The sequence below is a fragment of the Symmachiella macrocystis genome (assembly GCF_007860075.1).
GTDB lineage: Bacteria > Planctomycetota > Planctomycetia > Planctomycetales > Planctomycetaceae > Symmachiella > Symmachiella macrocystis.
The window spans coordinates 865,074-980,416 of record NZ_SJPP01000003.1; the positions used below are offsets into that span (position 1 = coordinate 865,074).

Consider the following 115,343-nt stretch of genomic DNA (forward strand, 5'->3'; position numbering starts at 1 on the left):
TCAGCGCCGGTCACCGCCGTCTTCACCAACGCGCTATCAGCAACCGTCTTGGCAATGCGAAACGCATCTTCGCGCGTTGCTAAACCGGCAACGTCGATCGTAATGATGTGGTCGGCGCCTTCCGCATCGCGAATGATCGCCTGCGCCAATTCGGCCGCGACCTCGTCGAACGCTTGTTGCAATGCGTCCCCGGCTGTTTCATCCATCGCACCACCGGCAGCGGCGTTGGCTAACAAGACCACCGTGTCACTGGTACTGGTATGCCCCTCGACGCTGATGCAGTTGAAACTGCGATCGACCGCGTGCCGTAACATCGCATCCGCAGTTTCAGGCGACAGTACCGCATCGGTCATGATCACCGACAACATCGTCGCCATGTTCGGCCCAATCATCGCCGCTCCCTTGGCGACACCGGTGACGGTGACTTCGGTCTCTCCCACCATGATTTTCCGGGTGGCGAGTTTGTGAAACGTATCGGTCGTCATGATCGCCTGCGCGGCTTGCACGAGCGATGCCGCATCGGGTTTAAGTTGCGCCGCCACTTGCGGAATACCGGCGGCGATTTTTTCAAACGGCAGAAAATGCCCGATCACCCCCGTCGAGCAAACCAGCACGCCTTGCGGTTCACAACCGAGTTCAGCAGCCACCAACTCCGTCATCCGCTGCGAATCGGCCAACCCACGGTCGCCAGTGCAAGCATTGGCATTGCCCGAGTTGATCACCACGGCACGCGCCGTCGCCGCAGGTACCCGTTCGCGGGAGACCTTCACCGGCGCACCATGCACAAGATTCTGCGTAAACACCCCCGCCGCCGCACACGGGGTCTCGGAGGCAAACAGCGCCAAGTCCAATTTGCCAGGGTCGCTCTTGATCCCGCAAGCAACTCCGGCAACGCGAAATCCGCGGGGCAAGGAAATTTGATCAGTCACAGTCATATCGTCCGCAGGGTTTTAATCAGAAGCTAGGATGCATGACGGACAACCACAAATTTTCTCTCTCTCCCGTGAAGGAGAGGGCCGGGGTGAGGGCCGCCGCACGATTACGCTCGCCATCGTAACAATCTTGGCCCTGAAGACAAATGCTGCTCCTTGTTTCTGCTCAGTGCAATTTCCCAAGCAGAAACGCACCCGCAACGTTAAAAATCACCAGTAGAATGGGGAGATTGAACAAGAGATTGTTACCTATGGGTAGGGCCTCTGCGTTGCATAGTGCGCAGAGTGCAGCCCACGCTAAGACAATACCAGATGCAACAAGAAACAATGCAAACGCGGCACCTTCAACACCGCCGACCAAGTATCCAAACAGGACCAACCCCGCATTGATGCTGAGTGTGACGATGATCACCATGCGCACCAACCAGTTTTCCGCCTCCCGTTGGACTTGGCCTTGACGTTGAGCCACGGTGCGATCGTCGGCAACTTGTGGAGCAGCGACTTGAGTCGCTCCCTCGCCTACGGTTGCGACCTGCTCGCCGTCACATTGAGGGCAGACCGTGTCACTCAACAGGATTGCCTTTCCGCAATGTTGGCAAGGTCGCATGAAATCACCGGTCGTGTTGTCGGGCGAGTGACTAACGGCGCGTCAAAAATAGGATGCTACGGGCGGATTGACATTCAGTACAACTTGTATCAGCGACAAAAAACGTCTGCATAAGTCAAAAACGGTACCCAGCACCAATACGATTACTATCGTAATGAGGTCACGGTCAATGAAAAAAGCTGCCGAGCTGGTCCTATGGAGTGAGTTTTAACAAGCAATAAAACGCACCGACACCATTGGCGACCACCAGCAGTAACGCTGCAAGATCCAAGGAAAACTCGAGATCCAACTCGGGTTTTAGCTTGGGGAACACTGGAGACAAAACGATCAATAAAAATAGATAAGGGATAAGAGCAATCAGAAAGAACGTACCATCAAAATAGCGGAGCAACTGGGGTACCACTAATAGTAGCGCCACGATCGACATCGCCCACCCGGCACCTTGCGTACCGCCAACCAGATATCCAAAGAGGACCAACCCCGCATTGATGCTAAGCGTGACGATGACCAACCTGCGTATCGACCAGCTTTCTGGGTACCATTGGATTTCTTTTTGGCGTTGATCCAGGGTGTGGTCATTCCTGACGCCTGATGCGGGGGCCTTAGCCACTCCCAAGCCTACGCTCGCGACCTGTTCGCCGTCGCACGACGGGCAGATCGTGTCACTCAGCTGGATTGCTTTTCCGCAATGTTGGCAAGGACGCATGAAATCACCGGTCGTGTATTTGGGCGAGTGACTAACGGCACGTCAAAAATAGGATGCTACGGGCGGATTGACAGTCAGTACAACTTGTATCAGCGAAAAAAAATGTCTGCATAAGTCAAAAACGGTACCCAGCACCAATACGATTACTATCGTAATGAGGTCACGGTCAATGAAAAAAGCTGCCGAGCTGGTCCTATGGAGTGAGCTTTAACAAGCAATAAAACGCACCAACGCCATTGGCGATAGCCAGCATTATCGCTGCAAGAAAGAAGGAAAACCCGAGATCGATCACGGATGTTGGTTTAGGCTTGCGGAACACTGAACATAAAACGATCAAATAGATCAACAAATAGATCGAAACGGTAAAATAGACCGAAGTGGTTGAAAAGGTTAAAAAGACAGCAGCGACGAAGTAGTAGAAGAGAAAGAAGAGAATAATGATCCTTAATTCTCCTATGGGCGAGACCGCTCCCACCGTGATATAAAGCGCCACCAACGACATCGCCCACCCGACGCCTTGCGCACCGCCAATCAGATATCCAAAGAGGATCAACCCCGCATTGATGCTATGCGTGACGATGACCAACCTGCGCATCGACCAGCTTTCTGGGTACCATTGGATTTCTTTTTGGCGTTGATCCAGGGTGTGGTCGTTCCTGACGCCTGATGCGGGGGCCTTCGCCACTCCCAGGCCTACGCTCGCGACCTGTTCGCCGTCGCACAGCGGGCAGATCGTGTCACTCAGCTGGATCGCCTTTCCGCAATGTTGGCAAGGTCGCATGAAATCACCGGTCGTGTTGTCGGGCGCGTGACTGACTAAGCAACTGTTCGTGTACACATCCGTGTAGCGGGAGTGCGAGGTTTCCGCCGAGCCGCGAATTGCCAAATGTCGTACATCAGAAGTGAATCATACCCGCAGATTCATGCAGATTAAACACAGACCAACAGAAGTATCACGTCGACAATCACGTCGGTGCGAATGAGCACACGCAAAGAGTTGCACGTGAAAGGAAGCTATCGTGGAACGTCGACGACTCACGCAGCTAGGTTGAATTCTGTGGCGACGGGCTGATTAAGAAAACGCGTTTTTATACGTATTCTCTTTTTCTTCTTTGCGGCTCTGCGCCTTTGCGCGAGTCCTTTTTGAAGCGTATCATCTCTCGTCCTACCCGAGAAAGGTGCGTCGCGATGCATCCTACGAGCGGCGGTTCGACTCACCCGCGTAGCGCACGCAAACGATCACTGATCAGCTTGCGCGCCTTGTACACGTTGTCTTTCCAGTAGTCGGGATACCGGTACTGCAGAGCTTTATTTTCGCAGCGCCAGTACATTTTGGCCAGTGCCGACGGGTGATAGTCGGTCGGTTCGAATTCGGTTTCATACCCGTACCGCTGCAGTTGCGGCTGCGCGAATTGCTCGAACTGGCGGCGCTGGGCGGGGGTCATCTTTTTGCGCCATTTGTCGAAATTGCCCGCATCGAGTTGTTCGTTCAGCAGCGGCTCCAACTCTTTGAGCAAAGCCTCGCGCGGTTCGATCTCTAAGAACTCGATGACCGCATCGAAAGTCGGAACCGGATTGGAGAGCAACTGTTCGTAGGTGATCTCCAGTTTTTGTTCAGACGGCAACGTTTGCAGAAATTCGTCGATCGCATCGACCGCTTCGATCCATTCTTGAGCCGCCGTATAGATATTCTGCGCGCCCCAAAAACGTCCCATCACCGACAGCGCCACATCACGACCATCGCGGGCGAGATGAATGTACTTGGCATCGGGACAGATCTCACCAATGACCGGCAAGTCGGTCGCATATCCGGGAGTCTTATCCCCCCAGCGAAGAGCCATGTGGTTGTACTGAGCGAGCTGCAAAAAGATCGCATCCAACACCCCGCGATACGTCCGCTCCTTGACGGCGGAAAACGCCGCCTGTGGATCGAACGTAAAACCGAATTTCTTGTGGCAACGTTGAAACCAGCGTTCGCCGCTGATGTCCGTGATCAGCTTGCGAAGATTCGCGTCGTCGCTTAAGTCGCCGTAACGGTTCAACCTACGGTAATAGTCGACGACGAACTGACTTTCCGTCCCGAAGCTAACACGGAGGTGATTCCGCAGTAGCCTCGAAAAGATCGACGTCCCGGAACTCCCGTGGCCCACCAGGATCACCGGACACAGATTGCCATGTTGGACTACAACTTTGTCGCTCATCGTATCAGTGTCAACATCGTTCACGGTCGCCAAAGGGTTCGATCCTCTAGAGCGTGTTTGCAAAACACGTATTTTTTGAATTATCAATCAGCGGCATGGGAGGGCGAAGCTCCTGCTGAGCCGTTTTCCCTTATACTTACAGCGACGCGTAGGGAACGGAAGCGTCTTGATCCATCGCGGCTCGGCGGGAGCCTCGCCCTCCCTTAATGAAATCACACTCTGAGAATAGCAGGAGACTCTCGCCCGGTATCGGCGATTATTCAGCGGCACCCACAATTTGTTTTGAGATGGTCCCATCAATCGGAACGCAACGATTATTCACAAATCGTAACCCAACAATCACACGCGTCCAAATACCATTTCTCGCTGGGTTGGGTCCGCGGCGGAGAATTATTGCCGTAATCGACGACCCAGATATTGCGAAAGCGAACCGGGTTGCTGTGATCCTGAATTTTGATCGGCAACGGTTCCGGTCCTTCCGGTTTCCCGGCTCCGGTCTTGGCGAGGATCTCGACATCGTTATGCACCGGCACGCCGTTGAGTCGGACGGTGATCCGCGCGTTTTGAATCTTTTTACCGTGGGCGTCAAACTTGGGAGCGGCGAAATCAATGTCATACGTCTGCCAAGTCAGCGGAGGCAGGCACATGCTCAAATCAGCCGGACGCTGTTTATACAGCGCGCCGCAATTGTTGTAGACCGGATCGAGTCCAAACGAGTCGAGAATCTGAACTTCGTAACGACTTTGGAGGTAAAGACCGCTATTGGCCCGTGCTTGATCCCGCGCGGCTGGCATATAGGGTAAGCGAAACTCCGCATGCAGTTTGAAATTCTTATAGCGGTCCTTCAGTTGCGTCCCTTCGATCAGCAAGCCGTCATCCGTCATCCGGCCCCCCTCGAAACGGTCAGTATTTGTGCCGTCAAACAGGACCGTGGCGTTATACGGAGCGGGCGCACCCATCGTGGGGCTGCTGCGGTATGTCTTGGTCAGTTGCCCTTGCTCGAAGGAGGGATAGCGGTCGTCGCTGATCACCGCCTGACTGCCGTTGACGGCGATCCGCGTGGGATAAGACGAGAAGACGACCTGATTGCCTTCCAGACCGCCGGTGTATTTGGGATGTTCGCGACGGTCCCAGCCAGCGCCAGGCAACCCGCCGGAAAACAACGTAGCGGAGAACTGTCCGTCGCTCAGAGCAACGACCTGCAGCCCCACCGACTCCCATTGCGAAGGCCCCGTGGTGATGGTTCCGGTGTACTCCCCTTGAAAGGCGAAGTCCGCATCCACTTGGCTGAGGTCCGTCATCGTCGGGAATTTATCAGCCGCCATCGAAGTCGCCGGAAAAACGATCAAAAACGCCGAGACCCATAGGACAGATCGCACCACAGCAGACTCCTCACTTCATAGCTCAGATAACAGTCAAAGTTTCGCCAATCAACGCGGTTTTACATTGTGGCCAACCCACGGACCCGACGCAAGCGGAGCGGTGGCCCAATTGCTTGATTTGTGGAATCGAGCAACCCCTAAGTAGTTCGTATGCGGATTTCTGCGGCCGGTTGTGGCGATTAAGGCGCATTTCCCGAAGGAACCGGCTGTGGGAGCTTCTTCAACTCCTCGCGCAAGAACGCCGGGCGATCCGTGGTGATCGAATCGACCCCCAGCTCGCGAAATCGCGCAGCGACGGCCGGATCGTTCACAGTCCAGGTGTGAAACTCCATGTCGGCGTCGCGGAGCATTTTCACAAACTCGGCATCAATGACCTCTTCATTGGCATGCGTGTCCAATCCGTCAGCGCCAATCCGCTTGAGCGTTGCCAGGACCTTCGCGGGAGACGGCTTGAACCCTCGACCCGGCTTCTTTTCCTTAAAACCGGCCAGCCAATACGCCTTGATGCCGGGTATCTGCTGTTTTGTGGCGGCCACCACTCTGTCGTCGAACGCGATCACGATGGTTTGTTCGGGCTTGAGTGGCGAAGCGTCCAGCGCGGCTTTGAGCTGCGGGACGATCTCCGGACCACATTTGACCTCGATCAAAATCGCCTTGCCCTCCGGCACGATGGACAGGACTTCTTCGATCGTGGGAATCTGCTCACCGGCAAAACGCTCGTCCTTCCAGCGGCCGACATCCAGTTGGCGCAATTCTGCCAGCGTGGACTTCGCGACATCGAGTTCAACACCCGCGGTCTTTTTGGTCGTGCCGTCGTGAATGCAGACGATGTGACCGTCGGAGGTGAGGTAAAAATCCCCCTCGATGAAGTCAGCTCCTTGTTCCCATGCCAACCGAAATGCAGCCAGCGTGTTTTCCGGCGCATCGTGTGAAGCGCCGCGATGCGCAACGATCAGCGGCCGTGACTGCACACGGTCTGCTGAGTAGGACGGAGGTGCTAGGATCGTGGAGACCACGGCAAGAACCGTTACTGAAGCGATGTAGCGAAACCGAGGTATCATGGGCGTAACCGTTCCTAAGTCAGGAGTGGCAAGTAAGTTTAGCTTGCGATTGTTAATAAATAGTAAAACTTGTCAGAATTTTGGCGTGATTTTGCCTCAATCATTGTGGCGGCGTTTGGCTCGGTTTTTGGCTTGGCGGAAAATATCATCCGAGGCCGGACTCGAGACCGGTTTTTGAGCCGCCGGGGAGGGCGCAGTCGTTTGCGGCGCTGTTTGTTGTCTTTGTGGAGCCGCAGATTTTCGCTTGGGCTTCGCCGCCCGTGCCGGCAACTTCGGCAACCAGGACCGCCAGCCCCCTGCTCCCCCGGCGGTGGCTTCCTCCGCCCAGGCCAGCTTGGACCACAACGATAACCGCCGACCGGCAATCTCCACAAGCAACAGGATAATTCCGATCGCCAATAACCAAATCGCCAGCGGATGCATGCCAGCCGTGCGGGGGGGGTTGTTGAAGATCTCTAGCGCATCAATCCGCTCAGTCCCGCCGGTCATCTCCGCCACGTTGCTCAAAATCCGCTCGCCGCTTTCCGACAAGGAGCGCGGTGCATGTTCGGGCGAATAAGGCAAAGTCACGACCGGGCCTCGCACAAAATTCTTTGGTCCCAACTTTACGATCGTATGATATGTCCCCGTGCGCGTGAGCATGAACCGCGCTTCGAGCGTGTGTGCCCCCCGCCAAACAAAGGGGATCTCTAGCGGCTCTTCACGGTCATTGCCAGGCAGCACAGCGTTGAGTGTGGGCGATTCGAACGTGCGGGTATCCACGCGTTCCGGATCGAGTTCGAGCGTCACCACCGCTTCTTGACCCTGACGATCAACGGTCAAATAGACATCGTCCGGATCCGCCCCACCCAACAGCCACCGCGCGTGGGTAATCAAGAAATCGTTGTATTCACCCCATGTACCGAACTGCCCGGAGAATTCGCCATCGACTTCGATCGTAATCGCCGCCGATCGTCCGATGCCGCGATACCAAAACGCCGACCAGGGAGCCACATATTCATCTTGTGAAACCACCGCCGCTGTCGCCTCGGGTCGCAGATAGCACAAGTTGTATCCCTCAACCGTGGGGAACGCGCCAGCGGTCAGATCCCCCATCAACCGGGCATCGGACAACATCCGCGCGGGAATCCCGGCCGGCTGCGTCTCCGGGTCCTTTTCGATAAAACTGCTCCGCGCCACCGACATGGTGTCCTCGGTGAAGAGACGCGGCAATTCTTCGGGATCGGTCGTGAACATGATGTTCCCGCTGCCCCGCTTGGCGATGTCCTCCAGCAGTTTCGCGTCGGGATCGCTCTTGTTTCCCAAACCAATCACACTAACAGTGATTCCGGCGGATTCGAATTTCTTCAACAGGTTTTTGTAAGCGCCCGGTTGCTCGCTGTCTTGTGCGTCGGAAAACAAAATGATGTGCTTGGTGACCTGTTCGGCCTTCATCAATTCGTCCCCGGCGGCCACGAGCGCGTCGTAGACAAAAATCCCACCCCCCATACTTTCGATCTTGCGAATCCGGGCCTGGATGGCTTCGGTATTTTCCACATCAGTCAGCGGTTGAATCACGTGCGGCGAACTGTCAACGGCGATCACGGCAACACTATCGCCGGCTGAGAGCAGCTTCACGCATTCGGCGGTCCCCAGGTTCGCCAAATCCATTTTGGTTTTGCCCCCCTTGACCGGCACCGACATACTGCCGCTGCGATCCAAGGCGATCGCAATCGCAACCCGCGTTTTGCGATGCTCGTCGCGGAGTTCCATCGAGACCGGCAAGGTTTCATCCAAGGGGCTATTGAAGTAGCCGCCCACACCGAAGCTCCGCTGTCCCCCCGTGACAAGCAATCCGCCCCCCAAGTCCTCAACGAACTGCGCCAAGTGCTCCATTTTGAGCCGCCCAAACTGCGAAGCGGGCACGTTTTCTAATACGACAGCACGGTATTGGTCGAGCGAGTCGAGCGTCAACGGATGCGTTTCCGCCGCCATGACATCGACATCAATCTTACCGCTTTGAAAAGCGCGAACCAAATTGTCCGGCATACCGTCAGCATTGAGCACCAAAAGCTTATGCCCGGCATCAACCCGCACCACGCCGGTCCCCAGATTGTTTTGCGGGAGCGGATCGCCTGCGGTAATGATTTTGACGTCGTAACGAAACAGCCCGCCTCCATCCAAAAGATCGCGAAACAATAGCTGCGTCATCCCCGACGGAAATTCGCGCTGTTGTGACGATATCAATTGGCCATCGCGATACAGTTCCACCGTTCCAGCGGAATCCCGGTCGGCGAAGACCCATGCGGAAAACTGAAACGGTTCACGCGGCGCGACCACTTCGGGAAGAGAGATACTGTCGACTGCCACATCACCGTCGCGCATCACGGAAAATTCACGGTAATCGACCGGAATGCCCAACTCGCGTGCGCGGCGGGCCGCGGAGGCCGGGGAAGGTCCGTTTGCCTCACCATCAGAAAAAACCAAAATTCGCGCCGGACGCCGCTGCTGAGCTTGCGGGTCGATCATCTCCAAGGCCGCATCGATCCCCGCATTCAAATCCGAGCCGTCAATGAGGACCTGTTGCGAAAACGAAGCGTCGACCGCATTCTCGGTGAGGATCTGTTCGACAGCCGCACGATTCCCCACCGTCACGATCCCTAAACGGTCGTTGACGCCTCTTCCGTCGTCGAGGTTCCCAATCAATTCGCGAATATTCGCATCCGCGCCAGGCGGCATCGAACGGGAGCGGTCAATCACGACCACCACATCCAGCCCCTTGCCCCCCAAATTGAACTCCGGCCCAGCCAATGCCGTGAGCAACAGCACAAGCAATGCGACGCGAAACACCCCGGTCAGCCCCGGCGCACGGGCCCACCGCCAATAGACGAATCCCACCGGAATGGCCAGCAGGAACAGTTCCGGGAACAGAAAATGGATCATCGGCAAAATCACCAGGCTTGAGGCTTCAGCAGTGAGGAGCAAGTCAACCAGGCCCAGTACATCCCTCAGGCCTGTCACCTCCAGCCTCACGCCTAGACCTACAGCCTATCAACCTAACAGGCGGCAATTCAACGCCGGAACACTGCAAACGCCGAGTGTCCTATCAGAATCGCACCTCAACCACTCCGTCGTCGACGCCAAACACGCGGACTCCTTTGACCGCTGTTGCATCAAAATTGGGCCAGCGATTGGTCGCCTTGACCATAGCCACGGCGGCTGGTGGGTTGCCGGCTGGGGGCGTGGCGAATAGGTCGTATTCCCAGATTCCGTCGGCCGGTGGTTGCACATAGACCCGCCGCGTCAACTTAGCCTCCGTCCAGCCGGCGGTATTGACCTGTCCGGTGACCGTCACGACCAGCGTCGGGGGATTTGACTTCAGGAGGGCATGCTCGATTTTCAAAATGCGGGGAACGCGTACGTTCGGCAGCGCTGGTTCGGCCATAGCCTCCAACGAAATCACACGGCGATCCTCCCCCGGCCGATCGATGACCAGGCGATAATCCCCAGTCTTTTTCGAAGGCGATACCAGGTAATACCGCGATTTGGCTGGCTGTAACGCGCCGAGGATTTCATAGACCTTGCGTCGCTTTCCGGTCGGGTCGGGCATGTCGACATATGCAAACCTGACAGCCACCGGTGGAAAGTAAGTCCCCGTGTTTTTTTGAAAATCCCCAAAACGATCCGGAGCGGAATACTGATTGCCATCGAAGACCATTTCGCCCCCCTGATCCAGTGAACCGGACAAAGTGATCTTCTGCACATTTCCCACAGCTGACGTCAACGGCACCGACTGCAACGACACCGTCCGCCCACGTGAGCTTTGCGCGAAAACCGTCTGTGTGATGCCGAGACAACTGATTAACCCCAACATAATAAACGACAGGGTACGGAAGTGGATCGAGGAGCTGATGAACATCCCCATGCGTTTCTCCAAAGCGTCTGCAAGGCAGTGTACTGGTGTATGCCAACTTGCAGAATTCTACTCCGATCGAGTGACATATATATGGCACACCAATAAAGGGGAGGGAGCGAATTGTGAAATTTTTTCCGCAATGGCCACGCGACGACTGTCAAATTCAATCCATCGCTTCCATCCACGCGGTTGACGGCCTCTGCACCAAAGTGAGACGATGTTCTCACTATTTTCGTGGTTAGTTTCGTGTTGGCCTGGAGCACTCATGATGAACAAGACGTCGGCCGATTCACCAGTTCTGGTGGTCGGAGGTCGTACAACGGGATTGATGATGGCGGCCGAATTGGCACGGCATGATGTGGCGGTGCGCATCATCGACAAATCACCGGGCATCGACCCACATTGTCGCGCCACGGTGCTTCATTCGCGTTCATTAGAGATCCTGCATAGCCTGGGCATCGTGGATGATATCGTCGCGTGCGCACAACCATTGCACGGAGTCAGTCTGTACGTGAATGGAGAGCCGCGAGGCCGATCCGAGGAAATGCCGGTCGATTCCCCCTTTCCGTTGAGTCTCGGTCTCCCACAATCCACAACCGAGTCCATTCTCGAAAAACACCTCAACGACCTTGGCGTATTTGTTGAGCGTAATACGCAACTGACGTCGCTCGAACAATCCGCCGACAAGGTTCGTGCGCGTTTGCTGCATTACGACGGCCGTGCAGAGGTCGTCGAAACGCCGTGGGTGATCGGCTGCGACGGGGCACATAGCACGGTGCGGCACCAGACCGAGGAGACATTTCCTGGCGATGCGGATCCATACCCCTACTTGCTTGCCGACGTGGTCATGGACGGTCCCCTAGAACCGGGGGATGTCTATATCTTTCTGCATGACGACGGCGAATTGTTTCTATTCATTCTCAACGAGGGACGCCGTATGGTTGTCGCCAACGTTGCCAAGGAGACCGACATCAGCCGGGATCCCACGTGCGAGCAGGTGCAAGAGTTGGTCACACAGCGCAGCCAACATGACTTTCACCTGTCGGACCCGCGCTGGCTCACGCACTTTCACATCAATTACCGACTCGCTCCGCATTACCGGCATGGGCGAACTTTTCTGGCAGGGGATGCGGCGCACGTGCACAGTTTGCTGGGGGGACTGGGAATGAACACCGGCATCCAAGACGCACACAATCTCGCCTGGAAACTCGCTTTGGTCATGCGCGGCGTCGCTCCAGCCACTTGGCTGGACACCTATGAGACCGAACGGCGACAGGTCGCCGAAGATGTGATTGCCACGACCAAACTCGCCACACAGAACGCGGAATTATTTGCCGAACTTTCCTCCACGGACCGTGAAAAACTAGTTCCTCACATGTTCGTGCCGGAAGGCGAGAAAATGCGGGTCCGGAACCATGAAGAACAAATCGACCTCGACTATCGCTCCAGCTCCATTTGCTTCGAGCCGGAGGAGGGGTTTGCAAACGGCCCGCATCCCGGCGCGCGGGCTTTAGATTCGCCCATTCATCTCGACGGCCAGCTCTGTCAGTTCTACGACTTACTGCGCAGCTCCAAGCACGGTTTATTCCTCTTCGCCCCTGCCTCCTCACAAGGTACTGTTTCGACCGAACTCACCACCGCAGCAGAAGCGGCTGCGCGTGACCACGGGGATTGGATTGCTGTCCACCTCGTTGACGATTGGAATGGGGAGTCCACAGTTCCATCGAACGTTACTCCTATTGAAGATCCTCAACAAACGCTCCGTCAACGCTATGGAATTGGAGAATCAACCGGCCTGTATCTCATCCGCCCCGACGGCTACGTCGCCTATCGCAGTCGGCAGTTAGACAGCCTAGACGAATACCTCGCCCGCATTCTTTAATCTGAAGAATACGCTTTGCAGTCCGCAATGACCGTAACTGCCTAACACGTTACGATACGCACAGCAGCCCCTAACTCTACTTACAACTTGCGAAACCATATGACCGAAGACCCTGTGCCGCCCGATACATCATCGCCAACGACAGTCAAAGCAAAGACCGCCTGGAACGATGAGAAGTCCTTCCTGCTCTCGGTGATTCAACCTGGATTGGCGGGGTTGATGGATGGGTCGGTCTCGTCGCTGGCTCCGTTGTTTGCCGCTGCGCTGGCGACACAAAGTAGCCGCACTGCTTTTCTGGTCGGGTTGGCGACCGCTGTGGGGGCGGGGATTAGCATGGCTTTTTCCGAGGCGCTTTCGGACGATGGGAAACTCAGCGGTCGCGGGAATCCCTTCTTACGCGGTGCCGTTTGCGGGGGTATGACCTTTCTGGGGGCAATCGGTCACACGCTGCCGTTTTTAATCCCCACCTTCACCGTCGCTGCCTACACGGCCGGCGCGGTTGTGGTTGTGGAATTACTGGTCATCGCCTGGATTCGCCATCGCTATATGAAAACCCCACTTGGGGCCGCAATCGTGACAGTGATCGTCGGTGGACTGATCGTCTTTTTAGCCGGCGTTATCATCGGCAGTTCTTAATCCACCATAGCGCGCCGATTGTGAATGTCTGTATCGTACACCTATAATGCGCCGCAGCGTGACATCGAAACAGAATCGAAACCAAGGAGTCGGTTGTGATGTGTGATCGTCGTGGCTTTGTCATATTGCTGGCCCTGTTTTGTTGTTCCTACGGGCAACGAATCGCTGTTGCTCAGCAGACAGCAACGCCCAAAACCGTTGTCGCTTCCCAAGAGAAACCGCTGGCCGGATATCCCGTCGCCGCTGCCCGCCGCCGTGCGATTGCCACGGCCCCGTTCCATCGCCCGCTCGATGAAGACACGATCAAAAAGTGGATGGATATCAGTTCGCAATGCACGATTGCTGAATTTGAATTATTTCTGGCACCCCTTTCGCCACAGGAAGCGAAGCTGCTGGCGAAAATCGAAAACATGCCGCCTCCGATTGTCAATCGTTTGTATTTTGAGCATCTGCGCAGCGTGCTAAAAAACGGCGGACTATATTCGCTAACGCTTGAGGAAAAAACGCTGGACGAGCCATTTCAGCACACGACGCCGGCGATGGAAAACGAATTGTTCGGCGCTTTTGAATGTGTCTTCGCCAGCGTCGGGCCGCCCAACGGTTCGCCCCGTTACGGCGATGTGATCATCCGTATGAAGGATACCGTCCGCGAAACCGGTTGGGCGACGCCGTTTAGCGGGATGCATTTCATCTATTCCATCCGCCATCAGCCCGCACGAAAAATGCAGGATCTCTTAGCCAGCGGCAAACCGCTCCCAACAGCGCGGACCAACCCGCTGAGTCTGGGATTCGATGATCGACTGAGTTATTCGCACTATATTGTCACGGAACAATATTGGCACAAGGCACTCGCTTATCAGGCGATTTTGGTACTACGCAACTTAGACAATTCAAAGTCGGGCGATCTCGCGCGACAACGCTTCGAGGCGATGCTGGTCGAACAGAATGCTGAGAAATTCTGGGCGCTCTTCATTCCGGCCCGTGAGAAAGGGTTATCGGCGGAAGCGGAAGCAGCACGGGTCCCATTTGGATATCTGGAAGCCAAGTTTCCCAGCAAGTTATCGATGGATTTCGTCACCTCCATCGAAGTCTCGCCCGAGCAACTCGCCGAAGTCCGCACGTGGCCCGAAGCAAAGCCGTATCTATCACGGATCCGTGTGAAGCCCAAGGGAGTGGACTAACTCAGCGGAACGAACCGTCGCAATTTGTTGGTTTCAGCATGCCGGGGCAGGTCGGGAACAACTTCGATGGACACCTCCGCATTGTTCAACCCTCCCTCGGCGAGTGCACGCACCAACGCCGTCTTCAGAGCGTCGGCAGGAATTTCGCCGTGTGTCATCGCCAGGACGCGCGCCCCGGCTGGAGTTTGCTGGACTTGGTATTCGCTGATATGCGGCTCTTGCCCGAGAATGCTCCGAAAAATCATAGGATGTATTTTGGTGTTCTCGCGATAGACAAACCAATTGTCTGCCCGGCCTTTGACTTCGGTGATCCGCCGGTATCCTGGAGCGTCCGGATTGGGGCCACCGTCAAGGACAACCGTATCGGTCAGTTCATAACGGATCATGGGCATCACCTGTCCGTACAATTTGGTCACCAGCAACCGGTCAGCCTGCGCAGCGTCGGACACCGGTTGATCGTGCTCGTCCACCGGTTCAAAGATCAAAAAGTCTTCGGCGATCGTCATGCCCGAATAAGAATTCCCCTCAGTGCCGGCCACACCGATTTCGACCGAGCCCCACTGGTTGTGAATATTTATGCCCCAGACCTGAAGCGCCATGTCGCGAGCCTGTTGCGGCAGCGGCTCAGAGTTGGTGGAAATACGTTGCAAATTGATCTGCAGCCGTCCATCAAGAGCTTCGGCGCACAATTCCTCAACGATCGAGGAATACCCAATCAGCCGGTCGGGTTGAAACGCATTCAGCCGCTCGACCATCGTGCGCATCGCGGTATTGGCGGAAAGCACAAGCACATCACGCTCAGGGTCAACCATGCTGGGAAACAATAACCGGCTGGCGTGCACATAGGACCCAGCACAGACAACTGCCGTCCGTTTCGGACCTGCCGGGGGATGGGCCACATCTTGCTGGGCTTCCATCCGCGTTGTGATGTTGGTGGTCACGACAAATGTTTCCCAATCCCACAGAAACAACCCGCGTTTGCCGGACGAACCGCCAGTGGCAGCGGCGTAATATTCATCCATGTAATACGCATTTGTCTCTTCGCCCGAGAGCAGACGCTTTAAGTGCGCATTCACATCATCCTGTTTCAACCGCCGGTCCGTAACAACATCGTCCCAGTGCGTCATCACATCCGCCTTGGTCATGGGTGGAATCTTTGCCAAGTCGCTGACCTCCAACGTACTCGCTTCCAAATGGCCCAAGCGCCCCGCGTGAAATGGCGATTCCTGCTGCGCTGCGGCCACAATCTTTCGCAGCCGCAACGTTTGTTCTTCTAAGACCCGGTCGCGACTCCAAGACAGCCGTTCGATCGCCTCGGCGGTAAACCCCCGCACGTCGGCAAGGTGTTTTTCTCGCAATGCTTTAAAATTGGCCATTCTCAGACGTGCTCCCATTCAAAACTTATCAAGGGCATTGCCCACTGCTTGCAGGCAATCGTATCGCCTCATCCCAAGGGATGCGACATCAGCCTATTTGAATATTCGTGAATAAACCGCTGCCACCACGTCGGACTTTGTTCTCCCGCATGATCTCGGTACCAACGGCGGATTCCGCACTCGCATCGAGTCGCTCCCTCTGTATAATTCGACTTCGCTACCATCGTCGGTGAGATGGCCGATTTGCGTCCTCCCCAACCGCACTCCCTATCCTGTCGGCATATTCGGCCGCAAGGATTTTTGAACGTTAAATTTCAACGTTGATAGTACAAAGGACCGACTTATGCCGATCACCGGCCCTCCGCTAGAAAAACCCGTGCTGCTCGCGGACATTTTGAAAATCGGTCTGGAGTCTAATCCCGATGCGGCGGCGATTGTTTCATCCGATAGAAGTTGGACGTGGCGGGAACTCGATGCGGCAAGTCGACGGTTGGCTGCCAATCTACTGGCCCTTGGCCTCAAACCGGGAGACCGAGCAGCTTCGCTCATGCCCAATCGGACCGATCTGGTGATCTATTATCTGGCTTGTTTAAAAGCAGGGCTGGTGGCCACGCCGCTGAACTATCGTTACCAGGCCCCAGAGATTGACCACGCGCTCGAAGTGACCGGTGCCTCGATCTTGCTGGCGCATGCAGAACGTGATGCCGATCTGGAACTCAGTCAATTGGCCGGACAATTGCCGTTGGGGCGCATCACCTACAATGCCGTCGACGACCGCCGGAGTTTCGAAGAACTGCTGCAAACAGAACCCACAGCGATGGACCTCCCTAGCCCGGCAGCTGATGAACCGGCGTTCATCTTCTTTACCTCAGGGAGCACCGGCAAACCCAAAGGGGTCACGCACACGCGCGAGACCTTCGGTTGGATGCTCGCCAGCGCCATTACTGGTTTTGAATTCGTCCCCGAGGATATTTTCCTACCCGCTTCGTCCATCTCGCATATCGGCGCTTCGCTGTTTTCGCTAGCCGGCTTGGCCGCCGGAATCCGCATCGATGTTGCGCATGCGATCATTGGGGAAGAGGTTTTAGTACTCTTGGCGAGCACCCGGCCGACAATGCTCTGCATGCTGCCGGCGGCGCTGTTTGCCTTGGTTCGCGACCACGGCGCGGACCACGAACATTTTCATTCGCTCCGCCTCTGTGTTGCCGGCGGCGACAAAGTCTCTGCCGAGTTGGAACGAGAATTCGTTGAGTTGGCCGGTATCGAAATCGACGAAACCTACGGGATGTCGGAGATCGGTTTGGCCACGATCAATCCGGTGTCGGGAAAAAATAAAGTCGGCTCCATTGGACGGCTCGCCCCCGGGTTTGCCGCATCGATACGGGACGAACAAGGCCGCGAGGTGCCGGTGGGAACCGATGGGCGGCTATGGATCCAATCACGCTCCAACACAATCGGCTACTGGAACCGCCCCGATGCCACAGCAGAAACCATTGTTGACGGTTGGCTCGATACGGGCGACGTGGTCCGCGTTGACGAAGAGGACTACCTGTGGTTTGACGGCCGGCAGAAGCAGATCATTATTCACGACGGTTCCAACATCTGCCCGCAGGAAGTCGAAGACTCATTGGTTGAACATCCGGCAGTAGAAAGCGCCGGAGTCGTCGGCATACATGACACCGTGCATGGAGAAAACGTCCGTGCCTATATCACTCTCACGGCCGGAACCGAGCGTCCGACGGTGGCTGAGTTGATCCACTTTTCACGAGCGCGCGTCGGCTACAAAGCGCCGGAGGAAATCGTGGTGCTCGACGAAATGCCGTTGAACGCGACGGGAAAAATCGACCGCGCCTCGCTGAAACGCATGGCCGAGTCCCGCAGTTTGCAGTCGTGATGTCGGCGCAGCTGTGGCTGTCTAATGACAATCGGTTAGTCCGCCGGAAAGCATCACGCCACCACTGTTCGCTGAGAAGCTCTATTTAGTTTAGTTAAATTTTGCCGATTCGAGGGATTTTTCTTGATGTCTGTTCTGTGACACTTCACGATAGAGCGCATGCTGAAGAGTTTGCTCTGTGGAAACTCTGCCAATTTCCAGCTCATTCGCAATCGTTTCGGTGCGCTGTTTGAGGCGAAATCACTATTCTAAGAAGGTCGAACCATGTCGAAGTTGATTTTGGGGGTTGTTGTCGTCATTGGTTTGGCTGTTTCCTCCCCACTTCAGGCCGGACAAACCTTTGATCTGCGTGACGCGAGCATTGAAGACATCGACGAGTCCGCCTCGTTCGATTTATTCGGAGCCAACGGGCTCGTGGTGACCGTCAGCGCTAATATTGGCGAATTGAATCGCACCAGCTCTGCATTCGGGATCAATGCGCCGTTAACCGGCGACGATACCGACACAATCGATGCCATCAATGGAATCGAAGCGGTCATTCTTACGTTTAACCGCCACGTCCTCTTTGATGCGATCACACTCTCGCTTTACACACCCGAACCATCTGCTGCGATTGAAGATATTGCAGGGTTGACGATCGGAGCGTTTCCAACGGTCTATCCCGTCGCCATCAATCCCGCGGTGGATCCCTATAGTTTCACCTCCGATAACTTCGTAGCCATCGGTCAGAGTGTGGAACTGCAATGGGTCCAGGGGAATGGTTTCAGCTTTGACAACTTCACGGTGTCCGTCATTCCTGAGCCGAGCACATTTGCCTTGCTCGGTATCGGCGGTGTGGCGCTGGTGGGTTACGGATGGCGGCGCAAACGACGGCAAGTCGCGTGATTACGGATCGCGCCGTGTTGCAGCTTCGCCGTGTTAATCTTTCAGCGTGTTATTCTTTTTCAGTAATTTTCCACAGATGTTCATCGCTGCGGACATACAGCGCGCCTTTGGCAGCTGCCGGCGTGCAGAGGATCGTGTCGACGAATTCCGCCGAGTGCACGAGTTCTCCTTTTTTGCCCGTTAAATCAACGACTTGCGCCAGCCCTTTTTCGCTGAACAAATACATCTTGCCGTCGGCAATCACCGGTGTTCCGCTAAAGGGCCCTTTGAGCCGCAGTTGCCATAGCATGTCGCCGTTGGTCGCATCGCCGGCACGGAGGACCCCGGCGCGATTTGTTGTATAAACGCGGCCGTCATACACGATGGGACTTGGCGTCGAAGGCCCCAATCGCTGCTCCTGCCAGACGACTTCCGGAGCATCGCTGTCGGGAATATACCGTAGCGCGGTTAAGCCTTGGGACGGCACGTACAACATATCCCCCACCACGGTTGCCGAAGGAATCGTTGCACACTCGGCTGCGTGCTTCCAAACTTCTTGGCCGGTTTGCGGATCGTAGCCGATCAAGTTTTCAGCCGATTGCAACACGACGAATTTCTCATCCGGCGTGCGTCCGGACAAGACGGTCGGCGAGGTCCAGTTGTTTCCCACCGGCCGGTCGATTTTCCATGTTTGCTCTCCCGTTTCGACATCCATCGCCGTGGCAAACGATTCACTCGCGTTTTCGACTTGCACAACCACTTGATTGCCAACCACGACCGGGGACGAAGCCATGCCCAGGCTGTTACTCGCATTAGGAAAGTCGTGCGTCAAACCACGAAACCATTGCAGATTGCCGTCAAGGTCCAAACAGATCAGATCGTTGGAAGAGAAAAACGCAAAGATCCGCTCGCCATCGCTGGCGGGTTGCGGCGTGGCGTTGCACATCTTGGGATGCGACATCGTGCGCCCCGTCGCCAAAAACTGCCGATGCCAAATCGTGGCGCCGGTCTGCGCATTGATGCACAGCACATGCAACCGGTCTTGGCGAAAGCCGGAACTGGCAGTCAGATAGACCCGATCGCCGATGACAATCGGTCCTGACAGTCCCCGACCCGGCAGATCGACCGTCCAGGCGATGTTGGTGCCGTCGCTGATGTCGAATTTTACGGGCAGTTTCTCGGCCGAGATTCCGTTGGCGTCGCTGCCGCGAAATTGCGTCCAGTCGGCTCCCATTTGCGTGATGGACAACAGGGCCAGACTGACGAATACAAGATGCTGTTTCATGAGTTGTCTCCACTTTCGGTCTTGTCTTTGGCTTCGTCTGGGACGACGCGCGGGGGACGGTTGGCGGAGAGGATCGCCGTGCCGACCGGGTCGCAAACCCGCAACTGAAATTCCCATTTTTGTGCCCACGATTCCTTCTGCTCGTTTTGACAGACCTTGATCAAAATGTCATTGCGGCCTTTGCGCAGTTTGGCGGGAAACTGGTATTGGTCCAATCGTGTTCCATGATGGTATTCTTCGCGACCGAAAACCAATTCGCCATTGACCCACACCTTCCAAGCGTTGGGCGTGCCGAGTCGTAATTCGACCGACCGGTCTTCGTCGCTCACAAAATCGGTATAGGCATAGGTCACCGCTCCCTTATGCGCGGATTGCGCTTTGGTGAGATCGACAATGCCGTAATCATCGGCGGTGGCATAATCGATCCAGCTGACCTCGGTCGAGTCCTTGCCCTGGTATTTGCCGTCGGGATCGATTTTCGTTTCCGGAGGATAGGAAACATCAAAGCCTGCTTCGTCGGAATTGTCGAACGGTCCGATCAGTTTCCAGGAAAGCAATAATCCAAAGTGTTCGGGCAAGTCGACCTCCTGCCCCAGTTCTCGGAGTTTGTCGACGATGCTTTTGATCTGATCATCATCCCGCGCACCAGTCAGAGCCATTTCATAGATCGGCTGCGACTCTGATTTTTTGCCGTCCTCAAAGAGCGTGTCCGCCTGTGTCAGCAACCGGGCGACGGCGTCGCGGCGGAATTCGACACTGGGGTCGTTGAGCATACCGGGAATAATGCGGCTGGTTGCCGTGTCGTCGACTTTGACTAACCACTCATAAGCCACGCGCCGCGCCCGCGGATCGTGACGGGTATCCAGCACGAACGCCTCCAATTGTTTTTTCGGCAGCGTCTTGGTCGTCTTCAACCGTTGATCGGCGAGCGATTCGAAAGCACCGCGGAGCCAATTGACCGCCAGCGGATTGGCCCCCGAAAAGGCCTCCAAGACGGTCGTCAGCGAGACGTCATCATTTTTCAGCAGTTCTCGAATCGCCTGTTGCGCTTGGCGATTCCCCTGAGCCTGTTGATCAACGGATTTAATATCGTTCAGCAACGTATCTACGTCAGCAGCAAACGTTGCGGAGGAAAATCCCCCCAACAGACAAACAACGAGTAGACAGCAATGGATTTTCATATGCGAGAGGCCTTGATGGAAGTGGCTTGCAGCGTAAGTCCATACAAACAATTTCAAAACCAAGTTGTACTTGTTCAAGAAACTTTCAGATCAGTGTCCGTGAAACGAGTCAGAGGGTTTTAAAACAACCTGTAGGACAATCGCGAGATTTCAACCGTTGGCCCGACCGGCAGAAATCCCTGCAGCAATCCTACAAACTCCCGCCCAAAGTCTAAAGCCTTCTTTGCAAGAGGACATCAGGCTGAGTAAACCGGCTTGAGCAACAATAGAGATTTCGCGACAGGTGGTGAGGCCTGAGGGAACAGGCTTGAGGGTGGTAGAAGGAACATCAACCGCGACAGGCAAACAAACTGAGCCCCCCAATCCCAACCTATCTCGCCCCCATAAATTCTGGCCACCGGCCACTAACCACCGGCCACTAATTTTCCTGCCTACTGCCCTCCCGCAGCCGGAAATTCAACCATCACCTTCAGCGCCCCATCGGTGCGATTCAAAAACACCTCATAGGCTTCTTGGATTTTCTCCAGTGGGTAGCGGTGTGTGATAATTGGCGAGACGTCGATGCGGCCTTCGGCGATCCACCGCATGGCGAGCGGAAAATCGCGTTCGAAACCGGGTTCGACGCTCGTTACGAGCTTCAGGTTATTGCGCCACATTTTGAGCATGTTGACGTTGTGGATCTGTTCGGGAGGGACACCAAAGAACAGAATCGTGCCGAACTTGCGCGTGAGGTCAATGCACAGATTCAGCGTCTGATCTTTGTGTCCGACCGCCTCGATCACCAGGTCGGGCAATTTGCCGCCCAGGATTTTTTGCACTGCGGAGACGGGGTCTTCGGTCGCATTACAAATCGTAGCGGTCGCTCCCATCTTGGGACTGGTATCCAGACGCGATTGAAGTTTGTCGATGCCGATAATTTCCCGCGCACCCAGATTACGCAAGGTGGCATTGAACAACTGGCCGATGGGGCCTTGTCCGACCACGACCACATCGAGATCCATCACGCTGGGCAGCTTGGACAGCGCATACATCACCGTCCCCAGCGGTTGGGCCATCAAGGCGTTTTCGACATGCGGACGGTCGTCGACGTGGATCGTGCGGTTTTCGCTGTTACAAAAGCGTTCGAAAAAGCCGACCTGATAGACCGGCACGGTGAGCACCTGTTCCCCTTTGTGGAATTTCTCGCCATTGGTATCGGCAACCCGGCCGATCATCTCGTGCAGCGAATGTCCCACTTGCTGCGGAAACTCGGTCGGTTCGCCGTTGAAGTCGCCATCGAAAAAAGGCAGGTCCGATCCGCACAGACAGGTGTAGTGCGGCTCGAAAATAATCTGCGGATCCCCGTCAGGCCCGGGCCCGTTCAGCTCTGGTTCGGGAACATCAATAAGTTCGATCTGTCGATGAGCAACAATATGGCCGGCTAACACGGTAGGAACGTCCTCGGTTGGGAATGGGGCAAATCTAGAATCTGCTGTGGCTTGCGGCTGGTCCACTTGTACGGAATGTGCTTTGCGTCGAGCGCAACATGAAACCGACGAAGCACGACCACCGACGGCTGAATAGCATATTCCACCACCCGGGTTTTCGCAACAATCTACGACGAAAGGAGTTGAATCAGCAAAACGTCAATAGCACGCACGAACATCGAAATCCGTACGAACCACACGATTGCACTAGAAGATGCAATACGTTTCGGAGGGGAAACACTTTTGAGGCAGCTTTTCCCAGAAAGGCCGCTTTGCTGGGTACATGACCTATGTTTTAGCGACCAAAAACCGGCTCTGAACCACTCCAGCTCTCATCCCCCCTACTGAAAGGGTCTGACCATGGTCGACTGGACTGAAATGCGAAAATCACTCATTGGTGACCCCGAAAAGTCGTCGATCCCCTCGCGCGTAAAGGTGCCGATCCTGCCGCTGGCAGTGATGAAGTTCAATCGTCGAGCGGAAGACCCGCAGGTAACGGCTGTTGAGTTGGGAAAAATCATCGAAACCGACTCGGGTTTAACCGCGGCGCTGCTGCGGCACATCAACTCGGCCGCGGTGGGCCTCAGCCAAAAAGCGACCTCAGCGCAGCAAGCCGTGGGCCTACTGGGGTTTCGTGAAACCTCGTTGTATTTAGTCGCGAAAGCCATGGAACGCTCGATGCAGGGCCGCGAGTCGAAGCTGATCAATCTTCGCAACTTCTGGGCAGGCAATCTCGAACGGGCCATTTTTGCGCGAGAAGTCGCGCGGTTGTTAGGTGCCGATCAAGACTTGGCTTTTTCAGCGGGCATGTTGCAAGATTTCTTATTGCCCGCGCTGACCAATGACATGTTCACCAGCTACTACGGGTTTACGGAAGCACAACTGGAGCGGCCGCGCGAATTGGTCACATTTGAGGAAAAATCATTCGGCTGGAATCATGCATTGGCCGCCGGCCAAATCATGTATGGCTGGGATTTCCCCGACGACTTAATCTGTTGCGTCGTATTGCATCATCGCGGGCTGAAATTGTTCAACGATCCGCAGCTCCGCACGACGGCAGCGGCAGCTGTAGCCGCATCATCTCTGATGCCTGACCCGCTCAAACAAATCCCCAGCGGGCTGGATCAACTGGTAAAACTCGGCAAAAAATGGAAGGCTTTTGATCTGGTCAAGATAGCTAATCTCGTCGACCAGAAATTCGCCGAACTGTCCCCCGTGGACAACAGCCAGTTCTCGTTTCGCCGCTACTGCCAAAAAGCACTGGCTGTGTGAATGCGTCCTTCACTCCGCAACGCGAGTCGTCCACCAAACATTTCCCAACTTGGTGACATGAAATTTGTCTGCCTTGCCGCGTCCCATTTGCATGGCCCAACGCTGCACTGCATCGATCACGCCGGGGTGGTCCGACTTGCCGTAATCGCACCCGCAAAATAGTCCGCCCAGTTTGACCTTATAAAACCAATCCCGCATGCTGCGGAAATAGCTGTTTTTTAAATGATCGGCATCAATAATCACAAAATCCAACCCGGCTGTGGGCGCTAATTCCAGCGCCTTGGGATGACTGGTGGGGCAACTGAATATTTGTCGCCGCGATGAAAACCGGGAAGTATTATGAATCGCCGGTCGGCAAGCTTTTTGATCGTTCCATTTGTCGATCATCAACAGCTCTAACCGGCCGAAACTCCCCAACAATGCTTCCGAGGTTTTGCCATCGCAAACGCCAATCTGGGCCCCCTTTTGAGGCTGGCCAAAATGGTCGCGAATTAATTCGATGAGCGCCCCGCGCTGGGCTACTTTACTCATGCCAGAATTCCTTACCCTGCAACAGTTGGCCATTCTACGTCATTACGAAAAATAGAGCGTGTCCGCCAACGTAAAAACACCCTCGCCTTGAGAACGACTTCGAGGATATGAGCAGCAAGAACCCGTTTTCAATAGGCCTTGCGAGCGATTTCAGCTAATCGAGGTCAATCCCCTAATGAACGCACAAAATAAGTGGGAAACGACGCAGAAATGCCAGGCAGTGTAATGGATTACCCTTGGAAAATATGCGCTGTCTTTGCTGTGGTTTCTCAACAAAATTGAGCAAGCGGAATCTCGCAATAACTTGTCGATGCTTCGACAGCCGTCACGGGCTAAGTTCTCCAAAGAAGCGTTGTCATACAACTGCTCTAAGTGCGGCCAGCTCAAGGGCGTGCTAGTATGGGTGGCATCCTCCCACTTACCCCCAACTGGAGCAACACCATGCGACACCCCGCTGCCATTCTTTTCCTCCTGGTTTGCAGTGCCTTGCCGAACGGTTTTGATTGTTGTCGAGCCGACGAGCCCGTGCCATCGATTCAGTTTTCCGAACATCTGATCGCCGACAAATACGCCTACGCTTACGGCATTGCCGCGGCGGACTTTGATCGTGACGGCGACCTCGATTTGACCAGCGCCGATTATACGCCGCACAACATGCTGTACCTGTTCGAGAACGACGGTCAAGCTGCGTTCAAACGGCACATTATCCAAAAGGACGATCCTGAACGGCTCGAACGGCATCTGGTCGGCGATGTTGACGGCGACGGTGATCTGGATGTGGTGATTGTCAAAAACCTCCGCGGCGATTTGCTGTGGTTCGAGAACAATGGCAAGCCGACCGACGGGACATTGTGGTCGCGGCATGTGATCACCACCGATTTGCCGGGAGCCTATGACGTTGCCTTGGCCGATTTCGACCGCGATGGCGATCTAGACGTAGCGGCGTCGAGTTGGGTGCTGGGAAATCAATTCGCCTGGTTCGAAAACGACGGCTCGCCCGGGGAGGGAGCCTGGAAAAAACGGGTCATCGAACAGGACATCCTCGAAACCCGCACAATGCGTGCCGCCGATTTCGACAACGACGGTGATATGGACTTGCTCGGCACCGCGCGACAAGCCCCCGCGGTGCTCTGGTATGAAAACACGAAAACGGACGGCGAGGTACATTGGACCAAACACGTGATCGACGACCAATCCCCCTGCCCCGCTCACGGCAATCCGGCAGATATGGATGGCGATGGCGACATGGACGTGGTGATGGCGTTGGGGTTTTATTACCGCCCGGAAAGCGATGATGGCAAAGCTTCGACAAAACGGGAAGACAACAAAATCCTCTGGTACGAGAACAATCTAGCAGAGCCTGGACCGTGGAAGCAGCACGTGATTGGCGCCGAATTCGACGATGCCTTTGAAGCCATCGCCGGTGATTTAGATGGCGATGGCGACATCGACGTTGCCGCCACATCCTGGCGCAATCCCGGCAGCATTGCTTGGTTTGAGAATCTTGGCGACTCGAAGAAAACCTGGAAGCGGCACATGCTCAAAGAGAATTGGCGGAGTGCGAATCAGGTGATCATCGCCGACATCAACGGCGATGGCCGTCTAGACATCGCTGCCTGCGCCGAACACGGCAGTTACGAATTCCGCTGGTGGCGCAACGAAGGCCGAAAACTAAAAGCAGACTGATAAACCGCTAAATGTAGGGTGCGTCGCGACGCACCTTTCGATGCAGGAAGTCGGACGATCCCAATGAAAAAGACACCGCAAACGTTTCGACAACAGTCTTCATCGCGGAAGTCTTATCCCACTCCCACATGAACCGGGGCACTAACGTTGTCGCGCATCGTTGCGGCGGGAATCGTAACGTTGGGTCGGACGCTCACGTCCCTGCGGCTTGGCCATGCCTTGCACTCTTCTCCGGTTGACTGGAACTGTGAGAATGTGCCGGGGATCGTAATGTTTTTCGCCGCGGAAACCTCCGATTGACCGCGAGGGCGTCACGGCAATCACCTGCAGTTGATCAATCAACACATCCCCCATACCGGTCAAACTCAACGTCAGCGTCATCGGACCGCTGCTGTTCGCTTCGCGAAACAACTCAAAGCGTTGCCAGCCCTCAGTCGATTTCCAACGCAGTCCTTGTGCCGGGCCGGCCAGACTATCGTAGAACAGCAGCCCATCGGCGCTCCCCGTGATGTCTCTCCGGATACGTATTTGGCCACGGATGTGAATCAATTGTCCGCTTTGCACCGTGAGCGGTGGCGTGGTCACGGTGACGGGTGGTTCAGGAACCAGCAGTGGAATTCTTTCCGCATCCAACGGCAGCGCAGCCAGACGCAGGCTATATTGTCCGCCCCCCGGCGAGGAGTGCGGCGCGAGTTCTGCATTTGCATGAATGCCGGAGGACTCCCGCTGTTTGTGTTGCCACCCCTCGGCGATCATCGTATCGAGATCCTCAAAGTCTCCCGACCGCAACAAGTTGTCACCCGCGGAAATCTTACTGCCAAAGCGGGCCATCATGTCCCAATGATCGGGCAATGTTTGATAGCACAAGGTGTGCGGACTGGAGACCGGGCTGGAGAGATTGCGTACGGCATCGTTCCAATGTCCCCGCTGCAGAATCCTCAGCGCTTGCATCGCCTCGCCGCTCAAGATCCTCGCTCCATTAAAGTCCTTTCGTCGCAACGCTTCCCGGGCGTTTCGCAAACTGGATTCGCATTTACGAATGTTGCCCAATCCGTCTCCCTGCGGATATCCCAGTTCAACAAGCTCACGGTCAATCGCGCGGACCCGTTCCAATTTGGTTTCTGCCAACCGGAGTGAGACCGCGGCGCTTTCCGGCGCCATCGCATAGACTTTGCGATCCAGTTCCATTTTCAATCGTGGATTGGACGTCAGCAGGACCATGGCGGTCTGATCGAACTTCTGCAATGTGATTTCTAATCCGCCGGCGACGCGGCGACTCCGCCCGTCCAGGCTGTGCACTCCGGTGGTCGTAATTTCAAAGGCGACCGCAGTAGCCGGGACACCGGGAACGGTCATTCGCACATCTTCGCCCCCCAACCGTCCGGGAACGAATTGTGCCCCTTCCTCGAGCCAAGTGGGTAAAATCAACAGATTCCCATCGACTGTTTCCAGCACAGCCGCTTCGAGTTCTTTTCTGAGTCTCGGTTGTTGCCGCAAATCATCCGTCCGCGCGCGCAACAATTCATCTTTCCGCCGCCGCGCTCCTGCACTGCCGCCGAACAGGTTGCTTTGGCGAAGCTGCTGTTTGCGTTGTGAAATCTTGACAGGAACTGTTGATCGCAATGTCGCTGTCGCTAGCCACGGTTCGATCAGATCCAATTCCATATTCAACAACTGAATGATCAACTTGCGTTCCAATCCTCCGGGACGCTCTTCGTTCAAATCGCTCGACTTCATGAAACCGATTCCGCGATTGCCCGCCTGCAGCGCCGCATAAAGCTGTAGGCGAATTTGCTCCGGCTCGACAACCACCGGATGCCACCCCGCAGCCACGCGCCACCCATCGAGTTCGGGCGAAGGTTCCGTTTCGATCCAAGTCCAGCAAAACGAACCGGGACGGGCCGCATGTCGTTTCGCCATCAAGGCTTCACGATACTCACGAAAGTTCAAACTGGTATGCAACACATTCCGCGAAACACCGAGCATCTTGAACAGTCGCGAGTAGGACAACTCCAACCCCGCCACATCCCCCATGAACGGACGGTTATATTTTCGGTCCGCGCCGCGCAGTGTTTCGATCCAATTGGTGATCAAGGATTTGTCGTCAGCAGGAATTCCCGTTCCCAGATACCACGCCAAAATGCCTTCGGTGTCTTTTGAAAACGGGGCCAAGTTGGCCGTCCGTGCATCATACATCGTGCCATCCGGTCCGATCGCTTGCGGCGGAATGGCGATCATCCACAGCCCCTGCGCCCGCAGTTTTTTCAGCACCGCTACATTCGCGAAATCCGGTATCCACGCGGTATTGAAGCGCAATCGCGCTAACTCGGCCGGATCCTCGTTATGATAAGGGAGGATGCGCAAAAAGGTCGGCTTGTCTTCTATTGTCAGTTGATCCAGATGAAATTTGGCGGGGGTTGATGTTGCGGACGCGTCCTCGCGGTGGTCAACTGGAATAATAGTCTGGGGTCGCACGCGCGGTCCCAAGTGCATGTCATCTAACAAAAACTTGACCGGCCCGGCCAACGACTTGGCTGTCAAAAACGCACGGTCGACATACATACCTTCGGTGTCGATTTCGGTCTTTTCGTAATAGTTTCGCGCCCAACCGATTGTCTTGAGCACCGCACGTTTGGTCGTACGGCAAGAAAGCTGCTGCCAGCGGCCTTCTTCGTCGGTATAAGTATCGCCCTCAAGTGGAATCATGAGCGGCGCTTTACCGGTTGTGGTGTCAATCTCGTTGGGTAACACCAATCGTAGCGATAATTGGCAGCCGGGCTGTTGGCAGCGGACCCATAACGAAAGATGCGTTTCACCTAATAGAACCTGTGTCGCCGGCAATGAGTGCCGCAACTCCACCAAAGTCCCTTCGTCAGTCGCTTCGAAATTCAGAAATTCCGCACCTTGCCCCTTGTGGGCTTGATCCACACGGCGGTGGTCAATCAGTCGACATTGCCCTTTGTCGAACTGCAAAAACCAGGAGGTCTTGCCGGGGGAAACGTCTTCGAAATCTTCAACGAATTCTGCAGCAGCGCAGACGCCCCCCAACCACAACAGCAGGCCCAACAGGAACCCGCCGAAATGTAGCCAAAACCTGAGACTTTTGTGCGGTTGAGAACGACTCTTCTCATCCATGAGAAGTGGTGTCTATTAGAAGGGGTGATGTCGAGGAAATCAGAAAAGTGAGAGAACAGCCCATGGCCCGCGAATCAGCCCGATTTTGATTGTGTGCCGCTTCGAGGTGCTGATGCACCAGACATGTTGCCATTTCGCAACATGTGCCCAAAGAGGCAATCGGACGTAACTGCCAGATATTATAGCAACTTGCGATTTAGGCCAACCCGAAGGCGTTGTCGTAAAACCACACAACCCTATCCATGTCGAAAAACCTCATTTGACGCAAACACTTACACTAATGCCACTTGCGTAAAACCATCTTGAAACACTGCCTCTCGGCGCGGAAAATGCGTAAAATAGCAAAAACAGGAGAACAACTATAAGATGACTGGACACCCAAGATTGAACGATAAAGACACCGAGGAACTTCCTCGCGAACTACTGGAGCTGGGACGGCAAATCGCCAACCTGCCTAGCGAATACCAAGCCGATATGGGGCGGGTCTACGATCAGGTCGTCGACTCCGCACGCCGTCGCCGCCGTATCCTATCGCTGGTTCAAGAAGCCCTTTCGCAACTGCGTTTGGACATCAAATACCTGATGTTCGACCTGCAGGTCACTCGCGACGAGCGTGATGCGCTGCGTCAGGATTCTTCCGAAGACTAGTACATCGTCAAATTCTATAACGTTGGGTGCCACTGGCTTTGCCAGTGTTCCGCAAGGATCGCCCTACCCCAATACATGAATCGTGACGCACCTGTCATGCCAGCGTCTGGCTGACGGTTAGTCGTCGTCAACCATTATCGGCGACGATTTCACGCTTGGGGCCTCCACGGGTCGCAGTCGCCAGAACTGCGCCAATATCGTGCCGGTGAGCATACACCCAAACGTATACAAAGCCGGTGGAATCATTGTGCTCGGTTCATCCGGATAGAGTTGGCTCGCCAAAACGGTTCCCAACCCGGCATTCTGCATGCCGACTTCCAGCGTCAGCGCCCGCCGCATCGGCTCACTGAACCGCAAGGCCTTGCCGCCGAGGAACCCCGCGGCATAACCGGCCACGTTGATCAGCAGCAGCGCGCCCCCCAATGTCGAAGCGTGCTCGGTGATGGCATCCCGCTTATTTGCGAACACAGCAGCGACGATCCACAGGATCGTTAAATTGGCAATCACCGGTCCCAGCCATTGCATCACCGACTGAAATTTGGGCAACCGCCGACTGAGCAAATGCCCGATCACGACCGGCCCCACCACTTGATACAGTAACTTGATCGAGACATCGACCGGGGAAACAGTGAGTGACTTGCCCAGAAACAACCAAAACGCTGCTGGCACAAATAGCGGAGACAACAGCGTCGCACTCGTGGTCAAGCTGACCGAATAGCTAACATTGCCTCCCGCGGCCAGGGTGAGCACGTTGGATGCCATTGCCCCCGGCACGCACCCCACAATGATCACGCCCACCATCAACTCCGGACCAAACCCAAACAACCGGCCGACTCCATAGGCGAATAGCGGCATGGTGGTGTATTGCAGCAGCGTCCCCTGTAAAACGGTCGGCCAATGCGCCGCAACATTCCGCACCTCGTCACTGGGCAACAGAGCCCCGATGGCAAACATCGTGACGATGATCAGGTAGGACAAATACGGCGTGCTTTCCACGAATGGATCAAACGACGTCGGCCCCCACTGCGGCCAAAAATAGGCCACTAAACAAAGCAGGCTCAACCAGGCCAAGAGATAACGTTGCAGCATATGACGTCCAATACGATCAACAACAATGTAGGGTGCGTCGCGACGCACCTTTCTAGGCAGGACGTTTGACTGAAAAGCAGAAAACAAATCTCACGCAACGGCCAGTCATGCTGCATGTTGTAATCACGACTGCTTCAACAACGCTTCAGCATGGTGATGATGCAACCCGCATCCGCTGCGCTACGATGATTGCCCGGCCAGCGGAGCGCGTTGTGTGTGCCAGTTGGTTTCGCGTTCAAACATGCGTGCGGCGCGCAATACGCGATCTTCTTCCAGCGGTGGAGCTAAGACTTGCAGCCCGATCGGCAGTCCGTCTGAACTCATGCCTGCAGGAATCGAAATGCCCGGCAAACCGGCCAGATTGGCGCTCAGTGTATAAATGTCCGACAAATACATTCCCAACGGATCATCGTCGTGCGCACCTAACTTAAATGCGGGGGTCGGCGACACAGGTGAGACAATCACATCGACGTCCTGAAACGCCGTATCAAAGTCCTCACGGATCAACCGCCGCACTTTGAGCGCCTTGAGATAATACGCATCGTAGTAGCCTGCCGAGAGTGCATAGGTCCCTAACATCACCCTCCGTTTGACTTCATGCCCAAAGCCCTCGCCACGGCTGGCGGAAAACATGTCGATCATGTTTTCAAACGACTCGGCCCGATGCCCGTAGTGCACGCCGTCATACCGCGCCAAATTGCTCGATGCTTCCGACGGAGCAATCAGGTAGTAGACCGAGACAGCATACTTCGAGTGCGGCAAACTGATCTCGCGCAGCTCTGCTCCCTGCGATTCGTAGACCCCTAACGCGTTATTGATTGCTGTTTCGACTTCAGGATCAAGACCGTCGACAAAGTGTTCTTTAGCGACGCCGATCTTCAACCCGGCCAACGGTTCCTCGACTGTTTTGCTATACGGGTGAACCGGTGTGTCGATGCAGGTCGAGTCGCGATTGTCATACCCGGACATCGCTTCGAGCAACAACGCTGCTCCGGCGGTATCGTTAGCGAACGGGCCGATTTGATCCAGCGAACTAGCAAAGGCCACCAATCCGTAGCGAGAAATCCGGCCGTAGGTCGGTTTCATGCCAACCACGCCGCAGAATCCTGCCGGTTGACGAATCGATCCGCCGGTGTCGGTCCCAACCGCCAGCGGCGCCATCTGAGCTGCCACTGCCGCCGCCGAACCTCCACTTGATCCTCCCGGCGCTCGCTCAAGATTCCAGGGATTGCGAGTCGCACCGAAAGACGAATGCTCGGTCGACGATCCCATGGCAAATTCATCCATGTTCGTCTTGCCGATCAGCACCGCACCGGCGTTACGCAACAACGTCACCGCATGCGCATCGTAAGGAGGAACATAGTTCGCCAACATCTTGCTGCAACAAGTTGTCGGCACACCCCGCGTGCACATGATGTCTTTGACCGCCACAGGCAATCCTGCTAGCAGCCCCAGTTTCTCCCCAGCTTGCCGCTGACGATCGACCTCCCGCGCCGCTTCGAGTGCTGCGTCACGGTCGACATGCACAAACGACTTCACGTCTTCGTCGTGCGCGGCGATCACGTCCAAATAGGCGGTCGTCACTTCTTCGCTGCTGGTATCCCCCCGCTCCATCCGTGCAAGAAGTTCCGCGGCGGTCGCACCGACAATCGACATGGCTGTAGGTCTCGAATGGGGAGTGATGATTTGACCCGCGAAGATTTTTGCAGTTCTCTGGCGCAAGCCCACCGCAAAAATCCGACCGCGGCTAAGACCCTTCCAGAATCTGCGGAACGTGGAAGTAACGACCGTCCGACTTTGGGGCGTTGGCCAACGCTTCGTCCCGCGGCAGGGATTCGCGGATTTCGTCTGTGCGAAAAACGTTCTTCAATTCGATCGCATGAACCATCGGCTCGACATCTTCGGTGTCCAGCTCGTTCAATTGATCCATGTGCCCCAGGATTTGCGCCAACTCGGAGGTGAGGCTATCCAGTTCCGCGTCGCTCAATTTCAGCCGCGCTAGAACAGCCACCCGCTGGATTTCATCACGTGTCAATTCAGTCGTCATGATCGTGCCAGAGCGTTCTCAGGAGACGCGCAGCGACAAGCTGGCAGGGTCTCCACCAGCATATCACGCCGCTCAGGTTTATTTTTCAGGAAGTGTAAACAACTTCCGCACGACTGCTTTTTGCACACGTCCGCCACGGATGCACTGCACGCAGACCCGCTTAGAGACAGTCCCGCCACCCTCTTGCACGCGAATTTTCTGCAGATTTGGCTTGAACAACCGCCGCGAAATACCCGTCGTTTGGCGTCCGTTTCCGCCCAGATACTTAGCCTTACCCCGTTGCGTCACCGAATTGCCCTTTTGGGCGGTCTTGCCGCAAACTTCACAACTCGCACTCATGACGATAATCCTTACGTTTGTTTACATTTATGTCGTACCGGGCACGGGACAAGTATAATCAGCCTCACCTTGATTGCAAGCGGTCGCTGACACACTTTTGAGGGCTATTTTCGACACTTAGCCCTCTCTCAATCGCCCCTCTGCACGAATCCGACATTCATCCCGCCACGGGGCGGCTGGCCGGGTACCGCCCACTCCTCATCTCCGGCAATTCGGCCAAGATCGGGAATTCTCCAACGCCTTGGCCTGATATTGCCTCTTCGCCCTACCACTCATCCACCGATCGAGGGCCAAATTTTTCCAAAATTGGTCTTGTCTCAATTCGTCGCAGGGTATATATACACTCGTCCAGTGACGCAAGTGTGATCCACTCGGAAAGAACTGGTTTTAGGATAAGCTTTTCTTTGCGGATTGCAAGATTTGCGTTGCGAATTGCAAGACCTCCCAGAACGTTGGTTGAGTGGCCCAGAGCGGGAATAAAATTCTTCAGAATTTCATATTCCGTAAACTACCACTTAACATACGGTTGTAGTATCTCAAAAATATGGGAGGACGAGGGATGAACTCCTCTGGCACACAGTTCGCTGATGCAAAGGATTGCCTGAAGCATTCGGCCGATTGGGGCCATTGCATTCAATTAGTTGTCCCGCGTTTGACCAAACGCGATCCACCAAAAATAGGAGGGGAGCGATGCTAGTACTTGCCAGAAAACGGAACGAATCGATACAGATTGGAGATGACATTGTCGTCAAAGTGATCCAGTGTGGCCGCGGAGTTGTGCGACTGGGGATTGAAGCCCCGGGCCACATTCGTGTCCTTCGCTCGGAACTGGCTGAGACGTTTCTCGAAGAAGCCTACACCGGGAAATCGGTAGCCGGCGCCTTCACTGCTTAAGACCCGTTTCAAAACCCGGTTGCGATGGTTCTAGAAACTTGCAAAACCGTGCCAGCAAAGCACGTCAGAGGGTTTTGAAACGACTTGTAAGACTTTCCCGTTGCCGCAACATTCCAAACGCTGGAAAACGTCAGCGGCAACGGGCCGACATTTCAAGTTGCCGTGCCATACGGCGGCGGCAACGTCCTCGGGGAATCCTGACCCAGACCTACCTCCAAGACGATATTCTTCCCCACGACGTTGTCAGCCGCCCATGCTTTTCCACGAGCCGCATGCACCGACCGGCACGCCGGTAAAACGCTACGTCGGCATGTCTATAGAGTAGAGGTGCATCTAAAAGCAGTCACCGCTACCGGTACGAAATTCCCCTCAGGGATTACGCCACGTCTGCTAATAGCAGTTGCCAAACGGCACGCACTCCCGGCAACCACACTCCCGGCAATACCAGTAGTAGACATTGTCGAAATGGATGTTGTCGTTGACACAGTCATTGAAGTCGTCGACTTCCTGGTAATAGGCGTTGCTCAACGGGCCGCTGCTACAGCCCGGAACTGCCACCAGTAGTAATGCTGCGAATGCCAGCGCCAAAAAGTGACGCATGCTGCCGTCTCCCCCCAGAGTGCCGAAAATGCAAGTTCTGCTGGGGATATCGACTATTAGGGACGCGCGGCTTAACGCAGTCTTGCAATGATTTGGCTGCGTCGACTGAATTGCAAATCCTACAACCCACGAACCGGATGAACGACCGTCTACTTCACGCGGGTGATTGCCCATCCGACCAGAATGAGCGCAATCACAACGTGGCCGTAATCCTGCAAGGTCATTGTCTGCAGGAGATCCAGCATTTGAGTCACGTAATGGTCGGCGAAACGTTTCATGAGTGCTCTCGGGGCGATTCAAGCTCCGGACAGAGAAACAGAGAAAACGAACGGTCTCAAGGATTTCGTCAAACATAGCCCAGAACCCCTATCGCGGCCAATTCCGCAGTTGGCAAATCAAGCAACGGCGACAATTCAACGGGAGGAGCGACGACGTGTTCCCATTGAACGGGTTGTACGCGAGATTCTGGCAAAGCACGAAGCGAACGGTGGCACATTGACATTTTGAGAGGGAGCCATTAACCTCACCGACGACTGATGTCGATGACAACAAATACCTTATGAGATGATCCAGCAGCGGCAACGCCGGCAGTTGAGTGCCGCTTGAAAACACCCCGGTCAACGAACGGAGACTATTCTGGACCGGTCCTCCAACTTCGTCGACGGCTTGCCGTTTTGAGCTCGCCAAAGTGAGATTTAGTTATGCGTCTTATGATCATTCAGCGTTCGTTTTTTTTGGTGGCTGGCTTATTGGCATGCACAGCCACGGCCACAGCTCAAAGCCCTGGGTGGGCTGAAGCGATGTTCGAAGAAAAAAACCACGACTTTGGTGTGATCGCTCGTGGCGCGGAAGCTACCTACCGGTTCAAAATCACCAACAACACCAACCAGCAAGTCCATATTGCCAACACGCGAACGACCTGCGGATGCACAGCTGCACGCCCCAGTCGCGACCTGTTGGAAAGCGGCGAAACCGCTTACATCGAAGTCTCGATGAACACACGGAAATTCACACGTAAAAAAGACTCCAACCTGATCGTCACATTTGATACGCCGTCTTATGCCGAAGTCCGTTTGCCGATCTCAGCCTACATTCGGACAGACGTCGTCCTGACGCCGGGCATGGTGAACTTTGGCGCCGTCGCCAAAGGAACAGCCACACAAAAGGTAATCGACATTGCCTACGCCGGACGTGACGATTGGAAAATTCTGAAAGTCGAAACCAAAAACCCAAACATCACTGCCAAAGCCATTGAAAAAGAACGCAATGCGGGACGCGTGAAATACGATCTGGTGGTCGATCTCAAAGGTGATGCCCCTGTCGGTGATCTCCGCAATCAACTTTTCCTGATTACGGACGACACGAACAGCCCGCGCGTGCCGGTGTTGATCGAAGGGCGGGTAGAAGCGGAAATTACAATCACGCCCCGCGCCGTTTCTTTTGGCGTCTTGACCGCCGGCGGAAACAAGAAAACCGTGAACGTTGTTTTACGCGGACGCAAACCGTTTACTATCGAGAAAATCGAAAGCGAATCGGGTAACGCCGCCTATCAAGTTCAACTTCCCAAAACGACTAAGCCGGTTCATGTGTTGCCGCTGTCATTCGTTCCTTCGAACAAGCCCGGCAAGTTCGCCGAGACGTTCACCGTGACGATCAAAGGCATGCCCGAACCGATCCAATTCACTGCCCGCGGCGAGATCGCCGCGGCGACGGCCGAAAAATAGGCCGCTACTGAAACTACTTTTTCGCTGCCTTGATTCCCGCAAAGGACGCCAGAGAAGGATTCTCCGGGTGGTCCGTCCCTTACGGTTCTCAATAAGATACCAATGCCCCGCCGAAACGTTTCGGCGGGGCATTGGGCGTTTACGGGCCTCGGTGAATTGCGGTGAGCGAGCTTTCTATGCTGTCGTTATTCCCCCCGCCGTCGCCGCAAAGCTGAGCGGCAGTAGGGGTCGAGTTCCAATTCGACCAACTCGTTCTCCAACTCATCCAGACGCGGATCGTGCAGTGATTTCGAGACCTCATCAAGCAGCATTTCGGCGAATTTGTCGCGAGCACGCTGCAGCGTCTTTCGCATGCCCGCCGCAGTGAATACGGGTCGTTCTCCCTGCATTCGCACGTTGAGTTGTTCAGCGGCGGCGGTTGAAGTGAGCTGAGGATGCTCGGTCTGGAATTTTAACACCACGTAGTAACGGCGTCCCTTGCGGCGATCCCCCTCTTCGAGTTGTAGCCACGTCCGCGACAACAATTCGTTCCGCCAGGTCCGGGTGAATTCTGCTTCGAGCGCAGCTGCGGGATTTTTGAATTCGCTCGGTTCAGTTTGAATGCTGCCCGGTTTTTTGCTGAGCTTGCGGCGGTACTCGATCACAAGATTGATCAGTGCCGATTTTAGATACGCCCGAAAGCGCCCCCGCGATTGGTCCGCATTACGAAACGATCCCTTGGAAATCCGCAGCGCGAATTCTTGAAACAATTCATCCGCGGCATCGGGATCGCGGACCGCGCCGAGCAAATAGCGATAGACGGCACGCGAATACTGATCGAAAAACGTTTGAATCGCCCGCTTGTGTCCGATTTCGGCGCCGCGACTGGCGTCCAAAATCATCTTCCAATCGGTTTCGATCTGACTCAATCGAGCGTCGAATTCGTCCGGTTTCATGCGTAGCAACCGATCGTGTTGGCCCATAGTCTTCGCAGAGAACGCATCAGCGGTTATTGTAAGAGCCGCGGTGAATGCGAACAAGCACAGTTGCGGTTCCTGGAAGGAATGCCCGTGGAGTTGACCACCGTCTCCCCCTTTTTTGTTTCTCCTGTCCAATGAGGTTTTGCCATGAGGTTATTGAATCGATGCATGGGCGGAGTGTTGCTGGTCGCGGCGCTGAGCCATGCAGCCTTGGCTGCTGACGAACCCGCACCGCTTTCGTTATCGTGGCAAAAGAACATGCTCACCATTTCGGGCGCGCATTTGCCGGGAGGTCCGCTCAAAATCCATTACATCGAGGCGTATTGCCGACCCGGTTCGACCGATCGAGATTGGCGAGAAACCACCATCCAACATGAAACCCAGCAAATCGACGCCGCCAAAGACGGCAGCCGTTTGCAACTGCAATGCAGGTTGGCCGATGGCGTGATTGTGCAGCACGACATCCGCGCACTGGCGGATAACATTGATTTTCAGATCACAGCGACCAATCCCACCCAAAAACCGTCGCTGGCATATTGGGCGCAACCTTGCCTGCGCGTCGATCGATTTACCGGCCGCAATCAGAAGACCTATCTCGACAAAGGCTTTGTCTTCTACAACGGACAACTGACTCGCATGCCCACGTCCGATTGGGCGACCAAGGCCCGCTACGTGCCTGGACAAGTTTGGGCGCCTCGGCATGTGGATCGCAACGACGTCAATCCCCGCCCGCTGAACGACACCGTCCCCAGCAACGGCCTGATCGGTTGCTTTTCCGCCGACGAGTCAATGATTCTGGCTACCGCCTTTGAACCCTACCAAGAACTCTTCCAGGGAGTGATCGTCTGTTTGCATTCCGACTTCCGCATCGGCGGCTTAAAGCCGGGAGAAACAAAACAGATCCGCGGCAAGATTTACATCCTCAAGAATGACATCGGAGAATTGTTGCGAAGATACCGCAAGGACTTCCCCGAACACCACAAACCAAGCGGCAACAAACAATAATTCCTGACCATGATTGGCCCACCGGTGGAATAGGATGTCGTTCCGCTGGCTATTCGATAATCCGATAGACGGAAAAAGCATCCACGGGAATCTCGGGATCGATATTGTAAGGCACGGTCCCCCAAACACTGCTATAGAATCCGGCGTTTGCTTGACCACACATGGAATGCACACCGAAACGCGGCTGCGAAGAATCCATCTCCTCGATCAGCGCAATGTTGAACATCCTGGGATTCAGCCTCGCGTTGTTGAGCGGATAAATCATGATTCCCGTTTTATTCAAGTGGTAGCCTCGCAGCTCGTCGAAGGTTAAATCGGCATCAAAATCCAACGGCTGAGCGCCTTCCTTTTCCATGTAATATTGAAACCCCCAATGCCCGGCAAAAGTGACTTGCTCTCCATTTTGAATCAGCTCCCGCACGGTGGTCTGAGCGAATTGCCGTCCCACACTGGCAAAGTCGTAGTCCGCAATGGCTACGATCAATGAAACCAACAAAGTTGGTCCCACGGCGACTTTGGTCCAGAAAAGCCAGACTTGGCTTTTCTTCAGCGACTCGCCCCAGCGAACGACCAGCACACACAACGGGAAGATTGCTAGCAGTACGACGCGGACATTGACGGACCAATTGATAAAACTGCAAAAGAATAACGTGCCGAAAAACCACAGCCCCAAGAGCAGCGAATCCCCATCCCGTCGGGCGATGCAACTTGCGATCGCGATCACCACAGCAATGGATCCGGCAAATGCCATCGCGTCGGTGATTTCCACATAGCTAAAGTCGATCTGCCTTCCATCCGGAAAGGAAATCGCAAACCATCCAGCGATGATGGTGAAGAGCAGCATTGCGACCAGCCCCATTTTCAGCCACCCGGAAAGAAATCGACAAGCTGGCAACAAGAACAACGGCCAGACTAAGGAACCACCTAAAAACGATAACGCAACGCGCACGCCGTCCACCATTTCGTTTCCCGCATCCTCGGACAATGCAAATTGCTCGGACATGGAATGTTGCTCGGACGTTGAAAAACGAGCGGCTGCTAATGGGTGAAAGAGACCGTACTCGGGTTGGGACATCGCATAAAATCCCCAGGCCGAAACCACCAGGACCGGCACGCAGAAAACCCCCGCCCAGCCGACAACCCACGACGGAGAAATGGCCGTTTTCTTTTCTCTGCGCGCCATCCAAATCGTCGCCGCCAACCAGACCGTGAGGAGAGGAATCAGGGCGATCCCAAAATACTTGGTCATCGCTGCAGCCGCGGAACAAACAGCAGCCAGCCACAGGAACCTGGGGCGATTGGTATTCCGGGCGAGAATCGCAAAGTAAACGGCCAGTAGCCAAAAAAAGAGCAACGAAATGTCGGCCATCAACGTTGTTGCACTGACAAAAAAACCGGGGCACAGCACGGCCAACAATGTCGCTAGCACAGGATGGGTGCACAATTGCCGCGCGATTTGAAACATCAAATAAGTACACCCGGCAGCGACTAAGGCCCAGACCACATGCAGCGGAATTTCGTTTTCCCCCACAAACAACAGGGCGCCGGCCATCAAGTAACTATGCAGCGGCGGGTGCAAGCTGATCTTCCAAAGCGATTCGTCTTTGCCGTCCCAATTCAGGGTGCTGCTGTAGGGGTGGAGTGGATCGCGTAGAAAATCCGCCCCCACGCGCACATAAAACGTATCGTCGATGTGAATGGCCTTGCCGGCGAATAGCAACAGCAAAACGAACAGCAAAGCGGCGAGGCCTAGGCCATAAACCCAAGGATTCGCTGGTAATCTCTGTGGTCGCGTATCTGGCTGGTTCATGCGAAAACCATTATTTTGATATGGTGATTACCGACCATGCGCAACTCAACATCCCCGGCACGACCTTTTTGTTTTTTCAACAGTTCCTGCGCGGTGCGTGCGGAGTCGAAGTATTGCAGAATCAACCATTCCGAACAAGTATTGCCAACAGTGGCTAAACACCATTTTGCCCGCTACGAGTTCTTGTTAGATTGAATTGACATCCATCACACAACAGACTTGGCGATCGCCCTTTTCAATCAACAAATCCCCCATCCGCATAATCGTTCATAATGCAGCCAAGTCTCTATTCTCTGAAGGTCACGCAAGTCGATCCTCAGGCAGCAGGCGTCGTCGAGACTCCTGCTTGCCCTGTTTGCGATAATACGTCTGCGATTCCGACCTTCTCAATTGAGGGTTTCACGCAATCGGTCGTCAATTGCAATCACTGCGGACTGGGGAGCCAATCCCCCCTACCCGGCGAAGACGAGATTCGTGCATTCTATCCACACGAATACTATGGCGATTCGGGTGAGAAATTCCGCACGATTGTGGAAACGATGATCCGGCTGGTCGCAGCCCGCCAAGCCAGGGCGATTGCCAGCGGACTTCCCCCAGGCGCTCGAATTCTTGATGTGGGATGCGGGCGGGGCGTGCTGCTTCGCGAGATGGCCAACCGAGGACACGAAGCACATGGCGTCGAAAACAACAGCGAGGCGACCAAAGGCATCGACCCTCGCATCCACGTGCGCATTGAAAACCAGTTAGCAGATGTCGAATATCCGTCAGACTATTTCGATCGCGTGATCATTTGGCACGTACTTGAGCATCTGCCAAACCCCAAAGAGACGTTGCAGGAAGCACATCGTATTCTAAAGCCAGGGGGAGACATCATCGTTGCAGTGCCGAATTACTCCAGCATCCAGGCACGCTGGGCCGGGCCGGCTTGGTTCCATCTCGATCTTCCACGCCATCTGTACCATTTTCCCATCTCAGCATTAAAAACGCTTTTAGAAAATTGCGGTTTCACCTGTCGAGCCGAACATCATTTCTCCCTCCGGCAAAATCCATTTGGCTGGCTGCAAAGTATACTCAACCAGTACGATACGCTGCCCAAAAACTCGTTGTATGAACTGCTGCATCGTCGGGGGGAAGGGACGGGAGAATTACTCGGTTTCTGGGGTCGATTCCGTTTGAAAACGATGTTCCTTTTGGGCATGCCATTCGCAACCATCATGGCCGTCATCGCAGCTCTCTGCCGCAGAGGAGCCACGGTTCATGTGGTGGCAACGGCTTTGCCACTGGTCGAGGAAACACAAAACTAACTCAAAGTTTCCGAGTCGGGTTTGGATGAGCTGGAAATTCGCACAGGTCGGGGCGACGCCGCTGCCAAGAATTCTGGTTCTCCCGGCAAAGTCCCAATCCGGCCCCAACAAAGGCTTGCTAACTGAATACGGACCCCCACAAATTTCTTCTACCCGTTGCCTCACAACGTGAAGAATCGTGAGGGAACAGGCCCTATCACCGGTCCTGTTTACTGCAGTGCTGGAAAGCGGTAGAATTCGCCACGACCTCAAACGAACCGACCCAACTGAATTGGTGTCGCAAGAGGCGTAACGGCCACCAAAAAAAAGCGATGGAGAGAACTCAAAACCCCCTGAACCAACAGCACACGCGCCCGTAGCTCAGCTGGATAGAGCAACGGACTTCTAATCCGTAGGTCGGTGGTTCGAATCCACCCGGGCGTGCTTTGTAAGCCGCTGCTAGGCAGTGGCTTATGGCGTTCTTTGGGGGCGGGGTTTTGTGTTGGTTTTGGCCTTACTCCCCTGATGCTGCCGGTATGGATTGCGTGCGGGGCATTGGCGATTGGCCTCAAGCGGGAGGGACGGCGGTTTGGTCTCAGCGTGACTTGCTCGTTGGATCTTGGGTGATTGGGGGATGCGGGATTATTTTGATCTTGCAGTTTGGGGAGCCGCACCAGGCAATTTTGGGCGCTAGGGACTCGTTTTTTTAGCAGATTTTTAGGCAGCATCTGTTCTGTTGATCACTGAGATTTCACCTGGAAAGGAACTCGCTGAAGAATGACTTGACGCTGCTGGAAATGCAGGCTACAAAACATGCATAAGCGGTGCATATTTAGCCTGTTTCTCAAATTTGAGTTCCTTATGCGACTGACCACCCATACTGATTTCGCCTTAAGAACGCTGATGTATCTTGCGTCGACCCGAAAACGGACGACGGCGGCGGAGGTGGCGCAGCTCTATAAAATCTCCACCCATCATATGTCCAAAGTGGTGAACCAACTCGCGCGGTTGGGATATGTGCGCAGTATCCGTGGAATCGGCGGGGGTATCGAACTCGCTCAGCAACCCGAAGACGTCCGTCTGGGCGATGTGGTTGAAACCTTTGAGGGAAACATGCACCTCCTGGATTGCGTCGCCACCGAAGACGTGTGCGCGATTCAATCGTTTTGCAAACTGAAAGGCGTGCTGGCCGAAGCGGAGCGGCTTCAGTTGGAGTATTTGAACAGCCTCACATTGGCGGACGTCATTCCCACAAAACGGCAATTCAATCGCATTGAATCCACCGGATAAATCACCATCCGTTTATTCCTTCCCTCGCCCCCCCTACCCCAACCTCCCCCCAACATTCATTTTTTATCCCAGGAAGTTGAAATGAAACACCTTCCAGAATTGGCCGTTATTGCCATGTTTGTCTCGGTGGCAATTATAATGGCAACGACGGGACACCCGCGCGCCGCGGTGGCAGAAGAAACGGCCGCCGCTAAGCAAACGGCTGCGGCCGACAAAACCCGCGAGCCAAGACCGGCTACGAAGACGGGGGTGACACTCGAGATTGCCCGCGATCGTGCGGAAATCATGCACGATGTCTATGCGGCCACATTGGAAGTGCTGCACGAACGCTATTTTCACGGAGCACGGGCCGCGGTTCCCGCCCGCGCCATGCAGGATGTTTTCTCGACGATCCAGCGCAAATCGAGGGTCGAAGCACGCTGGATATCGGTGAACATGGAGCCGATGAGCATCGACCATGAACCCAAAAGTGACTTTGAAAAGCGGGCGGCCCAAGCAATTTCCGCCGGCAAGGGGCACTTGGATGTTGTGGAAGAGGGTTTTTATCGCCGCGCGGGCGCCATCCCGCTCGACGATGGATGCATTGGGTGCCATGCGGGCTTTGCCAAGAAACCAACCGATGATCCGAAATTTGCCGGATTGGTTATCAGCGTCCCGCTCAGCCAACAAAAACCGGCACAAGTCAAAACGCCCAAAGACTCGCCGCGTTAAAAAATAACGGACCGAGCTTTTCCGAGAAATGCGGACGAGCCCACTGCTCATAATTACCATTGTTAGTCACTCGTAATTTTTTCCACCTTTAGAATTTGATGATCGGAAAATAAGATGCAAAAGACGTACGCCATCCTATTTGGTGGGGCTATGGTGATGGCCGTAGCCGGTATCGCTTTGACCGGAAACCGTAGTTCGGTGAATGGTGCGGAACAAAAAGGGCCGGACAAAGCAGCCGTTGAGCGGTCGAAAAAGACAGTGCAGATGTTGGACAACATCTACAAACAAACGATCGTGCTCATCACCGACAAATACGTTCACGACGAAGACGACTTCGCCGCGGGAAGTGCGGCTGTGTTGTTGTTTAAAAACATCTCGGATTCAGGGTCCCACAAGGTGCGGCTGATCGACGTCACGGGCGAACCCTACGAAGAAAAGAATGTCGCGAACGACGATTTCGAGCGTGAAGGCGTTAAACGGCTCAAAGCCGGCGCTAAGATTCATGAACAAGTGGTCACCGTCGACGGCAAACATCAATTGCGGACACTGACACCAGTACCGGTGGTGATGGAGAGGTGTGTGATGTGCCATGGGCATTATGCGGACGTGAAAAAAGGCGCCCCGATTGGCGCGATTAGTTACACCCTGCCGATCGAGTAACACACGATGAGGCCTCTGCAGCTATTATTGATTTCCTCGCCGCATCGTTACAATGGGCGATGCAGCGATGGCCGATCACAAGGATACTTAAAGTGAAACAGCATGCTGGCATAATACTCTCGATGATAGCGGTCGTGCTGTGCGCCGTGGTACTTTCGCCGGGTCGATTTGGAACGCCGGCAGGTCACATCAACGCGGCGGATAAAGCGGGCGAGAACAAACAAGCGGAGGACAATTTACCGACGACCGTACTCGAAGCTCGCGGTCGCGCGCGGTTGTTGCATGAAACGATTCATGGGGCATTGCAGGTGGTCCATCGCGATTTTTTCTTAGAAGATGAGAGTGTGATGATCCCCTCCCAGTCGCTAGAAGACGTCTTCTTAGAACTGGCTCGCGGTCATCATGTCACTCTAAAATGGCTGGTGGTCAACGGAGGCGTGATGAACGTCGACCACAAACCGGCTGACGCATTCGAGAGAAACGCAGTTGTCGCCCTAGCTGATGGCAACCAGGAGTTCGAAGCCACTGAGGGAAATTCGTTTCGATATGCTGGCGCAATTCGCTTAGCCTCGCGGTGCCTGAAATGTCACGTTCCCAATCGAACGGATACCAAAGACCGCACGGCCGGACTGGTGATCAGTATGCCGTTGAAAAAACCAGAATGAAAAGTTGGTAATGTAAACTCTCGTCGATACTCCGGCGCGGTTGCGCCGGCAGTAAGACTTCGGCGCGAATGACAAAACGTGGTTAATGTGAATCCAAAAACATCATGAAATCCCGCCTCAGAATCATTACGAACTTCCCAGCCACCGTGCCTCGACACCTCGGACAAGCAGTCGTCGTGTGGGGCATCGCAACCGTGTTGTTACTGGGCCACAACGCGACTGCGTTGGCGCAGCTGGAATTTGAAAAGGCGCCGATTAACTATGGCGACGCTCCCACCGAGAACCCCATCTCCAAACTGCAATCCCAACTCGATGCGGGACAGGTCAAACTCGAATTTGATGAACAGCGGGGCTATTTGCCGGCGGTTTTGAAGTTGTTAGACATTTCGCCTGCGTCGCAAGTGTTGGTGAAATCTAAAACCAGCTTTCAGTTACGACGCATCTCGCCGAGACACCCCCGCGCGCTGTACTTCAACGACGAATCGTATATCGGCTGGGTGCAAGGCGGGGATGTCCTGGAAGTGATGACGACCGACCCGCAACTGGGAGCCCTGTTTTACACACTCGCCCAGGACCTGGATGATCCTCCGCAATTCATACGCGATCAAGGCCAATGCATTATCTGCCATGCGTCGTCACGCACACAGGGAGTGCCGGGCGGACTGGTTCGCTCAGCCTTTGTTGATCCGGGCGGACAGCCACATTTTGGTTCCGGAACGTTCAACATTGATCACCGCAGTCCGTTTGATAAACGTTGGGGTGGTTGGTACGTCACCGGCACGCATGGGACGATGCGGCATATGGGAAATGTCGTCTCGGAGAATAAACGAAAACCGGAACAGTTGGATCGAGAAGCGGGGGCAAACGTCACGGATCTTTCCGAACGGTTTAATGTGTTACCCTATCTGACTCAACATAGCGATATTGTCGCATTGATGGTTTTAGAACACCAAACCCAAATGCAGAACTTTCTCACCCTCGCGAATTTTGAAAGCCGTTATACGGCGCATTCCGACAGCATTATGAATGCCGCTTTGGATCGGCCGCCGGAGTACGAGAGTGGTGCCACCAAACGCCGAACTGAGGCGGCGGGCGACAAGTTGCTGCGGTATCTGTTGTTTGCTGACGAATTCCAACTCACTGCGCCCGTGAAAGGAACATCGGAATTTGCGAAGGAGTTTTCCCAGCAGGGTCCGCGGGATAGTCGTGGACGTTCGTTGCGGGATTTTGATTTGCAAACCCGGATGTTTAAGTACCCCTGCAGCTATTTGATTTACTCAGCTTCGATCGACCGCCTCCCCGCCCGTGTGAAAAAATACGTCCTCCGACGGCTTAAGGAAGTGCTCACCGCTCAAGACACAAATGACGAATTCTCAAACCTCTCGGCCGAAGATCGCAAAGCAATTCTCGAAATTTTGACTGAGACCAAACCCGATTTGTGGCAGCCCTGACCCGCCTCAAAGATCATGCGATTCCACCCATCACTGCACGTCCCGATTCAGGACGATGATGCACCGGCTCCCTCATCACGGTCCGCCGTGAAGGCTTGGCGCAGTTGCTGTAAAACCAATTGGGGGTCCTGCCCTGCTTGTTGGCAGGCATAGTCCAACGAGATTCCGGCGCAGGAAGAGTCAATTCCCAGTTGCTGAAAGACTACCAACGACTGCGGGTACTCGATCACCCAATCGGGGACGCTGGTCTCCAGGTCACATTGCATCGATAATCACGCCTCTCGCTGATAAGAATGACCCTGCTCGAAGGTATCGCTCGCTTGCACTGGCCCCACAAGCGATGAATTTTAGCATACGCATCGCCATCAGCCCAATGCCCAAACTCAACTCGGAAGGCGTGACCGTCTCGTATTAACACTTTGGTCAGCGGCTAATTGGAAGAACTGCGTTCTTCGCTTGCGCTTTTGGGGCCGGTGATCGCGTATCTGACGATGTAGGTCTTCGCGGCGATTTCCAAATCGGCAGTGGGAGTGTGCTTCTGTTGGAGTCCGCCTCGGAACTCAGTCGGAGCAGTCTCCGCCGTGCGATACTCGAACCAAACATTGGGGGCGTCTCCGGTGAGTTGAAAACGGATCGCCTGACCGGGTGTCCGTTCAACGGCCGCCACGCGCAAAGTGGTATTCGGAATGTGGGCATCGCCGAGCATCAGGAGGGTACGAGGTTTGCCATAGGGGTATGCGAGAAACGCGCCGAAGCCGGTGATCTCTCCCCCCTGGTCGGGCCACGCATGGTTGAGTTGCTGCGCAAACTCGCTGACAGACTCAGCATGTTGCGCCAGCTCGGCCGATTGCCCGCGGAGCCGGATCACGTCCCAATTCGTTCCCAGCAATCCCCATCCCATTGCCAGCAACAATCCGAAGGCTGGCAGAGCAAGACGTTCGCGGCCGCGCCCCCAAAAGACAGCGGCGACGGCGAGAATCAACGTGAGACTCGCCAGCAGGTAACCGAACAGTGCGGCCCCTTGCGACGCGGCTGAGTCTGCCTTGCCCACGACGATCGGCACATACTCCCCCCACGGTTGTGACCACCAACGAAGCCTGCTCAAAAGTGGTGATGTGTCGGCTGGAGCATCTCGGTCAAAGTAGAACAAGCCAATCAGCGTCATCAACGCAATCGCGTTCAGCATGATCAACGACCAGACGATACGCCGGCAGGTCGATCTGGATTCCCCATCGCTAGCCAAATCTTCACTAATAGCGATGTCGCCAACCGGACCGCTGCCGGCTGCTGTCATTTTGATTCCCCCTTCGCATGCGCGAGCGAAAGCAATGCAAATGCCGTGCACAGCCGCGGATCGTTCTCAAACCACTGCTGGTTCTCGTTCACCCAAGACCCATCCGGATGCTGCGATTGGGCAAGTTGCTGCACAAGGTCGGCTCGCCAAGTCTGCTCGCCATCGGGCGTGGTAATGACATCCAATCCCGAGGCTTCGAGAGCGGAACCCAGTGTGTTGTAGTAGTAGAAAAGTCCGGCGAGTCCTTGGCCCGGATTCTTACTGACCGAGTAGTGTTGCGAAATCCATTTGAGGGCGGCCTTTGCCCGCGGGTCATCCTTGGTCAAGCCGGAGTAAACCAGGCTTTTAAACCCGGCATAAGTCATCGAACCGTAGCTCCGCAGCCCGCCGTTGGGTGTGTACCGTTCCGATGTCGAGGGATCGACCTTCTCAGTCGGGATCACATAGTAGAAGCCCCCGTCGTTGACTTTGTCGGCAAACTGCGTGTCGTTCCCCTCTCCTTCAAGGTTTTGACAACGGGAGACAAAGAGCAGCGCTCGCTGCAGGGCCACATCATTGGACGGTGTGTCGACTGCGTGCAGAGCCTCGATTAAGAATGCGGTGTTGGACAGATCCGGCCGTTCCTTGCCGCTGTAACCGACGCCACCGAAATGCGGGTCGGCCTTGTCGATGCCATCGCCGGCGCCGATCTGCAGACCACGAACAAATCGCTCCGCGTTCTTCAGAGCCGTGTCGTACCGCCCGTCACCGGCAACACGGTTCGCCTCGGCAAGCGCCATGATCGCCACACACGTCTCGTAGTTGCGTAACCGGTCGCTGGTATAGATACCGCCGTCGGTCTGAATTTTACTTTCGAGGTATTCCAGCCCCCGCGCAATGAGCGGGTCGTTCAGTTTCAGTCCGTTACGCAGACCAGCGGTAATGGCGAGCGATGTGACTCCCGAGCCAACTCGCGGCGAGATCGCCCCATTGGCATCCTGCCCTTTATCACGGAGAAAAGTCAGCCCCTTCTTGACGATGCCGGCTCGCTGCTCCTCGACGGAGCTTGGAGACGAAGGCGTTTCCGCCTCAGGCGGCGCGGCCAATAGTGCGGTCGTCAAAAAGATGTTCATGATCATGGTCGATCTCTCTAGCAAAAGCAGTTGGGTTCGGGGGAGTGGAACAGCACAAACGACCGTAGGGCATTTCGTTGCCGCCGTCCGGCTTGAAGCGCCTCATTGTTCAAAAGCGAAAATCGTATGGTTGAAGCAAATCACACACTGCTAAACTGGATGCAAAAAGTGTTCCAGTTGTGTGGTAACGATTTCATAGTGGGATTCTTCACTCGCTGCGGAGGTGTGGCGATTTTTCCGCCACCGGTGGCCAATTATTCGACGGCGAGTCTCTGGGTGAAATAATTTTTGTAGACTGGTTGTCACCAAATCCCGATCCGAGTGCGGACCTAGTCATCCAGCTAGATGCGTGGGGAGCCCCATCCGCTTTGGAACGAATGCCAGCTCAGTTGTCGGTATTGCTTTTTCACCAATTCGGATGGTTTCGATTGACGATCCCTTAAAAGCCACTACCGTGTTGAGATTGAATCTCGACTCCAAAACAAAGCTCAGATGGGAGAACCGCCGTGAGCAAACAGCCAAGTGATCAGCCCATTCCGCAGTCAGTTCCACTCAATGTTTCCCCGTCTCCACTGCATGGAACGGCCCGTTTTGCCCGACAATTGAGGATCGTTCTCTTCTGTTGTGTCTCGCTAGGCCCAGAGATAACTTCCAGAAAAGTTCTCGATTTCTTGGATTTCTGTGACTGAAATGCGCTCTATATTTCGCATTACTTCAGGGAGTCGTCAAACCAGAGTTCTGGAAACTCGACAATGAGTGACAACAGCCAAACAGAAGTATCGATTTTTCTCCCACGAGATCGAAGATGACGCCGACCGCTCCGCGTTCATCCAACAGGCATTCACTGCAAATCGACAACCCTATCTTTACGATAAGTTGCTTCAAAAACCTCTGACGCGTCTCGCTGACACTGATCTGCAAATTTCCAGTACAAGCTCAATCGGGTTTTGAAACTGGTTCGACCAATAATCGGCCGGTGAGGCCGTTGTCGGGAAACACCTCCTCACCAGCTAGGAACCTCGCCGTCGTGCGCTCAAATTGCGCGCACCCGGCGGTGGTCTGCTTTGCATGGTTACTGGAGTTTCGCAATTCCGAAAGCAGCGGCGCACGAGATGAAAGTGATACGTATTGGGACCACAGTTCTGCTGACCGTAGCGGTTGTTCTCGCAATGACAAACGGAACCCTATGGGCCAATAAGCACAACAAAAAGAAGTCTCATGTCATTTCTAAGCCCTTCAAAATCAACGGGGGTGGGGAAGCGGCCTACTTTCCATTTCCCGGGCTGCCCCCTACAACCTACTACGCCGACGGCACCGCCACACAACTCGGAAAATACCACGCCGAGGGCGCATTCCAATTCGATACGGTCGACTTTGAGACGCTGACCGGAACCTTTTCCAGCGGCGAGACGCCCACCGTGTTTACCGGCGCGAACGGCGACCAGCTGGTCTGCGATTTCGCGGGCACCTTCTCAGTGATTCCCCAAGGACGGCACATTTGTCGGCGTGTTCGTTGCCACATTCACACCAGTGTGCGACCAGAACACCGGGCAATTTAAAAGGATAGTCGGCGGCAGCTTCGAGATGATCGCCACGACCGATTCCTTTGAATCGTTTGAGGACATTGACATCCCGTACACATGGGAAGGTGACGGAGCATTCCTGTGGAAGAAGAAAAAGAAGAGATAAAACCGGCAATCGGATGAGACCGTTTTCGCGAAACACCTCCGCACCTAACGGGTAGTTCGTATGATGAGGGCGCGCCATGAGAGCCGATGGGTTGAAAGAATTACATATGTGCATCTGATTGAACGTCGGTAACGATTTGCCAGCGGTGATGGCCAGGCGTTTTTAGCCATTTCTTGAAAACCGAGAACCTGAGGGAATTTGGATGTTCGTTCTCCGATTCTAATTCGTCTAGTTCTGTAGACCGCCGTAATGATTCCCATTTTTGGCAACACCTTTTTGGGCTGAGGACGTCGTGTCCCTACTCGCTCAACAGTCAATGTCTCCATTCGAGACGGTGTTTCATGTTTTTACCGACGCCACGACCATCCTCATGGCGACGGGAGTGATTTTGCTGCTCCTGCTTTTGCTTGTGGCATTGCTCGCCAATCCCCTCCGCAGGCGGTGGCACGAGTGGCAATGGAAGCGTGCCCGCAAGAGTCGGCGGAGACGGGATCACGATATTCCCTGGCGCAACTGATGCGGCAATCCGCATCGTACTGATGTGGATGTGCGTGCTGAACAACGAATTGCGCAATTGCGCAAAATGATGTGGATGTGTGCAATTTGTCACGAACAGGTCAGACTCTAGTTGACGCCTTGAAAGAGACGACACAATAATGCGGTTGCTTCCCTCAATCTGACAACGCAACCACCCCAGCACATGGAGCGAGGAAAATCAATATGAGAACTTCAAAGATGTTACTCGCATCAATCGCGATGGGCTTTTTATTGGCTGGCGCGGGTCGGAGTGCTCAAGCAGAGTTGATCACGAACGGGACGTTTGACACCGACCTCGCAGGTTGGACGATTATACAACCCGGTATTCCTACCACTTGGGTTTCCGGAACAGCGCATGTTGGACGACCGGGTACGCCGGGCATTTCGATTTTTGAGCAGTCGTTCGACATCCCCATTGGCACGGAAGCATTGTCCATCAGCTTCGATTATGAGTGGCAGGTGATGGCTCCCGTCGAGTTCGAAGACTCCTTTTTGGCCGAGTTCGTCTACCAGTCAACCACGGCCCCGGATCCAAAAACGGTGACGCTTGTAGACCAGGGTAGCGACGACGGCGTCTTTGGGTCTCCCACCGCGTTCAGCACAATCATCTCGCTCATTGACCTCGACAACATTTCAGACAACGGCACAATCCGCTTCACTCTCACGGAAAACAACTCGCCAGTCGGGACGCGTATCGAGCTTGACAATGTAATAGTCAACCCCGTCCCCGAACCCAGTACCTACGCTGGATTGGTCGGCATCACCTGTGTGTCGTTACTTGCTTACAGTTGGCGAAGCAAACGGCAACAGGTTGCCTGAAATAGGCTACGATACACATCCCAACCGTCGACGCCCGCGCGTCGGCGTTTTTTTTGTGCGCTATGCTGCCACAAAAGTGGAAGCAGCCCCCGTTCAACGCCTTTGAGCGGCTCGTCATTTCACAACGCGGCTCGAATTCACTAGGAATCGCTGCGTCGAATGGAAGCTGACGACTTGCCAGCCGAAAATGAACCATTTCTGAACCTGCGGCCAAGGTTCTGACGCCAATCTCCTGATTCTGCGGTTCCGGCAGTGTCGTGACGTTGGTCGTGCCTGCCGCTTTCTGATAAAACTACGCCCATGAAACACATTCGAAATTTCTGCATCATTGCACATATTGATCACGGCAAGTCAACATTGGCGGACCGGCTGATTCAGACCTGTGGGGGCGTTACGCAACGTGAGCTGCACGAACAGATGCTCGACTCGATGGAAATTGAGCGTGAACGGGGCATCACCATCAAAAGCAATACGATTACGCTCGATTACCGGGCGCCGGATGGCAAAGACTATCTGTTGAATCTGATCGATACGCCGGGCCACGTCGATTTTTCGCACGAAGTCCGACGGTCATTAATGGCCTGCGAAGGGGCGTTGATCATTGTCGATGCGTCTCAGGGCGTGGAAGCGCAAACGGTTGCGAACCTTTATCTGGCGCTGGAACACGACCTGACCCTGCTACCGGTGATCAACAAGATCGACCTTCCTTCAGCGGACGTCGATCGTGCGCGCGAAGCAATTGATGCGGAATTGGGGCTTGATCCCTTCGAAGCAATCCCCATCTCTGCCAAGAATGGCATCGGCATTGAAGACGTGATGATCGGTATCGTCGAGAAGCTGCCGGCTCCCCAGGGCGATCCGGATGCTCCGCTCAAGGCACTCGTGTTCGACGCGCAATTCGATAAGTTTCGCGGGGTGATTCTGCAGGTCCGCGTGCTGGAAGGGACGCTCAAGCCGCGGGATACGATCCTCTTCATGCACGCCGGTCGCAATTTTACGGTCGATGAAGTGGGCTACAACCAGTTTAAGCTCAACCCCAAATCACAGCTCAGCGCCGGAGAAGTCGGTTATGTCGTCGCTGGTGTCAAAAGCGTTCAGGACATCGAGATTGGTGATACGATTACCCTGCAGGACCGGCCGACCGCAGAAGCCATTCCCGGCTACCAAAAAGCCAGACAGGTCGTCTTTTCGTCCATCTATCCCATGGACACGGGTGATTACGTGGAGCTGACCAAAGCTCTGGACAAACTGGTGATCAACGACGCCGCCCTCACCTATGAAAAGGACAGCTCCGCGGCGCTGGGATTCGGGTTTCGTTGCGGGTTTCTCGGATTACTGCATCTGGATGTGATTCAAGAGCGTTTGCGGCGGGAATTTGACATCGGCCTGATCATCACAGCCCCTTCGGTGAAGTACAACCTGACGTTGGTGGACGGTTCAACGCTCGAAGTCGACAACCCGAGTAACTGGCCCCACCCGACGACCATCCAGTCCGCCAGCGAACCGTACATCAAAGCGTCGATTCTGACTCCCGAGACGTACGTCGGGCCTGTCATGGAACTGTGCAGGGAACACCGCTCGGAAAGCCAGACGATGAACTATCTGTCGGCCAGCCGGATCGAAGTGACCAGCGTCATGCCACTCGGCGAAGTCCTGTTTGACTTCTACGGCAAGCTGAAAATGATTACGCGCGGATACGGATCGTTTGACTACGAGCCAATCGAGTATCGAACCACCGATGTGGTGAAAGTCGATATTCTGATTAACAAGGAACCGGTCGACACGCTTTCCTACCTCGTTCATCGCGAAAAAGCACGGCCGCGAGCACTGCACTACTGCGAACGACTTGCCAAGGAAATCCCCCGCCACCAATTCAAGATTCCAGTCCAAGGGGCCATCGGCGGTGAAATCATTGCGCGAACAACCATCGCGCCGTTCCGCAAAGACGTGACCGAGAAGCTGTACGGCGGCGACGTGACGCGGAAGAAGAAGCTGCTCGAAAAGCAGAAGAAGGGCAAGGCAAAAATGAAGCAGTTCGGCAGCGTGAATATCCCTCAAAAAGCATTCGTCTCCGTCCTTCGCGCCGAGAACGATTAGGGCCTAAGGTGGTTTGTACGAGTACAGCGGCAGCAACGCGCACAGCCGAGGCACGCCCGCAACCGGGCCGTCTGGTTGAACGGGTCGCCACCGAAACGGATCAACGGTATCTTTTCCCTGTGCTCGCTCACGGCGGAACATCTCTGGGTGCACCGGTGAGCGACACGTAGCCGTTTCCTCCAAAAAAAGGGGAACCGACTGCGGCGCACGTTGAGAAGGGGGGAAATTCTTGACTTCCCGTATTATCTATGGGACACTCGACATCTGCGTTCGACGTGTATTTTTAGGCGAAAATCAACAGCGTTGATCGCGTTTCGGATTGCCGATTGGTTACAATAAGGCTTGCAGATGATTCGTGTCGGTGCTCGCGATTTCCGCTCGGTGACCGCCTGATCATCGCTTTGATAAAAACGGCACGGATGTTATGCGCTCACTTCAGGCCGAAACCAAATTCACAAACGCGGAGAAAGTGATGACCAAGCGACTCTGGCTGGTGTATTTTGTTTCGCTGTGCGTCTTGCTTCCAGGCTGTGGGAAAGAGGAGGAGCCGGCGCCACCAGCGCAACAGGCGCCGGTCGCCGTTGCCAAACCCAAGCCAAAACAAAAACCCAAACCGGCCCCCCCCGCAGCCCCATCCGAGCCGGTCGATGTGACGTCGCTCATCCCCCCCTCGCTCACAGCCGCCATGGGCGCGAAGGTTGACGCCTTGCCGGGGATTTCCGAGAAAATGGGAGTGGACTTCGCTGCTGAATTTCGACCCGCCACGATGATTTTGGCGTTGTCCGGTTTTCAACTCGCGGATGTCGAAGAGTTTTGGGTGGGCTCCAACCCCGCAACCAGCGAAGGCGCTCTCTGCGCGAAAATGGTCAAACAGTATGACCGCGCCCAGTTACGGGGCACGCTGCGTATCGGAGAGCCGTTGGGCAAGATCGACGGAATTGAACTTCATGCGTTACCGTCGCCGGACGGTGTGGAAAGCGCCGTGGCGTTCGTCGATGAAAAAGTCCTCATGCTCGGAAGCCGCAAAACGGTGGAATCCGCTTTGAAAAAGCCAGTCGACGGACCTGTGACATTGGGACTCGCTGCCGCGAATACCGAATCGCCTGCCTACTGGGTGGCCGGTGGTCCTGACGCATATTTGCAACAGTTGGCGTTCCATGGATTTGGCGGTTTCACGTCGAATTCTGACGCCAATGTCCCCCCTGTCGGTTTTGCGCTGGTCTTTCCATCCAAATCGCACCCGGGAGCCAAGAATGGTGCAGGCGGGCCGGTGCCCAGAAAAGGAGTCAAGGTTCGTCTTCGCAGTCGCGGGGAGCAGGAGGAGGAAGAAGAGGAAGAGAGACGACGAGGTAAGGGGAAGAATAAAGAGCGAGGCCTTGAAAGAGGTTTGGAGAGAGGCTTGGCCAAGGACAAAGATAAAGGCGACGACCAGGGCAATAATAACGCGGTGGAGAACAAGGGATTTGCCGGAGGACTCCGACCGCGTAATGCCGCCGTCGCTAAATCCGCAAGCGGTGCGATCGCCGTTACGCTTGGTTTTGCTTTTCAGGACGACCAACAGGCCGTACGGATGGAACGCCGTGTGCGAAGCGTGATGGACGCCATGCCGGACACATTAAAAACGGCTGCGACCTACAACATCGCGTGGACCGATTCTGGAAAAGATGGTAGCCACCGGGGAGCCGACGCCAATGCCAACCCCCTGGGAATATTGGGCAAACAACTTGGCAACACCCCGCGCCAGCTTCCTCACGAATTCGGTCCCGCGGAACACCCCACTGCGGTGCCCTCCCCGGCTCTTCCGCAAGTACGCCCCCTTTGGGCTAAAGATAAAGACAAAGGGGATGGTAGGAGTGGGCGTAGACGCAAGGGGCCGCAACCAAGGAATAATAATGCCGGACGCGGTGGCGCGAACGGGCCCAACAAACGGGATGATCAGGACGGGAGAAGTCGCTTTGGAATTCGTCCGCCGACTAATCGTCAGAATAGTGATCCTGGAATTCAGTTCCAGACTGTCGATGTTGCGTTTGAATATGAATTGACACGTGAAAATAATTTTCTCCGCGTGGATGCCACAATGGATCTGCCGCCATCGATGATTTCCGTCGCCGCAGCGGCCCAACAAGCGGCCGGTGGGTCACTGAGTGGGGGCGGTCTGCATCCCGGAACACTTACAATGGTTTCTGCATCCATGAGTTTTTGGAGCAACCAAGCAGGCGGCAATCGTCGCGGTGTTCGGATGGTCAAAGATATGCCCATTGTCGGTGGGTACAGCTGGATGACCGAACTGCTCCCCTATATGGGGTATGCAGAACTTTATGGGGGATTGGACTTCGAGAAGAGTTGGATCACGCATCCGGAAAATCATCGCATCGCCCGCACGGTGATTCCGGAATTTCTCAACCCAGGCGCCGACACCGCCAAATGGCAAGGCTATCCCTACAACGGATTGGGCCTGACACATTTTGTCGGGATGTCGGGAGTGGAAGACGGCCCGAATGTTGTGGCTGCGGCGTTGAGTCGAAACGATCCCCGCGCGGGATTCTTTGGCTATGACGACATCGCAAAACCACGTGAGATCACCGATGGCGCGAGCAAGACCATTATGCTGATAGGTTCGGGCCGGTTGGCCGGTCCTTGGATTCAGGGAGGGGGCGCCACAATTCGCGGAGCGCGGGAACCTTACTTTGACGAACTGAGCGGATTCCAATCCCCAGGATTGAAAACACCTGGCAGCGTCGTTCTTTTCGCTGACGGCTCCAGCCGCGAAATCTCGGCCGACATCGACCCGGAAGTATTTCGCGCCATGTGTACGATTCATGGCGCCGAGACGGTGGATATTCCCAGCGGACAGCCCTTGCAAACCGGGATTCCCACGCCAACACCGACTCCAGCGCCTGCAGCTGGGAACGGACTGCAAGGTGTGATCGATTTCTTTAAATCGGGTGGTCAATAATCCGTCAGCTCAACCAACTAACACCGGCCTCCACAACAGAAAAGAAAAACGGCATGTTCCGGCGACATCAACTACTTTTGATTGCGACCGCATTGTTGTTGCTGTCATGGCCTCAGCCGTCTGTACGAGCCGACTTTCTGGAAGTCCGAGTTCCCGGTTCAAACCTCACCATCGTCCTGGAAGGCCGAGTGCAAAAGGGCCGCACCGTGCGGTTGTCGCACAAATTCGGCACGCTGTACTTTGACAACAACGACGTTACGGAGGTTTATGAAGTCCCCTCAAACACCGCTCTCTTTGGACGCATGGCGGCCAAGGCCCGAGCGGACAAGGATGCCGATGCCTTGTTCGCTGCGGCCAAATGGGCGTTGAAACATGCATTGCTGCATCAATTCTATCAGGGGATCGATCAAACACTGGACATCGACCCCGACCATCCCGCCGCCCTGCGTGCCAAAGCACTGAAGGAACAAATTGACGTTCCCTTGCCCGAATCGGATGAGGAAGAAGAGCGCCTGAAGAGCATCTTGAATCGACCGAATTTCAATGTCGAACGCAGCAATCATTTCATCCTGCTGCATGACACCAATCCTGCCGGGGAAATGCTCAAAATCGCCAACGCGCGCCGCCGTCCCCCCCGCGCTAAAGAACGTCTACGGTTGCTGGAAGACGTTTACGAAACGTTCCTGTTCATGTTCATCGTCGAAGGGATCGAAATTGACATCCCTCAGGAACGCTTGCAGGTACTATTGTTTAAGGAAAACCAGGATTATCTGGACTTTTCCAAGTCGCTGAACCCCGCACTGGCCAGCGCGGTCGGATTCTGGGATCCCACGCGTAACGTCAGCGTATTCTACGACAATGCCACTGACGAGTTGTACGAAGCGGTGCAGGACTCGATGGAGAAGCTCCAAGAGCAAAAAGAACAGGCAGTGAGAAATCGCAGCCGGGCCGCCAAAACAATCGTCCGCAATACAAATACCTTGCAGGTGATGTTTTCCGCTGCTCAGGAGCGTTCTGACATCAAAGTCGTGACCCATGAGGCAACGCATCAACTCGCAGGGAACACGGGTTTGCTGCCGCGACATGTCCGCATTCCCAATTGGGCGCACGAAGGGTTGGCCACCTATTTCGAAGCGCCCGCCGAAGCGACCTGGAGCGGCGTAGGGGCTGTGAATAAAGACCGATTGGACAAGTACCGTGCACTCGCCGAGGATGTGGATCACTCCAACATCGATTTTATCGTTACCGACCAAATCTTTATGCTGGCCGGTTCGCACAATGCTCGGCTACACGCCTATGGGCAAGCGTGGGCGCTGACACATTTTCTGATGGAAAAGCACTTTCAAGAATTTGTAAAATACTATGCTCTGCTGGCGCAGATGCCACCGGACATCACACTCAACCCCGACGTCCTGTTGGAGATTTTTGATCGAGCTTTTGGTGAGGATCGCAAGGCGATGACGTTGGAATGGCGGACCTATATGCGCGAGCTGAAAACCGATTTCGAAATCGCCACCGAGAAGGAAAAAGACGACGACGAATAACCCGCACCGTCCTAGGCAACCAACCTGGGGATCATGCTGTGGTGTCGACAGAGATTGCATTCCCAAAGCGTCTGTCAAACGTCTCCTCGCTGCTGAGCAAAGCCGTCGGCAGGGGTTTCTCTCTGTGAGCGACTGGAACCAAGTTATGATTCTCAGCCGCATTGTCCTCTTGGCCATAACATTATTACTGCTCTGCGGGTGCAATCGCCCGGTCCGTTTGACGCCCGGCACGTTTGCGATGTGCATTGCCGCCAATGAAGCGGACCACCTGGAGATCATTGCCTTGGCCAAGGAGACACCCGGCGCGATCGTGCTCAAAGACGGCGAAATTGTCGGCGAGTGGCTTCAAGTAGCGGCTAATAGCCTTGCCAGCCAGCAAATCGATGAAACCGATGATTTCATTGTTCGCGAAGAAAACAGCGTCAGGGAAGTGTTGGTCGTACATAGCCAGTTTGATCTGACGGAAAGTTATATCCGCACGGCCACGCTTTCGGATGAAGCCATTAGCGACGGCCATCCGCAGGTAAAAATCACAATCAGTGCCGCAGGGGCACAACTGGCTCATGAGTTGTTGAGTTCGAATGCCCCGGACTATCTGAACGAACTGTTTCGCAATGTGGCTATGGTTGTGCGCGGGCAGGTTTTTGAGTTGCCTCGCTTGGAAACTGAAATTGGCTCTCGTTTCGTCATCAGCACAACCGCACCGGAAAATGCCGCATACATCGTCGCCATCTTAAACGGAAAGGTTCAGCAACCACCGCAATGAACACATTGATGAAACGACTCGCCCTCGGGGCACTCTTGCTCTGCTTTATCCCACCCGTATGTGCCGACGATCCTGATCCAGCGCGTCCTGTACAGTTGGTGGACCCGTTTATTAGTACCGGCGGGAATCGATACGTTTGCGGCAATAATTCTCCCGGGGCTAACGTTCCCTTTGGCGTAGTCCGGTTGAGCCCCGATACGATCTCAGCGTTTGGGGCGACGGCGACAAATATGTCGGGCTATTTTTATCACGATCCCGCAATTTTGGGATTCAGCCACACGCGACTGTGCGGCACCGGAGCCGTCGATGGGGGACACTTTCGCGTGATGCCGGGGGTGGTCGCCAAGCCAGAGAAAAACGTGTTGCGCAATCCGCAACTCAACTTCGATCATGAACAAGAATCAGCGTCGCCGGGGTATTACTCTGTGACGTTCCCGTCTATTGCTGTCAAAGCAGAATTAACAGCGACGCAGCGAGTGGGATTGCATCGCTACACATTCCCCGCCGGCGCCGTTCCGCGGATTTCCCTGGATGTCGGCAGCGCGTTGGGCCGCGGGCGCAGCGAAGCGTGTGAATTGCATCTGCTCCCTGCTGCCAATGAGATCACCGGCACTGCTCGGACATTCGGGTCCTTCTCGGGACGTTATGGCGGACTGCAGGTGTATTTTGTGGCAAGGTTTCGCCGCGGCTGGGAAAACGTCGAGACTTGGTCCGGCGAGAAACTCACGTCCGACCAGACCAATGTCGTCGGCGATGATATCGGCGCAGGATTCACCTTTGCCGCAGCGAAAGAGCAACAAACCATCGAATTCGCGGTCGCGCTGTCGCACGTCAGCATCGAAAACGCCCGCGAGAACCTAGACCAGGAATTGGCACAGCAAAGTTTCGACGACATCCGCACCGCCGCCGCCAACAAGTGGAATACCCTGCTCTCCAAAGTACAAATCGAAGGGGGCAGCCCGGCGGATCGGGAGATATTTTACACAGCGCTGTATCACGCGATGATCATGCCCACGGTTTTCAACGATGTGAACGGGCAATATCTCGGCTTTGATAAACAAATTCACCAAACCGACGGGTTCGAGTACTACACTGACATGTCGCTGTGGGATACGTTCCGCACGACGCACCCGCTGTACACGTTACTCACGCCCGAGCGGCACCGCGATATGCTAGTTTCACTGGTCAAAATGGCCGAACAGGGAGGCAATCTTCCCCGCTGGCCGTCGGGTGCCGGTTACACGAATTCCATGTTCGGCGCGCCGGCGGAGGTCGCGATTGTGGAGGCCTACCTCAAAGGCATTCGCGATTTTGATGTGGAAACCGCTTACCGCGTGATGCGCAAAGCTGCACTGGAACCCGCTCCTAAAGGAGCTGCGTATTCTGGGCGGCGAGGGATCACCGACTATGTCAAATATGGCTATTGCCCCTCGGATAAGATGAGCCAAGCAGTCGCCAAGACTTTGGAATATGCCAGCACCGACGCCGCCATCGTCCGTTTGGCAGCAGAGTTGGGCCATGAAAAAGATGCCGCTTTATTCGCCAAACGCGGACAAAACTATCGCAACTTATGGAATCCAGAAACGGAATACTTTCAACCACGCGATGCCCAGGGAGAGTTTTCGACGCCGCTGCGTCCGTTGTTGCTCACCTATGTCGACATCGGCGGGAAATTTACCGACGACTATGCCGAAGGTAGCGCGCTGCAATGGCGGTGGGCCGTCTCGCATGATGCCGCCGGGTTGGTGTCGCTTTTCTCCAGCAAAGAAAAGTTCGTCAAGGAACTGGAAGCCTTCTTCGCCGGATCGGTCCCACAAGTCGGCGCGCTGCCCAACGGATATTATTGGCAGGGCAATCAGCCCGACATTCATGCGGTCTACCTTTTTAATGCCGCCGGGCGACCTGATTTGACGCAAAAGTGGGTGCGGTGGATCCTGAAACACAAACACGGGGACGGTCCCAACGGCCTTGACGGCAACGACGATGGCGGGACGTTGTCAGCCTGGTATGTATTGAGTTCACTCGGTTTTTATCCTGTTGTCGGCACCGACCGTTACGAATTGGGCAGTCCGCTTTGGAAACGGGCGGTTTTGCAAATCGGCGATCAACCATTGGAGATCATTGCCGAGAATTACGCACCGGAGCGTGTCTACGTTGAACGTGTGGAACTCAATGGCAAGCCACTGGATCGATGGTGGATCGCGCATCATGAGATCCAAAACGGGGGGACGTTGAAATTTGTGATGAGCGACAAACCTTAAGGACAGCGCAGCCGCTGTATATCAAGCAAAAATAATTGAGCACCATGGAGAGCATTGTGAGTAATCGGATTTTTTCAGCAGGACTGCTGGCAATTTTTCTTGGATGTTGCCCCTGCGCTTTGCTATCAGCGGCCGAGAGTGATGAAGCGATCTTTCTCACCGATATGTCCCGCTGCGAACCGGCGGCGGCATTGGCCAGTGAGCCGGAGCCGGGAAAATGGCGGTTGATCCCCTATGCGACCGCTGAACACAAAGGCATCATGCTGGGCGCCGGGTCGTTTGTTGAGGCCCCTGAAGTGCGGTTACCCATCGAAGTCGACGGTTGGTTCGATGTCGTGCTGGGTATCTGGAATCCCAAAGTCATGTACGACGGCCAACCGATCATCAAGGCGCGGCTTGGGAGCCGGCCAATCTTTCAACAGATTCATCCGGGAAACAGTCCGGGATTGCAAAACGCGACCTTTCTCGAAGAAGTTTCGCTCTGCCGGGCGGATCTATCCGATGAAACCTCTATCGCTTTTGCCAAGTCCAACGGATTACAGCCGCACAGTGCGTATCTCGCTTATGTGAAACTCGTGCCTTTGAGTCCGGCACAAGTGGAGGCGGAGAAATCGCGGCGGCAGGATGAGTCGCGAAAGAATCTGGTGGCCACGTTCGATGGTTCGTCCATTTTTCATTTCAGCGATGTTTCGACAACCGACCATCTGTTGGAATGGGTCGAAAAGCTGCGTGATTCCGACACCAAGAAAGTCCTGTGGGCCGTGACGTACGGCGATCGCACCGGTTTTCCCACCAAAAATCCCGACCTGACTTATCTAGGAAATGACGACCTGTTCTTGGAGTCGCCGTTGACGTTTGGGAACAACTATCAACGCGGCCAACGGCAGATGCAACAGTTCTTTAAGCAGTGCGCAGCGGAGGGAATCGTCCCGCAACAATTATTGGCCGAGCACGCGCACAAGCTGGGGATGAAATTCGATCTGATGTACCGGATCGGAATTTTGGGTGGGATTGGAATGATGGAAGCCCACAAAAACAACTTTGTTCAAAAGCATCCCGAAGTGCGACAAGTCACGCGCGATGGTCGACCGCTTCAAAAAGCCAGCCTCGCGTTTCCGCAGGTCCAACAATTGATCCTGGACCAGATCGACGAAAGCTGCCGGTTGATTGATGCGGACGGCATCAATCTGTGCTTTGTCCGCGGACCACATTTCCTGTTGTGGGAGCAACCGGTGCGTGCAGCCTTTGAAAAGAAATACGGCGTCTCGTCCCAAGATGTCGCTGAGGACGATCCGCGCATTGATGTGGTGCGTGCGGAAATCATGACGAGTTTCCTCAAACGAGTCCGCGCCAAATTGGAAGAAGTGGGCAAGTCGCAAGGCAAAAACCTGACGTTATCGGTCTGGGTTTGGCCACACGATCAGGGTGTTTGGCTGGGAGGGCGTCCGCTGGATGAAGGATTGGATGTGGCGGAGTGGATCAAATTGGACTTGTTGGATAGCGTGATTTGTCAAGAAGGCGTTGATAAAACTTATATCCAACTCGGCAAGCAACACGGGTGCGAGTTTGTATTGTTCACCGGTTACCGCGGCAATAAGGCGATGTCGCCGACGTCGTTAGTCGATGCGTACCAAAAAGGCGCGACAACTTTTGCGTGTTGGGATATCGATGCCTATCAAAATGGTCCAGAAACGTGGCAGTGGCTGCAGCAAACCGGGAACCGCGCCGCCTTACAAAAGCTGAAGGATCAACCAGAATTGCTGAAGCGCCCCCGGTTTCCGCTCATAGAGATCAACGGCAACCGTGTCGATGCGGGGTTGGTTGATGCGGTCTACTCGGGTGGATAGGTGAACATACCAGTATCGAAAACAATTCAGGCATCATGCCCAAAATGACGAGCCAAGACAAGAAATTCGTGGGTTATTTGATTTTGGTACTGGGCATCCGGGGCGGCGGTGTTGTATTTTCTAAGTCATGAACGCAAACAACGCTCCCCAAATCCTGCTCGTTGAAGATGATGCCGCCTTGGCGGAGATCGTTGCCGATTTTCTCGTCTCTCATGGATTCGAAGTCACCACCGAAGCGCGGGGCGACACGGCGGTCGGACGTATCATTTCCGAACTGCCCGCTGCCGTAATACTGGATGTGAACCTGCCCGGCCTGGATGGTTTTTCGGTCTGCCGGGAAGTGCGGTCCGCTTATCCGGGACCGATTATGATTCTCACCGCCCGCGGCAGTGAGATCGACGAGGTGATTGGGCTTGAGGTCGGCGCTGACGATTACATGGCCAAACCGGTCCGTCCCCGGGCATTGTTGGCGCGGTTGCAATCGTTGTTGCGCCGCGGCATTGCGAGCATCGCGGGGGATGCACCCCCGCATAAAATTCAATTGGGGCAGTTGGTCGTCGATGAGGCCAATCGCGCCGTTCAGATCGAGGGAACTGCCCTGGACCTGACGACTGCGGAATTCGACTTGTTGTTACTGCTGGCAAAAAATGCCGGCAAGGTCCTCAGTCGTAATGACATCTACGAACAGATTCATGGTGTCAAATTCGATGGCGTCGATCGTTCAATCGATTTGCGAATTTCGCGACTGCGGAAAAAACTGGGGGACGACCCGACGAATCCCGAACGAATCAAATCGGTACGAGGAGTCGGCTATATTCTGCCGTTAAATCAATGACTCGATTATTCATCCGGTTTTATCTGGGCGTGCTGTTCATTTTGTTTACAGCCTGGTTCGTGCAATTGACCGTCGTGCGTCAGCGGTCCGATGAGCGCAATGAGGGTGTGGTCGAACGTGCGCTAGGGGGCGGACTGCGGATGGTTCGTGAGCAACTCGATCAAACGCTGCCGGGTGAAATGGATGCTGCATTGCAGGCAATCGGTCAGGAATTCGAGTATCCGGTCCAAATCCTCGACATCGAATCCGGCGCGTTTTCGAATGACGAACGAACCCGGTTACAACGCTTTGATGAAATCGTGTTTTACTCACACGACGGCGCCAATGTCGCCACTCCCCTCTCCAATAAGCAACAGGTCGTCTCGCTCGGCCCGCTTCCTAGTTTCGTTGGCCCCAGCCAGACTGATGTTGTTGTGGGACTGGGAGTCATCCTCTCCTTGGCGGCGTTGGCGATCGCCGTGCTCTTGCGACCGGTCGCGCGCCAGTTGCGTGAAGTCGAACGAACAGCGACCGCCATTGCCGAAGGCAACCTATCGGCTCGGATCGATCCCCAGCGCGTTCCCAAAGGCAAGCATCTTGCCAGCGCCTTCAACTCAATGGCCGATCGCATGGAAGCATTGCTCAGAACGCAACGGGAACTCCTGCAAGCGGTCTCCCACGAATTCCGCACCCCCCTGGCACGGATTCGCTTTGCCATCGACCTGATTGGCACCGCCAAGACCGATGAGGAACGGCGACTGCGTCTGGAGACCGTCGATGCGGCCACCGAAGAGTTGGATCAGCTAGTCGAGGAACTGTTGAGTTATGTCAGAATGGAAACGACCGAATCTCCTCTGGAACTACAGTCAAACGCATTACCCGAAGCCGTGGAGACGTTGCTGGAACGACAAGCGACGCTGTTTCCCGACATCGAATTCGATGTCGACCAGCTCAAGCAAAACAACATCGTCGTCCGGGCTGACACGAGCGGATTACAACGGGTTCTCGGCAATTTGATCGACAACGCCTGCCGTTTTGCGAATCACCGAGTCCGCATCCAGGCCACGCGTGAGGAAGGGTGTATCGCCATCGATATCGAGGATGACGGTGGCGGAATTCCCGAATCAGACCGGCCGCACGTCTTACAACCATTTGTACGGTTAGACAACCAGAATGAACTTAGCGACCATCGCGGCGTGGGGCTGGGACTCGCGCTGGTCAATCGTATCGTCACCAGTCATGACGGCCGGATAGAAATCGACAAAAGCGACCTCGGCGGCTGCCGTATCCGCACCACATGGCCCCATTGATCCCCTGTCGTGAGGTCAAAAGGAGACCCGGGCCACAGCAGCATTGGCAATCATTGCCAATTCACGTGCGGCTCTGCGGTATTCGGATACATTTCGATACATTGTCGATACAAAAACGCAACTGACAGGCCGGAAGATCTCCTCTACAGTACGATAGAACGAGACGCAATTCCCGCCTGCCGAGTGGACTTCGGTAGGCGGGAGCGACTCTAGCGTTTTCTGCGACAAATCGATTCAAAACCCTCCGGCGCGTCCCTCGAACATTGATCTGCACGTTTCGAGAACGATCGCCACTAGGTTTTGAAACGGGTTCTAAGCTGAGGAGCCGAAATGGGAAATTTGATGTCAATGCGTTTATGGCTGTGCCTTGTTGCAGTCGCGATCTGCGTTCCCGCATTAGGAGCCGAATCAGCACCCGCAAAATTGGTCGAGGATTTCAAACTTCGCAGCCATCTGGGTCGTGAATGGTCGCTGAGTGACTTTGCCGACAAAAAAGTAGTCGTCATCACATTCCTGGGAACCGAATGTCCCCTCGCGAAGTTGTATGGCCCGCGGCTGACCGAACTGCAGCAGCAATTCGCCGACCAAAGCGTCGCCTTTATCGGCATCAACTCCAATACACAGGACAGCAACACAGAGTTAAGCAACTACGCCGAGCGGTATAAAATTCGCTTTCCCTTGTTGAAGGACGTCGGCAATCACGTCGCGGATGCAATGCAAGCGGAGCGGACGCCCGAGGTGTTCGTGCTCGATGAGGATCGCAAGGTCCGCTATCACGGCCGCATCGACAATCAATACGGCGTGGGCGTATCGCGTGACACCGTCCAGCGGCACCATGTGGCGGTCGCTGTCGAAGAATTGCTGGCCGGCAAACCGGTCTCTTTGCCGAAAACGAAACCGGTCGGTTGTTATATCGGTCGGGTTAAAAAATCCAAACCGACCGGCGAAATCACCTACTCGAATCACATTGCCGCCATCTTCAACAAGCGGTGTGTGGAATGCCATCGTGACGGCGAAATCGCACCGTTCCCATTGACCAGCTACGATGACGTCATCGGTTGGGAAGAGACCATTGTTGAGGTCATCGAAGATCAGCGTATGCCGCCGTGGTTCGCAAATCCTGCTCACGGTGAATTCCGTAACGATGCCCGCCTGAGCGAAGAGGAAAAGTCGCTGATTTACAAATGGGTCAAAAACGGCATGCCCGCAGGAGATCCTGCCAAGCTGCCTGCTCCGCCAAAATTCAGCGAGGGATGGCGAATTCCAAAGCCGGATCAAGTCTTTCACATGCGTGAGGAACCATTCACCGTGCCGGCGCAAGGCGTTGTGGATTACCAATACTTCGTGGTGGAAACTGGCTGGGACGAGGACAAATACATCTATGCCGCCGAAGCTCGCCCCGACAACACCTCGGTCGTCCATCACATCCTGGTCTATATCATCCCGCCCGGCGAACGCGCGAAATCCGACGCGCGCGACGTGCTCGTGGGTTATGCCCCGGGGAGTACACCGGTGCAATTACGAGACGGTATCGCCCTGAAAGTACCTGTCGGCAGTCGATTGCTGTTCCAAATGCACTATACACCCAACGGTTACGAACAACACGACCGCAGCTATGCGGGAGTCTGTTTCATTGACAAAAAGGACGTCACCAAATTGCGGAAAGGGCGACTGGCAATCAATACCAGATTTCGAATCCCCCCCAATACGGACAATCACTCTGTGACCGCGGACTATCAATTCCATCGCGACGAATCCCTACTGGCCATGACGCCGCACATGCATCTACGCGGCAAGGCGTTTCGCTATGAAGCGATCTACCCTGACGGCAAAAAGGAAGTGCTGCTCGATGTGCCCAAGTATGATTTCAATTGGCAACTCAAGTACATCCTCGACAAACCAAAGCGTATCCCGAAGGGGACCACGATTCACTGCACAGCCTTGTTCGACAATTCCAAGGAGAATCCCGCCAATCCCGATCCCAACAAAAAGGTCCGCTGGGGAGATCAAAGCTGGGAGGAAATGATGATCGGATTCTTCGATACCATCCCCATCGAAGACAACAAGCAGCCGAAGCTCAGCAAAAACGTCGAGATTGACCCCACGGGCGAATGGAGTTGGGAACGCAGCGTGGGACTGAAGAAGGTCGAAGAATCATTATCGCTCAAACTCGAAGACAACAAATTATCGGGCGTACTGAATACTCAGAACGGACCGATTGAGATTGAAGACGCGGTCATCGACGGCCGCCGGATTACGTTTCAGGTGAAACCGGCGCAATTTCGCGGCGCGGTTCTGGGCTTCGATGCGCAAATCGACACGGCTGAAATCAAAGGCCAAGCGACTTTCACGATCGAGAAAGTTGGCAAATCACAGTCATTCCCCTGGGTGGCGCGCCGCTCGGAGAATTCCGACAAAAAATCCAACAAATAACATCTACAGAAGCGTAGTTCTGGGAACAAATTGTTCCACAGGCAATCAAGCGACTCGTGTAGAGAAGCTTCAGAAGCAAAGAAACTATTGCGCACGCTAGTTTTTCCCTGCATCTGAAGCGACTCTCCTCGAGTTCTTTGCTTTCCTCGGCTTGCCAATTCAAAATACGAACATTCCCTATGAAGTTTCGCGGCATCAGCATTTGATTTTCATCCGGCGCCGTTTATCCTTAAAAGAAACAGCGTCCACAATTTCCAGGGTATTCTCCTACAACACTCGTGACTATTTCGAAAGACAGCATGCACATCACACCAGAAGAGCAGCCGTTCGCTCCGCAGTCGGGTTTTGCCCGATCAGCAAATTTCACGAAACCATTCTCAAGCGCGCTCCATGGACTGCGACAACCGTTTGCCTTGTCTGGCATTTTGGCCTGCGCGTTGCTACTGGTGAGCAGCGGTGTTGGTCTTGCCGCTGAGCCACTGCCCGCGCGGACCGCGCTGGATGATTATGTCGAAAAGCCCGATGACAGTTACAGTTGGAAAGTCGTCGAGCATGACAAGGTCAAGGGCATGCAGACCTTTGTGCTCGACATGGTCTCACAAAACTGGCGGACGAAGGACGACGTCAATCGCACCGAATGGCAACATTGGGTCACGGTCGCCGTTCCGGATAAGATTAAGTCGAACGTAGGCTTCATGTGGATTGGCGGCGGACGCAATGGCGGGGATCCTCCCAAAGGTCCTTCGGAACGGGTCATCCAAATCGCCAAGGCAACACAAACCGTCGTCGCCGAAGTACACATGATCCCCAATCAGACTCTCGTCTTTCACAAAGATGGCAAACGTCGCGTCGAAGACGATCTGATCGCTTACACCTGGGTAAAATTCTTGGAAACGGGCGACGCCACCTGGCCCGCACGCAATCCGATGGTCAAGAGTGTCGTCCGCGCTATGGATGCCGTCACCGAACTACTAGCTTCCGACGAAGGGGGCAAGCGGAAAGTCGATGAATACTTCGTCGCCGGCGGCTCCAAGCGGGGTTGGACAACTTGGTTGGTGGGTGCGGTCGACAAACGCGTCGTCGGCATTGCCCCGATCGTGATCGACATTTTAAATCTCGAAAAATCGATGAACCATCACTTCTCCTGCTACGGTTTCTTTTCACCGTCGGTCGGCGATTACGTCGCGCACAAACTGATGCGGATGGGTGATCATCCCCGCATCGCCGCCCTGCACGGGTTGGTTGACCCGTATAGTTATCGACATCGTTTGACGATGCCCAAATACGTCATCAACGGAGCGGGAGACCAATACTTTCCTCCCGACTTGTCACGGTATTACTTCGACGAATTGACCGGCGAGAAGTACCTAAGGTATGTTCCCAACACAGACCACTCCCTGCGAGGCACCGATGCTGTCGAAAGTTTGATCGCCTTCTATTTGACCGTTTTGGCCAAAGAGGAGGGACCGAAGTTTTCCTGGAAGCGGACTGCTGAAAACACGATCGAGATCAAAACCGTCGACAAACCGGAAAAAGTCCTGCTCTGGCAAGCCACGAACCCCAAAGGCCGTGACTTCCGCATCGAGAGTGTGGGACCGATCTACACCAGCACCGAACTCAAGGACCAGGGAGACGGCGTTTACGTCGCCCACGTCGAGACTCCCGAAGAAGGTTGGACGGCGTTCTTTGCAGAGTTGACCTACAACGTCGGCAAGCCGGTGCCACTGATTGTCACCACCAACGTCGGCATCACACCCGATACGTTCCCGTTTGCCGACAAAGACCAGACATTGCCGACATCGCTGACGCTGAAATTCATCGCCCCCAATCAGCAAGCGATCGACACCATCAAAAAAGCCATGAGCTCCCCACAGATGAAAGCGGTCGGCGACGATCCGCGATTGAAGGTCGATGAAAAAACCGACAAGGGACTGGTCGTTACCTTCAATTGGGTTCCCAAGGGAGAATGGGATGACGGGGCTCGGTCCATCGCCGATTATCTGAAAAACTTGGGCTGCGACGGCTTCCAGTACCAACTCGAATCCGGCCGGCCGTTTGGCGATAAATAGTAAATTGAAAATGGTTGAGCAAAAAGAATCGGGCCCCCAAGCGAACGTTTGGGGGCCCGATTTTTGTATCCGTAGGTCATGGTGTGCATGACACACTTGGCTCAGCCGCGCAGTTCCGCTCCCAATTGCTCCCGGCAGGCGGCGATCACCGCTTGTTGCGAGACATCGACTTCTTCGGCCGTTAGCGTACGGTCTGCTGCGCGGTAGCGTGCCGTGAGCAAGTAGCTCTTTTTCCCGGTCGGGATTTGCTTGCCGCGGAATTGGCTGTCGAATCGCAAATCTTCCAACAGCGGGCCGGCAGCCGCTTTGACGGTTTGTGCGACCTGCTGCCAGGTCGTCGCATCGTCCAGAATGAAATTCAAGTCACGGTCACTGGACGGATATTGCGGCGTGGGGACGAATTGCGGGGTGAGGTCCGCTGTGCGGTCCAACATGCCGAAATCCAACTCTGCCACCGTCACATCGTCGCGCAGATTCAACTTGTCTTTAATATCGGCGGCGATTTCTCCCAGCCAACCCCACAACTGGCCATTGAGCAAGACCTCACAGCCCCGCCCTGCGGCGAAACTCGGTAGCTCACACGGACGAACTTCGACCAGCGACTGGTGATTCACCGCCTTGGCCAACAACTCCACGATGCCCTTCACATCGAAAAAGGAATCGCCGCTAACCAGTGACAGCCGTGTCGGCTCCCCACTTCGATCGCCCGGAGAAGCGGCCAGATAGACGTTGGAGATTTCATACAACCGTGCATTGAACGTGCCGCGTTTTTCATTTTCGCGGCGCGATTGCAGCAAACTGGGAATCAGACTTTGCCGCAAGATGTTTTCCCGTTTGCGCGACGAATGCTCCACGCGCAGCGGTTCGCCGTCGCCGGTCGGGCGGAACAGCCCTAGCAAATCGTCGTCGACAAAGGTCATCGTGATCGACTCGAAATAACCGTTGCCGTTGAGCGCGTTGTGTACGCGGTCGGCGACACGGTCGAAGACCCGCTTGCTGCTGGCGGTCAGCGGCACGAGCACGTCTTCGGGAATCTGTTCGTAACCATAAATGCGGGCGACCTCTTCAATCAGGTCGATTTCCCGTGTCAAATCACGCCGCCAGGAAGGCGGAACGAATCGACAGGAGGCGGCGCTCGCTTCGCCCTGCAGTTCCAATCCCAAGTCAGTGAGAATGCGGACCACCTCGTTTGGTTCGACGTCGATTCCCAAGATTCGCGAAATTTGCGCGAAACGCAATTCGACCGGATCGCTGTTCGGCGTCCGCCCCGCACCGGCAACCACGGCTCCTTCCAGCAGTTCCCCACCGGCCAGTTCCAAAATCAATTCCGCACAGCGACGACTCGCCCAGTCCATGCCGTGAGGGTCGACGCCGCGTTCGAATCGATACGACGAGTCGCTATGCAGATTCAGTACGCGGGCAGTGTTGCGAATCGACAGCGGGCGGAAATCAGCAACTTCGATGAGTACGTTGGTCGTCGCGGCGCTGATCTCGGTTTCCAATCCCCCCATCACGCCGGCAATGGCCACCGGTCGGTCGGCGTCGGCGATGACGCACATCTCCGGCTGCAGTTCATAATCGCGTTGGTCGATCGCCGTCAGTTTTTCCCCCGGCTGCGCGCGGCGAACGACAATCCGGCCTTCGTGTAGCTTATCCATGTCGAATGTGTGCAGCGGCTGTCCGCACTCCATCAACACGTAGTTCGAGATATCGACGATGTTGTTGATCGGCCGAATACCGAGTGTCTCCAACCGGCTCTTCAGCCAATCCGGACTCTCCGCCACTTTTACGCCCCGCACGACGCGGGCGATATATTGCGGGCACAGATCGTCACATTCGATCTCCACAGACGTCGCCTCGGCCGTTTTGGCCGCCGATTCACTCGGTTGGGCGTCGGGAATGGTGATTGGTTTGTCGTACAGCGCCGCAATTTCGCGAGCCACGCCGAGATGCCCCAGGCAATCGGGGCGATTGCTGGTGACCTCCAGATCGATCCCCAAATCATCGGGAAACGCCTCGGTCCCTTCGAGGTTCAAACCAGAGAGAGTCAACTTGTCGGTCAAATCATCGGCCGACATCTCGAGGGGAACGTATTCTTTTAACCAATTCCAACTGACGATCATGATTTTAGGCCGTGGGCTTTAGGCTGTAGACTGTAGGTTTGGCCGATCCAAGCAACTCCGCCAGCGGGCGGGGAGCGGCGAATGAGCTACTTTATCGGGTCATTGGCTGCTGAACAATGGACTCGATTCAAGTCGTCTTGTGTCGGGGGGTAGTGAATTTGGCTGCCAAGACAGGGTGAAATCGTGCTGAACTCTCACTTGATCGGTATCAAATGGCAGAAAACCAATAATCCCGGATCCTGCACAACTCTTGAAGAATTGACGCAAGTGTGTTAAGAGTCGGGATTCAATTGTTTTTCGGTAGAACACAACAGAAGCTGGCGGAGGAGCGATTCGCGAATGGGTACGAAGAAGACAGGCAAAGGTCGGCGGAAAATCGGGCGAAAAAAACGGCGTATGCGTAGCAAGATCCGTCATCGTAAAGGCTAGTTCCGGCGGTACTTTGTTCTCTTGTGGGCAGAATCAGTCGGCGCTGCACAGGTGGCCCCGGCTCCTCGCTTTTTGACCTGCCGCGCAGCCTCCAACACGGTCACATCGTTTGGAGGCTGCTGCACCGGTCCTTTGAGACCTGCGGGTCAGACAATCAGTATGTCGTGCGAAGATTCCTCGCGCCGACAAGGGGAGTGTGCGCCCCGAGGAAGCGCCCCCTTCACACTCGCAGCGATGCGACGCATTGCTATGGTCTCGACAACCGGGTCCCCCAGCCTGAGTCGCTGATATTCAACGAATCCTGCGCCTTGCCCTCTGGGCGTGTCCCGAATCGGTTCGTCCGGCATGCAATGGATTTTCTGTAGAATCCAGGCCGCACGGCCGATCTCAGGCTGGAATCCGGTTGGTTTGATCTGGTAAACTGGAGAATGTGCCGATAACAATCGGCTTTCGCTAAGATCTGCCGCCTATGGCTGTTGTGACGAGCGAACCACTCCGTCGCTGAGCAGCTCAGCGGCATCGATCACACCAGATTTTTCCATCCACACCCAGCAATCGTCGCCCGCAGAATCGTTTGATTCGACACAATCACCGAATGCGGCTGGAGATTATTGCCGGTATTTGCGGATGACATTCAATTGGGGAGCGTTAAGCCATGCCATGGACACCTAAGCCAGGTCAGTTGTCCGTTGTGATTGCCGGAGTTGTCTGCATCGCCCTTGCGGGACCGCTCTCCGCCGCGGAACCAACCGCGCGCGAAAAGGCCGCTACCCTGAAGCAGCAGGCGGACGAAGCCGCCGCCAAGGTCACCGCCGCCAAGAAAGCTGCTAGCGAAATCTCTGCGCAGGAGAAAACATTGGCCAAGGCCGCGGACGCAGCACGCGACGCCGCCTCGAAGGCTGCCGAAGCCGCTAAAAAGGCAGCCGATGCACTGATCACCGCGCAAGAAGCTTTAAAGAATGCACAGGCAGCAACAGCCGCCGCTCAAAAAGCTGCAAAGTCGAAAAACCAGGAAGTGCAAACCGAACTGGCCAAACTCCAGCCACTGATCAATCAGGAAATCGTCGTCGAATTAACCGCAGTGGCCGCTGAAGCAGAAACGCGTCGCGCCGCAGCGGAAAAGGTCTACCAAGCATCCAATGAAAAATTGAAGGCTCTGCAAACCGCATTGCAAGCCGCAAAGACAGCTGAGCGTAAAGCCAAAGCAGAGCTTGCAGCCGCCGAAAAAGACTTGCCGCCCAAAACCGAGGCCGCCAAGAAAGCCACCGAGGCCAAAACCGCCGCGGACGCCGCTGCTAATAAAGCCGCCGACGCACTCAAAGTCGCCGCTGATGCCAAAGCTGCCACTGAGAAAGCCGCCCAAATGACCGCCGCTACAGCTAAGGCCACGGCCGGGACAGCTGCCAGCGCCGCCGCTGCAGCAGCAACGGCTCCTGAAAACAAAGAATTGGCTGAACTCAAAGCGCTCACGGAAAAAGTCGCCGCCAGCACCGCCGCCGCCGCCAAAGCGGATACCGAAAAAGTCACCGCCGCAACAGCCGCCGTCACCGCTGCGGAAAAGAAAAACAAAGACGCTCAAACCGCTGCCACAGCAGCAACCAAAGCCGCCACCGACGCTGCGGCGGCCGTGACCGCTGTCACGGCCCAGATAGAGACACTCAAAACCACGGTCGCCAAAGCCGCTGAATCAGTCAAGAAAGCAGACACGGACGCTCAACCGGTTAGAGACGAAACGGCCAAATTGCAGTTGGCACTCAACACGATCACAACCGAACACGTCAACAAGCTACAAGCCTCGCAAAGGGCAATGGTCAAGACCGACCAGTTTGTGATGTTCTCGGAACAAGTCGCCCCCATCTTCGCCAAACGCTGCCTCGCCTGCCACAACGCGCGGACGGCCAAAGGCCGCTACAACATGGAATCGTTCGCCGGCATTGTCAAAGGGGGAGAACAGGGAGATACGGTCCTGCCCCACGATGGCGAAAACTCCAACCTGTTCTTACTGATCGAAGATGGTTCGATGCCCGAAGACAGCGACCCGCTGACTGACGAAGAAATCGCCATCGTCAAAAAATGGATCGATCTGGGCGCGGTCATCGATGCGGGCGTTGGCCCGGACGCTTCGCTGGCCACGATTATCCCCAAATTGCCACAACCCGCGTCTCCCGAATCGTATCGCGTCCCGATGCCGATTACGGCCCTGCGTTACAGCCCCGATGGTAAGACGCTGGCCAGCGCCGGATATCATGAGGTGCTTTTGTTCAACGCCGCCGATGGAAAACGGACCGCGCGCATCGGCAACCTCGCTGAACGCGTTTACGGAATCGACTTCGCCCCCGATGGAAAAACAATTGCTGTCGCTGCCGGCACACCCGCGCAGATGGGTGAAGTCAAATTGTTTGATGTCGCCACCGGAAAACTGTTACGCGATTTCGTGACGTCGCAAGATTCTATCTTCACGGTGAAATTCAGCCCCGACGGAACGCGTCTGGCTGTGGGCGGTGCCGACCGGGCCATTCGTGTCTTCGAAGTCGCCACCGGAAAACAACAGTTGATCATCGAAGATCATGCCGACTGGGTGATGGACCTCGCCTGGTCAGCCGACGGCGCCAAACTCGCCTCCGCCAGCCGGGATAAAACCTCCAAAGTCTTCGATGCCGTCAAAGGAGACTCGCTCGTCACCTTCTCGTCCCACGGAGAACCAGTCTTCGGCGTCGCCTTCAGCGGCGACAGCAAGCAAGTGATCACCTCTGGTCGCGACAAAAAAATCCGTATCTGGAACCCCGAAAACGCCAAACAGATTCGCGAGATCGCCGGTTTCAGCAACGAGATCTATGAAATCGTCGTCACACCCGAAGGTAAAATCTTCAGTTGTGGCGCCGACAAACTGGGACACGAGCATACCCTAGCCGACGGCAAGGCCGCTCACGAATTCAAAGGCCACAACGATTGGGTCTACACGATCACCTACCACCCCGGCACCAAGCGAGTCGCTACCGGGAGCTACGACGGAGAAATCCGCGTCTGGAACGCCGAAGACGGCAAGAGCCTACTGAATTTCATCGCCGCCCCCGGCTACAAACCGCCCACAGCCACCGCCGCAAAATAATCATCACCACCGACAACGTAAGACTCCCCCAAGACACGAACCGCATCGCAAACGATCACAAGCCGCGTCCCATCGGGATCAGCCGGTCACAAAGAACGCTATAACGTTCCGCCCCTCTGGAATCAGTCTTTCGCTTTAGCCCCTGATGCGGCCGCTTTGTCGAGCTCCAGCAATCGCAACCGCGCGCAGTGCCACATATACGCTGGCCCGCCACCCGCTTTGAGCGGCCAGGTTTGTTCAGTCGCGGCCAGAAACGATTTGCGGGCTTGCTGGGGTTTCTTCTCTGCCTCCGCGAACAACCCGATATACAAATGCGCGTAAAACAACCGCTGCTCGCGGGTCGCCTGGGGAAGTTTCTTCTGTTTGATTTCCGCCTCAATACGTTTCAGCAGTTCGTCAGCCGTCAATTTGCCTTCGAACATCCGGTACACATCCGGCAGCGGCGGGCGATCGTCTTTTTTGTAACGAATCATTTTTTTGCGGGCCGCGGCAACCCCATCGGCCTGTGCTTTCGCCAGGAATATCCAAATGCCGTTCTCGCGGTCCTGATCGTCGTAGGCATGATACAGCCCCAACTGCTTGGCCGTTTTGGCGTAATGCCCGGCATAATAATACGCCAGTCCTAAACGCCAATGTTGCACGGCGATCTCCGGATCAAGCTCGACCATCTTCTCATAGTCGGCGACCGCTTTGTCGTATTGCCCGGTAAAGAAATACGCATCGCCTCGCCGGCTATAGGCGCGATCGTTCGCTGGATCCGCCTGAATCGCAGCCGTCTGCTGTTGGATCACTTCGTTGTAGGTTTTCTCAACCCCTTCGGTTTGGCGTTGATACAACGGGCGCGCATCCGTTTTATCATCCGCGACAAGCGGCCGCGCCAGTAAGAGACAGACCCCACTGACGATGAGTAACACAACCCGACACAACATACTTTCGCTCCCATAAGAAGACTACGGAATCTGCCGCAGCAGTTCCTTGTGAACTTTGCAAATCATAGTGTATTGCGGATCGAACACATTGCCGACTTCGTAACGCACCCCTTGCGTGAGCAGTAGATTGGCGGAGAGCGCATCGAGGCCATAGTCCTGTTGCAGCCAACGCAGCATCTCTGTCGTTGCATGCTGGAGTGCTTGATCGAGCGGACGGGCGTTGCCGCAGGTGAAGATCCATTCCTCATTTTCGCCGCGTGGCCAACCAATGGTTTTTCCCTTGATCACCGTCAGCGTGAACCGCACGTCCATCGAGATTTCGACGCCTGCGCCGCAGATTTCGCCATCCCCCTGTACCGCATGCCCGTCACCGATGAAAAAACAGCCGCCCGGTTGGAACACCGGAAAATCAACCGTCGTGCCGGCCACAAAGCCGCGATAATCCATGTTGCCCCCATGTTCGGCGGAGCCTGCGCAGTCCAGAAACTGTCCGTTCTTGGGAGCCACGCCGAAACACCCCGGCATCGGCGCCAACGGTAACACAAAATTGCCTAGCTTCGATTCAGGACGCACCAAGGTCGCCGTTCCCGCATCAACATCCACATCCCATTCGGCCAATATGGGCGGCGGCAATTCCAGCACGTAATCGGGATCGACCACATTCGCCGCCAAGCTTGATTGGCAAAACCCATACGTACGATTCGGCCGCACCTCATCCAATGTCACCCGCAAAGTATCACCCGGCTCCGCCGCCTCAACATAAAACGGCCCGGTCTGCGGATTGCCTCGCGGCGACACAGAAACCCGCCGCTGATCAAACCCCCGCGCATCAATTGTGGTTGTCGAAACCGAATCCCCACTCTGCACCTGCAGCACCGCTGGATGCGACCCCATCGTCGTATGATAGTGCGTCGGCTGAAACGTATGATGCATTGATCGCTCCCCTACTGGTTCCCAAACTCTGTTTGGGAACCCAGATTCTCGAAGCTCTGCTTCGAGTCCCTAATTATTTCTTGCCCCAACAAATTCTCTAATCCGTCCAGCGAAGCAGAGCTTCGTGAAATTGCGTTCCCAAGCAGAGCTTGGGAACGAGAGAATCCGTGTCAATCCGTGGCTAAAACCTTCGTAAACTTCCGCAACGACGGACAGTCCGCTTTGACCATGCCGCGTTGCACCCCCGCGGAATCGGTCACTTCGCCGAGGTAAATGTCGCCGCGGGAATCGCCCCATATGTCGTGCGGAGCGATGAAGTCGCCCGGCTGATAGGGGTCCTTTCCGCCGCCCCAGCGGGCCAGCAGGTTGCCGTCGCTGTCGAAGATGCTCAATCGTCCGCCGGTTTCGTCGGGACGCGGGTCGGGTGTCCCCGCATGATATCCGACCTCCGCCACGTACGCGCGATCGTCGGCATCGAAAAAGATTTGGCAGGGGCGGGCGATTTCCGTCCACTGGTCGAGGTATTCCCCTTCGGGCGAAAATATCTGCAACCGGCTGTTTTCGCGGTCCGCCACGAACACGCGTCCGCGACTGTCGATCGCGATTCCGTGCGGCAGGTTGAATTGCCCCGGTCCGGTTCCCGGTTCGCCCCAGGAGAGGAGCAGTTCCCCATCGGCGGAAAACTTATGCACCCGCGCGTTGCCGTAACCATCGGTCACAAACATCTCGCCCGACGGCGCCAGCGTCAAATTCGTCGGTTGATTAAACGGCGGCCCGCCCCGTTGGATCGTGCGGTAATCGCGATTGACGACCCCGGTCTCACTGGCCTGTCCGCTGGTGCCGAGCGTCCGCAACAATTTGCCATCAGGCGTGTAATGGCCAATCGTGTGATCCAGATCGTCGGTCAGATACAACGTATCGTCCGGCGCGATCCAGATACCGTGCGGACGGACGAATTGCTCTTCGCCCCAAGCATCGATGAAGTTGCCCTCGCGATCGAAGATCAACACCGGGTGCGGACCGCGATCAAACACGAAGACCCGGTCCCGCGAATCGACCGCCACACCGACCGCTTCGGTCAACGTCCACCCCGCAGGCATCTGATGCCAAGTCGCACAGGCCTGGTAAACATAATCCCCACTGCCGACAATCTCGGTCACAGGTGCGTGGTCGCTCGACATGCATCGTTCTCCCCGATTAAAAAAAACACCAACACGCTCCCTTCTACCCCGGCACAACGACAACGTCAATCATTCCCCACCCGCAGACTTTCACGAACCAAATTTCATGCTACGCTAAACCACAAATGTGGGGGGCGTCGCTCTGTTGTGGCAAGGACTTCTGAACTTGCCACGGGCTCGACCGCAGGTCTCCCTGGTTCTACGGGAGACCTACGGTCGAGCGAGTGCGGGGTCGGGAGACCCGCGCACAACAATCACAACGATCACGATTCACCAAGCGAGATAAACAACATGCGATTAGAAAACAAAGTCGCCCTGATCACCGGCGGCGGCAGCGGTATTGGACGTGAAACCAGCACGCTTTTCGCTGCCGAAGGCGCCAAAGTCGTCGTCGTTGATGTCAACGATACCGGCGGTGAGGAAACGGTTGCGACGATCCAATCGGCCGGTGGCGAAGCGGTTTATGTACATGCCGATATTTCCCAAGCGGCCGATTGCGAGAACATGGTCCGCACGGCCGAGGATTCGTTCGGCGGTCTGCATGTGATGTTCAACAACGCCGGCATCATGCATGGTGACGATGGTGATGCGGAGCAGACGACGGAGAAGATTTGGGAATTGACGATGGCCATCAATCTCAAAGGGGTCTTCCTGGGCTGCAAATACGGGATCCCGGCGATTCGCAAATCGGGCGGCGGTTCGATCATCAACACCGCCTCGTTCGTCGCCTTAATGGGCGCCGCCACGCCGCAACTGGCCTACACCGCTAGCAAAGGAGGCGTGCTCGCCATGTCCCGCGAATTGGCCGTCATCCACGCCCGCGAAAATATCCGCGTCAACGCCCTCTGCCCCGGTCCACTGAAAACCGAACTGCTGATGAGCTTTCTCGACACCGAAGAGAAAAAACAACGCCGCCTAGTCCACATCCCCATGGGCCGCTTCGGCCTGGCAGCAGAGATGGCCAAAGCGGTGCTGTTTTTGGCGTCGGATGATTCATCGTATATGACGGGGGCGGAGTTCACGGTCGATGGCGGGATCACGGCGGCGTATGTGACGCCGGAGTGATCGGGTGCGGTCCGCACAGCGGACCCTACTTGTCTTGGCCTACTTGGCGGGGATTTTAGTCGACCGAATTGCCGACAAAACACCATCCTGCAAGAGATGTGCGGTCCTCTGCGAAAACCCGAAAACAAACGCTCTCGCCGCGATGTAGTTCCGTGTTAATTTCTTCAATAGCGGCTTTCGCTTCCGCAATCGTGGGACGTTCTATCTCGAATTGTTGGCTCAATTCCTCATCGGAATAAAGGTATGCGTATCCGAACTCTTCGTCGTCGGAGACTCCCAATACATCAAGAATGTTCCCCAGGCCTTCCCCACTACCGGCATTGAGTTTATTGAGTATTTCTAAACGACCTTGCCAATCGTCCGGGATCTCCGCGGCAGCGACCTGTTCAATGTCAAAAAGGAAAGATTCATAGAGTTCCAATATTTCACAGGGATCGTCGCGCCGGCATTCTTCGACTGCGTCCCGTGCACCTTTAAGAGTCTCCTCGATCATTGACGGTAAATCATAGTCCGCCACACGTTGGTCCTGAAGTTCATGCAACGCATCGAGCGGGGATTCTTGTGGGCTAGAGAATTGATACCATAGTTGAGCACCCATAATTACGATTTCCTTCGTTAAGAAATGCCTTCCGATTGCGTTTGAGTCGCCTACACCACCTCCCCAATATCCTCCCCCCACAACTCCGGCCGGTCGGCGATAAACTGCCGCATCAGTTCCACGCACTCGGCGTTATCAACCACCTGCACGTCGACGCCGCGGCTGCGGACGTGGGCTTCGGGGCCTTGGAAGGTTTGGTTTTCACCCACGATGACTTGGGGGATTTTGTAGAGCAGGTATAGATCCAATTTTACGCGTTGCTCAACCGCTTGATCATCTTGAAGTTCCTCAACACTGTCGTCCCTCGCGAGACCTCTTGCTGCGCGACAACAGTAAAACCACGGGCAGTGAAAAAGGGGCGGGCGGTGATGCTGACGTCGGCGGTTAGTTCGTCGAGATTCTGCTGGTGCGCGTCGGCTTCAATCGCCGCATACAACAGTTTGCCCACCCCCTGCCCTTGCCGTTCGTGATGCACATAGAAGTGATCGATGTACCCCGACGGTAGTAAACCCGCATACCCCACAACGTCGTCGCCAGCCACACAGACGTAAGGTTGCATCGTCTCAATCCGCGCCCGCCACAGATGCTTGTCGATAGTATCCGGCGCCCAAGCCTCGACCTGCTCTGCGGTGTAGTCACGGATGTTCACGTTGTGAATCGTGGCAAAAAACAACCGCCATAATTCGGTTTCCTCGCCGAGCTGATATTTGCGAATGTGCATCGATGACGCGATTATGTGCTTTTCAATACGTTGTTGTGCAGTGCAGCGAACCCGACGCTATTTGCCGTCCGTCAGCAGATGCTTTTTCAAAAATGGCACAACTTGGTTCGCGCGGGTGTTACCAGTTTTTTTGAAATCGGTATGCACGACGCATTCGATGCCCATTTTGTCCATCCGCTCCTTGAGGACTTTGCCAAATCGCGGGTGATGAATGCCGATGCTGCGGCTGCTGATTGGGGTGTCGTAGTCGCTGTCGTAGGTCATCAACACCGGCGGATCATCAGCGGTGAGATGCGTGAGGGCCGAGACTTCTTCGAACAGTTTGTACTTCTCTGCCGGCAGGTTGTCGAGTTGTTTCATATCGATGTCGAACAATTGCGCCAGTGCGGAGTTGCTGTAGGTGTCGGTGCCGGGATAGAGCTTGCGAATGAAACGCGGGTCATAGGAAGTCTGCCCGTTGTTCACCGCCATGCAAGTCAGCCGCGTCGACTCCCGTAAGACGGGGTCTTCATTTTTCGGGTCGGCCATGTCGTCATGAAAACCGAGCCACAGCGACATCCCCGCCCCCGCCGATCCGCCGACAGCAGCGATTTTTGTGGGATCAAGATTCCACTTGTCGGCATTGTGCCGCACAAACTGCACCGCCCGCGCCGCATCCTGGTGTTGGGCCGGCGCGATATGGTCAGGCGTAAACCGATAGGTGATCGCCACGACGGAAATCCCGGATTTCAAACATTCACGCAGCACAGGCCTGCTGACGCTCTTGTCGCCATGCCGAAATGCACCGCCGTGGATGGAAACCAACACGGGCGTCGGCTTGTCCGATTCGGCCAGCCAAACATCCATCACATGGCGGTCGTGCGGACCGTATTTGACGTCGGCATGGGTGGGCGGGGGCACACTGCTTTTTTTCTTCGACACGTCTTGGGCGTCCGCTACGGGGGCCAAAACCAGGAGGCTAGAGATTGCGATGAGAAATCGGAGATGCATGAGAATTCTCTGCTGGTCAGAACTGAATTATATGGAACGTTCGATATCGTACACTGCATGGCATTGAACTTGCCCCATGCATATTGCGTGTCCTTGCGATATGCACCATAATCCGATTCAACCGCCGCTTCCAGTCAATTTCCCAGCAACCCAATCAAATCCCCGGCAACATTGAGACAAAGGACACCCATGAACGGATTGCGATATCTCATCACGTTGACTTTGTTCTGCACTTCAACCGCAGCGATGGCTGAGAATTGGTCGGGCTTTCGCGGCGCTGCCGGGACCGGCGTTTCGAATGAGTCGAATCTCCCGCTCGAATGGTCGATGGATAAAAATGTGGCTTGGAAAATCAATTTACCGGGACGGGGAGAATCGTCGCCGGCGGTGAATTCTAAGCGTCTATTCGTCACCTCTCAGACCGAGGACAAAGCGCTGTGGGTGGTTGCGATTGAGCGTGACAGCGGCACAATTGCTTGGAAGCAAAAGGTGGGCGACGGCGTGTTGTCCGCCTATGGGCCCAAGGAACTTTACACGCACCGACACAACCCGGCGACCCCTTGTCCCTCGGCGGATGAGCAGCATGTCTGGGCCTACTTTGGCACCGGGTTGCTGGTCTGTCTCGATGTGGATGGCAACGAAGTTTGGCGGCGCGATCTGGTTAAGGACTACGGCCCTTATGAAATCCGTTTCGGCATGGCCTCCTCGCCGCGACTGTGGGGCGACAATCTCTACATTGCTTGCATGACCAAAGGCCCGTCCTACGTCGTCGCGTTGGACAAAAAAACCGGTGACGAAGTCTGGAAGTCCGACCGCAAACTCCCAGCCGCCGACGACGGACCAGATAGTTATTCCTCGCCCATCGTGCTGCAAACCCCTAAAGGCGATCAACTGGTGGTTGCCGGCGCGGACCACATCAATGCCTACGATTTGGATTCCGGGAAACAGATCTGGATCAGTGGGGGCTTGAAAGTGAATAGCGAATTCGGCCGCATTATCTCCTCGCCCGTGGTGAGCGAAGAGGTGGTCGTCCAATGCGCACCCAATCCGGGCAAAGGGGGGATCGGCCGGGCCATCGCCATAAAAACCGGTGGTAAGGGCGACATCACGCAATCGGGTCGCATGTGGACCTTTCCCCGCGAAAGCTGCGACATTACCACGCCCACCGCCTATGAAGGCAAATTGTACATGGTGCGGGAAAACGGCGTTGGCATTTGCATGGATCTGCAAACCGGCGACGTCCACTACCGCAAGCGGTTGGGGGATAGCTCTTATCGCGCATCGGTCTTGGCCGGCGATGGCAAAGTCTATTGCCTGAGCAAAAACGGTCTGTGCACCGTGCTAAAAATGGGGCCCGAGGGAGAAATTCTTGCCAAGAACAAACTCGAGGGAGACTTTTTTGCTACGCCCGCGATCGTGGACGGCACGATTTATTTTCGGGGCAACCACCGTATGTATGCTGTAGCAGCACCGCGCAACGCGACCAAGCCTTAACCGGCCAAGTCACGATCAATTCCTGGACGCACTCTGATCTCGCCCAGTTTTTGTGGGATAACTCTCGTCCATCTCCCAGGTGAACCTGCGGCCACGATCACGAAAGATCCACTGTTTACGCTCCGGCATCTCCTCATAGTCGGAGTCTACTCCACGTCTGATTTCAATCGCACGTTCCTTGTCTCCAGTTTGATACAATGCCTCGGCAAGTAGTTTGCGAGAATAGGGGGCTGAGTCCACGGTAACCGATTCTTCGAGGAGTTTTCGCGCGCGAACCGGATCGTGATACCACGACGATGTTAAGTCCAAGAGTAACTCCGCCAATTTAACTTTGTTCCGGTCGTTACTCGGATCCTGCTGAAGCAACGAATCGTAGATGAAATAATACTCGCCATACTCGCCACGCGCAATATGAGCCTGACCCAAACTACGCATCTCATTTTGGCGTTCCCCCTCCGACTTAGCCTCTGTAATCAAAGCACGCCGATCCTCAATAAATTTCCGACGACGTTCTAACAATGCCGTGTCGTCCACCAATTTGTGGGTTTTTATGTGACTCCCCGGAAACATCGCGGATATTTTGTCATGTCCGAAATATCCTGCCACCAACACAACCAACGTCCAGAGAATCCCGCAGACGATGATGCCGGGCCACAAACCCAAGTGGGATTTCGGGATGGGCATCAATTGTGATGAGTCCTTGGCGGTTTCACTCGGAGGCGGTACTGGAATCTCGGGCGCTGCTGTCGGAGTCGCTAATGCTGATTGCACAGGTGGTTGAGCGAGCTCCTGGTCAGAGGTCTCCACAGATACCTGAAAACTGGCCAGTGTTTGCGCCAAAGCTTGGATGTCAGGTCGATCCATCTTGTGGATCGCCGCCAATGCCGCATCAAGTTGCGAGAGTGTCTTAGCCAACACCCCTTCATCGATATGCGCATCGCCGTAGCGGCCGTCATTGTAGATCGCTTGCACGTTGTCCGACGTTTCGCGAGGCAGCAACTCGTTGTCGACCAAAAAACAAAGATAATCGCTCAGTAAGTAATTCGGCGGCTTGGGTAGCCCAGCGGATTCAAAATTCCGCAACCGCTCCGTCAGTTGCTCGATCGTGCCATTGGGGGCAATTTCAGCCTGGGCCATGCCGTAATTTCCTTACGAGAGTTGACGGACACCTGTCTGATTATAGCAACACCTTTCTGGTTGGCGAATCTTTTCGGTCAAATCTCTTCAGATGTCGCCAAACCTTGTGATCCGAAGCAGTAACCGCCGATTGAAGGACACTCGTCAAGATTGCTGGACAAACCAGTCCTGTCACCCAACACTCGCGTGTTTTTTGGTTTTTCCAACAAGTTGCTAGTCGCGATCAATCCCCAGGCCACTCCGCGGTGCCGCTTTTTTTGGGGACGAGCGATCCAGGCCCGCTGACCGGTGGAACTCCTCGACCATTTTCGCTGAACCTCAGAATTCCAATTCCTCTTAGTCTTCCTCTTCCTTTAATTTCCGCTTCATATAAGGCAATGTCCGCCTTTTGTCGGAAATCCTTCGCCTGTTCCGCGTCACCTGTTTGATACAATGCTTCGGCAAGCACTCGCAGTGAATAGGTGTCTGGGTCCAAAGCAACCGCCTCCTCGGCGAGTTGCAACGCACGATTTGGATCGTGATACCACGGATTCGTCTTGTCCAACAGAAATCCCGCGAAGTTGATTTTGTTGTGTGGGTTGTTCGGATCCTGCCTGATCAGCGAATCATAGATGAAATAGAACTCGCCATATTCTCCATTCCTGAGATGGAATCGAGCCAAATTCACCAGCAAATCTTGACGTTCTTTTTCTATATCAGTCTGCTGAATTAAAGCGCGCCGATTGGTTACAAATTGTTGGTGGCCTTTTCGCGACTCCCTGTCTTGCACTAACTTGCGTTCTGGATCTTCCCATTGAAGCTTGGCGGGCTCTTCCTTTTTCAATAAGGAAGAAATTTTGTCATGTCCATAATATCCGGCCACTAGCACAATCAACGTCCACAGGAACCCGCCGGCCAGGATACGCAGCGACTTACGAATGGGAGGATTTGCGACCGGCATGAACCTTGATAAATCGTCAGCCGATTCGCTCCTGGGGAATGCCGGAATATCAGGGGCAGTCGCCGATGCTGGCTTCACCGGCGACGGAGCAGGAACCTGGCCCGGTGTCTCAGCAGGAACCAGAGAACTTGCGAGCGATTCCCCCAAAGTCTCGATGTCCGATCGATTCATCTCGCGTAAAGTCGCCAACGCAGCATCAACTTGCGCGAGCGTCTTGACCAAGATTCCTTCGTCGATCGGCGCATCGCCGTAGCGGACGGCATTGTAGATCGCCTGCATGTTGTCTGACGTTTCGCGCGGCAGCAACTGATTGTCGACCAAAAAGCCCAGGTAATCGCTCAGCAAATAATACGGCGGTTTGGGCACCCCAGCGGATTCAAATTTCCGCAACCGCTCTGTCAGTTGCTCGATCGCGCCGTGTTGGGCAATTTCAGCCTGGGACATTCTGCGAATTCCTTACGAGAGGTGACGCATATACCGGATTATAACCAAGACCTTTCTATAAAACGAATTTTTTGGGCGTGGAATCACCAGATGCCTCGAAACCGCGTGAAATCAGCCGGGGAAGCGGTCACCAAAGAGTTGAAAATGGGGCGGCAGTCACAGGGCGTACCAGTGCAACTTCAAATCTGCACGAGACTTGCGAAACATTGACAGAGCCAGTGGCACTCTCGTTCTTCAATTTGACACTGCACTACTTCAGCGACGCTTGATCCCAGGGAAACAACATCGTCGGCTGGTTCGCGTAGCGCTGCATATTGATAATGATTTTCGTCCCCGACCCCGGTGCTAAGCGTACCGTAAACGAAGGCGCGTTGATATCCGTGGCGATGCCGTCAATCACGATCGACTCGCATTGGTGTTCCCCATAGGCTCCCCCTTGCACCACCACATCCCGCGGTTGTGATTGGCTGGTGTTAATCAACGTGACTGTTGTTTGGTCGGCGGAAAGTTTCTCAACCAAAGCCGCCACCGAATCGGGGACGCCCGCCCGCCGTTTGATCGGGTCGAAATAACGCAAGCGGCAATGCAGTGGAGCACCGCGATGACCGGGATGAATCCCGCCCAACATCTGGGAAATCAACGAGTTCACGCTGCAAGGATTGAAAGGCATCGGATCATCGGACAACCGCGTGTCGGGTGTCGTGTCGTCGTTTCGCATGCCTTCGACCTTACGACGAATCGCAGCGAAATCCGCTTGGAGAGCGCGGACCGGGTAAGTAGGATCTTTGCCGTCGAGATAATTCAGCCAAGCGTTGCTGCCCAGACGTTCGCGATCTTCCGGCAACATCGACCAATAATAAATCTCTTGCGCGCCTTGTGCGTAGGGGGACGGCCCGTAATTGTACCAACCGTTGTCGCCGTACATCCGCGGGTACATTTTTTTGCCGTTGATCGTTTTGACCTGCGCGTTGATCGCCTTGATCATATCGCGCCAGACGTCGACATATTTTTGGTCACCCGTTAATAACAATGCATTGCCGAACCCGGTAATCCCCAGACCATGCGTGTTGCGGTGCGCCAGTTGTCCGTTGGCCGGGTTGCGAACGGAAAACCCCCACCCGTAAACTCCGCCATACCATTTGCCGTCGGTTTCGCCGCCAATTTTCCCATTCAAGCCGATATTGGTGGGAATGATGCCGTCGTTGCGCAAAGTCCGTTCCCGCCAGGCATCGACGTATTCCAGCAACCACTCTTTGTACTTCGGTTCGTGGGAGAGCATATAGGCGTTGAGCGCCAATGAGGTCGCGCCCATGTTTTGTGGATGGTCGCCGACAATGTCGTTGTAGTCCTGAAAATGCTCAAGCATCTGTTCGTAAGTATCTTCGCCATGCCGCGGCTTGAATCGTCCTTTGACCTCAATCGGGTCACCCGCCCAATCCAAGCCGGTGGCTTTACGCATCAGCGGACCGCGGCTGCCGTTAAACAGGCTGCGGATAATCTTGTGGCGGGGATCGTAGTTTTGCGCACCGGGATCTTCGTTGAGATAAAACCCGGCGAAGCGCCGCACACGTTGGCGAAACGCATTGTCATTGGGGTCACCCAGGCCTTGCAGATCAAAAACCGTAAGCCCCTCGCCATTGTGGACCCAATCCATCGTCACCGGGAACTCTTTGTAATACATCCCGTCGCGGGCAAAAGGAACTTCGACCGTCTTGGCTTCGGTGAATTGCCGCAGATGCCCCTCCCAAGCATGCTTGTACATCTTGAGAATTTCGTCAGAAGCACCCAACGCGTGCAAGATGGGCCAATCGTTACAATTCTCGATCGCATCGTCGGGCCCGTCGTCTCCTCCCCAACGTTCGACGCACATCAAATAGCCGCGCTCGTCGAAATACTTATCAAAGAATTCCCGGCAGGCAGTCAGATTCTCACGGAGCAAATCCCGTTGCATCACAGCCCAGGCTGGCGGAGGCATCGGCGTTTCGACATTCACGACGACGTCGGCGGCGCTGGCCGGGTGAGTCGACGAGAGCAGAATTAAAACGGCAAAGACACGTGCCAATTTCCAGGTGATTTCCATGATGCCAAATCCTAGCGGTGGGAATTGCGGAGGGAGTACAGCTCAGGCGGGATTGTGTATTGCCTAATACATCGACACCCATTTATCTAAACGATTCCGCCACAACGTTGCAAGCATACTGCCTAAGTTCCCACCGGTGACTATTGGTCGGAAAGTTACGAACCACGAAAAAAACGAAACACACGAAAAACCACAGAAAACCCTAGCGAAAGCGACAAAGTCTTATGGCGCTGAAGTCGAACTCAAATAAGCAAGACGGCATTAAAAACGGAAGTTCCTTTTCGTGTCTTTCGTTGTTTTCGTGGTTAATTTTCTTCAATTGCGGCCAAACGCCGCGCATCGAAACCGCATGGGCAGGTGTTGGACTGCCCCCGATTCGTTGCCGTTTCTCACCGATTTGGCATCGGTTATTTGGCGAGCGCCCTGCTGATCGCGTATGCTGTTCTCAACGAGGTTGCCGCCTAGACTGTCTGTCCAGTGGAGAACACCGAACATGCCGCACACGATTTCCCGACGCGAATTTCTTGCTGGCACGGCGACCGCGCTGGCGGCGGGGCCGACGCTGTTTGCTGCTGAATCGCAGCCTGAAAAAACTCCCCGCTATTTAGACTTCCATGTGCATTTGACGCATCGCTGGTTTGGCGCCGAACGGGGACCGGTGACCGCTGACGTGCTGTTACGGTGGATGGACGCTCACGACGTCGAGCGCGCCGCCGTGTTGCCGCTGGTCTCTCCCGAGGCCTTTTGGTATCCGGTCACCAGCGAATTTGTCATTACTGAAGCCGCAAGACACCCCGATCGCCTGATCCCATTTTGTGCGATCGATCCGCGGACGCTCGGTACCCATCTGCCCGAAACCAAGCAAGTCGTCGACATGCTCAACCGCTACGTCGATGCCGGGGCACGGGGATTTGGTGAGCATAAAGCTTTGTTGGACATCGATGATCCGCTGAACATGAAACTGTTCGAAGCGTGCTCCGCTGCCAAATTGCCGGTACTGTTTCACCTAGACAATCGGGCCAACATGGACAAACCGGGCTTGCCAGGATTGGCAAAGGTGCTCAAAACGTTTCCTGAATTGGTAATGATCGGCCATGGCAAAGGTTGGTGGGCGTCGATTGCCGGGGGATTGGCACAGCCCGACCTACACGTCGGCTATCCCGCAGGACCGGTTGCTCCGGGCGGCGCCATCGATGCGTTGATGGATCGATACCCGAATCTCTATGGCGACCTGTCTTCCAGCGGCGCACATGCCTTGTTGCGCGACCGTGAGTTTGGCAGCGCGTTTTTGCAGCGACGCGCGGACCGGTTACTGTTCGGCACCGACTTTTACGATCTGACGCAAGAATCGTTTCCGCAATTCGACCTGTTCCGTACCTTCGACGTCGAAGCCAAAACCCGCGAGAAAATCGCCCACAGCAATGCTGCCCGACTGCTCCGTCTGGGGGTACCGTGATGAAATCGGGCACGCCACGCCAAGCAGCGTTTTCCAATGCCACGCGATATTGAAACGGCGTAAGCCTCAGCCAGCATTCCGCTACCTCCCCACTCGCGGGAATCAACGCACTGGACAGTCGCACGTGGTCGAGTCGGTTGCCACAATTTCAGACGTCAGTTGGGTGCCACTGGCTTCGCCAGTACAGCTTCAAACCTGAGTGAGACTTCGAAATACTGGCAGAGCCAGTGGCACCCTCGTTCTTAAAATTGCCGATGCACTAGTTCGCAGGGGCTTTCAAATCCGGTCCCTCTTGCGGTTTTTGAAAAATCTGCTTTTCGACCTGGTTGAGCGTGGCCTCCATTTCAGCGCCTCCTAAGACCCGCGCTTCTTTAAGTGCTTCCCGAGCTTCATCTTCCTGTTTGAGTTTATGAAGCAAATCTGCACGGGCAATCAAAATTCGAGCTGAGAGTTGCTTATCTTTTGTGAATTCCTGACGCATGCGACCGGTGACTTCTAAAGCATCCTCAATTTTGTCCAATTGAACCAATGCTTGCAATTTGGCGCTGAGAATCGGCAAGCGCAGATCCTCTTGAGTGGCTTTGTCCGCCAACAGCGAGTTGGCCAACTTCAGCACGTCATCATTCCGTTCCTCCATCTGTAGGAGTTGCAAGCGGAAACGAATGCCAACCTCACGGGCGGGTGCAAAGCCTGCGAATTCCTTGTCAATCTCATCGATTTTTTTCAGGGCGGCGTCAACGTTTCCGGTCGTTTGGAGCAGCGTCTGAATTTCCTTCAATTTCACTTGCAATTTCGAAATCAATAACTGATCCGCATACTCCTTACGCAGTCCCGCTTGGTTGTCCGCATCTAAGCTGACGATTTCCTCGACGACATCCGCATAGGAAGTGAACATCCATTGCGGAGGAATGTCACTCAGCGCCTCATCCAGTTTTAAGGCCTTTTCAATGCCCGAGAGTTTGCCAGCGGCGGCGAAGGCTGCGTCGCGTTTCTTACGCAGGTCGGTAAATTCGCTCAAATGCTCAACGTATTTCTGCGGACCCACTGGTTGGTAACCGGTGCGGGCATAGGGACGCCCCTCTTCATCGACCAGCAAAATCGCCGGAAAGCCCTCGATCGAGAACTTCTGCTGCAATTTGTTATTCTGCGCCTGGACCTGAGGCGTGATAAGCGACGCATCATTGGGGAAATCGACTTCCAACAGGACAAAGTCCTTGGTCGCTCCGTCAGAAAAAACTTTGTACTGGAACACTTTGTTCTGCAGTTCAATACAGTAGCCACACCAGTCGGAACCGGTGAAATTAATCAGGACGTCCTTGCCTTCCTTCTTGGCCTTTGCCAACGCAGCCTTGTAGTCGGTCGTCCAAATCCCTTTGGGGGCCAATTCCGTGCTGGAACTGTCTGTGGCGGAAGTCTCGCTGCCACAACCCATTAAGGAGAAACAACTAAAACCGACAGCGACAAACGCAGTGGCAACAAACAGTCTCAGAACTCGCATGGACAACATTTTGTATTTCCTCAAATCATTATAAATATGACGCAAGCAGCGAGGGCATTGTATCCATCAACATCCTGGCCGGTTGTAATCGGGTTCACACTGGTACAGCCACGGGAATAAATCGGGAGATTTTGGGAGTTATCGTAGATTGGGGAAAATCCGTCAATTCGATTCGCCAGATTGCCCAATCACGTTCACAAACCCGTCCGATGTGCAAACGACGATCTCCAGAAAGCTGTCGCCATCCACATCAGCAATTATTGGCGGCCCTGCCTCTCTGGACAACTTTAGCGTCCAGAGCACTCTCTGCACGCCGTTAGTCGCCTGACCACTAAGCGCCGTGAGCGTGTCTTTTCGGCAAAATATTGCCTCAGGCAACCCGTCGCCGTTGATATCGGCCGCCGCCTGGTCGCTGATCTTGGTCATTTCGAACTTATTTCGCCAATCTTCCTTACCAGTCTTTACGTCATACGCGACTAAATCGCCGGAATGTTCCAGCACAATTGCTTCCAGACGTCCGTCACCATCAAAATCAGCCACCGAGACTTCGTGCGATAATGGGTTGGTTTGGTAGGATGAGGGGACACTCCACAGCGGCTTCCAATCGAGTGTGAGGGCACCGACCGTACCAAAACTGGCCGACGCAAAAATCTCCCGCACACCATCTCCATCAGCATCGACGGTAACGGGCGAACAATAAGCGCACCACGAATCGCTGAGTACCGAATGCAAAAACGGGGTTGGCTCCAGCGACATTCCCGTTTGCCCGTTGATCAAGCAAATATAATCCAAGGCCAAAAACAAGAGATCGTCAAAACCATCGCTATTGAAATCGTGGACGACGATGCCTTTGGTCGGAAAACATCCACGGTCGTTTTTGGGTTCGAACAATTGCCGCTCGCCGGGCGGATACAAGTCGGAGACATGTTTGCGATGCCACAACGTGCGGCCGGTCTTGCCGTCCAAGGCTAGACTTTGCCCGCTCGATTTGCCGGCGTTGTGAAACGTGAGAAAGACGTCTAGCACATCGTCGTCGTTGAACCGCCCCGCATGAAAGCGATCCAGGCGGCTGTCTTCGTCGGCATAGGGAACTTCGTCAAACGTGCGTGTCCAACGCTCCGTCCCATCGGCGTTTAAGACCACGAGCCGACAAAGATCGTTTGGCGAACAGTCTTGATACAAAATCTCCGGCTGGCCGTCCGCATCGAGATCGGTTGCCACCGGGCCACGCCATGATCCTTTGTACCCCACGGTCGACGGCTCCCCCCAACCGGGCCGCGTCCATAACGTGCGCGGGAGTTTATTCGCACCGTCCGGGGCGGAGAGAGCCACAATTTCCTCCCGGCTGTTTTGCAGCAACAGTTCCGCACCGGGCGTATCATCCAGATTGACCGCAATGGGAAACGAGAACCGGCCCCCCTGTGGTTGTCGCGAAACCAATGTCGCCGCTGCACCCTGGCTCTCCATTTTCCCGGGACGATGTTCCAATTGCACAATTGCTTCGGCCCGTTGGTCGCCATCGATATCGCGAAACTGCTCGACCGTGAACCGCGTTTGTTCGGGTGGGTTTATTTTCCATTTGACAGCGAATTGCTCATCCCTGTCCAACCCCACAGCCAAGAGCGCTTCCGCTCGTCGGTTTTGATCCTCATCGAGACTCAGCAAGACTTCAAGTTTGCCGTCCCCATCCACATCGCCGCGGGCCACAGCCAAATTTGCATCGACCGCCATGGAACGGCTGTTGCCCGGCAGCGGCTGCGCATACCGCAGCCAACGGCCGCGCGGAAACTTGTGAACGGTTGCATACTCGCCATCACGAATCCGAGCGATTTCAATCGGCGAATATAATGTCCGCTGCCGCAAGGGGACGTGGTCGCACAACAACTCCAACGCGCCATCGCCGTCGAGATCGACGATGTCGTGGACGTACTTATCGGCCAGACTCATTTCCACCCGGCCCGATTTGATGTCGCGTACAATCATCCGCCAATGGCCGTCGGCGGGAATGTTGAACAAGTTGTAGACCATCTCCAACTCGCCATCGCCATCCACATCGACAATCGGATCGTGCGGGACACGTAGGATTTCATCACGGGCGGTCGAATACTCGTATTGCCCTTCCCACGGCTTCCACATTTTTTGGCCATCGTTGTCGATGTAATCGACATGCAACACGAAGTCACACAGAATCACGATTTCGGGAAACGGGTCATCGTCGATGTTCACGATTCGCGAGTAACCATAATTGCGATGCGCGGCGTTCTCGCATTCCATTTGCACCGCTCCGGTGCGGCCGTCGAAAACAATCGCCCGGTACCAGGTGACAAGTACCGCTTCGTCATCGCCATCTCCGTCCATGTCAGCGGCATGCAATTGGGGGGCTTGCGGATTGCGGTCGACCTCGACCTCCCAGACTTGCTCTGCCTTATCAAATCCATCCTTGAAATCAAAACAATAACCGCCGTTGTAAACCACCCGCTCTCGCGCCTTGACACCCCAAAAAACAACCTGCGAGCCAGCTTCACCAGGCAGAAACCGGCCGACGACATATTGCGCTATGGGATGCTCAAACGTATGCTGCCAAAGCACCTTTCCCGCTGCGTCAAAGATCGTGGCTTGTTGGCCCTGCACGACAATCCGCTGCTGGCGTCCGTCGCCGCGCAGGTCATATGTTGTCGGCGGCACCGTCCAGCCGGCAGGCAGGGGTTGGGACAATGCCGTATCGTCAATCGCCAACTCCGCGTTCTGGTCCGCGATCGTTGTATGCAGAGCGACGCGTGTGCTCCATTGGCCCAGAAATTTTCGCCACTTGATTTCCGGCTGCGTGATCCGCCCCTGCCCCGGCGCAAAACCGGTCAAAAACCGATCCCGCCGATAACAGGGCCATTGCCCAGGCCACTCCGGTTCCGCGGCAGCGGCCGAGAGCAGACAGACATGCGCAGTCGCCATGAAAACCAGCGACCCCAGAATGAAGGTGCGAACCACGGGCATGCCGTTGTCTCGATAATTGTGGGAAGAAGGAGTGGGGACGATATCTAATCTAGTCCAGGGCTGAGCAAAAGAGAAGCAGGAGTGTGTTAACCACTGTGAGTTGGGGTCGTGTTCTCGGCCAGTGAGTCGGTAAGATAGCAAATGCTGAATTTTGTTCGCGGGAGTTCCGCTACCCATTAACCGGAGCGTCGAAAAGCAACACTGGCGGCAACGCCAGCACGAACGAGCAGCATCGCCGTTACTGTAATGCGTGCAGGTTTCGAAATGGATCCAGTAGAATTAAACCAAGACCAAATTCGTGATGATTCCTCGGAGGAACCGTCTGTCGCCTTGATTCAACCGACGGGCGATCTGTCACCATTTTTGAATTACAAGATTCACATTGTTCGCGGTCGAAAAGGCGAGTTTGATTTCCCCGCGATGCTGTTTGGAAGGGGCAGTTACGGAGTTTTCGCAACCAATGAAAATGAATCAATCCCTCTCACTCGAAAGGGAAAGGAGATCGAAACGATATTGGCCAGCGAGTGGGATCGGCTCGTGCAATCAGACCCGGTTGTGTTGGCTTCGCTGATTCTTCTACTCTATGGAAGTGGTAGCAGAGAGACACACCATGTCCTAAAAGACGCCGCCGAGCTCCAATCGATGTGCCAGAATTCGAGTGGTTACGAACTCCACGAGAAACGTTTCGAGTATCACTTGCCGAGAATCAAAACGACATACATCAAAGTTGAAAACGATTTGGCGTTAGTGCGCGCTGTCACGCTTTTTGGTCGGATGCATGACAAAGGAAATCTGGGCATTGAACGATTTTCAATCGATCGAAATGGAGTCGTACTCCCCCAAGAGCGCGAGCTAATCTCTCGAAATATTTTCTCTCGCATTCCAGGCATAAAGTATTAAGTATGCAGGAAGAATGCGACCAGCGTTTTATCGCGGTTCAGCTTTCGAGTCGGGTGCCACTGGCTTTGCCAGTGCCGTTTCCATCGAGCGCGATACTTGCGAAGCACTGGCAAAGCCAGTGGCACCCAGGTTTTCAGGTTTGTCAACACACTAGTTCAACTGCGATTGCACAAACCAAACCACTGCATAACCCGCAACCAATGCGGCCGTGATGAGTACGACGGATCGGATGACGGACAGTATCCGCCCCCCGCGGGATGGTTCTGGTTTTCGTACGGGTGCCCAATCGGGCCGGGGTAACGGTTCGGCGCGCGATGTTTCGGCGCGAAAGTTTTGCTGCAATTCTTCGAATGCGGCGCGTTCTTCACGCAGTTCGTTCTGCTGACTCTCGAGCGCCTTGCGCTGTGCTGCGATTTCGTCAAGTTGTTTCGTGCGTTGCTCCGATTCTGCGACGGCATTATCGACAGTTGCAAGTTGTTGTTGCTCGTTGGCCGCTGCGCCTCCTTGTTCGCTGAGGGCCGTAGCGGATTCGCGTTCCCATTCGCGGCGGCCTGTGGAAAGCTCTTCCCGCTCGGTGGCCAGCTGTTGTTGTTCCTGCGAAACCGCCTCGATTTCGGCGTCCAACTCAACTTTTAAGGCGTCTAGTTCCCGGGACTGGGCTGCCACCGCTTTGGCTTCGGTCTGAAGTGTTTCCCGCTGTGCGTCTACATCGGACCACTGCGCTGCGAGTTTCGCTTCCCGTTCGTCCAACGTTTTTTCCGCGGCCACTAATTCCTCTTGGTTGGCAGTTGTCAAAGTCGCCAATTGCAATTCCAGTTCAGCAATCGTCTCGGCTGCCTGTGTCGCTTCGTCTTGCCAGCGTTGCTGTTCTTCGGATTGTTGTGCGAATTCCGTTTTCATTTGTTCCAGTTCCTTCTGGTGTTGATCCAAATCGGTCTGGTGTTGATCCAAATCGGTTTGTTGCTGTGCGATCGACTGGGCGAGGCATTGTTCGCCGTCGACCGCTTGCTTCAACGCCTCTTCCATGGAGACGGTCTTGCCCTGCAATTGATCGCGTTCCCGCAGCACCGACGCCAACGTTTTTTCCAACTTGGTCTTGGCCTGAGTCGACTGCTGATGTGCAGCACGCAACTGCTCGGCTTCCTGAAGGAGTGTAGTGTGTGCGTCTTGCAGCTTGGCCGCTTGCTGTTGCGCTGCATTGCTGGAGTCTGTTTGTTCTTGCCATTGATCGCGTTCTTGCCGCAGCAACAACAACGCCTGCTCCGCATCGACTTTGGCTTGCGACATCCGCGATTGCGATTCACGCAGTTCGGCAACTTCTTGCTGGAGTGCCTCGTGCGTTTGGCGGAATTCCGCGTCCGTGGCCTCATGCTCACCCAGTTGTTTTTCGTGTCCTGCAATCCTCAACTCTAAGGACTCTCGTTCCGACCGAAGCTGCTCCCACTGCACTTGAAGTTGTTTTTGTTGTGCTTCAAGTGAAGTGCATTGATTCAAAAACTCCTGCCGTTTAGTTGCGAAGAGATTTTCTTGCTTGTCGAGTTCTTGCCGCGATTGTTTGATTTCATCCAAGTCGGCAAGTGATTGGGCTTGATCGGTTTCGAGTTGGCAGCGATCCTCGTCCCATTGTTCGCGTGCTTTATCGAGCTGTTCGCGGTCCGTATCGGCCTGTTGCTGCAGTTCGTCAAACTGTTGGCGATCCGCCAGCAATTGCTCCGCATCTGATTCCAGCGTCGCAGTGCGTTCCGTGAGTCGATGGCGCTGTTGCCTCAACTCCTCGAATTCGCATTCGAGTTTCTCGCGCTGCCGCTCTAAGTCAGCCCGGTCCGACGCAAGATGTTCGCAATCTTGCTGTATACGCTCGGCGTCATCCTTGAGCAATTGGGTTGCGGCGACATCGGTGGGAACCAGATTGGTTTCCACAGTGAATTCGAAATGGTCGATGGTCAATCGATCCCCATTGCGTAACTTGCCGACCTCCAGCTGTTCATCATTCACTTGAACGCCGCATTGGCTGCGCAGATCACGTATGCGCAGTTGCCCCGCATCGAGCGTAATAGCGCAATGGCTCCGCGATATTTTCGGCGAGACCAACTGAATATTGCAGCTCTTCGATCGCCCGATCATCGTCGTCGACCGCAAGATATCCTTGGTCACCCGTTCCTGACCAGCCTGGATGACGAGGCGTGCGAATTCCTCGGCGACGTCGGCTGGTTGATCCGGTGGTTGCGGTGTTTTTTGAGACATGACATTCAACCCAGTGTCCGGCGGGTTCGCAGAAAAACCGGTATCGCTAGACAACTTCACCTATCAAAAATTGGCCCATTGGAAGTCAAACACCCAGCATGCATTGCGGCAAATGAGTGGAATCCCCACATTACCACGAAAATGTCCATTATTCATAGCGAAACCTGTGTTCGGTGAGAATATTGCGAATCAATGCTCACTGAGACAACGCTGTCCGACGTATAGGAATCCAGGGTGCTATAATCGTGCGGGCACCTTGTTCGATAATGCCCCGTTGGGCGACATTTGCACTGCCGAGGCCTCATTTCTAAGCTGTCTCTCATAGTCCATTGAACTGCGGATGTCTGTTCTGCGGGTTGATTGAACAGCTCGGTTTGTGAACAATTCCGACCAGCGACCTGCGGGTCACGACTGAACCAAGCATCTATTGCCCCGTCACCGACGACGGGCTTTCAGGTCAACTTCCTGTTATGCCGACCACTGAAACGAAGCCAGGAGCCGATATCGACATTGTCGCTCGACGTAAGGAGATCATTCGCCGCCCTCCACGAATCGCCCGCTGGGTGGGGCGAGCGGCGCTGGTGGGCTACGTATTCGCGCTGTGGTGGTATCGCGCATGGATTGGTGAACATCTACCGGCGACGGCCGATGTGGTTTGGAGTTTTGATAGCCGCACCGCATTTTTGTCGGCGCTACAACAATTCGCCGTTGCCGCAGCTGTCGAAGCGGTCAAGTTTTTCATGATTGGACTGCTGGTCATGTGGGCCGCCGGCAAACCACGGTCGGACCACTCCTCGTTTCGCCGGAAATGTTTTCTACTCATCGTCGGGCTGGGTTTGACGACGGTTGTACGGGGACTGGAACTCGGCGACATGCCTGGCGGCGATCAACTCTGGATTCCCGTCATCGGCTGCCTGGCAGGCATGACGATTGGTTCGGCCACCTTGCGCGGCAAAAAAGGGATCATGCGTCTCTGTGCCTGGACATGCACCCATCTGCTGCTGTTCTGTCTGTTTCTGCTGTTCGTCGGATATCTCGCGACCGATGATCAGCCGCTCGATGTCCAACAAGTGGCTGTGACCGCTGCGGAAAAACGACGTTTGATGGACATGATCAAACAAGCGGTCCACCAACGCAGTGCTGATGGTTCCAACGACACGCGGCAAATCCGACTCAGCGAAAACGAAGTCAAAACGCTGTTTGCTTGGGGCATGGAAGCAGCGGGGACCGACCCGCGCGTCGATCTGCGTTTGGAACCGGAAACGGTCACCGTCCAGGCCTCACCTAGTTTTACGATTCCACTGGTGGGTAAACGTTTCGTCAATGCGCACCTGGCCGCCCAGGTCGATGTGAACGAAGGGCATCCACAGCTGAGCGTTGAGAAGTTACAAGTGGGGCGACTGGGCTGTCCCCAATCGGCGTGCGACTATGTGTCGCGTGCGATTTTGTCCGGCTTGCAGTTTGATGACGACATCAGCGATATCGTCAAATCCATCGAACGGCTCCAGGTCGAAGAGGCTGAGGTGACGCTCGTTGGAAATCGGACAGCCATCCGCGAAAAAGTCTTACCAGCGATTCAATCGAAATTGGGAATGTCGCCCCAATTGATCGCTGCCACTAGTGACCATTTGAAAAATATTGTTTCGACAGCCGGAAACCTCCCACAGGGAGATGCGCGGTTTGTGGCCATTGCCACCGAAGCGTTTCGATTCGCGCAACAACGCTCGACGGAGGGCGATCCGGTACTTGAAAATCAAGCAGCACTGCTCTCTTTAGGTATCGTGCTTGGTCACCGACGTGTCGCGGATCTCGCCGGCTCACCGGATGCTGTCCGGCAATGGTACATCGCACAAAAAAAACTCGGCTCCGTTGCGATACGTGGCCGTGGTGACTGGACAAAGCATTTTTGCGTGAGCGCTGCGCTGGAGGTCATGGCCGACAAGGCTACCAGCGACATGATTGGCGTGCTGAAGGAAGAGATCGATTCGGGTGGGGGGAGCGGGTTTTCATTTGGGGATTTGCTTGCTGACCGTGCGGGGACGCTGTTTGCCGAATCCGCCACGCGCGATGAGGCAGCGGCCCGAAAAATGCAAGAGCGTTTCGCTGGGGGCGTGACGATCGACGACATTTTCCCCCCAGCGGCCGACTTGCCCGAGGGACTTCAAGAAGCGGAATTGCAGGCTCAATACGGCGGAATCGATGGAGCCAAGTATCGCGAAGTCACGCAGGAAATCGAGCGTCGCTTGCAGCAATGTTATCTGCTGCAACCGTAGCCGACAATTTGCACAATTCTTCGAAAAAATCGCGGTTTGTCGGTGATCGGCCGCCATCGGTCTCCGTACAATCATTGAGAGCTGGAGCGTTATTGCGCCCCGACGTTGCGGTTTCACTCAGTGTTTCCCTAAGGCAATGGGTTTCCCTGAGACAATCCCTCTCGGTCTTTTGCCGTTTTTCGTGTGTTTCGCTTCTTTCGTGGTGAGTTCTTAAAGAGCGAACAAAAACTTGGCGCATCATCCAAAGATTCTGCACGTTCGTAGTACAAAGGAATCCCCCATGTTTCGTGGACCGGTTCGCCGCGCTGTTTGTCTTGCGCTGTCTTGCGCATTGCTGTTTGCCATGGCAGGCCCCGCCGCTGCCCAAATCTCTGGGGGAGATGGGACGGGAACCGGGACGGGGACTGCCACTGACGGTGCGGCTGCGGGGGTCACCGTCGATGCCGATGGGTTGGTCAAAACAATCATCGTGCCGGGCAACAAAAGGCTCAATAAGCAACGGCGAGCGGCGATCCGTAAGGAGTTGACCGAAGATCTGACGACGTTTAGCCCACTGCGAAAGGTGTCGCTGGTCCGCCTAGAACAAGCTTGCACCGAATTTGCCGAAACCCAAAAACACGTTACGCCTGACATGCAATACCTCGCAGGGTTGCAACGCATCGACTATGTCTTCGTGTTTCCCGAATCGCACGACATCGTGATTGCCGGGCCGGCAGAGGGGTTTGCCAAGGACGGAGCGGGACGGACTGTGGGACTAACGACCGGACGCCCACCGCTGCGGCTTGACGATCTGATGGTCGCTCTGCGAGCCGTGAATCGCGGCGAAGACGTCGGTTGCTCGATCGATGCCCGCCCAGAAAACCTAGCCAAGTTCAAGCAGTACCAAGCCGCCCACAGTGGCGCCGCGAGCGCCGCTGTCGGCAAAAAACGTTTTGCCCAAATGGCGAGAATTCTTGGCAATCAAAAAGTGACGATCTGGGGCGTTCCCCCGGACAGTCATTTCGCGCGGACCATGGTCGAAGCCGACTACTTTATGAAAAAAATCTCCATCGGGCAGTTGAATCTACGTGTGAGAGGCTTCAAGACGCATCTTTCAATGGTCGGGCCGGGCGATGATATGGCCAACCGCTGGTGGTTTGCGCCGTTGTACGAACCGTTCCAGGCCTCCGATGATGGCAATGCTTATAAAATCTCCGGGCCCCGCGCGCAACTCTTCGCCGAAAACGAAATCGTGACCACTGACGGAAAACGGATCGGCGTGGGATCCAAAGCGGCTAGTACCGATCGCTATGCCAACCACTTCACGGAAAAGTTTCCCGAACTGGCCGACGCGGTGCCGGCCTTCGCGGAATTGCAAACGTTGTTCGATCTGCTCACTGTCGCGGCATTGGTCGAAAAACAAGGATTGGCCGAGCGAATCGGCTGGTCGATGAGCTTGTTTCTTGACGATGAACGGGGCACGGTCGCCAAATGGAATGTCCCCCGCGATGTCCCCACATCAGTCGCCTATAAACGGACCCGTGGCCGCATGCTGATCGGTATGGTGGGTGGCGGGGTGATGATCGATCCGCGCCGGACGCTAGGGGCCGTTGCCATCGAAGCCGGTGATGAATCACTGATCGAAAAGCAAACCGCCGCCGAAGAAGCGGAAATCCCCGCGGGCCGTTGGTGGTGGGATTGATCGGCGGGTGTGACATCGCCGCGGACCACGCGCGACAACGGAAGACTGCTCAGCGACTCCGCAACGGAAAATTCGCAACGGTAGCTCACGCGAACTTCGCTTGAATTCGCGGAGCGGCGAAGCTTAGCGGATGACGACTTGAATGCGGTTGTCGATCCGGCTCAGGCCTTCGATGCGGCGGAGCGACTCTTGCGCCATCTGCTTATGGTAATACGATCCGACCACGCCGCTGAGTACGACGTCGGAGTCGTTGACCTCATACGACACATTGCGCCCAAAAGCCGAGAGATCACGCTGGATCTGAAAATGGATTTCGTCGTTTAGTTTGTGAGCGGCGTGGATCTCGTGTGTCGGCATAGTGCGGAATTTCTGGGTTGCGAAATTTAGCCGTGAATCGTCGTGCCCGACAGCGGCGCGCAGTCTTGAACGACGAAACCGTCATGCGGCGTGACGGCCGGTTGGGTGATTTCTTGGAATGTGACGTGTTTTCCATAGCATCGACAATTCCAACGACCACCCGAAGAGATTCGCAGGCGCAGCCAGTCGACTTTTGAGAAGAGGACGGAAAATCCGTTAAATGCGTCGCATGCGCTTGTTAGAGACGGTGATCGCGTTTGAAGATAACTGCCAATTCCTGCCTGCGGTGCGGACTCGGTTCTAAGATGCCGGCCGACGTTAAAACCGGACTGGACAGAACAACCGGAATCGATAGAATTCCGCCGCAACACGGGTGCTCCGCACCTAGGTAGCGCCTCGCGCATGCACAGAATGCGAGGCAAACGAGCTTTGCTCACCCACCATTTCACAATTCCATTCGAATACAGCGGTGGCTTCCCCAGCCGCCGAAAAAACACCGTCCCCACGATGAACTCACTTCCACTGGTTTCAGTACCCGGTTGGTCCGGTAGCGAACCGACCTTTCGAGCGGCTCACGGATCACACCACCGAGCGGCTTGAAATAAAACGTCCATATTCCCCAGTTGGGGCGAGAGCTCATCCGGTTTTCGTTCGGAAGAAAGGACCCCCCGTCCATGTTTTCGAGACTCACTTCGCTTGGATTGACGCTGTGCGTCTTCTCCGGCTGTCATTCCTGTGGTCCCCGCTGCAATTCCTGCGGCCCGACTATGGGATATCCGCAAAATCAAATCTATTCGACGCCGCAAATGGTGGTTCCCAACTCCGTGCAACCGGGAGTCCCCTCCGGTGGAGTCCCGGCAAACGGCGGCAGCAATGCGCCCCCTTACCAACCGCCCGTCACGAGTTCCCCCAGCACCAGCAGCGAAAATCCAGTGCCGGATTACGGTGATCCGCCTACGGACGTCGACCCCAATTACAACGTCCCCGCGGAGCCGTTGGGCGCGAATGATCAGTCAGACGATTTCCAATTGAGCAGTAGCCGAACGTCTGAACTTGAATTCGAAGATGACGAATTTGTCGAGCCGATCACCGTTCAGCCTGCCTCATCGTTCGGCAATATGGACAAGAACCGCCCCAAAGCAGTCAGTTCGAGCCCCAACCCCTACATGTATGACAAAGATACCGACGACTTCAATGGCGATGGCGTTGAGGAAACGTATGAGTGGTTGCGGGGCATAGTGAATTTTGATGCCCAGCGCCGTGAATGGCAAATCACTTACAATCCCGATCCCACTGACAGAGACGATAAGTATGGCGGGACATTCACACTCTCCAACGACGAGGGCCTCTACAAATTGGGACTGATCCCCGATGACGTCGTGTTGATCGATGGTCGCGTAGATATCGAAAACGTGAACCATCAAGGCAAACCGACCTACCGCGTCGAAAACGTCAAACGTCTCGAACCGGAATGAGAAGTTCATTCCGCGTGGTAGTGAAACCGGAATCGTTACAAGTTCGAGTTCGTTGACAAACGAGGGTCTCTGTGGAATCGATGATCAGTCAAAATCCTCCAGCGTCCACCTCTGGACAACTTTGGGAGGAACACGTTTCCCACGTTCAAGAAGTTATTAGCAAGTTTTCATTCTGGGTCTTGCTGTTGCCGGCTGCACTGTGTACCTGGATCGGCACGCAAACCCAAAGCCCCCTCTGGGAATATACGCTCAAGCCGTATCAAGAGACGTATGCACCAGCCGTATTGATGTTAGCTGTCGGTTTGGCCACGACCTTGTGGTTTGTGCGCCGCGGATTTTTCTATCGCTGGCTAACGATCCTGAGCGTCTGCCTGTTGTGCCGCGAGTTCCATTTTTGGGGCACCAGCACAGGAATCTACATCGCGATTCCGCTGGTGATGTGGTACGCCTCGGCGAATTTTGATTCGATGAAGCCCTACGTCAATCATCGACTGATCGTCTCGTTGTTCGTGGGCGCGTTCATCACGTATTTCTTCACCATCACCGTCGATCGCGCCGTTTGGAAATTTCTTCCCCATCACTCCCACTGGCGCAACAATGTGGAAGAAACTCTGGAAACGCTCGGGCACCTGATGATACTTGCAGTGATCATCATCTCCGCCTTCATTCCTCAGGGCAAATCGTCGACAGATGCCGCGAAGTAATATCGCCCTCGCACTTGCCCCGCGCCGCTGCAGCTATCTGTAGTCAACTGGCCCGAAGAGCCTCCTGCAGCGCATGAGCGTCAGCCCTCGTGGCCATAAAAGGGGCGTCTTGCAAATTCTTCCGGAGAGGCAGCAGAGCACCCGCACGGTCCTGCTATCGCTGCTGCGCAGTAATAAAAGTGGGTCAAACCGCACGAATACTACACCGAAACTGCCTAAAACTCGCGACAGCTGCGAACCACGGAAACTCCGCAAACGGGGCTTTTCACAAGAGTTGCGCCGTGAGATTCAAAGTTTTAATTGACCAAGCCTGTTCGCCCGGTTAGACTTAGAGTGAACGGATATCACGATTGGCGTTGTCTGACCAAGTCGTCCGTGTTTCCACCGCAGCTAACAATTGCAAAAAATGAACCCTCAAGGCTGAAGGATTCAATAATCATGTTATTAGGAGAGCTCGTCCCAATCGGCGGTGGGGACCCCATTCCGCTTCTAAAGGACAAGCTGCAGGTTGGTCGTCGCCCCAACTGCGACATCGTTCTGCGGTTCCCCAACGTCTCTTCGTATCATTGCGAATTGGAGTTGATCGAAGGTCATTGGTTGGTCACCGATCTTGATAGTCGCAACGGGACGAAGGTGAACGGCGAACGTGTCACGCGCAGATGGGCTTTCCCCGGCGATCAAATCGGCTTCGCCAAACATAAGTTCGAGATTTTCTACACAGCCGTGGGCGATGCACCACCGGAAGTCGAGGGTGCGGAAGCCCCGGAAGTCTTCGGTCAAAGCCTGATGGAAAAAGCCGGCCTCGTCCGCCGCAAACCAAAACGCGCCCCGTTGCCGCCCTCGTCCAAGCCGATCAAAGAAGTCGCCATGGCTGCTTCGGACAGCGATGAGTCAATCGCATTGGATTGGCTGTCGGATGTTGAAGAAGATTGACCACACAGTAATCCGCACCACAATTTACAACAGCTCTCCGCAGGCCAATCCCCCCGATTCGCCTGCGTTTTTTTACCCCGTAGGGTGCGTCGCGACGCACCTTTCGATGTAGGACGATAGATAGCCCCAACGTACAGACGGTATCGACAGACAACTGTTGTGCGAAAACCCTTACCCCGGCCCGCTCCCAGAGGGAGAGGGGGTAGTCGTTGTTTGATGCTCACTGTAAACATCCCCAGCCAATAGGACCTCTGCTCACTTGGGTAAACGTAAACAGAAAATTCGAGTTGCCCTGCGTAAAAACCGCCAAAAGAAGCCGCGGCGTCAAAATGATTTTACGCACGAAGACCTGGAGGATTCTAACCTTGCGCATGGCGAACGTGTTTCCGGCAAAGGGGATCTGACGCGACACCGGACCATCATCGGTGTCGAAGGCGATGAAAACACTGGCCTGACGATCGATGTCGATATGAGCCAATGCCGCGCCGGTCGGGTTCTGAGCGTGCATCGTTCCGGATTCATTGTGCAAGCCGATAACGGCGAGCGCTTCGAATGCGTTGTCCGCAACGTGGTGCGTGCCATTGCCAGCGACCAACGGACCGCCGTGGTTGCCGGCGATCAAGTCATGTTTCAACCCACGGTCAATGAACAAGGCGTGATCGAACGGGTCGAACCGCGCACGAGCACACTCTCGCGAGAAGTCCGCGGCCAGGAACATGTTCTCGTCGCAAACGTTGATCAAGTCTTGATCGTCGCCTCCTCAGCCGACCCGCCGCTCAAACCGAGCCTACTGGACCGGTATCTGGTGAGCGCGGCGGTGGGAGACATCGCGCCGCTAATTTGTATCAATAAAGCCGACTTGTCGAATCTTGCGGCGCTGCAACCGATCATCGGCCTGTATAGCCAACTCGGCTATACAGTTGTGACGACTTCTACTGTGTCGGGCTACGGTATCCCCCGCTTGCGTGAACTATTACGCAATCGTGAAACGGTCCTCACCGGGCAAAGCGGCGTGGGAAAATCGTCGTTGCTCAATGCGCTGCAACCCGGCCTCAAACTGCGCACGGGTGAAGTCAGCGGCGATAGCCGCAAGGGAAAACACACCACGACCTCGGCAAATCTGCTGGAGTTGAATTTTGGAGGTTGGGTGGTCGATACACCGGGCGTCCGTCAATTCGGGTTGTGGGATACGTTTCCCGAAGAGGTGGAAGGCTACTTCGTGGAATTCCACCCGTTCGTCCGTGACTGCCGTTATCCCGATTGCACGCACACTCACGAAACGGACTGCGGAATCAAACAGGCCGTGGCGCGCGGCTTAATCTCCGAGTGCCGATTCGAAAGTTACCAACGCATCACCGCCGGCGATTTGGTGTGACCGTTCACAGTCCGCTGGTAAAAACCGTAGAAACCGCGTGCTCGGCATCCTCTGAAAACCGGACGCTCCCGGCGCAATGCTCCTGTTGACCACGGGGAGACACATCGGTTTTTGATTTTTGAGTTTCGCGAGTCGGGTCGCTTTATCCCCTCTGCCAAAGTCGCTTATAATAAGCCGCAGCGCGCGGTTCGCTCGTTACTGCGGCGCATAAACTCCGCGATATGGCCCCACCTGAAATTTGAGGATACTGTCCATCATGAAGTTGATCCTACGTCTGGTATTGTCGCTCGCCGTCTGTGGCGGAACGGCATTGATTGCGGAAACGTGCTCCGCTGCTGAACAAGGTGCCCCCGAATGGATTTGGACCGCAGGCGACTTGACCAGCGCCAAGACCGCGTACTTTCGTCAGGAGATCAAACTCTCCTCGCCGACAGACGTCACGATCGACATCACCGCCGATAACTCTTACGAGTTGTACGTCAACGGCGACCTCGTGGGCAGTGGTGATAATTGGCAATACGTCAAACAGTTCAACATCACCAAACGCGTCCAACGCGGCAAAAATGTGATTGCCGTTAAGGCAACCAATGCCTCAGAAGGCTCCGCCGGATTGTTGGTGCGGGTGCTCGTCGAACAGGGTGGCGGCGGTGATGTGATTTTCGTTTCAAACGGGACCTGGAAATCCACCGACGAACCGCAATCCAACACGGCGTGGACGGCTCTGAACTACAACGCCGCCAACTGGAAACCAGTGCACGTCCTGGGAGCCTACCCCGATGCGGAACCGTGGAAGACTGTCACATGGGCCTCGAAACTCAAAGATCGTTTTCTAGCGGCTGAAGGATTCAAGATCGAAAAAGTCGCCGGACCGGATGTGACCGGGACGCTGATCAACATGTGCTTCGATGGAAAAGGCCGCATCATCGCCAGCCAGGAACGCGGACCGTTGTTGATGATGATCGACTCCAACGGCGACGGCGAAATGGACAAGACACAGGTCGTTAGCGATGACATCAAAAACTGCCAAGGTGTCTTCGCTTTCGATGACACATTGTTGTGTGCCGGCGAAGGCCCCGATGGCGTCGCTTTGTATCGCCTGAGCGATCCCGACAGTGACGGCAAATACAAAACAACCGAAACCGTTCAAATCTATGACGCAAAAATCGCCGACCACGGACCGCACGCCATTCTGCTCGGTCCGGATGGATTCCTCTACAACGTGATGGGCAATCACGCCAATATTAAGGGCGACGTCAATCCCGATAGTCCGCACCGCGATTATTACGAAGGGGACTTGCTCCCGAAATACGAAGACGCACGCGGCCACGCGCGGGGTAAAAAAGCGCCGGCCGGACTTGTCTATCGACTCAACCAAGACGGGACTGATTGGAATTTGGTCGCTGGCGGATTTCGCAATGAATTCGACATGGCCTTCAATGAAGAGGGTGAACTGTTCACTTTCGATAGCGACATGGAATGGGACGTGGGCCTGCCTTGGTACCGACCGGTTCGCATCAACCACGTTGTCCCGGGTGGCGAATTCGGCTGGCGAAGCGGTGCGTCGAAATGGCCCGACTATTACTTCGACAGCCTGCCCTCGACCGTCGACATCGGCCGCGGTTCTCCCACGGGCGTTTGCTTCTATCACAACGACACCTTCCCCGAAAAATACCGTGACGCATTCTTCGTCGCCGACTGGTCGCAAGGAAAGATCCTAGCGATCCACCACAAAAAAGATGGCTCGACCTACAAGGGTGAGGTCGAAGAGTTCGTGACCGGAAATCCGCTGAACGTCTCCGACATCGTTCCCGGTCCTGATGGCGATTTGTATTTCTGCCTCGGGGGACGGGGGACCGAAGGTGGGATTTATCGCGTGACTCCCGAAAATCCGGGAACCGCGCGTCAGCCAAAATCGAATTCTCCCGTGGAACGCGCCTTGGCACTTCCGCAACCCTCATCCGCTTGGACTCGCGCCCAAGTCAAAAAACTCGAAGAGGACTCGGGATCGAACTGGCGGTCTGACCTGACCAAAGTCGCCGCTGATCCCAAACGCACTGTGGCGGACCGTCGCCGCGCTGTGGGCATCCTGCAACAATTCTCCGACGGCCCACCGCGACGCCTGTTGGCCGCATTGGCAAGCGACGACAAACCGCAAATGCGAGCACTCGCGCTAACGTTGCTTGCCATTCACATCGACGACGAAGCCGAACAGATCATTATCCAGGCGCTGGGCGATTCCGATCCGGTCGTCCGCCGCCGCGCCTGTGAAGCGTTGATTCGTGCCAACAAGACCGCTCCGGTGGAAGTCGTGTTGCCCATGCTGGCTGAGCAAGATCGCTTTGCTCGATACGCCGCGCGGGAATTGCTGCAGCGTCTCCCGGCCGAGCAATGGGCCGATGCAGTACTGACCGCGGACGATCCACGCATCGCCGCCGCCGGAATGTTGGCGTTGGTCATCAATTCTCCCACAGCGGAACAAAACGAAGCGATTCTGAAACGCTCCGTCGCGCTGCTACGATCGGACTTGCCTCCCGCCGATGCGCTGGATGTGTTCCGCGTCGCCGAATTGGCACTGCAAAACGAAGGGACGACAGAGGCCTCGCGTTCCAACCTGTCCCATGCAGCGCTGCAACTGTTCCCTTCGACCGACAACAATTTGAACCGCGAATTGGCTCGTGTTCTGGCGTATCTTCAAGAGTCGCGGGCGATCGACAAACTGATTACCTACTTGCAAAACTCTAAGGATCCGGCTGATCAAATCCATGCCGTCTATTGCCTGCGTTTCATTACCCAAGGTTGGAAATGGGAACAACAAGCGGTCCTGTTTGAAGCCCTCGACCGTCTGGCCCGCCTAGAAGGGGGAGCCAGTTTCCGTGGCTATCTGGAAAATATGACGCGCGATTATCTCGCGACGCAAAAAGACCCGACCCGTGTGAATTTGCTAGCACACGCAGCGGAATTCCCCATGCCCACGCGGTTGATGCTCGAAGCTCTCTCCGCCGAACAGGCGACCACTTTCAGCAACGATTTGATCAAACTGGATCAACAACTCGCCGACGCGGAAATTGCCGCTGATGCTCAAGCGCAAATCGCGTCGGCCATTGTCGATGCCTTAGGCCGCAGCAAAGCGCCGGAAACTAAGGATTTTCTTCGCAAGTTATTCGAACAACAACCGGACCGCCGCGAAGGAGTCGCCCGCGCATTGGCCCGCCAAGCGGACCAGGCAAACTTTGCACCGTTGGTAGCGACATTGCAATTCGGCGACAAGGGAACGCTGCAAGCAGTGATTCGTGGCTTGCTGAAGATCGACGCCAAACCAGAGAAGCCGCAGGACATTCGCACAGCAATTATCGCCGGTTTGAAAGTTGATAAAAACAGCCGCAAGGAAGTGGTCCGCCTGCTTAATAAATGGACCGACCAAGAGGTTGCGGAGGATTCCGACTTGGCTCCGTTCCAGTCGTGGTTTCTTGAAGAATATCCTGACCTGCCGACGGCTGAACTCCCTCAAACGGCAAAGAAATCGAAATGGGAATTCGATCAGATCCTCAAATTTGTCACCGATAGTTCCAGCAGTGGCAAAGGAGACGCCGCGAAAGGGGAGGCGATTTTCGAAAAAGCGCAGTGCATCAAATGCCATCGCTTCGGCCAACGGGGTGAAGGACTCGGCCCCGACCTGTCAACCGTCCGCAAACGCTTCCAGCGCAAGCAGATTGTCGAATCGTTGTTCTATCCTTCGGCTGTGATCTCCGACCAATACCAAAGTGTGTCGATCATCACCAACGATGGATTGACACACACCGGTTTAGCGGTCGAACAAGGCGGTGCCTATGTCGTGTTGTCGACCGACGGCACAAAGACGACGGTCAGAAAGTCCGACATCGATGAAATGATTTCGTCGAACACCTCCGGCATGCCCGAAGGACTGCTTGATGTGTTGACGTTGGCCGAAATCGCCGACTTGTTCGCCTTTCTGGAAACGACGCCCGATGCCGTCGCGACCAAAAAATAAGACGATCACCGCGGGTGCCACTGGCGGCTTGTCCGCCAGAGGGCCCGTGCTGGCCGGTCGGACCTGAAAATGGATACTGCCGATGCCTGCGCACATCACGCCGACCAGCCGTTGCCGTTTGGGAATTGGCCGCAGCGACATCACGCCGCCGGTGGGGATCTACCACCGATTTTGGGGGGCGGCCAAGCATGATCGTGCCACCGGTGTGCATCGCCCCTTGCTGGCGACGGTGCTGATCATCGAACCGTACGAACCCGGTCCCGCCAACAAGCACACCGTCATGGTCGCCTTGGATCATTGCATCCTTCGACCTCCCGAATTGGCAGAGCTGACCTCTGCCGTGTGCCAACTCATTGGCGAAGATGCATCGCAGCTCACAATCACCTTTTCACACACGCACTCCGGGGGCAATTTGTGCAAGGATCGCGTCGAGTTGCCCGGCGGTGAATTGATTGTCCCTTATCTGGAATCCTTACCCGAAAAAATCGCCGCCGCCTATCACGCAGCACGCGCAACGCTACAAACCGCGATCTTGACATACGGCGCAACGACCTGCGATATGGCGCGGCAACGCGATTTCTGGGACGAGGAGCAGAATTGTTACGTCTGCGGCTTCAACCCACAAGGCCAGTGCGATCAAACTTTGTTAGTCGTCCGCGCGACCGGCGAACAGGGGGACACGCTGGCCACGATCGTCAACTATGCCTGTCATCCAACGACGTTGGCTTGGGAAAACACGCTGATCAGCCCCGACTACATCGGAGCACTTCGCGAAACAGTCGAACAAGTCACCGCCGCCCCTTGCTTGTTTTTGCTCTCTCCCTGCGGCGATGTCGGACCGCGGGATGGTTTTGTCGGCGATCCGGCGGTCGCTGATAATAATGGTCGCCAAGTCGGTTATGCCGCTCTGGCCGTGCTACAGTCGTTGTCGGCCGCAGCCCATGATTTTCACTACATCGGCCCCGTCCTCTCGGGAGCCACGCTCGGAGCCTGGGAATACCGGCCGCACACCGCCAACCGCGCCGCCGAGACCGCGAACTTTCAACATCGCCGCTGGCAAGTGTCGCTCGACTACCTCGACGGGTTACCAACTGCAACAACCGTCGAAGCAGAGTTGAATGCGCTCATTGCCCAGGAGTTGCAAGCCCGTAAAACCGGCAACGACACTGCCGCGCACGAACTGCGCGTTCTGGCCGAGCGAAAGCGGCGGCTCCTAGAACGCATCGCCCCCTTGCCGCCGGGCGACCACTATCCCTTTACGGTCGAAATGGCAAAACTGGGCGACGCGATTTGGATCGCCATCGAAGGGGAGCCATACAACCTCCTGCAGCAAGAGCTCCGCCAAAGCTTCCCCCACACCCCGCTGATCATCACCGTCCTGGCCAACGGCGCCCGAGCCAGCTATCTTCCCCGACAAGAGGACTACAACAATGCCCTCTACCAAACAGAAATCGCCCTACTCGCCCCCGGCGCTCTGGAAACCCTCACCCAAGCCATCGCCAATCAAATCACAGAGTGGACGGGGGATGAGGCCTGAGGGGTGAGGCTTGAGGAAATGAGATTCGGCAATCCTATCCCCTACTGCCTACTTCGCCGTCCACCCCCCATCCACGACCAGCATACTCCCCACCATGTAACTGGCGGCGTCGCTGGCGAGGAAGATGGCGGCGCCTTGGATTTCCCGCAGTTCGCCCCAACGCTGGCAGGCGGTTGCGCCGACGATCGATTCCTTGGCTTCTTTGGTCTCGGCAATCGGTACGTTCATCGGCGTCAAAAACGGGCCGGGGCAAATCGCGTTCACGTTGATGCCGTGCGGCGCCAATTCCAGACCGAGCGCTCGCGTCATTTGCGCCACCGCTCCTTTACTGGTCGCATAAGGAGTCCGATTCGCCAAGCCGACCAAACCCAACGTGCTCGACAGGTTGATGATTCGCCCGTAGTTCTGTTGTTTCATATACGGCGTGACCGCTTGCGAACAGAGCCAAACTCCATTGACGTTGATATCCTGTACCTGCTTGAATTCTTCGTAGGTCAACTCGTCAATCGGCCCGCGAATGTTGATGCCGGCGTTATTGATGAGGATGTCGATCTTGCCGAACTCTTCTAACGTGCGGAGCACCATCGCTTCGACCGCAACCGGATCGGTGACGTCACTGGCAATCCCGACAGCGCGGTGGCCGAAGTTCTCAGCAATCTCCGCCGCAGCCGCTTCCGCTTCGTCGGCATGTCGACTGGTAAGCAGCAGATCGGCTCCGCAAGAGGCCAACCCCGCCGCCATCGCCGTCCCCAACCCCTTCGATCCGCCGGTGACAATCGCCACACGGCCGGTCATATCAAATTGCTTCACTCCAGGTAACATCTTGTTGTACCCCTCTAAGGTGTTTTGATCTCGGTGCAATCTACATTTTTAATGTTTTGATTCTTGCACAAGCTACCGACGCATGAAATCTGTGGCTCAATGAATCTTTGTTCGGTCTCCGTCAACGCGGCCGGTCTAGAATGCCTCGCAACTCCTCGACACGCTGCAGGTTGATCCCCTCCGGACGGTGCTCCAACAGCCAGTCGGCATCCTCGGCGGCGGCAGCGCGGCGTTCGGTTTGGAAGCGGAGGACCGCGCGAATCCAGCGTGACTGCGCCGCTTGATTGTCGACTTCTACGATGGCAGTGACATAGCGTAGCATCCCTTCAGGATCTTGCTCCTCTTGCGCTAAACCGAGCAGATTCGACAACATGCGAATCACGATGTCCCGTTTGGTGGCTGTCTTCAAATGTTCGTCGGTGAGCGGGATGCCGCGGTTGGCTTGGAGCATCATCGCTGCCGATTCTCGGCTGAGAAATTTGCCGCCGTCAAACGGATCAATCAGCTGTGAGTCCCCTTCCTGGGGTTCGTGCCGCACGATGAAATGCCCAGGCAGCCCCACCCCGACAACGTTCAGACCGACGCGGCGTGCCAGTTCCATGTAGAGCACCGAGAGCGAGATCGGCAGCCCTTCGCGATCGTCGATCACCTCGTTCAAATAACTGTTGGATTTGTGATAATAGTTGGTCCGGCTACCGTGGTAACCCAAATCGGCGAACATGGCACTATTTAACGCGGCCAATTTGTCGTTTTCCGAAGCATCGTCGGGAAGCTCTTGTTGAATACCGCGGGCCATGCGATTGATTTCCTTTTGATACAGCGCCGGATCGAGTTCGTCGTTGTCGAGCTTTGCCACCAACAGCGCCGCTTGCAACAGGTCAATCTGTTCTTCATCGGCCGTTAAGGTTTTCACCAACTCAGCCACAGTCGCATTTTGGTGGATTTCGTCCGCCAGCTTTCGCAGTTGGGCCGCCTGTTTTTCCAGTTTCGCCGCGCGCGAGCGAAGGACGGTCAAGCTAGCCGGGCTATCGGGCAGCAATGTCTCCACCAACGGCTTTGAAGGTGGTCCCGTGGTGGCAATTTCACCGACCACTCCCTCGATGCGTGACGCGACTGCCGGGTCGATGCTCGTTTTGGGAATCGATTTGGCGACTTGAAAGTTTTTAAACACCGCCTCCGTATCACGAAACTTCGCCAAACCGACTTGGCCGGACGTCATCCCGCGGTCCTCGGATTCAAACACCAGTTCGTCGTTCACGTAACACAATATTCGCTTCTCTTCGATGCGTACCTTAATGTTGTTCCAATCACCGGCGCGGTAGTTGGGCGTGTATTGGTGTTTGAGAATCGTCCAGGAAAGTACATCGGGCCCGTCGAAACGCGTCAACCGCATCCGCGCGCCGCTGGGATAAAATCCATAATGCCGATCGTTGCCATCGGAGTGAAACACTAACCCAGCTGCGCCGCTTTCGTCATCCAAACGCAAGGTCACGGCGACCTCATAGGGCAACTTGGGAACCTCGACGGTACTCAACACAAATGACCGGCCACCAAAGCCGCTGCCGGTCCCTTCCACGGTCATCCGTCCCGAACGTTGCCGCCATGTGGCCCCCAAGTGCGGCGTCCATTCTTGAGGATCGAGTGCCCCGATCGTCAGCCATCGCGCGATCGGCACCGGGTTGGGTGTTTCAATCAGCTTTTTGAGCGCATTGACCGGCATGGCAAATCCCAAATTGGCCGTGTATTGCGCCTTCATCGTTAATAGGCCCAGCACCCGCCCCCGCATGTCGAGCAACGGACCACCGCTGTTGCCGGTCTCGATCGGAATCGCCAATTGCAGCATGTTCCGCCCGTCGATTTCACGCGTCCCGGAAATCACGCCGCTCACCACACTGTTGTTCAATCCATAGGGATTTCCCAACGCGATCACCGGCTGGCCGTTTTCCACGCTGTCGGAATCCCCCAGCGGCAGCGCGGGTAAATTCTCGGCTTTGATTTTAATCAAGGCCAAATCGAGTTTGCGGTCCGACGCATGCACGACGTCTGCAGGATAAGAATCCCCTTGGGAGGTTTTGACGGTGATCGGCCGCGCTTCGGCGATGACGTGCAGGTTTGTTGCAATCAGGCCGTCCGGCTCAATCACAAATCCCGTCCCCAAACCAACACGGTCCCCCCGTCGTCCGGTGACGGTGATTTCAACGACCGCTTCCTCGGCGATTTTTGCTAGCTGTTGAACCGTTAAGGGCGACTCGCTGGGAAGGCTGATCATTGAATCAGCGGCTATCGGTTTTGCTGTCTCGGTCTCTTCGGCCGAGAACAACGGCCCCGTGAGCAACGTGCCTAAGAGAAACCAACAGCAACAACATGCAACGCGCTTTCGCATTCCCATCAACAACTCCTCAAACCGGGGGAGGGTGCTTCCGTGAATTCGGAACTCGACCGTGGTTTCATCGTAGCTGGCAGCTAAGATCTCCGCAATCGCGCTCTCTGTTTTCAGTTGTTGAGTGTATCGCGACAAGCATTTTTGAGGTGGGACGGGAGTTGAAACTCTTCAACAAGGAATTGCGCAAAGATCTTGCGCGATTTCCCCTGCTGCGTTAAAACTTGATATCGAGCGTGCTCGTATCGTCTGTGGCCACCGACTTAATCCCCGTCAATTCCTGCCGCTGGTCCCCTTCACCAACGCGAATCGTATACACGCCTTCCTTGAAGACTCCCGGGCGGAATTTTGTGCCGGAGATGCGGAACGTGTAGACGACTTCATCCAATGCTTCGTCAACGACCTGCACCACCGGGTTCTCTTGGCCGGTGATGTTCAGCGTCGGGAGATAGGCGAGCGGCTGGCGGTGATAGTTGTCTTGCTGGGTGATCGTAATCGGCCAACCGGGATGTTGCGCGGTGCCCGGTTCGGTCACATCCACATGCCGCGGCCAACATTCCATCACGATGTTCCGCGTAGGTTTTTGAAATCGCACGATGCCATAACCGGCGGCGTTGTGGTTTTCCATCTTGGGATTGG

The 115,343-nt window shown here is 55.2% G+C and carries 84 protein-coding genes, 1 tRNA gene and 2 pseudogenes (2 of these 87 cut by a window edge); 43 read left to right on the plus strand and 44 right to left on the minus strand.

Annotated features, from left to right (window positions below; all coding sequences use genetic code 11):
• From argJ to CA54_RS26850, 9 genes are all read right to left on the minus strand, one after another.
• On the minus strand, positions 1–929 hold the 5' portion of the coding sequence (gene argJ / locus CA54_RS26810; protein WP_231963212.1) for a bifunctional glutamate N-acetyltransferase/amino-acid acetyltransferase ArgJ. 268 nt of this gene lie to the left of the window's left edge; the window shows 929 of its 1,197 coding nt (coding positions 1–929); the start codon lies at positions 927–929; the stop codon falls past the left edge of the window.
• 169 nt (positions 930–1,098) lie between these two features.
• Positions 1,099–1,503, minus strand: a complete 405-nt coding sequence (locus tag CA54_RS26815; protein ID WP_146374053.1) for a hypothetical protein — start codon at positions 1,501–1,503, stop codon at positions 1,099–1,101.
• 229 nt (positions 1,504–1,732) lie between these two features.
• Positions 1,733–2,245 carry a hypothetical protein gene (locus CA54_RS26820; protein WP_146374054.1) on the minus strand — a complete coding sequence of 171 codons (513 nt, stop codon included), beginning with the start codon at positions 2,243–2,245 and terminating at the stop codon, positions 1,733–1,735.
• 193 nt (positions 2,246–2,438) lie between these two features.
• Complete coding sequence (locus CA54_RS26825; protein WP_146374055.1) at positions 2,439–2,930, minus strand: hypothetical protein; 492 nt, start codon at positions 2,928–2,930, stop codon at positions 2,439–2,441.
• 529 nt (positions 2,931–3,459) lie between these two features.
• Complete coding sequence (locus CA54_RS26830) at positions 3,460–4,470, minus strand: sulfotransferase family protein (RefSeq protein ID WP_231963223.1); 1,011 nt, start codon at positions 4,468–4,470, stop codon at positions 3,460–3,462.
• A 290-nt stretch (positions 4,471–4,760) separates the two neighbouring features.
• Complete coding sequence (locus tag CA54_RS26835) at positions 4,761–5,828, minus strand: 3-keto-disaccharide hydrolase (RefSeq protein ID WP_146374057.1); 1,068 nt, start codon at positions 5,826–5,828, stop codon at positions 4,761–4,763.
• Positions 5,829–6,007: 179 nt separating this feature from the next.
• Entirely contained in the window at positions 6,008–6,889 is an 882-nt protein-coding gene (locus tag CA54_RS26840) for a glycerophosphodiester phosphodiesterase (RefSeq protein ID WP_146374058.1), read from the minus strand.
• A gap of 96 nt (positions 6,890–6,985) precedes the next feature.
• The gene (locus tag CA54_RS26845) at positions 6,986–9,889 is read right to left on the minus strand and encodes a VWA domain-containing protein (protein ID WP_146374059.1); all 2,904 of its coding nucleotides are present in this window, start codon (positions 9,887–9,889) and stop codon (positions 6,986–6,988) included.
• Positions 9,890–9,974: 85 nt separating this feature from the next.
• Positions 9,975–10,793 carry a hypothetical protein gene (locus tag CA54_RS26850; protein WP_146374060.1) on the minus strand — a complete coding sequence of 273 codons (819 nt, stop codon included), beginning with the start codon at positions 10,791–10,793 and terminating at the stop codon, positions 9,975–9,977.
• A gap of 256 nt (positions 10,794–11,049) precedes the next feature.
• On the opposite strand from CA54_RS26850, the gene CA54_RS26855 reads away from it, so the two are divergent.
• The 3 genes and pseudogenes from CA54_RS26855 to CA54_RS26865 all read left to right on the plus strand — a co-directional run bounded on the left by CA54_RS26855 (position 11,050) and on the right by CA54_RS26865 (position 14,483).
• Positions 11,050–12,666, plus strand: a complete 1,617-nt coding sequence (locus CA54_RS26855) for an FAD-dependent monooxygenase (protein ID WP_197532864.1) — start codon at positions 11,050–11,052, stop codon at positions 12,664–12,666.
• A gap of 174 nt (positions 12,667–12,840) precedes the next feature.
• A pseudogene (locus CA54_RS26860) lies at positions 12,841–13,302 on the plus strand (iron exporter MbfA); the annotation flags it as partial.
• Positions 13,303–13,400: 98 nt separating this feature from the next.
• Complete coding sequence (locus CA54_RS26865) at positions 13,401–14,483, plus strand: hypothetical protein (RefSeq protein ID WP_146374062.1); 1,083 nt, start codon at positions 13,401–13,403, stop codon at positions 14,481–14,483.
• Here the strand turns inward: CA54_RS26865 and CA54_RS26870 are convergent.
• Positions 14,480–15,859, minus strand: a complete 1,380-nt coding sequence (locus CA54_RS26870; protein ID WP_146374063.1) for a phenylacetate--CoA ligase family protein — start codon at positions 15,857–15,859, stop codon at positions 14,480–14,482. The genes CA54_RS26865 and CA54_RS26870 overlap by 4 nt on opposite strands.
• Positions 15,860–16,202: 343 nt before the next feature.
• Here CA54_RS26870 and CA54_RS26875 point away from each other — a divergent pair, with 343 nt between their 5' ends.
• Positions 16,203–17,753, plus strand: coding sequence for a class I adenylate-forming enzyme family protein (locus CA54_RS26875; RefSeq protein ID WP_146374064.1), 1,551 nt, complete (start codon positions 16,203–16,205; stop codon positions 17,751–17,753).
• Between the two features lie 264 nt (positions 17,754–18,017).
• Positions 18,018–18,638 (plus strand): PEP-CTERM sorting domain-containing protein, encoded by a 621-nt coding sequence (locus tag CA54_RS26880; protein WP_146374065.1) that lies wholly within the window; start codon positions 18,018–18,020, stop codon positions 18,636–18,638.
• A 49-nt stretch (positions 18,639–18,687) separates the two neighbouring features.
• Here the strand turns inward: CA54_RS26880 and CA54_RS26885 are convergent, their stop codons facing one another.
• The 3 genes from CA54_RS26885 to CA54_RS26895 all read right to left on the minus strand — a co-directional run bounded on the left by CA54_RS26885 (position 18,688) and on the right by CA54_RS26895 (position 22,510).
• Positions 18,688–19,902 (minus strand): outer membrane protein assembly factor BamB family protein, encoded by a 1,215-nt coding sequence (locus tag CA54_RS26885; protein ID WP_146374066.1) that lies wholly within the window; start codon positions 19,900–19,902, stop codon positions 18,688–18,690.
• Positions 19,899–21,083: a hypothetical protein gene (locus CA54_RS26890; protein WP_146374067.1), complete on the minus strand. Its 1,185-nt coding sequence runs from the start codon at positions 21,081–21,083 to the stop codon at positions 19,899–19,901. The genes CA54_RS26885 and CA54_RS26890 overlap by 4 nt, the downstream gene beginning before the upstream one ends.
• A 431-nt stretch (positions 21,084–21,514) precedes the next feature.
• Complete coding sequence (locus CA54_RS26895; RefSeq protein ID WP_231963213.1) at positions 21,515–22,510, minus strand: zinc-dependent alcohol dehydrogenase; 996 nt, start codon at positions 22,508–22,510, stop codon at positions 21,515–21,517.
• A gap of 399 nt (positions 22,511–22,909) precedes the next feature.
• On the opposite strand from CA54_RS26895, the gene CA54_RS26900 reads away from it, so the two are divergent.
• Positions 22,910–23,821, plus strand: coding sequence for an HDOD domain-containing protein (locus CA54_RS26900; protein ID WP_146374068.1), 912 nt, complete (start codon positions 22,910–22,912; stop codon positions 23,819–23,821).
• 9 nt (positions 23,822–23,830) lie between these two features.
• On the opposite strand, the gene CA54_RS26905 is transcribed toward CA54_RS26900, so the two are convergent.
• Positions 23,831–24,352, minus strand: a complete 522-nt coding sequence (locus tag CA54_RS26905; protein ID WP_146374069.1) for a class I SAM-dependent methyltransferase — start codon at positions 24,350–24,352, stop codon at positions 23,831–23,833.
• 441 nt (positions 24,353–24,793) lie between these two features.
• Between CA54_RS26905 and CA54_RS26910 the strand changes: the two genes are divergently transcribed.
• Positions 24,794–26,038, plus strand: coding sequence for an FG-GAP repeat domain-containing protein (locus CA54_RS26910; protein WP_197532866.1), 1,245 nt, complete (start codon positions 24,794–24,796; stop codon positions 26,036–26,038).
• A gap of 141 nt (positions 26,039–26,179) precedes the next feature.
• On the opposite strand, the gene CA54_RS26915 is transcribed toward CA54_RS26910, so the two are convergent.
• A complete protein-coding gene (locus CA54_RS26915; protein WP_146374071.1) occupies positions 26,180–29,173 on the minus strand; it encodes a hypothetical protein in 2,994 nt (997 codons plus the stop codon).
• A 366-nt stretch (positions 29,174–29,539) separates the two neighbouring features.
• Between CA54_RS26915 and CA54_RS26920 the strand changes: the two genes are divergently transcribed.
• Positions 29,540–29,821 (plus strand): transcriptional regulator, encoded by a 282-nt coding sequence (locus CA54_RS26920; RefSeq protein WP_145378099.1) that lies wholly within the window; start codon positions 29,540–29,542, stop codon positions 29,819–29,821.
• A 117-nt stretch (positions 29,822–29,938) separates the two neighbouring features.
• Here CA54_RS26920 and CA54_RS26925 read toward each other — a convergent pair whose 3' ends face one another.
• From CA54_RS26925 to rpmB, 4 genes are all read right to left on the minus strand, one after another.
• On the minus strand, positions 29,939–30,910 hold the full coding sequence (locus CA54_RS26925; protein WP_146374072.1) for a bile acid:sodium symporter family protein: 972 nt from the start codon (positions 30,908–30,910) through the stop codon (positions 29,939–29,941).
• Between the two features lie 180 nt (positions 30,911–31,090).
• Complete coding sequence (gatA, locus tag CA54_RS26930; RefSeq protein WP_146374073.1) at positions 31,091–32,566, minus strand: Asp-tRNA(Asn)/Glu-tRNA(Gln) amidotransferase subunit GatA; 1,476 nt, start codon at positions 32,564–32,566, stop codon at positions 31,091–31,093.
• A 91-nt stretch (positions 32,567–32,657) separates the two neighbouring features.
• A complete protein-coding gene (gene gatC / locus CA54_RS26935; RefSeq protein ID WP_146374074.1) occupies positions 32,658–32,957 on the minus strand; it encodes an Asp-tRNA(Asn)/Glu-tRNA(Gln) amidotransferase subunit GatC in 300 nt (99 codons plus the stop codon).
• Positions 32,958–33,035: 78 nt separating this feature from the next.
• Complete coding sequence (gene rpmB, locus CA54_RS26940; RefSeq protein WP_146374075.1) at positions 33,036–33,296, minus strand: 50S ribosomal protein L28; 261 nt, start codon at positions 33,294–33,296, stop codon at positions 33,036–33,038.
• A 690-nt stretch (positions 33,297–33,986) separates the two neighbouring features.
• On the opposite strand from rpmB, the gene csrA reads away from it, so the two are divergent.
• A complete protein-coding gene (csrA, locus tag CA54_RS26945; RefSeq protein ID WP_145378109.1) occupies positions 33,987–34,190 on the plus strand; it encodes a carbon storage regulator CsrA in 204 nt (67 codons plus the stop codon).
• Positions 34,191–34,580: 390 nt separating this feature from the next.
• On the opposite strand, the gene CA54_RS26950 is transcribed toward csrA, so the two are convergent.
• Positions 34,581–34,790 carry a hypothetical protein gene (locus CA54_RS26950; protein ID WP_146374076.1) on the minus strand — a complete coding sequence of 70 codons (210 nt, stop codon included), beginning with the start codon at positions 34,788–34,790 and terminating at the stop codon, positions 34,581–34,583.
• Positions 34,791–34,939: 149 nt separating this feature from the next.
• Complete coding sequence (locus tag CA54_RS30035) at positions 34,940–35,068, minus strand: hypothetical protein (RefSeq protein WP_261343767.1); 129 nt, start codon at positions 35,066–35,068, stop codon at positions 34,940–34,942.
• Between the two features lie 423 nt (positions 35,069–35,491).
• On the opposite strand from CA54_RS30035, the gene CA54_RS26955 reads away from it, so the two are divergent.
• Positions 35,492–36,514: a DUF1573 domain-containing protein gene (locus CA54_RS26955; protein ID WP_231963214.1), complete on the plus strand. Its 1,023-nt coding sequence runs from the start codon at positions 35,492–35,494 to the stop codon at positions 36,512–36,514.
• Between the two features lie 185 nt (positions 36,515–36,699).
• Here the strand turns inward: CA54_RS26955 and CA54_RS26960 are convergent, their stop codons facing one another.
• Positions 36,700–37,476 (minus strand): RNA polymerase sigma factor, encoded by a 777-nt coding sequence (locus CA54_RS26960; protein ID WP_146374077.1) that lies wholly within the window; start codon positions 37,474–37,476, stop codon positions 36,700–36,702.
• A gap of 144 nt (positions 37,477–37,620) precedes the next feature.
• Here CA54_RS26960 and CA54_RS26965 point away from each other — a divergent pair, with 144 nt between their 5' ends.
• A complete protein-coding gene (locus CA54_RS26965) occupies positions 37,621–38,478 on the plus strand; it encodes a hypothetical protein (RefSeq protein ID WP_197532867.1) in 858 nt (285 codons plus the stop codon).
• A gap of 49 nt (positions 38,479–38,527) precedes the next feature.
• Here the strand turns inward: CA54_RS26965 and CA54_RS26970 are convergent, their stop codons facing one another.
• Positions 38,528–40,288 carry an ArnT family glycosyltransferase gene (locus tag CA54_RS26970; protein WP_146374078.1) on the minus strand — a complete coding sequence of 587 codons (1,761 nt, stop codon included), beginning with the start codon at positions 40,286–40,288 and terminating at the stop codon, positions 38,528–38,530.
• Positions 40,289–40,827: 539 nt separating this feature from the next.
• Here CA54_RS26970 and CA54_RS26975 point away from each other — a divergent pair.
• From CA54_RS26975 to CA54_RS27005, 7 genes are all read left to right on the plus strand, one after another.
• Positions 40,828–41,592 (plus strand): class I SAM-dependent methyltransferase, encoded by a 765-nt coding sequence (locus tag CA54_RS26975; RefSeq protein ID WP_231963224.1) that lies wholly within the window; start codon positions 40,828–40,830, stop codon positions 41,590–41,592.
• A gap of 349 nt (positions 41,593–41,941) precedes the next feature.
• Positions 41,942–42,015: transfer RNA gene (locus CA54_RS26980), tRNA-Arg, on the plus strand.
• Between the two features lie 417 nt (positions 42,016–42,432).
• On the plus strand, positions 42,433–42,861 hold the full coding sequence (locus tag CA54_RS26985) for an RrF2 family transcriptional regulator (protein WP_146374080.1): 429 nt from the start codon (positions 42,433–42,435) through the stop codon (positions 42,859–42,861).
• Positions 42,862–42,942: 81 nt separating this feature from the next.
• The gene (locus CA54_RS26990; protein ID WP_146374081.1) at positions 42,943–43,572 is read left to right on the plus strand and encodes a c-type heme family protein; all 630 of its coding nucleotides are present in this window, start codon (positions 42,943–42,945) and stop codon (positions 43,570–43,572) included.
• Positions 43,573–43,686: 114 nt separating this feature from the next.
• Positions 43,687–44,232, plus strand: a complete 546-nt coding sequence (locus CA54_RS26995) for a c-type heme family protein (RefSeq protein WP_146374082.1) — start codon at positions 43,687–43,689, stop codon at positions 44,230–44,232.
• Positions 44,233–44,324: 92 nt separating this feature from the next.
• On the plus strand, positions 44,325–44,897 hold the full coding sequence (locus CA54_RS27000) for a c-type heme family protein (RefSeq protein WP_197532868.1): 573 nt from the start codon (positions 44,325–44,327) through the stop codon (positions 44,895–44,897).
• Between the two features lie 104 nt (positions 44,898–45,001).
• Positions 45,002–46,348: a hypothetical protein gene (locus CA54_RS27005; RefSeq protein ID WP_231963215.1), complete on the plus strand. Its 1,347-nt coding sequence runs from the start codon at positions 45,002–45,004 to the stop codon at positions 46,346–46,348.
• A 47-nt stretch (positions 46,349–46,395) separates the two neighbouring features.
• Here CA54_RS27005 and CA54_RS27010 read toward each other — a convergent pair whose 3' ends face one another.
• From CA54_RS27010 to CA54_RS27020, 3 genes are all read right to left on the minus strand, one after another.
• Positions 46,396–46,614, minus strand: coding sequence for a hypothetical protein (locus tag CA54_RS27010; protein ID WP_146374083.1), 219 nt, complete (start codon positions 46,612–46,614; stop codon positions 46,396–46,398).
• 164 nt (positions 46,615–46,778) lie between these two features.
• Positions 46,779–47,642: a hypothetical protein gene (locus CA54_RS27015; protein WP_146374084.1), complete on the minus strand. Its 864-nt coding sequence runs from the start codon at positions 47,640–47,642 to the stop codon at positions 46,779–46,781.
• Positions 47,639–48,760 carry a prenyltransferase/squalene oxidase repeat-containing protein gene (locus tag CA54_RS27020; protein WP_197532869.1) on the minus strand — a complete coding sequence of 374 codons (1,122 nt, stop codon included), beginning with the start codon at positions 48,758–48,760 and terminating at the stop codon, positions 47,639–47,641. Before CA54_RS27020 ends, CA54_RS27015 begins: the two co-directional genes overlap by 4 nt.
• 1,106 nt (positions 48,761–49,866) lie before the next feature.
• Between CA54_RS27020 and CA54_RS27025 the strand changes: the two genes are divergently transcribed.
• The 12 genes from CA54_RS27025 (at position 49,867) to CA54_RS27080 (ending at position 69,896) form a co-directional block, all read left to right on the plus strand.
• Positions 49,867–50,313 (plus strand): hypothetical protein, encoded by a 447-nt coding sequence (locus CA54_RS27025; RefSeq protein WP_146374085.1) that lies wholly within the window; start codon positions 49,867–49,869, stop codon positions 50,311–50,313.
• An 850-nt stretch (positions 50,314–51,163) separates the two neighbouring features.
• Entirely contained in the window at positions 51,164–51,799 is a 636-nt protein-coding gene (locus tag CA54_RS27030) for a PEP-CTERM sorting domain-containing protein (RefSeq protein WP_146374086.1), read from the plus strand.
• A gap of 300 nt (positions 51,800–52,099) precedes the next feature.
• Positions 52,100–53,896 (plus strand): translation elongation factor 4, encoded by a 1,797-nt coding sequence (lepA, locus tag CA54_RS27035; RefSeq protein ID WP_146374087.1) that lies wholly within the window; start codon positions 52,100–52,102, stop codon positions 53,894–53,896.
• Between the two features lie 472 nt (positions 53,897–54,368).
• Complete coding sequence (locus CA54_RS27040; protein WP_197532870.1) at positions 54,369–56,852, plus strand: DUF1559 family PulG-like putative transporter; 2,484 nt, start codon at positions 54,369–54,371, stop codon at positions 56,850–56,852.
• Positions 56,853–56,905: 53 nt separating this feature from the next.
• A complete protein-coding gene (locus CA54_RS27045; protein WP_146374089.1) occupies positions 56,906–58,396 on the plus strand; it encodes a DUF1570 domain-containing protein in 1,491 nt (496 codons plus the stop codon).
• Positions 58,397–58,541: 145 nt separating this feature from the next.
• Positions 58,542–59,162 carry a SecDF P1 head subdomain-containing protein gene (locus tag CA54_RS27050; RefSeq protein WP_146374090.1) on the plus strand — a complete coding sequence of 207 codons (621 nt, stop codon included), beginning with the start codon at positions 58,542–58,544 and terminating at the stop codon, positions 59,160–59,162.
• An 8-nt stretch (positions 59,163–59,170) separates the two neighbouring features.
• Positions 59,171–61,423: a GH92 family glycosyl hydrolase gene (locus CA54_RS27055; protein WP_197532871.1), complete on the plus strand. Its 2,253-nt coding sequence runs from the start codon at positions 59,171–59,173 to the stop codon at positions 61,421–61,423.
• 56 nt (positions 61,424–61,479) lie between these two features.
• Positions 61,480–63,270, plus strand: a complete 1,791-nt coding sequence (locus tag CA54_RS27060; RefSeq protein ID WP_146374092.1) for a hypothetical protein — start codon at positions 61,480–61,482, stop codon at positions 63,268–63,270.
• Between the two features lie 127 nt (positions 63,271–63,397).
• On the plus strand, positions 63,398–64,105 hold the full coding sequence (locus tag CA54_RS27065; RefSeq protein ID WP_146374093.1) for a response regulator transcription factor: 708 nt from the start codon (positions 63,398–63,400) through the stop codon (positions 64,103–64,105).
• A complete protein-coding gene (locus CA54_RS27070) occupies positions 64,102–65,394 on the plus strand; it encodes an ATP-binding protein (RefSeq protein ID WP_146374094.1) in 1,293 nt (430 codons plus the stop codon). Before CA54_RS27065 ends, CA54_RS27070 begins: the two co-directional genes overlap by 4 nt.
• 342 nt (positions 65,395–65,736) lie before the next feature.
• Positions 65,737–67,827 carry a redoxin domain-containing protein gene (locus tag CA54_RS27075; RefSeq protein WP_197532872.1) on the plus strand — a complete coding sequence of 697 codons (2,091 nt, stop codon included), beginning with the start codon at positions 65,737–65,739 and terminating at the stop codon, positions 67,825–67,827.
• A gap of 299 nt (positions 67,828–68,126) precedes the next feature.
• Positions 68,127–69,896 carry a PhoPQ-activated pathogenicity-related family protein gene (locus tag CA54_RS27080; protein WP_146374096.1) on the plus strand — a complete coding sequence of 590 codons (1,770 nt, stop codon included), beginning with the start codon at positions 68,127–68,129 and terminating at the stop codon, positions 69,894–69,896.
• A 101-nt stretch (positions 69,897–69,997) separates the two neighbouring features.
• On the opposite strand, the gene pheT is transcribed toward CA54_RS27080, so the two are convergent.
• A complete protein-coding gene (pheT, locus tag CA54_RS27085; RefSeq protein ID WP_146374097.1) occupies positions 69,998–72,019 on the minus strand; it encodes a phenylalanine--tRNA ligase subunit beta in 2,022 nt (673 codons plus the stop codon).
• 1,084 nt (positions 72,020–73,103) lie between these two features.
• Between pheT and CA54_RS27090 the strand changes: the two genes are divergently transcribed.
• Positions 73,104–75,557, plus strand: a complete 2,454-nt coding sequence (locus CA54_RS27090; RefSeq protein ID WP_146374098.1) for a c-type cytochrome domain-containing protein — start codon at positions 73,104–73,106, stop codon at positions 75,555–75,557.
• A 122-nt stretch (positions 75,558–75,679) separates the two neighbouring features.
• Here the strand turns inward: CA54_RS27090 and CA54_RS27095 are convergent, their stop codons facing one another.
• The 3 genes from CA54_RS27095 to CA54_RS27105 all read right to left on the minus strand — a co-directional run bounded on the left by CA54_RS27095 (position 75,680) and on the right by CA54_RS27105 (position 78,600).
• Positions 75,680–76,486 (minus strand): tetratricopeptide repeat protein, encoded by an 807-nt coding sequence (locus CA54_RS27095; protein ID WP_146374099.1) that lies wholly within the window; start codon positions 76,484–76,486, stop codon positions 75,680–75,682.
• A gap of 21 nt (positions 76,487–76,507) precedes the next feature.
• Positions 76,508–77,419, minus strand: coding sequence for an acetamidase/formamidase family protein (locus CA54_RS27100; protein ID WP_146374100.1), 912 nt, complete (start codon positions 77,417–77,419; stop codon positions 76,508–76,510).
• Positions 77,420–77,589: 170 nt separating this feature from the next.
• Positions 77,590–78,600, minus strand: coding sequence for a peptidyl-alpha-hydroxyglycine alpha-amidating lyase family protein (locus CA54_RS27105; RefSeq protein WP_146374101.1), 1,011 nt, complete (start codon positions 78,598–78,600; stop codon positions 77,590–77,592).
• Between the two features lie 291 nt (positions 78,601–78,891).
• On the opposite strand from CA54_RS27105, the gene CA54_RS27110 reads away from it, so the two are divergent.
• Positions 78,892–79,665: a glucose 1-dehydrogenase gene (locus tag CA54_RS27110; RefSeq protein ID WP_146374102.1), complete on the plus strand. Its 774-nt coding sequence runs from the start codon at positions 78,892–78,894 to the stop codon at positions 79,663–79,665.
• A 55-nt stretch (positions 79,666–79,720) separates the two neighbouring features.
• Here the strand turns inward: CA54_RS27110 and CA54_RS27115 are convergent, their stop codons facing one another.
• From CA54_RS27115 to CA54_RS27130, 4 genes and pseudogenes are all read right to left on the minus strand, one after another.
• Complete coding sequence (locus CA54_RS27115; RefSeq protein WP_146374103.1) at positions 79,721–80,263, minus strand: hypothetical protein; 543 nt, start codon at positions 80,261–80,263, stop codon at positions 79,721–79,723.
• A gap of 50 nt (positions 80,264–80,313) precedes the next feature.
• A pseudogene (locus CA54_RS27120) lies at positions 80,314–80,499 on the minus strand (nucleoside deaminase); the annotation flags it as partial.
• 14 nt (positions 80,500–80,513) lie between these two features.
• Positions 80,514–80,984 carry a GNAT family N-acetyltransferase gene (locus tag CA54_RS27125; RefSeq protein WP_146374104.1) on the minus strand — a complete coding sequence of 157 codons (471 nt, stop codon included), beginning with the start codon at positions 80,982–80,984 and terminating at the stop codon, positions 80,514–80,516.
• A gap of 57 nt (positions 80,985–81,041) precedes the next feature.
• Complete coding sequence (locus CA54_RS27130) at positions 81,042–81,884, minus strand: alpha/beta hydrolase (RefSeq protein WP_197532874.1); 843 nt, start codon at positions 81,882–81,884, stop codon at positions 81,042–81,044.
• A gap of 279 nt (positions 81,885–82,163) precedes the next feature.
• Here CA54_RS27130 and CA54_RS27135 point away from each other — a divergent pair, with 279 nt between their 5' ends.
• Positions 82,164–83,468: an outer membrane protein assembly factor BamB family protein gene (locus CA54_RS27135; RefSeq protein WP_146374106.1), complete on the plus strand. Its 1,305-nt coding sequence runs from the start codon at positions 82,164–82,166 to the stop codon at positions 83,466–83,468.
• Positions 83,469–83,483: 15 nt separating this feature from the next.
• On the opposite strand, the gene CA54_RS27140 is transcribed toward CA54_RS27135, so the two are convergent.
• From CA54_RS27140 to CA54_RS27150, 3 genes are all read right to left on the minus strand, one after another.
• Positions 83,484–84,605, minus strand: coding sequence for a tetratricopeptide repeat protein (locus tag CA54_RS27140; protein ID WP_146374107.1), 1,122 nt, complete (start codon positions 84,603–84,605; stop codon positions 83,484–83,486).
• Positions 84,606–84,828: 223 nt separating this feature from the next.
• Positions 84,829–85,824: a tetratricopeptide repeat protein gene (locus CA54_RS27145; protein ID WP_146374108.1), complete on the minus strand. Its 996-nt coding sequence runs from the start codon at positions 85,822–85,824 to the stop codon at positions 84,829–84,831.
• A 415-nt stretch (positions 85,825–86,239) separates the two neighbouring features.
• Entirely contained in the window at positions 86,240–88,069 is a 1,830-nt protein-coding gene (locus tag CA54_RS27150) for a hypothetical protein (RefSeq protein WP_197532875.1), read from the minus strand.
• 493 nt (positions 88,070–88,562) lie between these two features.
• Between CA54_RS27150 and CA54_RS27155 the strand changes: the two genes are divergently transcribed.
• Positions 88,563–89,525, plus strand: coding sequence for an amidohydrolase family protein (locus CA54_RS27155; RefSeq protein ID WP_197532876.1), 963 nt, complete (start codon positions 88,563–88,565; stop codon positions 89,523–89,525).
• 259 nt (positions 89,526–89,784) lie between these two features.
• On the opposite strand, the gene CA54_RS27160 is transcribed toward CA54_RS27155, so the two are convergent.
• Both CA54_RS27160 and CA54_RS27165 read right to left on the minus strand, forming a co-directional pair.
• The gene (locus tag CA54_RS27160; RefSeq protein WP_146374110.1) at positions 89,785–91,032 is read right to left on the minus strand and encodes a thioredoxin family protein; all 1,248 of its coding nucleotides are present in this window, start codon (positions 91,030–91,032) and stop codon (positions 89,785–89,787) included.
• A gap of 153 nt (positions 91,033–91,185) precedes the next feature.
• A complete protein-coding gene (locus CA54_RS27165; protein ID WP_146374111.1) occupies positions 91,186–94,014 on the minus strand; it encodes an FG-GAP repeat domain-containing protein in 2,829 nt (942 codons plus the stop codon).
• 264 nt (positions 94,015–94,278) lie between these two features.
• Here CA54_RS27165 and CA54_RS27170 point away from each other — a divergent pair, with 264 nt between their 5' ends.
• Complete coding sequence (locus tag CA54_RS27170; RefSeq protein WP_146374112.1) at positions 94,279–94,914, plus strand: hypothetical protein; 636 nt, start codon at positions 94,279–94,281, stop codon at positions 94,912–94,914.
• A 150-nt stretch (positions 94,915–95,064) separates the two neighbouring features.
• Here CA54_RS27170 and CA54_RS27175 read toward each other — a convergent pair whose 3' ends face one another.
• The gene (locus CA54_RS27175; protein ID WP_146374113.1) at positions 95,065–97,158 is read right to left on the minus strand and encodes an FHA domain-containing protein; all 2,094 of its coding nucleotides are present in this window, start codon (positions 97,156–97,158) and stop codon (positions 95,065–95,067) included.
• Between the two features lie 470 nt (positions 97,159–97,628).
• Between CA54_RS27175 and CA54_RS27180 the strand changes: the two genes are divergently transcribed.
• Both CA54_RS27180 and CA54_RS27185 read left to right on the plus strand, forming a co-directional pair.
• A complete protein-coding gene (locus tag CA54_RS27180) occupies positions 97,629–99,431 on the plus strand; it encodes a hypothetical protein (RefSeq protein WP_146374114.1) in 1,803 nt (600 codons plus the stop codon).
• Between the two features lie 280 nt (positions 99,432–99,711).
• Positions 99,712–101,112, plus strand: a complete 1,401-nt coding sequence (locus CA54_RS27185) for a DUF1598 domain-containing protein (protein ID WP_146374115.1) — start codon at positions 99,712–99,714, stop codon at positions 101,110–101,112.
• A 123-nt stretch (positions 101,113–101,235) separates the two neighbouring features.
• Here the strand turns inward: CA54_RS27185 and CA54_RS27190 are convergent, their stop codons facing one another.
• Positions 101,236–101,469, minus strand: a complete 234-nt coding sequence (locus CA54_RS27190; protein ID WP_146374116.1) for a BON domain-containing protein — start codon at positions 101,467–101,469, stop codon at positions 101,236–101,238.
• A 674-nt stretch (positions 101,470–102,143) separates the two neighbouring features.
• Here CA54_RS27190 and CA54_RS27195 point away from each other — a divergent pair.
• The 6 genes from CA54_RS27195 to CA54_RS27220 all read left to right on the plus strand — a co-directional run bounded on the left by CA54_RS27195 (position 102,144) and on the right by CA54_RS27220 (position 111,502).
• Positions 102,144–102,944 (plus strand): hypothetical protein, encoded by an 801-nt coding sequence (locus CA54_RS27195; protein ID WP_146374117.1) that lies wholly within the window; start codon positions 102,144–102,146, stop codon positions 102,942–102,944.
• A 71-nt stretch (positions 102,945–103,015) separates the two neighbouring features.
• On the plus strand, positions 103,016–103,648 hold the full coding sequence (locus CA54_RS27200) for a hypothetical protein (protein ID WP_146374118.1): 633 nt from the start codon (positions 103,016–103,018) through the stop codon (positions 103,646–103,648).
• Between the two features lie 438 nt (positions 103,649–104,086).
• On the plus strand, positions 104,087–104,581 hold the full coding sequence (locus CA54_RS27205; RefSeq protein WP_146374119.1) for an FHA domain-containing protein: 495 nt from the start codon (positions 104,087–104,089) through the stop codon (positions 104,579–104,581).
• A gap of 259 nt (positions 104,582–104,840) precedes the next feature.
• Positions 104,841–105,956, plus strand: a complete 1,116-nt coding sequence (gene rsgA, locus CA54_RS27210) for a ribosome small subunit-dependent GTPase A (protein WP_146374120.1) — start codon at positions 104,841–104,843, stop codon at positions 105,954–105,956.
• A gap of 256 nt (positions 105,957–106,212) precedes the next feature.
• Positions 106,213–109,965, plus strand: coding sequence for a HEAT repeat domain-containing protein (locus CA54_RS27215; protein ID WP_146374121.1), 3,753 nt, complete (start codon positions 106,213–106,215; stop codon positions 109,963–109,965).
• 82 nt (positions 109,966–110,047) lie between these two features.
• Positions 110,048–111,502 (plus strand): neutral/alkaline non-lysosomal ceramidase N-terminal domain-containing protein, encoded by a 1,455-nt coding sequence (locus CA54_RS27220; protein WP_146374122.1) that lies wholly within the window; start codon positions 110,048–110,050, stop codon positions 111,500–111,502.
• A 48-nt stretch (positions 111,503–111,550) separates the two neighbouring features.
• Here the strand turns inward: CA54_RS27220 and CA54_RS27225 are convergent, their stop codons facing one another.
• The 3 genes from CA54_RS27225 to CA54_RS27235 form a co-directional block, all read right to left on the minus strand.
• Positions 111,551–112,324 carry an SDR family NAD(P)-dependent oxidoreductase gene (locus tag CA54_RS27225; RefSeq protein WP_146374123.1) on the minus strand — a complete coding sequence of 258 codons (774 nt, stop codon included), beginning with the start codon at positions 112,322–112,324 and terminating at the stop codon, positions 111,551–111,553.
• Between the two features lie 121 nt (positions 112,325–112,445).
• Positions 112,446–114,707, minus strand: coding sequence for a transglutaminase family protein (locus tag CA54_RS27230; protein ID WP_231963217.1), 2,262 nt, complete (start codon positions 114,705–114,707; stop codon positions 112,446–112,448).
• Positions 114,708–114,921: 214 nt separating this feature from the next.
• Positions 114,922–115,343 carry the 3' end of a hypothetical protein gene (locus CA54_RS27235; protein WP_146374125.1) on the minus strand. 1,435 nt of this gene lie beyond the right edge of the window, so only the last 422 of its 1,857 coding nucleotides appear in the window; its start codon lies off the right edge, out of view; the stop codon is at positions 114,922–114,924.

Excerpts from the sequence above, each read along its gene's own strand:
- CA54_RS26820 (WP_146374054.1), bottom strand. The coding sequence starts at position 2,245 with ATGCGTCCTTGCCAACATTGCGGAAAAGCAATCCAGCTGAGTGACACG.
- CA54_RS26840 (WP_146374058.1), bottom strand. The coding sequence starts at position 6,889 with ATGATACCTCGGTTTCGCTACATCGCTTCAGTAACGGTTCTTGCCGTG.
- CA54_RS26850 (WP_146374060.1), bottom strand. The coding sequence starts at position 10,793 with ATGGGGATGTTCATCAGCTCCTCGATCCACTTCCGTACCCTGTCGTTT.
- CA54_RS26855 (WP_197532864.1), top strand. The coding sequence starts at position 11,050 with ATGATGAACAAGACGTCGGCCGATTCACCAGTTCTGGTGGTCGGAGGT.
- CA54_RS26865 (WP_146374062.1), top strand. The coding sequence starts at position 13,401 with ATGTGTGATCGTCGTGGCTTTGTCATATTGCTGGCCCTGTTTTGTTGT.
- CA54_RS26870 (WP_146374063.1), bottom strand. The coding sequence starts at position 15,859 with ATGGCCAATTTTAAAGCATTGCGAGAAAAACACCTTGCCGACGTGCGG.
- CA54_RS26875 (WP_146374064.1), top strand. The coding sequence starts at position 16,203 with ATGCCGATCACCGGCCCTCCGCTAGAAAAACCCGTGCTGCTCGCGGAC.
- CA54_RS26880 (WP_146374065.1), top strand. The coding sequence starts at position 18,018 with ATGTCGAAGTTGATTTTGGGGGTTGTTGTCGTCATTGGTTTGGCTGTT.
- CA54_RS26885 (WP_146374066.1), bottom strand. The coding sequence starts at position 19,902 with ATGAAACAGCATCTTGTATTCGTCAGTCTGGCCCTGTTGTCCATCACG.
- CA54_RS26890 (WP_146374067.1), bottom strand. The coding sequence starts at position 21,083 with ATGAAAATCCATTGCTGTCTACTCGTTGTTTGTCTGTTGGGGGGATTT.
- CA54_RS26900 (WP_146374068.1), top strand. The coding sequence starts at position 22,910 with ATGGTCGACTGGACTGAAATGCGAAAATCACTCATTGGTGACCCCGAA.
- CA54_RS26905 (WP_146374069.1), bottom strand. The coding sequence starts at position 24,352 with ATGAGTAAAGTAGCCCAGCGCGGGGCGCTCATCGAATTAATTCGCGAC.
- CA54_RS26910 (WP_197532866.1), top strand. The coding sequence starts at position 24,794 with ATGCGACACCCCGCTGCCATTCTTTTCCTCCTGGTTTGCAGTGCCTTG.
- CA54_RS26915 (WP_146374071.1), bottom strand. The coding sequence starts at position 29,173 with ATGGATGAGAAGAGTCGTTCTCAACCGCACAAAAGTCTCAGGTTTTGG.
- CA54_RS26920 (WP_145378099.1), top strand. The coding sequence starts at position 29,540 with ATGACTGGACACCCAAGATTGAACGATAAAGACACCGAGGAACTTCCT.
- CA54_RS26925 (WP_146374072.1), bottom strand. The coding sequence starts at position 30,910 with ATGCTGCAACGTTATCTCTTGGCCTGGTTGAGCCTGCTTTGTTTAGTG.
- gatA (WP_146374073.1), bottom strand. The coding sequence starts at position 32,566 with ATGTCGATTGTCGGTGCGACCGCCGCGGAACTTCTTGCACGGATGGAG.
- gatC (WP_146374074.1), bottom strand. The coding sequence starts at position 32,957 with ATGACGACTGAATTGACACGTGATGAAATCCAGCGGGTGGCTGTTCTA.
- rpmB (WP_146374075.1), bottom strand. The coding sequence starts at position 33,296 with ATGAGTGCGAGTTGTGAAGTTTGCGGCAAGACCGCCCAAAAGGGCAAT.
- csrA (WP_145378109.1), top strand. The coding sequence starts at position 33,987 with ATGCTAGTACTTGCCAGAAAACGGAACGAATCGATACAGATTGGAGAT.
- CA54_RS26950 (WP_146374076.1), bottom strand. The coding sequence starts at position 34,790 with ATGCGTCACTTTTTGGCGCTGGCATTCGCAGCATTACTACTGGTGGCA.
- CA54_RS30035 (WP_261343767.1), bottom strand. The coding sequence starts at position 35,068 with ATGAAACGTTTCGCCGACCATTACGTGACTCAAATGCTGGATCTCCTG.
- CA54_RS26955 (WP_231963214.1), top strand. The coding sequence starts at position 35,492 with ATGCGTCTTATGATCATTCAGCGTTCGTTTTTTTTGGTGGCTGGCTTA.
- CA54_RS26960 (WP_146374077.1), bottom strand. The coding sequence starts at position 37,476 with ATGGGCCAACACGATCGGTTGCTACGCATGAAACCGGACGAATTCGAC.
- CA54_RS26965 (WP_197532867.1), top strand. The coding sequence starts at position 37,621 with ATGAGGTTATTGAATCGATGCATGGGCGGAGTGTTGCTGGTCGCGGCG.
- CA54_RS26970 (WP_146374078.1), bottom strand. The coding sequence starts at position 40,288 with ATGAACCAGCCAGATACGCGACCACAGAGATTACCAGCGAATCCTTGG.
- CA54_RS26975 (WP_231963224.1), top strand. The coding sequence starts at position 40,828 with ATGATCCGGCTGGTCGCAGCCCGCCAAGCCAGGGCGATTGCCAGCGGA.
- CA54_RS26985 (WP_146374080.1), top strand. The coding sequence starts at position 42,433 with ATGCGACTGACCACCCATACTGATTTCGCCTTAAGAACGCTGATGTAT.
- CA54_RS26990 (WP_146374081.1), top strand. The coding sequence starts at position 42,943 with ATGAAACACCTTCCAGAATTGGCCGTTATTGCCATGTTTGTCTCGGTG.
- CA54_RS26995 (WP_146374082.1), top strand. The coding sequence starts at position 43,687 with ATGCAAAAGACGTACGCCATCCTATTTGGTGGGGCTATGGTGATGGCC.
- CA54_RS27005 (WP_231963215.1), top strand. The coding sequence starts at position 45,002 with ATGAAATCCCGCCTCAGAATCATTACGAACTTCCCAGCCACCGTGCCT.
- CA54_RS27010 (WP_146374083.1), bottom strand. The coding sequence starts at position 46,614 with ATGCAATGTGACCTGGAGACCAGCGTCCCCGATTGGGTGATCGAGTAC.
- CA54_RS27015 (WP_146374084.1), bottom strand. The coding sequence starts at position 47,642 with ATGACAGCAGCCGGCAGCGGTCCGGTTGGCGACATCGCTATTAGTGAA.
- CA54_RS27020 (WP_197532869.1), bottom strand. The coding sequence starts at position 48,760 with ATGATCATGAACATCTTTTTGACGACCGCACTATTGGCCGCGCCGCCT.
- CA54_RS27025 (WP_146374085.1), top strand. The coding sequence starts at position 49,867 with ATGAAAGTGATACGTATTGGGACCACAGTTCTGCTGACCGTAGCGGTT.
- CA54_RS27030 (WP_146374086.1), top strand. The coding sequence starts at position 51,164 with ATGAGAACTTCAAAGATGTTACTCGCATCAATCGCGATGGGCTTTTTA.
- lepA (WP_146374087.1), top strand. The coding sequence starts at position 52,100 with ATGAAACACATTCGAAATTTCTGCATCATTGCACATATTGATCACGGC.
- CA54_RS27040 (WP_197532870.1), top strand. The coding sequence starts at position 54,369 with ATGACCAAGCGACTCTGGCTGGTGTATTTTGTTTCGCTGTGCGTCTTG.
- CA54_RS27045 (WP_146374089.1), top strand. The coding sequence starts at position 56,906 with ATGTTCCGGCGACATCAACTACTTTTGATTGCGACCGCATTGTTGTTG.
- CA54_RS27050 (WP_146374090.1), top strand. The coding sequence starts at position 58,542 with ATGATTCTCAGCCGCATTGTCCTCTTGGCCATAACATTATTACTGCTC.
- CA54_RS27055 (WP_197532871.1), top strand. The coding sequence starts at position 59,171 with ATGAAACGACTCGCCCTCGGGGCACTCTTGCTCTGCTTTATCCCACCC.
- CA54_RS27065 (WP_146374093.1), top strand. The coding sequence starts at position 63,398 with ATGAACGCAAACAACGCTCCCCAAATCCTGCTCGTTGAAGATGATGCC.
- CA54_RS27070 (WP_146374094.1), top strand. The coding sequence starts at position 64,102 with ATGACTCGATTATTCATCCGGTTTTATCTGGGCGTGCTGTTCATTTTG.
- CA54_RS27075 (WP_197532872.1), top strand. The coding sequence starts at position 65,737 with ATGTCAATGCGTTTATGGCTGTGCCTTGTTGCAGTCGCGATCTGCGTT.
- CA54_RS27080 (WP_146374096.1), top strand. The coding sequence starts at position 68,127 with ATGCACATCACACCAGAAGAGCAGCCGTTCGCTCCGCAGTCGGGTTTT.
- pheT (WP_146374097.1), bottom strand. The coding sequence starts at position 72,019 with ATGATCGTCAGTTGGAATTGGTTAAAAGAATACGTTCCCCTCGAGATG.
- CA54_RS27090 (WP_146374098.1), top strand. The coding sequence starts at position 73,104 with ATGCCATGGACACCTAAGCCAGGTCAGTTGTCCGTTGTGATTGCCGGA.
- CA54_RS27095 (WP_146374099.1), bottom strand. The coding sequence starts at position 76,486 with ATGTTGTGTCGGGTTGTGTTACTCATCGTCAGTGGGGTCTGTCTCTTA.
- CA54_RS27100 (WP_146374100.1), bottom strand. The coding sequence starts at position 77,419 with ATGCATCATACGTTTCAGCCGACGCACTATCATACGACGATGGGGTCG.
- CA54_RS27105 (WP_146374101.1), bottom strand. The coding sequence starts at position 78,600 with ATGTCGAGCGACCACGCACCTGTGACCGAGATTGTCGGCAGTGGGGAT.
- CA54_RS27110 (WP_146374102.1), top strand. The coding sequence starts at position 78,892 with ATGCGATTAGAAAACAAAGTCGCCCTGATCACCGGCGGCGGCAGCGGT.
- CA54_RS27115 (WP_146374103.1), bottom strand. The coding sequence starts at position 80,263 with ATGGGTGCTCAACTATGGTATCAATTCTCTAGCCCACAAGAATCCCCG.
- CA54_RS27125 (WP_146374104.1), bottom strand. The coding sequence starts at position 80,984 with ATGCACATTCGCAAATATCAGCTCGGCGAGGAAACCGAATTATGGCGG.
- CA54_RS27135 (WP_146374106.1), top strand. The coding sequence starts at position 82,164 with ATGAACGGATTGCGATATCTCATCACGTTGACTTTGTTCTGCACTTCA.
- CA54_RS27140 (WP_146374107.1), bottom strand. The coding sequence starts at position 84,605 with ATGGCCCAGGCTGAAATTGCCCCCAATGGCACGATCGAGCAACTGACG.
- CA54_RS27145 (WP_146374108.1), bottom strand. The coding sequence starts at position 85,824 with ATGCAGGCGATCTACAATGCCGTCCGCTACGGCGATGCGCCGATCGAC.
- CA54_RS27150 (WP_197532875.1), bottom strand. The coding sequence starts at position 88,069 with ATGGAAATCACCTGGAAATTGGCACGTGTCTTTGCCGTTTTAATTCTG.
- CA54_RS27155 (WP_197532876.1), top strand. The coding sequence starts at position 88,563 with ATGCCGCACACGATTTCCCGACGCGAATTTCTTGCTGGCACGGCGACC.
- CA54_RS27160 (WP_146374110.1), bottom strand. The coding sequence starts at position 91,032 with ATGTTGTCCATGCGAGTTCTGAGACTGTTTGTTGCCACTGCGTTTGTC.
- CA54_RS27165 (WP_146374111.1), bottom strand. The coding sequence starts at position 94,014 with ATGCCCGTGGTTCGCACCTTCATTCTGGGGTCGCTGGTTTTCATGGCG.
- CA54_RS27170 (WP_146374112.1), top strand. The coding sequence starts at position 94,279 with ATGGATCCAGTAGAATTAAACCAAGACCAAATTCGTGATGATTCCTCG.
- CA54_RS27175 (WP_146374113.1), bottom strand. The coding sequence starts at position 97,158 with ATGTCTCAAAAAACACCGCAACCACCGGATCAACCAGCCGACGTCGCC.
- CA54_RS27180 (WP_146374114.1), top strand. The coding sequence starts at position 97,629 with ATGCCGACCACTGAAACGAAGCCAGGAGCCGATATCGACATTGTCGCT.
- CA54_RS27185 (WP_146374115.1), top strand. The coding sequence starts at position 99,712 with ATGTTTCGTGGACCGGTTCGCCGCGCTGTTTGTCTTGCGCTGTCTTGC.
- CA54_RS27190 (WP_146374116.1), bottom strand. The coding sequence starts at position 101,469 with ATGCCGACACACGAGATCCACGCCGCTCACAAACTAAACGACGAAATC.
- CA54_RS27195 (WP_146374117.1), top strand. The coding sequence starts at position 102,144 with ATGTTTTCGAGACTCACTTCGCTTGGATTGACGCTGTGCGTCTTCTCC.
- CA54_RS27205 (WP_146374119.1), top strand. The coding sequence starts at position 104,087 with ATGTTATTAGGAGAGCTCGTCCCAATCGGCGGTGGGGACCCCATTCCG.
- CA54_RS27215 (WP_146374121.1), top strand. The coding sequence starts at position 106,213 with ATGAAGTTGATCCTACGTCTGGTATTGTCGCTCGCCGTCTGTGGCGGA.
- CA54_RS27220 (WP_146374122.1), top strand. The coding sequence starts at position 110,048 with ATGCCTGCGCACATCACGCCGACCAGCCGTTGCCGTTTGGGAATTGGC.
- CA54_RS27225 (WP_146374123.1), bottom strand. The coding sequence starts at position 112,324 with ATGTTACCTGGAGTGAAGCAATTTGATATGACCGGCCGTGTGGCGATT.
- CA54_RS27230 (WP_231963217.1), bottom strand. The coding sequence starts at position 114,707 with ATGCGAAAGCGCGTTGCATGTTGTTGCTGTTGGTTTCTCTTAGGCACG.